Here is a 115,343-nt window from a genome sequence, read left to right on the forward strand (position 1 = left end):
TGAAGCTCAGAAATATGGGGCAGCATACAAAGTCTATGAATCTGCTAAGAAAACTGCACAGAAAGATGAAGTGTTGGACGGTTTTGGGAATAATGGAGGAGAAGAATTTTTGAGTTACCTACAAACGGGTGAGTCTTTATTGGTGGGTAAAGATGACGATTGGAAAAAATGGTATGATGACATGAGCGGACGTATTTTAAAAATTCAAAATAAAGATGGTAGTTGGAACGGACATCATTGCATTACCAGTCCGGTTTTCTGTACTGCTACAAGCCTACTTTTATTAACCGTGGAGGAAGACATTGCCTTTTTACAAAAAATTGGAGCAGAAGATTAAAAAAACAACTTTATAAATGTAAACAACCCGGTCCATGACCGGGTTGTTTTTTTGAGCTACTTTTCAGACTTATTCATCATTTGCTTGGCAAGATCTGCCCCAATTAAGGATTCTAAAAGGGTGTTGTCTGACTTTTTATCAGAACCACCTTCTATAAATATCTCAGGTAATCGTAGTTCTTTTAACTCACGAGCTACGCCTACTGAAGTTTTATAGTCCCACTCGGCACGCTCTTGTGGGGTTAGTCCAGCAGTTACCAATTTTGCATTCTGATATGATTCTGCATCTGCGGCTACTTTTTTGCTCAGTGCCTTGAACTTCTCTACCTCAAACTGCTTTTTTTCCTTAACAAGGTTGAATTCTGCAACTTTGGCCTCAGTTTCTGCTGCAATGGTCTTCTGTATCTGTTCTTTTTCTAAACGAGCTCTTTCTGTAGCTTTATCTGCTTCACCACGTGCTTTTTCTTTTTGCGCTCGGTAGAACTCTCTTTCGGCTTGCTGCTTTTCTAACTGGGTCTGAGCCACTTCTTCCTTCTGTAATTGCAATCTATTATCAAAAGTTGCTTCCCAGTCAATTTCAGTTACTACAGCTTGTATCACAGTTAGCCCATAAGCTTTAAGTGAGTTCCCTTTTTCACGAACAGGTTCACCATTTCTAATTTGAATGCGAAACCTTTTATGTTTGGTGTCTTTATTTACTATGGTCCTAACAGTACTGCTATCGCCAATAATTTCCCTGGTTTGATTATCTGCGTACTCTTCCAGTACGTACATTCCATTCTCTAACTGATCTTTAAAATAACGGTCAAAATCTGATGCCTGACCAGAGATGTAATCTTGTGCATCCATAAGTTTGCACGTGTTTTTGATAGACTGGTCAATATTGGGGATAATTCTGGACCGAATCATATTCCTCTCGGTTTTGTTACGATCTGCAACGGATAAAAACTGTCCTTCATCCTCTGTATTAATACTGATAACAACCGAAGTTGCAATTCTAGCCTTAACCGCATCACTAAAGGCCCAGTATTTGGCTTCATCCACATTGGCATATTCGCTTTGCTCGCCTAAACCATGTTCTTGGCTGGGGATTACATATTTAATGGGCAATTCAAATTGAATAGGGATTAATCTACCCCACATTTTAGTATGTATACCTTGTCTAAATACTGCTTTCTGCCCGCCCCATGGATATTGCACCGCATAAGCGGTACCAGGTTCTGCATAAAAGAAGGTTCCGGTAACAATACTCAGCACAATTCCAATGCCTATTATCTGAACACTTCGCTTTGGAGAGAACCATTGCAGTAACTTGGCATTTTTAAAAAGTGGTTTTGTAACCAGTGTAACAATTCCTAATAGTATAATCAGTATTCCAAATAAAGTAATCATAGTGATTGGTTTTAAGGGTTAGACAAAAATGAAAGCGATGAGTTGTATGAGCAACATCACCAAAAACTTAGCTATTGTAATCATTGTATTTGTTGATTTTAAGGGTTGAAAAAACTACTGTTAACCGGTTACGTTATTTAATATAAAATGAGAATAATCATGTTTCCAAATTTTTGAAAGGAAATCAATACAATTGAATACAAGATTGTAGGTTTAAAAATGAAATAGCATTTAAAATTTACGTGACTTCCTTGTAAAAAGTATTAAATTGAAATATAAAATGATAATTTTTATTCTAGAGTGTAATAATTGTAGGGGTGTTTTAATCAAGTTTTTAAAAACCAAGGGGCCTTTCGTTTAAAAAAGTATTGATTTTGATGATTTCATTTCCGAGCATGAGGAAGAGATGGTATTTTTTAAAGAAGTTTTTTAAGAAGAATTTAAGTGATTTTTGACGCATAATTTTTTCCCCTTCAAACGTATGTGCGAATAAATCTTCATCTATATTTACAGCAAATTTTTATCGTTGGGAAATCTACTTTTTATTATTCTGGGTCTTGTACTCCTCATCATAGGAGGAAATTGGTTGTTAAAGGCTGCGGTAGCCTTATCACTGAGATTGGCAATTCCAAAAATAATTATAGGAATGACAGTGGTTTCCTTTGCTACTTCTGCACCTGAACTTATTGTAAGTATAAAGGCTGCTCTGGATGGTTTTCCTGATTTGGCTCTTGGGAATGTAGTAGGGTCTAATATTGCAAATTTAGGCTTGGTATTGGCTATCACCGTTTTATTGGGGAGTATAGATGTTCGAAAAAGTTTTTATACTACAGATTGGCCGGTAATGATGGTTGCTTCATTGCTTTTTGTAGGCTTCATTTATTTTGATGGAGTACTACAGCAGTATGAAGGTGTTATCATGGTGGTTTTTTTGTTTTTGTTTCTTATTTATCTGCTCAGATTTCAGAAAACGGCAGTTGTGGATGAAATGCCAGAGGATGACATTCCCTTACCATTATATAAAATTGTGATGTTCTTGGGGATAGGAGGCACAGCACTTTGGGGAGGTTCAGAGTTATTGATTGATGGTGCTGTGGGAATGGCCTCTACCTTTGGAGTTAGTGATAGGATCATTGGAATAACCATTGTTTCTATAGGTACAAGTATTCCAGAATTGGCAGCATCTATCATCGCAATTTTGAAAAAGGAAAAAGCTATTTCTCTAGGGAATTTAATTGGCTCCAATATTTTTAATCTTTTAGCGGTTCTTGGAATTACATCAATAATTACCCCTATAACAGTTGTTGATCAAGGTTTGCTTTCCAATGATATTTTCTGGATGTTGGGAATTTCCTTTCTAATACTGCCCTTGGTGTTCTTCCCAAAAGGATTGCGATTGGGATGGAGAGATGGCTTGGTGTTGATAATTTTCTATATCGTTTTTGTTTATCTGACCATAAAATAAAAACCGCCCCAATAGGGACGGCTTTTAAACTATAATCAACAATTAATTTATAAATTATACATCAGCAGACTTTACAGTCTTAATGATTCTACCTGCAATTTTGTATGGATCACCGTTAGAAGCGGGTCTTCTGTCTTCTAACCATCCTTTCCATCCTTTTTCTACAGTAATGATAGGAATTCTAATTGATGCGCCCCTGTCTGAAACGCCATATGAGAAATCGGATACGTGAGCAGTTTCATGTAATCCAGTTAAACGCTCGTCATTAAATTCTCCATAAACATCAATATGTTCAGAGGTAACAGGTCTAAATGCTTCACATATTTTTTCATATATCTCTTGAGAACCACAAGTTCTTAAAGTTGTATTCGAGAAGTTTGCGTGCATTCCGGACCCATTCCAATCCCCTTTCACAGGTTTGGGGTGGTATTCAATATAATAACCGTGTTTTTCAGTTAATCTATCTAATAAGTATCGAGCAACCCAAATCTCATCACCCGCTTTTTTGGCTCCTTTGGCAAATAATTGAAACTCCCATTGGCCAGGTGCAACTTCCTGATTGATACCTTCAAAGTTTAATCCAGCTTCTATGCAAAGATCTGCATGCTCTTCAACAAGATCTCTACCCCAAGTGTATCTACCTCCCACGGAGCAGTAGTATTTACCTTGCGGCCCAGGGAATCCACCACGTGGAAAACCTAAAGGTAAATCGGTTTTTGTGTCCATTAAGAAGTACTCTTGCTCAAACCCAAACCAGAAATCATCATCATCATCATCAATTTTAGCTCTTGCATTGGAAGGATGCGGTGTTCCATCAGCACTTAAAACTTCTGCCATTATCAACCAGCCATTTTTTCTTACCGGATCAGGAAAAATAGCAACAGGTTTTAATAAACAATCGGAAGAACCTCCTGATGCTTGTTCAGTTGATGAGCCGTCAAAAGACCAAATTGGACAGTCTTCTAATTTTCCACTAAAGTCGTTTTCAACTTTGGTTTTGCTCCTCATGTTTTGAGTTGGTTCGTGACCATCTAACCAGATGTATTCTAATTTTGATTTACTCATAATTACGGTAGTTATTTGTTCTCAAATTTACGATTGACAAAAATATATTTTTCATTTGATAATATCCATTTTAAAGGGTTAAAATAACAAACAAGTTGTAATAATTTAATTTACCCCTAAATTATACAGGGTTAAATGAAAAAAAAGTAATTTTTGAAGCATATATTATTAAATTCTTAATTGTAATTTTGTAATCTAAATGTATTAAACAATGTCAAATACTAGATTTGAAGCTTTGGCAGAAAGCCGTAAAAGAACCCATCCGAATATTGAAGAAACAGGTAGGCGTTCAGAATTGTTTGGAAAGAATGTGTTCAATGAGGATAGAATGCTCCAGTTTTTAACAAAAGAAGCATATGACAAAGTGAAATCTGCCATTTTTCAGGGAAGTAAAATAGATAGAAAAATTGCGGATCAAGTTGCGGAAGGAATGAAGGCTTGGGCCTTATCAATGGGAGCAACGCACTATACACATTGGTTTCAACCTTTGACAGGTTCTACAGCAGAAAAACACGATGCTTTTTTTGATATACTGCCAGATGGCAAGGCAATGGAAAAATTTGGGGGAGCGCAATTGGTCCAGCAAGAACCAGATGCTTCCAGTTTCCCAAGTGGCGGAATACGAAATACCTTTGAGGCAAGAGGTTATACGGCATGGGACCCTACATCTCCCGCATTTATTTACAAAACAACACTCTGCATACCCACAATTTTTGTGGCCTATACAGGAGAAGCATTAGATAACAAAGCACCTTTGCTTAGAGCATTACATGCTGTTGATGAAGCCGCGACAGGAGTAGCTCAATTTTTTGATAAAAACGTTCGTAAAGTATACGCAACTTTGGGTTGGGAACAGGAATATTTTTTGTTAGACAAGTCATTGGCGCAATCCAGACTTGATATAGTGATGACCGGACGAACTTTGGTGGGTAATCCTGCTGCAAAAGGACAACAATTGGATGATCACTACTTTGGGGTTATTCCGGCCAGGGTCTTGAGTTTTATGAGCGATTTGGAAAAACAGTGTACAAAACTGGGTATTCCGGTAAAAACAAGGCATAACGAGGTTGCACCGAACCAATTTGAACTGGCTCCGGTTTTTGAAGAAGCCAATCTTTCCGTAGATCACAATCTATTATTGATGGATGTTATGGAAGAGGTTGCTGACAGACATAATTTTAGGGTACTGTTTCATGAAAAACCTTTTGCAGGGGTTAATGGTTCAGGTAAACATAATAATTGGTCTTTGGCAACGGATACTGGCGTCAACCTTTTGAGTCCAGGTTCTACGCCAATGAAAAACCTTCAGTTCCTGACCTTTTTTATAAACACCATAAAAGCGGTTGATACATACGAAGAACTGTTGCGTTCCTCTATCGCATCAGCAAGTAACGATCATAGACTAGGTGCTAATGAGGCACCTCCATCCATTATTTCTATTTTTATTGGAGCACAGTTAAGCGATGTTTTGGATGAATTGGAGGGAGTTTCCAAAGGAAAACTATCACCAGAAGAGAAAACAGAACTTAAACTCAATGTGGTTGGTAAGATTCCCGAAATTTTACTGGATAATACCGATCGTAACAGAACATCTCCATTTGCCTTTACCGGAAATAAGTTTGAAATGAGAGGGGTTGGAGCAAAGACCAATTGTGCCAAACCAATGACCATTTTAAATACCATTGTTGCTAAGCAGCTCACCAACTTTAAAAAAGAAGTGGATGCATTGATAGATAAGAAAAGCCTTAAAAAAGATGAGGCGGTCTTTAATGTGTTAAGGGAATATATTAAGACTTCAAAAAGAATTCGTTTTGATGGGGATGGTTATGGAATGGAATGGCAAGACGAGGCCAGGAGAAGGAAGTTAAGCAATAACAAAAATACTCCAGAGGCTCTACAAGTGCTTACTTCCAAAGAAAGTGTCGCGCTTTTCAAGGATATGGATGTTATGAGCGAGGTGGAGTTGAAAGCGCATCAAGAAGTTGAACTGGAAGCTTATATATTACATCTTCAGATTGAAGGAAGGGTATTGGGTGAAATGGTTTACAATCATATCATTCCTGCTGCTTTGCGTTATCAAAATTTACTTTTGGAAAATGTGAAAGGCTTAAAAGAGGTGTATGGAGCTGCCTACAACAAAGTGGCGGAAAGTCAATTAAATATTTTAGAGCAGATAGGGGAGCATATGATTGAGATCAAAAAGCAAACCGACGAAATGACCGCTGCACGCAGACGTGCGAATGCACTTTCAACAATCAATAAAAAAGCCCAAGCGTACTGCAATAATGTAAAGCCTCATTTTGATGCTATTCGTGAGCAATCAAATAAGCTGGAAAAATTAATTTCGGACGATTTATGGCCATTGACCAAGTATAGAGAATTGTTGTTTGCCAAGTAATATGGACCACGAAGACATTTTTTCAATGTGTTTACAAAGAATAATAGATCCTACAATTAATTGATGGCTTTCTACTATTTTTGCCCAAATCTTATTTATGTCCTCAGACAACAGTAAAAGATATGCCCAAAGGGGGGTTTCAGCTTCAAAAGAAGACGTGCACAACGCCATAAAAAACATTGATAAAGGGCTTTTTCCTAAAGCTTTTTGCAAGATAGTTCCTGATTATTTAACAGGTAGTGAAGAGCATTGTTTGGTGATGCATGCAGATGGAGCGGGAACAAAATCTTCATTGGCGTACATGTATTGGAAAGAAACTGGTGATGTTTCTGTCTGGAAGGGTATTGCCCAAGATGCACTTATCATGAATGTAGATGACCTAATTTGTGTAGGGGCTACCAATAATATCATGTTATCATCCACCATAGGACGAAATAAAAATTTGATTCCAGGGGAGGTTATTTCTGCCATTATCAATGGAACAGAAGAGTTGATAGCTGATTTAAAAAAACATGGAATGATTATCCATTCCACAGGTGGGGAAACAGCTGATTTAGGGGATTTGGTGCGTACTATTATCGTTGATTCTACGGTAACGGCACGAATTAAAAGGGATGAGGTAATTGATAACGCCAATATAAAGGCTGGAGATGTTATTGTTGGTTTGGCTTCCTTTGGTCAGGCAACCTACGAAAACGAATATAATGGCGGAATGGGAAGTAATGGACTTACCTCTGCCAGGCATGATGTTTTTGGTAAGTATCTGGCCGAAAAGTACCCAGAAAGTTATGATGAGTCCGTTCCTGAGGAACTTGTGTACTCTGGAAATACAAAACTAACCGATGATGTTCCCGATTCTCCATTGGATGCGGGAAAACTGGTTTTGTCACCAACTAGAACTTATGCTCCAATTATTAAAAAGATATTAGAGAAATATTCCTCAGAACAAATCCATGGAATGGTGCATTGTAGTGGTGGTGCCCAGACCAAAATTCTACACTTTGTGGAACACCTCCATATTATTAAAGATAACATGTTTTCCATTCCTCCTTTATTCAAATTAATCCAGGAGCAATCTGGTACCGATTGGAAGGAAATGTACCAAGTTTTCAATTGTGGACACCGAATGGAATTGTATGTGGATGAACAAGTTGCCGAGGATATCATTTCTATTTCAAAAAGTTTCAATGTGGACGCGCAAATTATAGGGCGAGTGGAAAATGCAGAACATAAAAAACTGACCATCAAAAGTGAATTTGGACTCTTTGAATATTAGCATACGATTCAGCTTAATTTAACGTTCTTTCTATAAACCTCACGCTATGGAAAGAAAAGAATTCTTAAAAAGTCTAGGGGCGAGCGCTGCTTTTGCCCTAGCATTCCCTTGTTTACATGGATGCTCCAGTGATTCAGAAGATTTAGAACAATTCCCTGAACCGGACGGGGTCGATTTTACAGTGGATTTAGATTCTGCTGATGCTTCGCCTCTTGCAAACAATGGAGGGTTCATCTTAGCAAAATCTACTCAAAGCCTTGGTTATACTGATATTGTTGTTGCCAGAAACCTTGAGGGAAATCTTATTGCCGCCAGTCAAATTTGTAGTCATCAGCAAACAGAAGAAGTAAGGTTTATTTCTGAAGATGGTGGAATTTTTAGATGTTCTACCCATGGCTCAAGGTTTAGCCAGACAGGAACGCCTTTAAATTCAATTACCAGCAACCCTTTACGGGTTTTTAATACTGAACTCACAGGAACTACGCTACGGGTTTTTGAATAGCTTTAAATTTTAAGATTAAACGTATGAAACAATTATTGCTTTTAGCATTTTGTCTTTTTTTTGGCACAATACAGGCTCAACAGTGGCAAGATACTTTTGATGATGCCGTCAAGCTCGCCAATGAGGAGGACAAGCCTATTGTTTTGGTATTTTCAGGTTCAGATTGGTGTCCACCTTGTATTAGGTTAAAGCGAAATATTTTGGATTCAGAAGATTTTAAAAAATATGCTTCTGCAAACTATGTTTTATATAATGCGGATTTCCCAAAAAAGAAAAAAAACCAACTTCAACAAGATAAACTCAACTCCAACAAATCTCTTGCAGAGCAATATAATCCAAAAGGACATTTTCCCTTAGTTGTGGTTATGGATAAACAAAAATCGGTTTTAGGAAAAACAGGTTTTAATAGAAAGAACTCTCCACAAGAATATATTTCCTTGTTGAATGATTTTATAAAATGAAAGCATTTCTAGTCCTTTTTTGCAGTTTACTTTGCATGCTCTCCAAAGGACAAATGCAAGAGGATGTTACCGTTAAAAGAACATTGAAACTCATGGGTACCCGGTTTGAAATAACTGTGATAGCTCCCAATGAGGATATTGGCTATATAAATATTGATGAGGCTGTTTCAGAGATTGAACGGATAGAGAAGATAATATCTTCATGGGATGAAGCCTCAGAAACTGCATTGGTCAATAAAAATGCTGGTATAAAACCAGTGAAAGTATCTACCGAGCTTTATCATTTAGTAGAACGGGCAAAAAAGATTTCTGAGATTACTGATGGTGCTTTTGATATTTCTTATGCTTCCATGGACAATATTTGGAAGTTTGATGGAAGCATGAAAGGTATGCCTGCGGAAGCTCTATTACGTCAGTCAGTTTCAAAAATAGGCCACGAAAAAATACTACTTGATCCTATTGAACAGACCATTTATTTATCAGAACCAGGAATGCGTATTGGTTTTGGGGCAATAGGAAAGGGATATGCCGCCGACCGTGCAAAAGAGCTTCTAGTATCTAAACAAGTAAAAGGCGGCGTAATTAATGCCTCTGGAGATTTAACAACATGGGGAACAAAAGTTACTGGAGAAAAATGGTTGATTGGCATTGCCAATCCATTGAGCAAGGATAAAGTCTTTAGCTGGTTGCCAGTAGTGGAATCTTCAGTTGCTACTTCCGGTAATTACGAGAAATACGTTATGTTGGACGGAAAAAAATATTCCCATATTATAGACCCAAGAACCGGTTACCCTACTACGGGAGTCAATAGTGTATCTGTGTTTACAAAAAATGCAGAATTATGCGATGCTCTGGCCACGGCAGTATTTATAATGGGAAAGGATAGTGGAATTCATCTCATTAATCAAATGGATGGGGTTGAGGTTGTTGTTGTGGATTCTGATAACAAAATCCATAAAAGTTCAGGAATCTTATTTGATAAAAATCAGTAAATTTAAAATATGCGAAAACTTCTTTTTTTATTCGCTCTGTTAATATTCTCCAGCTCCTGCGTGGTGGTACGAGAGTACGACAAGGTTTACCTAAATGACATTGAAATGCAGTTGGGCGCAAAAACATCTGAGCGTTTTGAAACGAATTTTCAAATTTATAGAGAGGCTTCGGCTGGGGCCAATGGTGGTAAAACAGGAGGTGGTTGTGGTTGTAATTAAAAACGCTCACCAAAAGGTTGCTTGTTTGAAACCCTTTGCTTTTTCAAAAGTAAAATACACCTTTATTTTCTTCTTTATTGTTTCCATGGGGTTGGCACAACAGAGTAATACTTCCTATCAAAAAAGGGTTTTAGAAACCAGCGAAATAGATGTTCTTTTTAGTTATTATGGTCAAGATGGACAAAATGCGGCGGTAACAGGAGGTGAGGGTACGGAAGAACTCACTGATGCCACTTCTACCATAGTATTGCGAATGCCAATGAATGAGAATGATGTGCTTACGGTTGATGTGGGACTATCTGCTTATACTTCGGCATCATCAAGTAATGTTAATCCTTTGGATGGTGGCAATATCAATACTACCCCTTTTGATGCTTCTTCCGGTGAATCCAGAAAGGACCTTTTGGCCTACATAAACCCTAGTTATCAGCATAGTTCAGAGGATAGGAATTCCATCTGGAGCGCCAATGCCTATTTTTCAACAGAATATGACTATTTCTCTATTGGTTTCGGAGGAAGTTATTCCAGGCTTTTCAATGAAAAGAATACAGAATTGACCCTAAGCGGCAATGTCTTTTTGGATAAATGGAATGCCATTTATCCCATTGAATTACGCGAAGGCTTTTTTGATGATAGAATTACTGGAAATGGCACATACAATCCCAATTTTTCAGTGTTTGATAAAGAAAACAGAAATTCTTATTCGGTATCGTTAAGTTTTTCTCAAATCCTAAGTAAGAAACTGCAAGGTGCTCTTTTTATGGATGTTGTATCTCAAAATGGATTATTGAGCACACCATTTCAGCGTGTTTATTTTGGCGACACGGAAGACTTTTTTATTGATGATTTTCAGCTTGCTGATGATGTAGAGCGGTTACCCGATACCAGATTCAAAATTCCATTTGGTGGAAGGTTGAATTATTATGTAAATGACCTCGTGATTTTACGGTCCTATTATAGGTTTTATTGGGATGATTGGGGAATCACTTCGCATACTTTTAGTATAGAAGCACCATTTAAGGTAACGGACAAGTTTACACTATATCCAACCTATAGATATTACACACAATCAGCCGCGGATTACTTTTATGCAAAAGAAGAAGCGGTTTCCACGTTTGAGTTTTATACTTCAGATTATGATTTGTCCAAATATGATGCGCATCAATATGGTTTGGGTATTCAGTACAAGGATATCTTTGCTAATTCCAAGATTTTGACCTTCGGATTAAAAACCATTGATTTACGTTTTAGCAAATACGATAGAAGCGATGGGCTTGATGCTAATATACTGACGCTTGGAGCTACTTTTATCGGGAATTAGCTGATTTATTTCAAAAATACAATCCAATCAAAAATCGTAAATTCGCATTCTTAACGCGGATTGATTTATGCTAGACAAGCTCAATATAGTAAAACAACGTTTTGATGAGGTTTCTGACCTTATTATCCAACCAGATATCATTACCGACCAAAAAAGATATGTAAAGCTTAACAAGGAGTACAAAGACCTTAAAATGCTTGTTGATAAACGCGACCAGTATCTTGAACTTACCAATAACATTAGTGAGGCGGAAGAGATAATTTCTGATGGAAGTGATGCGGAAATGTTGGAAATGGCCAAAATGCAATTGGATGAGGCCAAAAGTGGGCTTCCAAAGCTGGAAGAAGAAATAAAGCTTTTGCTAATACCGAAAGACCCAGAAGATGAGAAGGATGTTGTTATGGAGATCAGGGCAGGAACCGGTGGTGATGAAGCCAGTATTTTTGCAGGGGATTTATACCGTATGTACTCAAAATATTGCGAATCTAAAGGTTGGAGAACCAATATTATTGACTTAAACGAAGGCACAAGCGGGGGTTATAAAGAAATTCATTTTGAGGTATCTGGAGAGGATGTTTATGGTACGCTCAAGTTTGAGGCAGGAGTGCACCGTGTGCAACGTGTGCCACAGACAGAAACCCAGGGCAGGGTTCATACCAGTGCCGCTACAGTAATGGTAATTCCGGAAGCAGAAGATTTTGATGTTCAAATAGAACCTAAAGATGTACGTATTGACTTTTTCTGTTCTTCTGGACCAGGTGGGCAATCCGTTAATACAACCTATTCTGCCGTTCGTCTAACTCACATTCCAACAGGTCTTGTGGCACAATGTCAAGATCAAAAATCTCAGCATAAGAACAAGGAAAAAGCTTTTAAAGTATTGCGTTCAAGATTATATGATCTAGAATTGGCCAAAAAACAAGAAGAAGATGCTGCTAAACGTAATTCGCAGGTAAGTAGTGGTGACCGTTCTGCAAAGATTAGAACCTATAACTACTCTCAAGGTAGGGTTACGGACCATAGAATTGGATTAACTCTTTATGATTTACAGAATATAATTAATGGAGATGTTCAGAAAATTATTGACGAATTGATGTTGGTGGAAAATACGGAGAAACTGAAAGAAGCATCTGAGATTTTTTAATTTATGACCACTCAAGAACTAGTTGGCCAAATTTTCAAAAAAAAATCATTTCTATGTGTTGGCCTGGATACTGATTTAGCCAAAATACCCAAGCACTTGCTTGAAGATGAAGATCCAATTTTTTCATTCAATAAAGCAATTATAGATGCGACACACCAGTTTTGTGTGGCCTATAAACCCAACATAGCTTTTTATGAGGCATACGGTCTACAAGGGTGGAAGTCTTTGGAGAGAACGATGGAATATTTGAATGAAAAACACCCTGAGGTATTCACTGTTGCAGACGCCAAAAGGGGAGATATTGGGAATACTTCAACCAGGTATGCCAAGGCATTTTTTGAAACGCTAAATTTTGATTCTATCACCATAGCTCCATATATGGGCAGAGATTCTGTAGAACCATTCTTGGAATTTGAAGATAAACATACTATTTTGTTGGCTTTGACCTCTAATCAAGGGGCTTTTGATTTTCAGACTAAAAATGTGGGCAATCATGAGTTGTACAAAGAAGTTTTAGAAACATCCAAGACATACAAGAACCATGAAAATTTAATGTATGTAGTGGGAGCGACCAAGGCATCTCATTTAGAGGAGGTACGACAGATTGTTCCTGATAGCTTTTTACTGGTTCCTGGGGTAGGGGCGCAAGGGGGTAATTTACAGGAGGTCTGTAAATATGGTATAACTAAAAATGTAGGGCTACTTGTAAATTCTTCAAGAGGTATATTATATGCTTCTCAAGGGGGAGATTTTGCTGAAGTGGCAGCTAACAAAGCAAGAAATATACAGCAAGAAATGGAGATTGAATTAGGGAAACTATAATGAATAGTTTAGCCTAGATTCTCTAGTATTCTTTTAATTCCTTGAGCTTTTCTCTTAAAAAATTCGCCTAAATTGGTGTCCATATAAGTTGCATCAGTAGCTTTTTCAATAAAACTTTGATACCTGAACTCTAAAATTGACACGGCTTGATTTCCGCTGGTGATTGGAGTCACTGCTCCAACTCTACAATACTGATTTTTCATTCTATAAGATTTGTTATAACAAAGATACGTTGAAAACAGGGCTATGGACTATGGAGAAGGAGTGTATACGTCTAGAAATCAGGTACTTTATCTAAAATTTAACTAAATTCGCCCATCTAGGGTAAAAACCTGACCATTTCTAAGCAAAAAATTAACGTACATTTATAAAAAAAGGCATTGCTTCACTATACAAAATATCAGCACAAAACATCAAAAGAATGGGTCACATTTGTTCATGGGGCAGGAGATAGTTCTACCATTTGGTACAAACAAATAAGAGATTTCAAAAAACATTTTAATATACTCCTATTGGATTTAAGGGGGCATGGCAACTCTAAACCTAATATTAAAGATGCATTTAACGATAAATATACTTTTGATTCTATTACCGCAGATATTATTGAAGTATTGGATTATGAGAAGGTAAAAGCATCTCATTTTATTGGAATATCTTTAGGTACAATTCTGATTAGAAATTTGGCTGAAAAGTATTCGGATAGAGTTAGGAGCATGGTAATGGGAGGGGCTATAATGAAGCTGAATCTTCGTTCTCAAATTTTAATGCGGTTGGGAGTTGTTTTTAAATCCATAGTACCCTATATCTGGTTGTACAAATTTTTTGCGTTTGTAATTATGCCAAATAAGAATCATAGAGAATCTAGATCGCTCTTTGTTAGGGAAGCCAAAAAATTATATCAAAAGGAATTTATTAGATGGTTTAAATTGACTTCTGAAATTAACCCTTTACTACGTTTCTTTAGAGCGGTGGATGTTAAGATTCCGACATTCTATATCATGGGTGGGGAAGATTATTTATTTCTGCCAACGATTAGAAAAGTAGTTAATTCACATGTTGAGTCTACATTATTTGTAATTGAAGATTGCGGACACGTAGTCAATGTGGAAGAACCTATTGTTTTTAATGAGAGGGTTATAAGTTATTTGCAAAACGTAAAATAGTACCGCATGAAAAAGTTATGTCTAGCGTTAATATTCTTTGCTTCCTTTTTTGTGAATGCCCAAAATGATAATTCATGCACTTGCTGTTCCCCAGAACATTCGGCTTTTGATTTTTGGATAGGAGAGTGGGATGTTATTGATTCAAATAATGGCACAGCCGCAGGAAAGAGTAAAATTAGCAAAGAGGAAGGGGATTGCGTCATTCGAGAAAATTGGACGAGTGCAAGTTCTGGTTTTACAGGAACAAGCCTCAATTTTTTTAATACAACGACCAAACAATGGGAGCAACTTTGGGTGGATAATGCTGGGACATACCTAAAGCTTAAAGGAAATAGGATTGGCAATCAAATGATACTATCGTCAGATGAGTTTACCAAAGAAGATGGTAAAAACTATGTAAATAGAATTACATGGACCAAAAATGATGATGGCACCGTAAGACAGCTTTGGGAGATACTTCAAGGGAACGAGGTAGTTAATACCGCCTTTGATGGATTGTACAAAAAAGAGTAAAACAGCCCATAGCGTATTGATGACTAATTCAAATATTTACCCTAAAAAGAAACCGAAGAATCGTTGTAAAGCATTCTAATGGGCTGTTTTGAGATTTAAGATAAGTGGAACAACTTGCTTTAAAGCAATGCCTTATAAACCTTTACCTTACCGATTTATGTTTACCACTTTTTATTGTTAAGCGCTCACTACATTTCTTTGGTACTGACTGGGAGTAAGTTGGGTATCTTTTTTAAATGCTTTGTTGAACGTAACCTTGTTGTTGTAGCCAACCTCGTAAGCCACATTGATGATATTTAATCTTCGAGATCTGTCATCTATAAGCAATTGCTTTGCTTCCTTGATGCGATACATATTTACAAACTCATGAAAACTGACATCAAAATGCTCGTTTATTATTTGCGATGCATTATGGCGTGTAGTATTGAGCTTCTGCGCAACCATATCCAGGTTAATATTGTTCTCCTTGTAAATTTTGTCAACAGCAAAAAGATGCAAGAGGCTCTCCTTAAGCTCATAGGAGAGACTAGGTGTCAATCCAGATTTTTCATATTTAGGAAACAATCTATTTGTGTAAGCATAAGCTCCGCTAAAAACATCTGGCTGTATATTGGCAGAATAACCTACATAAATGACCATTAAGGCCATGGCAGCAACAGAGACATCAAATAAAATTCCATTCTTGAAGCCATTGATGATAACTATACCGTATGCAGTATAGGTTAAGACATAAAAGATATGAATATGATAGATATTTTTTTGCCATATCTGATTTTTGGTACCTAAAAGCTTTTCCTTTTTGCTCTTGAGATAGACTTTTCTAATAAAGTAACCGTAAACGGTTAAAGAAATAATTTTTAAAACCACTAATAGCGCCAGTTTACCAGAATCCTGCGGATTTAATCCTTCCTGAAGTCTAGAAAGCATAAGCGTTACTTTGCTTTCCCCAGAAAAAACATAAACGTTAAAAGTAAGATACCCTAACAGCATTACTGTGGGTATTAGATGCAATATGTCATTAGCTTTAAATAAATATTTCTGAGAAGTATTCTTAAAATAGAAATACAATAATGGACCATATAAAAAAGAGGCCCAGGTAGACATTAAATAGGTGTGCGGGTATTCAAAGAAATAATTCGCCCTATTTATGGATAAGTGTAAAATGAAGAATGAGTGAATGAAAATAAAAATCGCAATTAAAAATCGAGAAGTAGGATGTATTTGTCTATTTAAAACAATTAATAGAACAACATAAAACCCTATTACTGCAACAAATAGGTACAACAAGGACCATGTAGTAACCCGGGGAATAACAATATCGGATATATTTTTAAACGCTTTACTTTCTCTTATAGGATCAAAACCTTCATTTAAAAGAAAATTTGGATTAAAGTCCAATTGCAAATAGTCATTTAAGGTTGCAGCGGACTTGGATGAATTTTCCAGGGCAGCTTCACTTAATGCAATTTTCTTAAGGATATGAGTTCTTTCAGTATGCGGATTTTCCAAATTCTTTTCATAAATGGAAATGGCCTTTTTGTATCGGTGGATGTTGTAATAATAATCCGCCCATTCTAAAGAATCTTGGAGGACAAGAGGAGCTAATTTATCTTCAAATTCGGCACCATTATTGTATGTCTTTGCAATGCATGACATACATGTTAGGAAAAATAGAAAAACAAGGAAACCCGGTCTTCTCATTTTAAGTTAGTGAATTAGCTTACTTTGAAATTACTGATTTAACAAACTCGAAATGTTAAATAAATCTTAAAAAACGTAACTCCCGATAATAGTTTACCTTTTAAGACTTTTTTTTACTCTAGATATTGTGGTTAATAAGGCGCTGATTAATAGTCAGTTGTAGAGAACGAAAAAACCGGTGAGAACACCGGTTTAAACTAACTAACTCAAAAAAATGCTAACTCAGATAATTTGTTGCAAAATTCCAAATTAACCTTGTAGCCAAGGTTAATTTAACTTTAGGATTTTGTTATAATTTTCTCTTTTTATTTGAGATAATAACGATGAAACTCCATCGTTATTGCATAATTAAGAAAAATTTATAATTAATCTTGCAAAGCAAAGACCTTTTTTAACAATTCTGTTGATCTTGATGCAATTTTAGTTCTTATTTCCTTTTCTTCAACAGCAATCATCGCATATACTCCATTCAAAGCTTCTTGAGTTGTATAGTCCGTTAAATCTGGATTTACATCATTTGTTAAGGGTAATTTGTTATACTTGGTGATAATATTATTCCAAATTTGATCTGCACCAACTTTGGCAAACGAATTTTTGATTACAGGATTAAACTTGTCATATAACTTTACTTTGGTAGATTGTTCCAAGTAGGACGTTGCGGCATTGTCATTTCCAAGTAAGATTTGCTTGGCATCGTTAAAGGTGATTCCTTTTACAGCATCTACAAAAATAGGAGTGGCTTCCTTTACGGCATCTTCTGCGGCTCTGTTAAGAATTCTGAGTCCTTCATCCGCCAAATTCCCCAAGCCTACGTCTCTTAGAGTCTTATCAACTTTCTTTAACTCTTCTGGCAATAAAATTTTAACCAATTCATTTCTAAAAAAACCATCCTTTAGGGTCAATTTATTTACCTGTTTTTCTACCCCAAGGTTAAGTGCATCCCTGAGACCTTGAGCAATTTCAGCATTTCCAATACCAGTTGTTCCTTGTGGTAATTGATTTACAACTTGTTGCAATTCAGCACAACCCACAAGCTGAAACACCAATATGCATAGCAGTATTCGTTTCATATATATGTTTTTATAGTTAAAGTGAAATTACTGCTAAAGCGGAAGAAACAGAATTTTCTCAGAGTGTTTTTAAGAAAAAATCACCGTTTTATTATTATAAACAATAGTTTTTCTTGCAACATGAAGTTGAACTGCACGCGAAAGCACAATTTTTTCCAAATCCCTTCCTTTTGTTATAAAATCTTTTATGGAATGTGAGTGTGACACGGTGGTTACGTCCTGCTCAATGATTGGTCCGGCATCTAATTCTGTTGTTACATAATGGCTCGTAGCTCCAATAATCTTTACTCCTCGTTCAAAAGCAGCGTGATAGGGTTTTGCTCCGGCAAAAGCGGGTAAAAAGGAATGGTGGATATTTATTATTTTTTGGGGATAAACATCGATCACTTTTGGAGACAGAATCTGCATATACCTGGCCAAAACAATAAAATCAACCCGATATTTCTTTAATAGTTCCAATTGCTTTTCCTCTGCAGACGTTTTGGTGTCTTTAGTAACAGGTATATGATAATACGGAATTTTAAACTGATCTGCTATATATTCTAAGTCTTGGTGATTGCTTATTATAAATGGAATGTCTACCAATAATTCTCCAGAATGATATCTGCTTAACAAATCATAAATACAATGATTGTATTTGGATACAAAAATGGCCATTTTCGGTTTTTCCCCATCTAAGTGCATACCCCATTTCATTTTATATTTTTCCGCCAACTTCTGTTCAAATACTTCTTTAAAAAATGAAACATCAATGGCCTTTTCAAATTCGCTTTCCAATCTCATAAAAAATACTCCGGCCTCCTTGTCAACATGCTGATCCAAGTAAATAATATTGCCCTTGTGCTCGTGAATAAAATGGGTGACGGAACTTATAATTCCAGATTGATCAGGACAATGGATGAGTATGGTCAGCTTCATTAGAAATATTTTAACCAGATAAAATTATGACATTCAAAAAAAGCAACTTGAAGGCTCCTCAATTTTTATAAAATTCTAATCAAAATCAATTAGAAGTTGCATTTTCCGTAAATTGCAGGCCTAAAACAGACCCTTTTTTATCAATGGAACAATCAAAGCCCTATAAACCTAAAAATAAAATTAGAATTGTTACCGCTGCTTCTTTGTTTGATGGTCACGATGCTGCTATCAATATTATGAGGCGTATTATACAATCTACTGGGGTTGAAGTAATTCATTTGGGTCATGATAGAAGTGCAGAAGAGGTTGTGGATTGTGCTATCCAAGAAGATGCCAATGCTATAGCAATGACTTCTTATCAAGGAGGCCATAATGAATACTTTAGGTATATGTTCGATTTGCTCAAAGAAAAGGGTGCAGAACATATTAAGATTTTTGGAGGAGGAGGAGGGGTAATCCTTCCAAAAGAGATCAAGGAATTGGTCGATTATGGAATAGAAAGAATTTATTCTCCTGATGATGGTAGGGAAATGGGTCTTCAGGGAATGATCAACGATTTGGTAGAACGTTGCGATACAGAGGTTCCCAACTTAGTATTACCGAAGGAAAAGAAACTGCCCGAATTACTTTTGGAGAAACAGGTAAATACAATTGCTAGACTTATTTCTTTAGCAGAAAATAAGCATGAGGTATTTGAAGAATACCAAAATGAAATAAACAATAGAACTAAAAAAGTTCCCGTCCTTGGTATAACAGGAACGGGGGGAGCAGGAAAGTCTAGCTTGGTAGACGAGTTGGTCAGGAGGTTTTTGAGTGATTTTCCAGAGAAACATATCGGAATAATTTCTATTGATCCTTCCAAGAGAAAAACCGGCGGAGCATTGTTAGGTGATAGAATCAGGATGAATGCCATTAACAATGAGAGAGTTTACATGCGTTCCTTAGCTACAAGACAATCCAATCTGGCACTTTCCAAACATGTAGCAGAAGCAGTCCAAGTGCTTAAGGCCGCTAGTTTTGATTTGATTATTCTTGAAACTTCTGGTATTGGCCAGTCTGATACTGAAATCATAGAACATAGTGATGTTTCGCTATATGTAATGACCCCTGAATTTGGAGCTGCCACACAGCTTGAAAAAATAGACATGCTGGATTTTGCAGATGTTGTTGCCATAAACAAGTTTGATAAAAGAGGAGCTTTGGATGCTTTGCGTGATGTGAAAAAGCAATACATGCGCAACCAAGGATTGTGGGATGTTAACCAGGCTGACCTGCCAATTTTTGGAACAATTGCGTCCCAGTTCAATGACCCCGGAATGAACAAGCTCTATAAGGTTGTGATGGATACATTGGTTTCAAAAGCAGGCTCAAAGTTGGTTTCAAATTTTGAAGTCACTAATGAAATGGCCGAAAAGATATTTGTTATTCCTCCTGCAAGAACAAGATATTTATCTGAAATAGCGGAAAGTAACAGGGCTTATGATAAAAAAGTTGATGAGCAAGTTATCGTGGCCCAAAAATTATTCGGGATTCATCAGACCATTTTATCTGTTATTTTAGACGGGAGTGAGAAATCTCATTTAATAAAATCAGGACTTGATAATGATGTAATTCTAAAACAGGTTCAGAACGATGAGCTTCCATTTGTGAAATTGTTATTGGCACAATTTGATAAGGTGAAACTAAATCTTGATCCCCATAACTGGGAATCTATTTTAAAATGGCAGGATAAAATAAACACATATAAATCAGAAATTTATTCCTTTAAGGTAAGAGGTAAAGAAGTCAATATTGAAACGCATACAGAATCACTCTCCCATAGCAAAATTCCCAAAGTAGCATTACCAAAGTACCAAGCTTGGGGAGATATACTTAGATGGGGTCTACAGGAAAATGTACCGGGAGAGTTTCCCTATACTTCTGGATTGTACCCTTTTAAAAGAGAAGGGGAAGATCCAACAAGAATGTTTGCAGGTGAAGGTGGTCCAGAGCGCACTAACAGACGTTTTCATTATGTAAGTTTGGATATGCCGGCTAAAAGGCTTTCCACCGCTTTTGATTCCGTGACCCTTTATGGCAATGACCCTGACCATAGACCGGATATCTATGGTAAAATTGGAAATGCGGGAGTCTCAATCTGTTGTTTGGACGATGCTAAAAAACTGTATTCAGGGTTTGATTTAAGTAACCCGATGACCTCTGTAAGTATGACGATTAATGGTCCGGCGCCAATGTTATTGGCATTTTTCATGAATGCTGCCATTGATCAAAATTGTGAAAAGTATATCAAGGAAAAAGGCCTGGAAAAAGAGATTGAGCAAAAAATCGAAACAATTTTCAAGCAGAAGAAGACCCAAAGACCCTCTTATTTAGGAAGACTTCCTAAGGGAAATGATGGTTTAGGCTTAATGCTTTTGGGTGTAACGGGAGATCAGGTTTTGCCTAAACGAGTTTATGATGAAATTAGAAAGAACACGTTAAACCAAGTACGAGGAACAGTGCAGGCTGATATTTTAAAAGAAGATCAAGCGCAGAATACATGCATATTTTCTACAGAATTTGCACTTAGATTAATGGGTGATGTACAAGAATATTTTATACAACATCAGGTTCGTAATTTCTATTCCGTTTCAATATCTGGATACCATATAGCAGAAGCAGGGGCAAACCCCATTACCCAATTGGCGTTTACTTTATCCAACGGATTTACTTATGTAGAATACTATTTAAGTAGAGGAATGGATATTAATAAGTTTGGTCCAAACCTATCATTCTTTTTTTCTAATGGAGTAGATCCAGAATACGCGGTAATAGGAAGGGTGGCGAGAAAGATTTGGGCTAAGGCGATGAAAGAAAAATATGGAGCAGATTCTAGAGCTCAAATGTTGAAGTATCACATTCAAACTTCTGGCAGAAGTTTACATGCCCAAGAAATTGATTTTAATGATATAAGGACTACGTTACAAGCGCTTTATGCTATTTATGACAATTGTAATTCTCTTCATACCAATGCCTATGATGAAGCAATTACAACACCTACAGAAGAATCTGTGAGAAGGGCCATGGCGATCCAATTGATTATTAACAAGGAATTGGGTTTGGCCAAAAATGAAAATCCCCTGCAGGGCTCATTCATTATTGAAGAGTTAACAGATTTGGTGGAAGAAGCGGTTTTATTGGAGTTTGACAGAATCACAGAACGGGGCGGGGTTTTGGGAGCAATGGAGACGATGTACCAGCGTTCAAAAATTCAAGAAGAAAGTCTGCACTATGAAACTTTAAAACATTCAGGGGCATATCCCATCATAGGGGTAAATACATTTTTAAGTTCCAAAGGCTCACCTACAATACTCCCTGCGGAGGTCATTAGGGCAACGGAGGATGAGAAGAAGAATCAAATAGAAACACTGCAGAGTTTACAAATTCGGAACCACGAGGAAACGGAAAAACAGTTGAAACAACTCCAACAGACCGCAATAAAGAATGAAAATCTATTTGAAAAACTAATGGAAGTGACGAAATGCAGTTCCTTGGGACAGATTACAAAAGCATTGTTTCAAGTTGGGGGGCAATACAGGCGTAATATGTAAATCTTTAAGAAGTAAAAAGTGACTTTAAGTTAGTCGTTTCCATTTTGGAAAGACTTTCTCCATTTTTTAAAGGAACTCCTAAAAACTTTAATTTCCTTTCTTAGAAGGTTTAAGTACTCCTTCTCTTTAACGCCGTCTCTTTCAAGCCCATTACAATAAGCCAAAATATTGCGGGTCATGATGTTAATGAAGGTTAAACTCTTCATTCTAACAGAATATGAATTGCTTAATGCAGCTTGTTCCACCTCTTTGGTAATGAGGACTGCATCTGTCATAAGGGATTGGGTGATGTCATCACGAAAACTATCATACTTTCGCAAAGACAGTATATCTCTATTATAAGAAAAATAGGAAGCAACGGCTTCGCTCAAATCACGCAAGGCTAGTGATTTACGATATACTCCTAGAGAATTTAAAGAACTTCTCTCCATTTTTTTTATAGCAATTTGTAGATATAAAATTACATATGAAAAAGATAATGTAACTTTACTTTTTAAAGCATAAATGATATTTTGCTTTTGATTATAAAATTATTATTGTTTTTTACTTTAGATATGAAGATAGATGAATTAAACTGGGAAATCCTTAATTGTTTGCAACAAAATGCAAGGGAATCTTTTGCGAATATTGGTCGTAAAGTCGGGTTAACTCCACCGGCGGTTGCAGAACGGGTCAAAAAGATGGAAGACCTTGGTGTCATCGAGGGGTATGGAACATCTGTTTCCTATGCAATGGCCGGGCATCAATTAAAAGCAATCATTATGTTGCGGGCCTTCATGGGTAAACTGAAACCTTTTCTAAGCAAAGTAAAATCATTTCAAGAAGTGGTTAATTGTTATCGTATAACCGGTAATGAGAATATAATTATGGAAGTGGTTTTAAAAGATCAGTTTCACTTGGAAAAGTTTATAGATGAACTTATTGTCTATGGAGAATGCAGGACGCACATAGTTTTATCTAACATTGTGGCAAATGGGCCTATAAAAGCCAGTAAGGTTTTCCAATAATTTTCGATTATTTTTAAGTGGTCTTATACTTTTTTGGCCGGATTTTTGTTGTTAAAGAGTTATGAAAAAAAAATATGTTTTACTTTTTCTTGCCATATTCCTGTTGCAGCATGGGTTTTCGCAGCAAATGGTGTTGAAAAAGGGAACAATCTTGGACGCCCTGCCCGTCAATGATTCTGTTCCAGATACTTTCTCTCTTTATTTGCCAACAGACTTTACTACAGAAAAAAAGTGGCCACTATTGTTGATATTTGATTTAGAAGGAAAAGAAAAGCAAGCACTTTCAATGTTTGTTCAAGCTGCAGAGCAAGAAGGTTATGTGCTTGTTGCGCCTAGAATTTTGGATAGTGTTTCGCTATCCAATAGTATGGTTAAAGCGGGAAAGGTGCTTAACAAGGTGATGAGCATTCTTCCTATTCATAGAGGACGTGTGTATTCTGCTGGGGCTGCCTCAAGTGCTCGCTTCGCTAATCTGGTTCCAATTTTTATAAAAAATGTAAAAGGCGTTATTTCCATAGGTTCTTCTATTGCAAATACTGATTTGTTAAACATTAAACGCGCATTTCATTTTATTGGCATTACAAACAAGAGTGATTACAATTTCACTGAAATGCTTGCTACCAAAAAGGTTTTGGACAGATTTAGATTTCCAAACCAGGTGCTGTTATATGAAGAACAAAAGGAATGGCCGGATATTAGTTACCTTAAGAGGTCGATGCAATTGTTTACATTGAGTGCAATGGCAAAAGGATTCGTAGCAAAAGATTCAGCATATATTGATAAAGCATTCAATGAGGATGTTCTTAAAGCGAACAAATTGAAAAATTCTCAGAAACTGCTTTTGGCTGAGCAGTATTTGAGCGAAATGATGTCTATTTATGGCGCACATAAAAATCTGGATTCCCTAAGACAAATTCAAAAAAGCATTAGAAGGGATCAGCGTTTTAAAACGATGCGAAGAACAGAAAATGCAGCCTTTTTTAAAGAATCCCTGTTAAAAGAAGATTACCAATATTATATGGAGGAGGATGTTATCACACATAATTTCAACAATTTAGGTTGGTGGAGTTATCAAAAAAGTGAGATAGATAAGTTTATTTCAGGGAGCAATAGCTATGAAAAAGAAATGGGAGTTCGTTTACTTGGCTATATTAATGCTTTGACCGAAGATAATATTGATATTGTAAGGTCCGAAGCTTTAATAGATGAAGATGCGTTAGCACTCTTATACATGCTAAAGACTATTTTAGAACCTCAGAATTTTGAATTTTATTTGGAGACAATAACCCTAAGTGCAAAAAATGAAGATTTTGGAACGGCATTATTTTATTTAGAGGAAGCTTTAAAAAATGGATTTAAAGATGCTGATAGGTTATATAGCTTAGAAGGCACAGCCTTACTTCGGATAACACCAAAATTCAATAAGTTGGTCGAACAGTATCTAAAAGATGCTCGTTACGAGATTATTGAGGAATAAGTCTTGGAAAACTATTTAGGTCCCAATCAATTACCAATCCTCCTGCAATGGATTCGGCAATTTCCTTCCCATAAAGATGTTCGCATAGGTATAGGGCCGCTTCAAAACTTTTGGCGCCACCAGCGGAGGTAATAAATTTTCCATCGTGCACAAAAAGAACACTATCCTTAACTTTTAATTGAGGAAACATAGCTTTGTATTTTTCAATATCGCTTGGAAAAGTTGTAGAAACCACCTGGTCTAAAATCCCGGCTTTGGCTAAAACAAATGCGCCATCGCAATGTGAGGTAACAAAAAGGGCATTTTCACTCACTTTTTTCACAAAATTAAGCATAGTAGTATCCTTTAAGTCTGTATCCAAATGGTGTTCGGCACTGGGGACTACAAGGATGTCGATATTGGGTATAGAATCTTGTGTATAATCAAAATCCGGCAGGATACGCACTCCTTCAAAAGAGGTTATGGGTTTCAAAGTATTTGCGACGGTAAAAGTATTCATGGCTTTAATGCCTTCTCTATATTGAGTATGCTGAAAAATATCATATGGAGCAGTGAACTCCGTATTGTACACTCCATCCATAATTAGGAATGCTACATTGTATCTGTTAGCCGCTAATTCTGGAAATTCTCTTTGGGTAGTGTTAAGAATATCTCCAGTCTGTTTTTTATCCATGCAAGAAATTGAAAACATCAAGAATGCTAAAAGAAATATGTTTTTTATCATTTTGTAAATAATTTAAATGCGAGAGCTGTTGCGAAGGTACTATTAAGAATGATTTCCGTTACTTTTACTAGAAATTATTTGAGTAGATGAAATATTCAATATGGACTCTTGTATTCTTGATATTGGCATGTGGGCCAGATAAAAAATACCATTCTTCAACAACTGGGATTCAGGTTAAATCATCAGCAATAAAAGAAGTAATCAATTTTCAGAAAAATTTAAATGCCACTTTCAAAAATCCTGAAACATCTCCTCTCCCTGATAGATATAGAAAGGATTTTGAAGGCTTGGATTTTTTTGAGCCTGACACAAATTATATCGTGAGGGCTAAATTTGAGCGAACTCCCGACGCCATTCCATTTTTACTTGCCACCACTACAGACGAGAAAACTGAAGAAGTGGTATATGGAATTGCTCATTTTCAGCTTAATGGAATTAAACATAAGTTAGAGATATATCAAACCTTGGATTTGATGGATACGGAGGAGTATAAAGACTATCTTTTTCTACCTTTTTTAGATGAAACTAATGGAACGGAAACTTATGGAGGAGGACGTTATATTGATTTAACCATCCCAGAAGGAGACACTATTTTAATTGATTTCAATAGGGCATACAACCCTTATTGTGTTTATAATAAAAAGTACTCCTGCCCTCTAGTGCCAAGGCAAAATTATTTGAGAACTAATATGAGAGCAGGAGTGAAAGCCTTTAATAGGGATTAAAAAAGCCTTAATCCCTAAGGAGTAAGGCTTTCTATTAGCATTAAAATATTTTTTGGGTCTAGAAAGAATAGATAGCGGCAAAAAGAACTGAAGCTAAACTTGCAGTTGGAGCCAAATCATTATCTATAAAAGAATCTTCAGATGAACTGTCCAATCTGATTTCAGGCTTTAAAATCAAATCGCCAATAGTAGCACTGCCAGTTAGGGTCAATGCCAATACGCTTGCATCACCATCTGCATCAAATACGCTGCCAATAGCACCAAAAGAATCACTTTCCATAAAGTACTCCCCACGAAGACCAATAGTAAAGTTTTCAGAAGTTGCATATTGAGGATAAAGGGCTACTCCTGTAAAACTACCGCCATCATCTTCTTGACTAAAGTGAGCGGCATTTATTCCCAAGAAAAAATCTTCGCTTACATCAAATCCACCAGTATAATCAATCTCAAACCCACCTTGGCTGTATAAGAAATTCAAGAACTGGCCAGAATATCCCAATTGAGCGCCAACTGCATAATCTCCGGTACCATTAAGTTCCGTTAAATCTGTTGGGTTCATAACGGCAAGCATAGCGGACCACTCATTACCTAAATCAAAGTCGGCTTTTAAACCTGTATGGCTAAAAGGGCCGTATGAAAATAAATAAGAAGTACTATAGTTGAAATTAGCTGCAGGAGAAATTACCTCATACCCCAAAAAAGTATTGAAATTTCCAAAAGTCAACGTTACTGCATCACTTACATTCCAGTATACATATAATTGGTTAAGAATCTCACCGGTTCCTCCACCAGCAGAGTTCAAGTATTGTGGTGAGTTAAATGTGGCGTCTGATCCTCTTGGTCCAAAAACCAAATCAGCTACAAATCCAACTTTTTCACCTTCATAAGCTGCAATCACATTGGCCATACCTAGAGAAAATCCATCCAAATTTGCAAATGAAGACCCAGGTGCTATAGCGTCTTCGCCATTGGGAGCGGTAAGGTTGGTTCTGTAATATGCATCAACAGTTCCGCTAAATTCAAACTTTGGTTTTGCTTCTTCTTCCTCTTGCCCAAAAGCAGTTAGAGATACTAAGGCCAAAGCTGCAAAAGCTAAATTTTTTACGTATTTTGTGTTTATAATCGTTTTCATATCTTAATTATTTTAGGTGTTCTCTATTAGAGAAACATTTAATTTTAATTGTAGAGTTTTGTAATTTGAAAAGGTTATATAACGGAGCGTTCTGCCAAACGCTCCGTTTCCTTTTTTGTATTAGTGTTGATTCATTCTAAAATCAGCGTAAGCATCCATTCCATGTTCATGGATGTCTAAACCTTCCAATTCTTCTTCTTCGGAAACCCTTAGACCTGAAACTTTCTTAATGGTGAAGAGGATGATAAATGCACTGAGGGAGCAGAACGTTGCTGCTGCACCTACACCTGCCAATTGCACTAAAAATTGGTCCATACCTGCAAGTCCTCCAAATATACCAACAGCTAGTGTACCCCAGATACCACAGATTAAATGTACTGCTACGGCACCTACGGGATCATCAAGCTTAAGTTTATCAATAAGGGCGACACCAAATACAATGATAACCCCAGCTAGAAGTCCAATAATTACTGCTTCATTTGGTGACATTTGGTCTGCACCAGCGGTAATACCTACCAATCCTCCAAGAATACCATTCAAGAACATGGTTAGGTCAAAGTTTTTGTATTTGATCCATGAGGTTAAGAATGCTGACACTCCACCTGCCGCGGCAGCTAAACAAGTAGTTACTAAAACGAGTGAGGTGCCCGCTGGGTCTCCTGAAAGTACAGAACCACCGTTAAAACCAAACCACCCTAGCCAAAGTATTAGCACCCCTGCTGCTGCAAAAGGTAAATTATGACCCGGTATGGCCTTGGCTTTACCGTCTTCGCCAAATTTTCCAATTCTTGCACCTAAAAGATAGATAGCAATCAAAGCGCCCCATCCACCTACAGAGTGAACCAATGTAGAGCCTGCAAAGTCATAGAAACCTTCAGCTTCACCATAAGAAAGTGAAGAAAGGAATCCGCTTCCCCATTGCCATGAACCTACTATTGGGTAAACAAGGCCTACATATATTAAGGTGAAAATCATAAAAGCTCCAAGTTTAATCCGTTCTGCTACCGCACCAGAAACAATAGTTGCTGCTGTCGCTGCGAACATTCCTTGGAATAAGAAATCTGTCCACCAAGTATAGCCTCCACTTGCATAATCTGGGGTCATTCCGCCCTCAGGGGCTGCAATTCCAAATCCTGCAAACTTGAAGAAACCTAAGTCTCCATCTTCAAAACCTGGGTACATTAGATTAAAGCCTCCAATATAATAGAGTAATAATCCAACACATATTATAAATACATTCTTAAATAAAATATTTACGGTATTCTTTTGTCTGGTAAGACCAATCTCTAAGAAAGAGAATCCTAAGTGCATAAAAAACACTAGGGCGGTACAAACCATCATCCATATGTTATTTGCTGTAAACAATCCTGCGTCCATAATCTTTAAATATTGATAGTTAGTTTAGTTGTTAGTTTATTCCGGCACTTCCGCTTTCCTTGGTTCTTACCCTGTAGGCTTCTATAACATCAGAAACAAAGATTTTTCCATCTCCTACGTTTCCTGTGGAAGCGGAATTCAATAAAGTTTCTACTGTGCGTTCCAAGAAGTCATCTGATACTACAATGACCAAGTACCTTCTTTGTATATCTGAAGTGCTATATGAAATACCACGATATACATGCCCTTGTTTTTCATTACCAACTCCGGTTACATCCCAGTAACTGAAGAAGTTTACCTCAATTTCATGAAGCGCTTTTTTCACCTCATCAAATTTGGATTTTCTAATAATTGCCTCGACTTTTTTCATAATTAAGTAGTTAATTGATGCGCCAAATATATGTTAATTCAATAAAGACCATCTATAAATGGAGGCTATCATCTTTATTTTTATGTTTAAAAAAGAAATACCCCTATTTTTTTAGGGGTATGTGATTTTAAATATACTTTTATTAAATATTTAATGATTTTTTCTTAACATGACCATTACATATCAACGATTTAAAGTGAAAATCATCGATTTAAATGAAAAATGTTTAATAAATAACAAAAAGAAATAAGAAAAATTGATTTTGTAACTACTCTCCTAGTTTTGAGAGCCATATGCCTAAAGCAACAGCTAGAACGCCTACTACAATACTGGCAATGGTGTAAACGGAAAAATGAAAAAGCTCACTATTTTTTAATAGACTGTGCTTTTCAAACGCAAATGCGGAAAAAGTTGTGAATCCTCCACAAAAACCAGTTGCTAGGAAAAGGGTACTGTTAATTGAAAGTAAATTATTTCGTGAAGATAGGCCCAGAATAATGCCAATAAGCAGACAACCAGCAATGTTGACTAAAAAGGTACCTAAGAAAAAATTTTGAAGTAAAATATTTAGAGGTTTTGAGATAACATAGCGAAGAACGCTACCTAATCCACCGCCTAAAAAAACGAGAAAAGCCTGCTTCATACCCTAAAGGTACAAACTATACAGCTTTTTTGTATTCGGTTTCGGAGGGTTCGTTGGGGAAAATTTTTGTAATTGAAGTCTCCGAGATTTTTTGAATTGGTTTTCTAGACCTTTCCTTGGTTCCATTAACACTGAAAATTAATAGAATTGCATTAACCGCAAGCAAAATGAATAGAAGTGTGAAAAATGTTGTCATTTGAATATGCTAAACTAATGTTAAACAAAAGTACGTCTTTTCCTATAGTATACGAGTTGCACTCTGATTAAAGTTGTAAAACTTTTATTTTTTGTGGTGAAGTCAATGTTCTTGTTAATTTTTAAGAAAGTATTTAATCAAGAACAAAATAATTACGAATGTGATAAAAGAAATTAAAACCCACTTTACTCCTTTGTAATTTTTTTTGTGCATGTTTTTGTCCTTGCGGTATGATAGGGCTATGATTACTATAAAAACTACAACGAAAAGTGCTGCAAAAATTAATTGTCCTGTGCTGAACATATTTTTTATTTTTATGCAAAGCTAAATCAATTCAAGTGTAATGGAAAGTAAAATAAAGGCGGTGGAGTTATTCCACAATTCTTTTGGTCTAGGTGTTTTAAAAGAACCAAAAGCCAATTTGGGAGAAGCAAAGAATCAATTGCGGTTCAATCTTATGGATGAAGAGAATAAGGAATATTTAGAAGCTGCCAATGACGGTGACTTGGTTGAGGTCGCCGACGCCTTGGGTGATATGCTGTATATACTTTGTGGAACCATTTTGGAGCATGGAATGCAATACAAAATTGAAGAGGTCTTTGAAGAAATCCAACGAAGCAATATGAGTAAGTTGGGATCAGACGGTAATCCTATTTATAGAGAAGATGGGAAAGTACTTAAAGGGCCTAACTATTTTAAACCAAATATTCAAGGAGTTTTAGACAAATAAAAAAGCGCCGTAAAGGCGCTTTTTTGTTTACTGTACTTTAAATCTCCAGCCAAATTTATCTTCAGCTCTATTATATTGAATATCGGTAATTCGTTTTTTAAGTCTAGATGCGTAGCTGTCTGTCAATTCTGGCAAATCAAAGTCAGTGTCCTTATAGCCAAAAGAAGCTATTGGCGATACCACGGCAGCGGTGCCAGCACCAAACATTTCTTTTAATGTTCCTGCTTTAGCCGCTTCTACAACTTCAGTAACGGATATTTTACGGACTTCAGTAACAATACCTTCATCTTTTGCTATATCCAAAATACTTTTACGAGTAATACCGTCAAGTATACGATCACTGGTAGGTCCAGTTATTAAGGTGTCATTTATCCGAATAAAAATATTCATGGCACCAGCTTCTTCTATGTACTCATGCTCATTGTCATCTGTCCAAATAACCTGATTGTACCCTTTTTCAATGGCCAATTGGGTTGGATAAAATTGTCCAGCATAATTCCCCCCAGCCTTGGCATATCCTACACCACCGTTGGCAGCCCTAGAATAGTTCTCCTCTATTAACACTTTTACTTTGCCTGAAAAATATGCGCCAGATGGAGCACAGGCAATAATGAACTTGTACTCATCTGCGGGTGAGGCATGGAAACCTGTTCCCGAGGCTAAAATAAACGGGCGAATATATAAAGAGCTTCCTGGGTTTTGTGGAATCCAATCTTTCTCAACTTGCAAAAGCGTGGTGAGCCCTTCCATAAAATATTCTTCAGGAAGTTCTGGTATAGCTATACGCTTGGCAGATTTGTTCAAACGTTTAAAATTTTCTAACGGTCTAAATAGCCAAACACTACCTTCATCATCTTTGTAGGCTTTCATTCCTTCAAAAATGGATTGTCCGTAATGAAAGATTTTTGCGGAAGGATCCAGGGTTAAAGGTTGGTAAGGAACAACCTTGGGAGTTTTCCATTCGCCATCTTTATAATCACATACGAGCATGTGATCAGTATAAATACTTCCAAAAGAAAGATTATCAAAATCTACATCTTTAATTTTGGAGGTCTTTGCCTTTTCTACCGTCAAGGTGTTTGTCATTGTTCCCATGCTAAAAGAATTTGAACCGATAAAATTAAACAATAAGCAATAGCATTGCTTACTTTTAGATTAAAATTAAACAGTTTTAAACTAAAAAATTAAGTTTTTCCCAATCCCTAATTGTTTTAACATTTTTGATGCATCTTGTTCAAAGGATAACAAGAAATTGTAATGATAGTATGGGGTAAAAGGCTATAATATTTTGAAAAGAAGAATAATAGTAACGGGTGATGGTTCAAAAACAATCCAAATAGAGGATTGGGATGAGCAGTATCATTCCAAACATGGAGCAATTCAAGAGGCGTATCATGTCTTTATTGAGCATGGACTTAGATTGTTCAAGAGCACAAGGATTAGCATTCTGGAAATTGGTTTTGGTACGGGACTTAATGCGTTGATTACACTTTTAGAAGTAGAAAAATTGAATTTGCAAGTTAATTACGTTGGGGTTGAAGCATTTCCAGTTTCCTTTGCTGAGGTTAAGGAATTGGATTATTGCACGCAGTTGAATTCAAGAGAGCATCAGGGATCTTTTGAAAAAATGCACAAATCTGAATGGGAAAGTCAAGTTTCCGTTACAGATGGGTTTCAACTCAAAAAGCAGTTGAAGGATTTTAATTCGATAAACGACATTAATTTGTTCAACCTGGTTTATTTTGATGCCTTTGGCGCTAGGGTACAACCAGAATTATGGACAGAAGAGGTATTTTTAAAAATGTATCAGGCGATGAAACAGGAAGGGGTTTTGGTAACCTATGCTGCTAAGGGGAGTGTAAGAAGGGCTTTGCAGGCCGTAGGTTTTAAAGTTGAACGATTGCCAGGTCCTCCCGGTAAACGGGAAATGCTAAGGGCAACTAAGATCTAGCTTTTTGCCAAGGCTCTGTTAATTGATGGTTCAATATTATCATAAATTTGTTTAAAGTTTAAACAATTGTGTTAAACCTAAATTAATGCCTCATAAACAGCAGTTTAAACCATTAAATTTGCCTCAAAATGATTGTATGAAGGTTTTGATTACAGGTGCCACGGGATTAGTAGGCAAAGCCATTGTAAAGGTTTTGCAGGAGAAAGGTATTTCTGTTAATTATTTGACCACACGAAGAGAAAAAATAGTTTCATCTCAGGACTTTAGCGGTTTTTATTGGAATCCGTCTAAAGACGAAATAGATTTAGCCTGTTTAGAAGGGGTCTCTGCCATAATAAATCTTGCTGGAGCGGGTATTGCTAAAAGATGGTCGCCAGCATACAAGAAAAAAGTGCTTTCCAGCAGAATAAATAGTCTTCGAACATTACACAAGGCACTAGGGGAAATTGATTCTGCCCAAATCAAATCTTTTGTTTCAGCTTCTGCAATTGGAATTTACCCAAATTCTCTCATTAATTTTTATAATGAAAATGAAACGGATATTGATGATAGCTTTTTAGGTGAGACTGTAGAAAAATGGGAACGTGAAGTGGATACATTCAATAGTTTTGATTTTAATGTTTCCAAAATAAGAATAGGCATTGTGCTGTCAATCTTGGGAGGGGCATTGCCTAAAATGGCAAGGCCTGTTCAAAACTTTGTTGGAGCTGCTTTTGGAACTGGAAATCAGTGGCAATCATGGATTCATATTGAAGATTTGGCACAGATTTTTGTTTTTGTGATTGAAAATAATCTAAAAGGGACGTTTAATGCAGTGGCTCCGAATCCCGTGACCAATGCGAAGATGACAAAGGAATTGGCTAGAATACTTGATAAACCCCTAATTCTGCCCAATGTGCCAAGGCTTGCAATGCAGGTTATCTTGGGTGAAATGTCGTATATCCTTTATGCCAGTCAGCGGGTTAGCAGCAAACGTATTGAGAAAAAAGGGTTTATTTTTCAACATACAAACATAGGTACTGCCTTGGAAAACCTTTATCTATCAAGGAAAGAAGATAGTGAATCACAGATGGCATCAATGAACAAAGAATTTGTGTGACATTGCTCAATAATACCCTTATGAATACACATGTCCGCCACAGGCGGATTTTTTTTGTGATTTGTTGTGACATTTTGACATTTTTAGACAATTGGCAGTACTTTTGCCACTTCAAAAAAGGAAATAAAATAATAGTATATGAGCAAGAAAAGTAAGGTTGAGGAGATGGAGGGAAAACCAAACGATTCCCAAACCGCTAACAATCCTGAACTGAGCGATGAAAATATAGCTATGGAAAATGAAGTTGAAGAGAAAGAAGAGATTTCCATAGAAGATCAGCTACGTGAAGATTTGGCAAAGGAGAAAGATAAATTCCTCAGACTTTTTGCTGAATTTGAAAATTTTAAAAGAAGGACTTCAAAAGAACGCATGGAGCTTTTTAAAACTGCTGGGCAAGAAGTGATTGTTTCATTGCTACCAGTTTTAGATGATTTTGACAGGGCCCTTAAAGAGATTTCAAAATCTGAGGATAAAGAAATGTTCAAAGGGGTGGAGCTCATCAGTAATAAATTTAAAGAAACTTTGAAAGGCAAGGGGCTGGAAGAAGTTGAAGTAGGCGAAGGGGATGTTTTTGATGCTGAAGTACATGATGCCATAACTCAAATCCCTGCTCCAAACAAAAAGATGAAAGGTAAAATAATAGATGTGGTCGAAAAAGGATTCAAACTTGGAGAACGCATCATACGACACCCAAAAGTAGTCGTTGGAAATTAAGAGTATATGAAGGATGACTTTTACGAAATATTGGGCGTTTCCAAAGGAGCTACGGCTGCCGAAATAAAAAAAGCTTATAGAAAAAAGGCTATTGAATTTCATCCGGATAAAAATCCGGGCGATTCCAAAGCTGAAGAAATGTTCAAAAAAGCAGCCGAAGCTTATGAAGTGCTGAGCGACCCTGATAAACGTGCTAAATATGACCAATTTGGCCATGCCGCCTTTGAAGGTGGTGCTGGATTTGGTGGTGGAGGTATGAATATGGATGATATCTTCAGTCAGTTTGGAGATATTTTCGGTAGTGCTTTTGGTGGTGGCGGATTTAGTGGTTTTGGAGGCTTTGGAGGCGGACAACGTAGGGTAAAAGGAAGTAACCTCCGCATTAGGGTTAAGTTGACACTAGAGGAAGTTGCCAATGGCGTAGAGAAAAAAGTAAAGGTCAGAAGAAAGGTCCAAGCAGAAGGGGTAACCTACAAAACATGCCCTACTTGTAACGGCAGTGGTCAAGTTACTAAAATCACCAATACAATTTTAGGTAGAATGCAGACAGCAACTACCTGTAGTACTTGTGGTGGAGCTGGACAAACCATTGATAAAAGACCTAGTGGGGCAGATGCACAAGGACTTAAGATGGAAGAGGAAACAGTTTCCATAAAAATTCCACCTGGTGTAGAAGAAGGAATGCAGTTGAAGGTTTCCGGAAAAGGAAATGGAGCTCCAGGAGATGGAATTCCGGGAGACTTGTTAGTAGCCATTGAGACTGCGGAACATGATACCTTAAAAAGGGAAGGTGATAATTTGCATTATGACCTATACATAAGTTTTTCTGAAGCAGTTTTGGGTAGTTCTAAAGAGATTGATGCCGTAGGAGGAAAGGTTAGGATAAAACTTGAACCGGGAATTCAATCCGGAAAGATATTGAGATTGCGTGGTAAAGGTATCTCCAGTATTAATGGTTATGGTAGTGGAGATTTATTGGTCCATGTAAACGTTTGGACACCAAAAGAATTGAATAGGGAACAAAAAGAATTCTTTGAACGCATGCAGAATGATGAAAACTTTGTTCCAAAACCAGAAAAGTCAGATAAGTCGTTTTTTGAAAAAGTTAAAGATATGTTCTCCTAACAATTAATGCTTTTCTGTTTAAATAAAAAACGTATATTTGGAACTGATGTTGGGCAACCAGCATCTAATTTTCTTTTTCATAGCAATTTTTTTCCCATCCTTGATTTTTAAGGGTGGGTTTTGTTTTTATGAGCGTAGTAGTCTTCTTTGGTCAAATACATATCTTTGAAAAAATAGTTTAAATGGATCATATCCTTGTTGCCAAAAATGTCACCAAAACCTATGGTGACTTTACTGCACTGAGCAACATTTCACTAGAAATACCAGAAAACTGTATTTACGGTCTTTTAGGTCCAAATGGGGCGGGAAAGACCACTTTTATACGCATTATCAATCAAATAACGTATCAAGATAAAGGAGAGGTGCTATTTAATGGTAGTCCTCTAGCTCCAGAACACATTGCCCATATTGGCTATTTGCCAGAAGAAAGGGGGCTGTACAAAAGTATGAAAGTAGGGGAGCAGGCATTGTACTTAGCTCAACTTAAGGGCCTTTCTAAAAGTGAGGCAAAAAAAAGACTGAAATATTGGTTTGACCGGTTGGACATAGGAGACTGGTGGAACAAAAAAATTCAGGAGCTTTCCAAAGGAATGGCTCAAAAAATCCAATTTATAGTCACTGTTTTACATGAACCTAAATTGTTGATTTTTGATGAACCTTTTAGTGGATTTGACCCTATAAATGCCAACATTATAAAAGATGAAATTCTTCTACTTAAGGAAAAAGGAACTTCCATTATATTTTCAACGCACCGAATGGAATCCGTGGAAGAGTTGTGCGAGTATATTGCGCTAATTCATAAATCGGAAAAAATTCTGGACGGTAAACTTTCCGACATAAAAAAGGAATACAAAAACAACATTTTCAACGTTGGATTAGAAATACAACAGGACGGAGATACATTTGTAAAAACTTTGGAAGATAAATTTCAGATTTTATCTTCAAGCTTTGATAAGGAAGAGAAACAGCTGGACTTTACCATTCAGTTGCCATCCAATCAAACCGCAGGAGTTCTTGCTGAACTGTCTAACCAAGCAAATATCAATCGCTTTGAAGAAACCATCCCTTCAGCCAACGACATTTTTATTCAAACAGTAAACAACAAAGAGAATGACCGATAAGCTGTGGCTAATTATAAGGCGGGAATATTTGGCGAAAGTGAGGAACAAGTCGTTTATAATCATGACCATTTTGAGCCCTCTTTTAATTGTGGGGATGATTGTATTGATTGCCTATTTGACCAAAATAAATGATAGCGAGAAACGGGTAATCTCAGTTCTAAATGAAAGCGGTTTTTTTGATGAACAATTTAAGACGTCAGAAAGCATGTCCTATGTTCACTTTAAAGGCCTTTCTTTACAGGAAGCTAAAGATTCTACAAGCTCGTTGGGATATTATGGATTGCTTCACTTGCCAAAAGGCGCGGATTTGGAGCAGGTCTCTAAATCAGCATACTTATTTACCAAGGATAATCCCAATACCAATGTTACGCAACGGTTAGAAGGTATTTTTCAGAAGAAACTAAGACAAAAGAGATTGGAGAACCTAGGAGTTTCTCAAGGGCAGTTTTCGGATATTGAAGCATCCTTTGAAATTAACCTAGCTACGTTTGATGGTGAGAAAAGTGTGAAAGGTATAAACGAGATAAAAGCGTTTATTGGAGGAGGATTTGGATATGCCATTATGATGTTTATCATTATTTATGGCGGTTTTGTGATGCGAAGTGTCATAGAAGAAAAAACCAGCAGAATTATTGAGGTGATTATTTCCTCAGTAAAACCTTTTCAATTGATGTTGGGCAAAATAATAGGTACTTCGTTAGCTGGAATTACACAATTTACAATTTGGATTATTTCTGCTTCACTTTTATTGTTTCTTGTATCGTTGTTTTTAGGAATTGATTTAGCAGCAATTGCCACTGAAAATCCAATGGTGCCTGGCAGTATGAATGGTATGGGGCAGTTCTCTACGCCTCCAAGCACCGAAATGATGTTATATGCCAAGGAAATTTTAAACATTCCATGGTTTCTATTGATTAGTTCCTTTTTGGTGTACTTCATTTTAGGATATTTTATTTACAGCTCAATTTATGCGGCAATCGGTGCTGCAGTGGATAACGAAACGGACACTCAGCAATTTATTTTTCCAATAATATTACCGTTGATGTTAGCCATTTATGTAGGTTTCTTCTCGGTTTTTAGCAACCCACATGGCCCAATTGCGGTCGGGTTTTCATTATTTCCGCTAACCTCTCCCATAGTTATGCTTATGAGGCTTCCAGGAGGAATTGGCGAAGGTGGTGTACCTTTGTGGCAACTATTGCTATCGATTACCCTGCTTATTGGAACATTTTTTGGAATAGTTTGGTTGGCGGCAAAAATTTATAGAGTGGGAATATTAATGTACGGCAAGAGACCCACATACAAGGAATTGTTCAAATGGCTGAGATACTAAGTTAAGATGCAAGAAGAGACCAGCGAAATACAGGAAATCATCAAAGAAGATATTTGGGGCTCCATTAAGGAATTTCTAAACCTGGGATTTCATTTGGGTGAAGGAGAGAAATCTATTCACTTTACCGTGGGGTTGTTATTGCTTTTAACAATTGCCTTTATTGTCACCAAGTTTCTCTTAAAATGGCTTAGGTATCTGTTTACAAGGAAAATGGAGCAAGAGGATAAGCAAAAGTTCTCAAGCGTTTTTAAGTTCATCAATTACGTCATCTATCTAGTAGTGGTTTTGGTTACCCTAAGTGCTGCTGGTATTGACATTACCCTTATGATAACGGCTTCTGCCGCATTATTTGTGGGGTTAGGGTTAGCCCTTCAAGAATTGTTTCAAGATATTCTTGGCGGTATTTTTATTATTGTGGATAAGTCATTACAGGTAGGTGATATTGTTGAAGTTGATAACAAAGTTGGTAAGGTTTTTGAAATTAAATTAAGAACAACAAGGGCAATAACCAGAGATGATAAAGTCATTATTATTCCCAATCATAAGTTCATTAGTGATATTGTATATAACTACACCCAAAATCATAGAACTACACGAGAAAGAGTGAATGTTGGTGTAGCTTATGGTAGTGATGTTGTTTTGGTCACACAACTTTTAGAACAAGTGGCAGCAGAACAAAAAAATGTGTTGAAAAACCCAAAACCATTTGTGCTTTTTGATGATTTTGGAGATTCCGCCCTATTGTTTTCACTTCATTTTTTTACTAATGATAGTTTTGGTGACCCTAAGATTAAAAGTGAAATTCGTTATAACATAAATGCCAAATTCAAAGAAAACAACGTTAGCATTCCGTTCCCGCAGCGAGATGTACATCTAATCCAGTATCAAAAACCTCAGGAAAAATAAAAACCTCGATACATAATAGTGTAGTTTGGATTCTTGGATTGTTCTTTGGAATGCTTGCCTACCAAACAGGATACGGTCAAAGCTCGGATATATTTAAATTTGAGTATTTAAATATACCTGAAAATGATTCTGGTATTAAAACACAGCGTTATAAGCTACTGTTCAATCTTCCTATTAAACTGAACGAAAAAAAGGACTACTTAATAACAGGTTTAGAATATAATAGACTTGATATTGGTTATTCTCGTGATTTTCCATTTGACAAAAGCGAATTAATTCGGTTTCATGTGGCAGACCTTAACCTTGGTTTTATAACCAAATGGAATGAAAATTGGAATTTGGTAACCATAATAACGCCAAGGTTTGCTTCCAATTTTACCAATGGAACTATTACCGATGATTTCTTCTTTAACGCAACTGCAACTCTCTGGAAAGAAAAACCAAATGCGGACAAACCATTTAGAATAGTACTTGGACTATCTTATAACAGTACTACAGGACTTCCCGTACCCTTGCCATTGGTGAGTTATTATAGAAGATTTCACCCAAAATGGTCCTATACCTTGGGAATACCAAGGTCTAACTTTAAACACCACATTACAAGAAAGCATACTTTGGAAGCGACAGTGTTGTTAGATGGATATTTTATAAATGTCCAGAATGATATTGTTTTGCCAGATGGGCAATTGGGGTCAAAAATCTCCCTTTCTGCTTTAATTGGAGCATTGGGGTACCAGTACAATATATCCAAAAGAATGTCTTTGTACGCTTTAGTAGGGCGTTCATTCGAGCAAGAAGGAAAATTAAGGAATGATAAAAGGGGCGATGTTTTTTTATTGAATGATGAGTCAAATCTTTATATTAGAACTGGATTCAAGATTGGAATTTTTTAAATAGCATAATATGTCAAAAATATTGGTAATAGAGGATGAATCTGCCATTAGAAGAGTTTTGGTAAAGATTTTAAGTGAAGAAAGTGACACTTATGAGGTTAATGAAGCCGAGGATGGTCTAAGGGGTATTGAAGCTATTAAAAAGGAAGATTTTGATTTGGTGTTGTGCGATATTAAAATGCCAAAAATGGATGGTGTCGAGGTATTGGAAGCAGCTCGAAAGATAAAGCCAGAAATCCCGTTTATTATGATTTCTGGTCATGGAGATTTAGATACAGCGGTAAATACAATGCGTTTAGGTGCCTTTGATTATATATCAAAACCACCAGATTTAAATCGTTTGTTGACTACAGTAAGAAATGCACTGGACCGCAAAGAATTGGTGGTAGAGAATAAAATCCTGAAAAAGAAGGTCTCCAAAAACTACGAAATGGTTGGAGAAAGTGATGAGATCGGGGTTATAAAGGATATGATTGAGAAAGTGGCCCCAACAGATGCCCGAGTTTTAATAACGGGATCCAATGGTACGGGAAAAGAATTGGTGGCGCATTGGTTGCATGAAAAGAGTCCTCGTTCTTCCGCACCTTTTATTGAGGTAAATTGTGCCGCTATTCCTTCAGAATTAATAGAAAGTGAACTTTTTGGACATGTAAAAGGAGCGTTTACCTCCGCTATAAAAGATAGAGCCGGAAAATTTGAAGCTGCAAATAAAGGAACCATTTTTTTGGATGAAATTGGGGATATGAGTCTTTCCGCACAAGCTAAAGTGTTAAGGGCATTGCAGGAAAACAAAATTTCCAGGGTGGGCACGGACAAGGATATTAAAGTTGATGTGCGAGTTTTGGCCGCTACCAATAAAGATCTTAAAAAGGAAATTGCCGATAATAAATTTAGAGAAGATTTATACCATCGATTGGCGGTAATTTTAATAAAAGTTCCTTCTTTAAACGATAGAAGAGACGACATTCCTATACTAATTGATCATTTTTCTGGTCAAATAGCTGCTGAACAAGGTACAGCAGCAAAAAGTTTTTCTAAAAAAGCCATTGAACTATTAAAGGGTTACGATTGGACTGGAAACGTACGTGAACTTCGCAATGTGGTAGAAAGATTGATCATTCTTGGAGGCAAGGAGGTCTCAGAAGAAGATGTGAAACTTTTTGCCAGTAAATAATTAATCCAAAGGACAATCGCCCAACTTAGAAAGCGCATCGTGTGATATGGTCTTAACGCGCTGGTAATACTGTTTTTTTGGCTCAGATAGTTCTGTGTTGAGTAAAGTTAACCTAGCTTCTTCATGTATTTTTGTGATAAACCCTTGGGCTTCTTTACATTCTACCTCATTTACTACCTTATCAAGAGAAGTCTCAAAACCGAGCAAGCAGTTGTGCACTCGTTTTCTTAAAGCTTCTCCTTGTGGCATAAGAATGCCGTTCTGCTGGTCAATAGCATCTTTTGTGTTCAAAACCAACATGTCATTACCATATGAACTTGAAAACTCTTCTTCAAATGTTTTAAGTACTTTAATTCCAATAGTGGTACTCTCCAATGCAATATGCAATGACTTTTTTGAAGCTTCAAAGGTTTCAGCCCTTGTTGCTTCTTTAAGATAAAAAAGTGCTTTTTCAAGACTTTCTATGGTTCCTTCGCATCCACAATCTATAAAATTGAGCTTGGTTTTCTCAATACCATTTAAGGCTTTATAGACAAAGTACTTCGACATTTCAAAATCATCCGCAATTATTGCCTTCTCTGTTTGACTTTTAATGTACTCTATATTGGAATTTGCATACTCGCATGCATTGCGTGTGGTGAATGAAGCCATTAGTAATAGGCCAAGAACGCCTAAAATAAAGACTACAAAGAGAATAATCTTTTTTGTTTTCATAACGCTAGATTTGGGACTGTGCGTCTTATGTTTCCTACTAAATTACGGGAAGAATCGCTTTGAGGTAAAAAAAATCGATAAAAGACCAGCTAAAACTACAAAACGTAAAAACTATCGTTGAATGGTAGTTTTGAGGAGATGATTGAAGGAATGAACAAAAAGGCCTATATTCATTCTTATGGAAAAAATCAATATTACTGCATATCAAGCAGAAAATACCTTAAAACTTTCCGAAATAAGCACTTTTAATGACCTTAACAGCTCAGATAAAGAACTTAAAGAATGGCTGGAAGACGTGCGAAAGAAATTGGGAAAATTTCAAGATACGTTATACGCTCATGGAAAATACGGAATTCTTGTTTGTCTGCAAGGAATGGATACTTCAGGTAAGGATAGCCTTATAAGAGAGGTTTTTAAGGATTTTAATGCAAGGGGCGTGGTAGTTCACAGTTTTAAAGTCCCCACGGAGCTGGAGTTAAAACATGATTACTTGTGGAGGCATTATATTGCATTACCTGCACGGGGTAAATTCAGTGTATTTAATAGAACCCATTATGAAAATGTATTGGTAACGAAAGTCCATCCGGAGTATATTATGGGCGAAAACATTCCAGGTATTGAGTCGGTATCAGATATAGATGATGGGTTTTGGGAAAAAAGATATCGACAAATAAATGACTTTGAAAGGCATATTTCTGAAAATGGAACACTAATATTCAAGTTTTTTCTTCACCTCTCTAAAGAAGAACAGCGGCAACGTTTATTAAGAAGGTTAAGATTGAAGGAGAAAAACTGGAAATTTTCGGCAGGCGACCTTAAGGAACGAAAGTTATGGAATGAATACCAAAAGTGTTATGAAAAAGCTATCAATGAAACCTCAAAGCCCCATGCACCATGGTATATTGTTCCCGCAGATAACAAAAAAGCCGCTCGGGTAATTGTGGCGACTATTTTATTGGAAGCGTTAAAAAAGCATAAAGATGTTACAGAACCTGAGTTGGACGAAAAAATAAAAGCTAATTTAGAAAGCTTTAAGCAACAACTGGAAAAAGAAACCGAATGAGAACAACTTTACTTCTAGCCCTTTTATTGGTTAGTACCCCTTTTTTTTCACAAACAGATGATGAGAAGCAAATTAGAGCGATCTATGATCAGGCCCTGACCAATGGAAAAGCATATGATTGGCTAAATCATCTCTCCAATCAGATTGGCGGGCGCCTTTCAGGTTCTGTGCAGGCACAACAGGCCGTGGATTATACAAAAGCACAATTAGATTCTTTAGGGTTGGACCGTGTATGGTTGCAGCCCGTAATGGTCCCAAAATGGGTAAGGGGCACTCCAGAGTTTGCTTATATAGAAACAAAGCCAGGCCTTACTACCAATGTTCCCATTTGCGCACTTGGAGGATCTGTTGCAACCCCGGACAAAGGTTTAAAGACCAATATTATTGAGATTCAAGGAATAGAAGATTTAGAAAAACTGGGAAAAGATCAGATAGCAGGTAAAATTGTGTTTTACAACCGCCCAATGGAACCAAAGCTGATAAGCACATTTGCTTCATACTCGGGTTGTGTGGACCAAAGATATTCAGGTGCTTCAGAGGCGGGTAAATATGGTGCGGTCGGTGTTATTGTTCGTTCTGTGACACTAAGTTTAGATGATTTTCCACATACAGGATCCATGAGCTACGGGGACACACCGGTTGAGGATCGGATTCCTGCGGCTGCTATAAGTACTAAAGGAGCAGAATTATTGAGCACCACCCTCAAGTTAAATCCAAATATTAAGCTTTACTTCAAACAAAACTGTAAGCAGCTTGATGATGTTGAATCCTATAATGTAATAGGAGAGATAAAAGGTTCTACATACCCAAATGAAATTATGGTTGTGGGAGGTCATTTGGATTCTTGGGATCTTGGGGACGGTTCCCATGATGATGGAGCAGGTTGTGTGCAGAGTATGGATGTACTTCGCCTATTGAAAGAATCTGGTTATAAGCCCAAACGTACACTTCGTGTTGTGTTGTTTATGAATGAAGAAAATGGACTTCGCGGCGGAAACAAATATGCTGAAGTGGCGCTGAGTAAAAATGAAAAGCACGTTTTTGCCCTAGAAAGCGATTCAGGAGGATTTACACCCAGAGGTTTCTCTTTTGATTGTTCCGAAGAAAATCTGAAACAAGTACAAAGCTGGGCAAACCTGTTTGAACCTTACTTGATTCATATGTTTGTTAAAGGGTATAGTGGAGCGGATATTGGCCCCCTAAAAAATGAGGATTTGGTTTTAGCCGGTTTACGACCAGACTCTCAACGATATTTTGATCACCACCACGCAGAAAACGACACTTTTGAACATGTAAATAAGCGTGAATTGGAACTAGGAGCGGCAACCATGGCCAGTTTGGTCTATCTTATAGATAAGTACGGAACTATTCCTTCAACAAAGATTAAGGGGTAGTAGTTTTTATAATTTAATGATAAATTTTTGCTGCTTAGATTGCAAATTTTGTAGTAAAACTTCTCAACGCGTGGTTAGTTTGCATACACACTTATGAAGATATTTTTTCATTTTCTAAAATTATCTTTTTTACGAGTGAAATTTGCCCAAGATGGTAATAGCCATGTTCTATCATTCCTTCAAGATTTCGTTGGTAATTACCGTATTTTTTATCAACAAAGATATTGTCAAATTTTTCTTCCGGCATCTGTTCAACTTTGTCCGCAAACCTTTCAGCACAACTCAAAAAATCGTTCATTAGTTTTCTCCAGTCAGCCTCACTCTCCAAAGTTGGAATGTCAAAACTATATTTATCATTAATATCTAATTTTTCACCTTCTAGAACCTTCAAAACACCGGATAGGTAATAGTAAACATGATATGTAAGCGCTGCAATAGTATTAAGGTTGTACACTTTTTGGGTTGCTTGCTCCCAAGATAAATCTGAAATTTGCTCTTTGAAATTGGTGTTAGCTACCCATTGTCCATTCAAAAACACTTCACGTAGACGATTCGAAATAAATTCATTTTTCTTCATCCTTACAAGTTATGTTCGCTTTATTGCAGCTATTCATCGTTTGAGTGTTCAGATAATTGGAGAATGACCTTGGAGACTTCCTCTATAAATTTAAGCGTGTCTTTTTCAATGGTTTCGGTCAGAACATCCAAATGTTTGAAATTTGGTTTTTCAATCAATACATGTTTAATAATTGAATCTTTTCCTGCCTTTGAGAGTGGGTATTTTTTCCAATCGTTATCTTTAAACTGATTCCAGTAACTCTTCTGGACTTTTTTGTTCTGTCCTACCAGCCAAATTTCAAACCATACTTTTCTATGATTAAAAATCAATCCAATTTTTAATTTCTGATTTTTCAGAGATAAGGGTGTAACTGGAAAATAAGTGATACCCATGTAACCTTGGTAAAAACTACCTGTTACAAAATGGTCTGAATGTTCATTTAGAAAATGAGTTCTCAACCCCATCATGTATTTGATAACTCCCTTATAGGCATTTTGGATGTTTCCCAATGCCATTTGCTTTTTATACTCTTCGATATTTTGAAAAAATAATTCCTGCATTGTAATGATAAGATCAACCTAAAATTCGTCAAAATTTACGGAACTTCAAATACATAAAAACCCCTACCTTTGCCGCTTATTAAAAAGAGCAAAAATGCAAGAAGGAATTTACGCAAAATTCAACACAACAAAGGGTGAGATTGTAGTAAAACTTACCCATGACAAAACACCTGGAACCGTAGGTAACTTTGTTGCCTTGGCAGAGGGAAACATGGAGAACAGTGCCAAACCTCAAGGAAAACCATACTATGATGGACTTAAGTTCCATAGGGTTATTGCAGATTTCATGATTCAAGGTGGATGTCCACAAGGAACCGGAACAGGTGATCCAGGATACAAATTTGATGATGAGTTTCATTCAGAATTGACCCATGAGGGGCCTGGAATCCTATCCATGGCCAATGCTGGACCTGGTACTAACGGGAGTCAATTTTTTATAACACATGTTGCTACGCCTTGGTTAGATAACAAACATACTGTTTTTGGTCATGTGGAAGAAGGAATGGAAGTGGTGGATGCCATAGCTCAAGGAGATGCAATTGATAACCTTGAAATTCTTAGAATAGGTTCAGAGGCCGAAGCTTGGAATGCCATTGAAGCTTTTAGGGTGTTTGAAGGTGCAAGAGAGCAAAAAATTGCTGAGGCCAAAGAAAAAGCCGCCGCTGAAATGGAAAAGTTATCCGCTGGTTTTGATACTACTGAAAGTGGACTTCGGTACAAAATGATACAACAAGGTAATGGGGCCAAAGCTGAAAAAGGAAAAACAGTTTCTGTACACTATGAAGGCAGTTTGACTAATGGACAAGTATTTGATTCATCATACAGCAGAAACCAACCCATAGATTTTGCTTTGGGTGTAGGTCAAGTAATTCCGGGATGGGATGAAGGTATAGCTTTGTTAAAGGTAGGAGATAAGGCACGTTTTGTCATTCCTTCCAATTTAGCTTATGGTAGTGCTGGTGCCGGTGGTGTTATTCCTCCGGATGCTACGCTAATTTTTGATGTAGAGTTGATGAATGTAAAATAATTGACATTCTTGTAAATGCAAGAATACAAAATAAAAAAGCTTCCTATTTAGGAAGCTTTTTTATTTTGATCTATTTACACTTACCAATAATAAACAAAGATTAAGGGCAAGTAATAAAAGTAATACGATAAAGAAGGTGCTCATTTATTCAAGATTTTGCTTGTGGGGAAACTATATCTATTTAACAACCGAACGTATAAAAACCCTACTATATTGTCCGAAACTATTTTTCTCGGAGCATAAAACTCTAGAAAATCTACTTTTTGGAGCTATTTACACTTAACAGCAGTAATAATAGGTTGATAACAAGGAGCAAGGAAAGAATCCCAAAGAAAGTGTTCATAGTGTTGTTTATTTAATGGTGTAGGGGAAACTGTGTTTGTTTAAAGTTTAGATTGAAAAAATGCAATAGGTTGCGTAAAGTTTAAACAAAAATGAAAATAAAAAACCCGGGCATTGCCCGGGTTTGTTCTATAAAAAAGTGTGCTGTTACCTTAATCTATAACTTGTACGTTTACGGCGTTCAATCCTTTTTTACCTTGCTGTAGTTCGAATTCTACTGCGTCACCTTCTCTAATTTCATCAATTAGGCCTGAAACGTGTACGAAGTGATCTGTGTTTGAACCTTCTTCTGTAATAAAGCCGTAGCCTTTTGAATCGTTGAAGAATTTTACTGTTCCTTTACTCATAATAAATACTAAAAAAATTAATTAGCTGCAAAGGTACACTTAATTTATTGTTAATTAAGGTTTTTTGTTAATTTTTGACATTAAATTAAGGTTAAGCAGTAGGGTCTGGTGTTAGCCTCAAGTATGGTTTTATCTCTTCAACACCTTTTGTGAAGATTTCTTTAGCCTCCTCGGTAGGGATTGATGGACTAACCACCACTTTTTCGCCATGCTCCCAATTGGCAGGTGTTGCCACTTTATGATGAGCTGTTAATTGCAATGAATCTATCACACGAACTAACTCATAAAAATTGCGCCCTGTTGAAGCGGGATAAGTCAAAATCAACTTCACTTTTTTGTCTGGTCCAACAATGAAAACCGAACGAACAGTTAGGGTGTCATCCGCATTGGGATGAATCATATCATAAAGGTCAGAGACTTTTCTATCTTCATCTGCAATAATAGGAAAGTTGACAACGGTATTTTGCGTTTCATTTATATCTTTTATCCATTCTGCATGAGACGCTGCACCATCCACACTTAATGCCATCATTTTCACATTTCGTTTTTCAAACTCACCTTTAAACTTTGCCGCAGTTCCCAGTTCTGTTGTGCAAACAGGTGTAAAATCGGCAGGATGAGAGAAAAGGATTCCCCAACCATCGCCTAAATAGTCATAAAAATTTAATGTTCCTTGGGATGTTTCAGCGGTAAAATCTGGAGCGGTATCGCCCAATCTAATTGTTGCCATAAATGTTGTTTTTTTAAATTGAAAATAGGTGTCCTACAAAATTAGTGGATAAATGTTCTGTATGCTTTTATTGCCGTTAAAAGTCTATTAAAGTTTTAAAAATCTAAATGATTTTAGTCATGTTTCAGCCATATAATAACTCGAAATTTTGCTACTTTTAAGCTATGGAAAAAGACACTTTAGAACAACTTAGATACCCTATTGGTACTTATAAAATTCCGCAGCCTATCACTGAAAAGCACATAAACGATTGGATTGCGATTTTAGAGCATTTACCGCAAAGATTAGAAGATATGGTAACTCCACTTTCAAATGAGCAATTAGAAACGTCATACAGGCCAGGCGGCTGGACAGTGAGACAATTAGTGCACCATATATCGGATAGTCATCATCATAGCTACATTAGATTTAAGTGGGGATTGACTGAGGATAACCCTGTGATTAAACCATATCTGGAAAAAGAATGGTCCAAATTGTTCGATGCACAATCGGCACCTATTCAAATGTCTTTAGATCATCTAAAAGCTGTACATGCTAAACTGGTTTATCTTTTGAAAGGACTCTCTGGGAAAGATTTAAAACGAAAATTCACCCATCCTGAAGGTAATCAAGAGACCACTCTTGAGGAAAATATAGGTCGTTATGCATGGCATGGAAGCCATCATTTTGCACATATAGAGAGCTTGATTAAAAGAGAAGAATGGTAATTTAAAGCTGTTTGGTTAACACCCACATCTCTTTTTCTGAAAGCTTTGCTCCTGACAGTTTTAATTCACTTTCTCTTTTGATTTTGAACCCATTTTTCAAGTAAAAGTTAATGGGGTTACCTTTTTTCATGGTGTCTAACCAAATAACATCTTTGTTTAAGTCTTTGGCATAGCTTTCTATGAGTTGTAAAACCATTTTACCAAGACCCTTACCAGAATAGGCCTGCAGAAGATAGATTTTTTCAGCTAGTAATGCATTTTCACTTGAAAGCTCATCAAGAGCTTTATTTTTAATCAACTTTACAATGCCTACTGTGGTATGTTCAGCTTGCACTAAGAAGTTTTCAATATTCGGGTCAAATAACTCATTCTGAACTATTGTTTTAGTGAAACTCTTTGAAATATACGGGGTTGAATCTTCATTTTCCCATAAATGAAGGTAATGCTCTTGATAGGATTTCTTCCCTACTAAAATATAAGTATCAATTGTTGAAGAATTGACTGGCTCAAAATAAATATTCATTGGACTCTATTCAGATTCACCACCTTCAGGACCATAAAAAATGACCCAGGTAGAAAAGTCATCCGTAAAGTTTTCAAATCGGTGTTCCACACCTGCAGGTACAAATAAAAAGTCGCCAGGTGAAAAAGTTGTCCGTTCACCATCATTCATAAATTCTCCTGTTCCTGAAACTACAACATATACCTCATCTCGGGAATGCGGTTGTTGTAAATCTATTCTTTCTGGTTTATAGATTTCAACAGCCAGCGTTCCATGTTCAAATAAGGTCAAGAATGGGGAATCTTGTTCAGCTAGTTTTTCAAGTGCTTTTTTTGGATTGATTTTCATCTTAGGCAGCTTTTAGTTCAATAGGAAAATAATCAGTTATCAGCCCATTTTATATTACAACCAATACTGGGTTTTTGATTTGCCTCTGGACTCCTTCCTTCCAGCAGTGCATCCATGGCATTTCTTAAATCAGTTCCGGTCAAGGGGATGCCATTGCCTGGCCTAGAATTATCCAATTGCCCACGATAGACAAGTTTTAAATCTTCGTCAAAAAGATAAAAATCTGGTGTGCATGCCGCATCATATGCTCTGGCAACCTCTTGGGTTTCATCATATAAATAGGGAAAAGAATAGCTTTCCTCTTCAGCTTTAAGTTTCATCAAATGAGGTGCATCTTGCGGATAATTGATTACGTCGTTACTCGAAATCGCAATAAAACCTACTCCTTTGGCTTGATATTCTTTTCCTAATCTGGAAATTTCAGGATTCACATGAATTACAAATGGGCAGTGATTGCAAATAAACATTACCACAGTGCCTTTATCACCTTTTAAATCCTCTAGTGAACGTGAAGCATTCGTTACCGTATCAATTAAATTGAAAGAAGGTGCTTTGGTGCCCAGTGGCAACATATTACTTGGTGTTCTTGCCATTTTAAACAATTTAGGCGTATCCTTTTAAAAATCGCGAAACTTTAATTACATCATTTGTCCAAAGAAAATAGCATTCATCAATAGTTTGTTGGTTCCATACCAAAAGGCTCTGAAATTAGTGTTGTCCGTAAAAAGAACTACCCTCCCTTTGCCCATTCTTTTTGCTTTAAAAGGCACACTGTTCTTAATAAGTTCTTGATTTTCTTCTGAAATATAACCACTTAAAAGTGGGTTGTTGGTATATTGGATAGGGTTGTCATAGCTATTCTTTTCTGGTTTTAGATAAACATTTGTGTTTCTGAACATGGCTAGTTTATCGTTTTTGTATCCAAAATTAATGGGATGTGAGCGATCTAGTTTTGTTTCGAAAATAGCGCCACCAGTAACTTGGGCTCCTTTAAAATCGCCTTTCTGGTCAAATGTTATGTTTTTGGCCACTAGCGTATCCTTCTTCATCTCAAGCTTCATGAACTCATGCTTGTTAAACCAATTGGCGGTGTTTCTATAGCCAATTACAGTTCCACCATTTTTTACCCAATTTTTGATTTTTTCAGCACCTTGCTTATCCAAAATTTTATTCCCCCATCCACTAGGTAAAATCAAGTCTGTGTATTTATCCAGATCAGCAGTGTTGAAGTACCGAGTGTCTATTTTGGTGATTTTCATATCATAACGAGTATCAAACAGATGCCAAATCTCGCCGGCATCATAAGAACGCACGCCATCACCAACCAAAATGGCTACTTTTTGTTTTTTGATAGGGTCAAAATCATTACTTCCCAAATCTATTCCTTTGGTAAGCCCAGTGGAAACCGCAGTAATTTTAATCCTGCTGTCTTTTGCTACTTCATTTAAAAAGTTGTGCAAATCCTCTGGGTTTAATTTCTGATTTTGCACTGGTACCATTATGGTGCCATAATCATATTGTTTACCTTCTAAAGAAAATAGAGATTTAGCTGTTTTTGCCCGTAACCCTTTTTGCAAAATTTTATTCAAAGCTTTTGGAGTGTAATACTCATGCCACTCAAACAAATAGGCATAATTACTCTGTTTATCTGTTCCACCTTTAGGTGCTTGAAAATCGGTGACCTGAGGCCCAGCATTGGAAAGCGAGGTTAAATTTGCATAATCTACATTAAACGACAAGGGAAATGTCCATGCGGAAATATCATAAAAAAGACTGTCTTGGAAGGTTGTTCTTTTCTCAAACATGGCATTGATCAGCCTTGGATTTTTTTGATTCATTGGAACAACGTAGCTGTATCCTTTTTTGTACGTCTTCCCAGAAATAGTTGCATCGGCCGCCAATTCATGAAATTTTATTTTGTGTCGATTCAAAATTTCTGCCAAATGCCAAGTTTTGGAAGCATCCTTACTATCACCGAAAATGATTGCTTTGGTTTTGCTTTTTGCGACTTCTGAGCGCATGTCGCGATAAAACTTCTGTTGGTAATCCAATATTTTGGTACGCATGTTTTTAGCGGCCTCTATAGTGGACATGGCTGTAGTGAATTGGTTTCTGATGGTAAATGGAAAGGTCAGCGTACCATTCTCACTTTCTTGAATATGTCCTCTGGAACTTCCTTGTTCAAAAAGAATTCCTATGCTACCATTAACATCTGGAAAGGTGGAGCCTTTTCCATAATAATAGTCGTCGTAATTTTCTTCGGAATAATAGAGAGAACCAATTTTGTCCAATGCTTTTGCATGGTAAGTAGCAATTTCTTTTGTGAGCTCTTGATTAACCTTTGGGGTTAAAGGGTTTACTCTTGTAGGTTCTCCCGGCTGGAAGAAAAAGGTAGAATTTGTGCCCATTTCATGATGATCCGTCAAAATATTTGGCAACCAATTGTGAAAGGTTTCAATACGCGCCCTACTTTCTGGAAGTTGCACGGGTAACCAATCACGGTTCATATCAAACCAATAATGGTTCGTCCGTCCACCAGGCCATACTTCATGGTATTCTCTTTCGTTATTATCAGAATTCAAGTTTTTACTTTTATTTACATTGGCCCAATATGCAAAACGTTGAAGGCCGTCTGGATTAAAACTTGGATCTAAAAGAATGACCATATTCTCCAACATGGCATCAATTTCCGGACCTTGTGCAGCAGCCAGATAATATGCGTAGGCCAGAGAGGCATTTGAGCCACTTGGTTCGTTTCCATGAATGGAAAACCCTTGGTAGACAACTATGGGCATTTCTGAAGTATTTGTAGTGCCACCTTCGGATAACGCAACATGTTGCTGTCTTATGGTTTCAATATTTTGATGATTTTTTGGTGTGGTAATGGTTAGTAAAAGAACGGGTCTACCTTCATAAGTTTTTCCGCGATCTTCTATTGTAATTCTATCACTTGAAGCGGCAAGTTGCTGCATGTAGAACGCTAGTTTATCATGGGTCACATGCCATTCTCCAACTTCATGTCCAATAACTTCGGCTGGTTTTGGAATATTAGGATTATAAGAAGTATTACCGGGCAAGTAATAGTCCAAGGTTACATTTTGAGCCATTAGCCCGAGTCCAAGCATCATAAAGAACAAGATGTTGAATTGTTTCATAAGATTGTGTTTGTGTTAGTCATTGCTAAAAATAAAAAACGACCTGCTTAGTAGAGGTCGTTTTAAGTTTTTTTTAGAGATTCAGTTTAAATGTCATCGAAATCAACATCTGTAAAGTTTCCTGTTGCCTCTCCATTTTCACTTGCATTGTTTTCTTCTTCTTTCTTGAAATCTTTTTGATGTCTTTCTGAGATCACTTCTTGGCCTTTTTCATCAATAATGTAATCCATCATTTCCTCCATGATTTCTTTAAAAGCTGTAAAATCTTCCTTGTATAAGTAGATTTTATGCTTCTTGTAGTGAAAAGAACCATCATCATGTGTGAATTTTTTGCTTTCGGTGATTGTTAAATAGTAATCGCCAGCCTTGGTGCTTCTTACATCAAAAAAGTAGGTTCTTCTCCCTGCCCGTAGTACTTTGGAGTGAATTTCTTCCTGATCCATTATATCTTTATCGCCCATATGGTCTAGTGTGTCGTTTAATGCAATGTTGAATAATTCTATCAAAAATGTAAAAAAAATGCTAATCCAGCAACTTTTTTATCATTCTTTCTCAGAGAGTTGGTTAAGGTAGAGCTCTTTGTAGTATCCTTCAATATTGTTTAATTTTTCATGTGTGCCTTCTTGGATTATTGTACCATTTTCAAGTACAATTATCTTATCTGCATTTTTTGCAGAAGATACTCTATGGCTTACAATAAGTGTAGTTTTATTCTGAGACACTTGTTTTAAATTATTCAATATCTCTTCCTCTGTTTCTGTATCTACTGCAGACAAGCAATCATCAAAAAGATATATTCGCGGGTCTTTTAACAAAGCTCTGGCTATTGATACTCGTTGTTTTTGCCCACCACTTAAAGTAATACCGCGCTCGCCAAGAACAGTGTCATATTTTTTAGTGAACCCTTCAATGTTTTCGTGAACTACCGCTTTTTTGGCCACGGATACAATTTCTTCAAATGAAGCATTTTCATTTCCAAAACGAATATTGTTTTCTATCGTATCAGAAAAAAGAAAAGCATCTTGAGGCACTGCACCAATGGCGCTTCGCAAACTATTTAGATTCAATTCCTGTATCGCTGTGCCATCAATTAAAACTTCACCAGAGGATACATCGTAAAGCCTGGCAACCAAATCTAGAATAGTTGATTTTCCGGATCCTGTCTTTCCTAAAAAGGCTACTGTCTGTCCAGCTTTTATAGTAAAGGAAATATTATTGAGCGCTGTTATATTTGTGTCTTCATAGGTGAAGGTCACGTTTCTAAATTCGATACCCCCAGTTATGGGTGTATACTCTTGAACCTCATTTTTAATTGTAGGCTGTACTTTTAAAAACTCGTTGATTCTTTTTTGGGAAGCTTCTGCCCGTTGTACAATTGATGTTAACCAACCTACAACTGCAACTGGCCACGTTAGCATGTTTACATAAAGGATAAATTCAGCAATAATACCTATAGAAGCTATTTCGCCATTAATGTATTGTTTGCCACCGATGTAAATAACAAAAATGTTGCTTATACCAATCAATAAAATCATTAGAGGAAAGAACCAAGCGTTTACTTTGGCTAAATCCATGCTTGTATCTTTTCCTTCAATGGCCAAATCCTTAAGCTCAGCATTGATTTTTGGTTCTAATCCATATGCTTTTATTACCGAAACCCCAGAAAAAGACTCTTGAGTAAATGTTGAAAGCGTAGACAAATATTCTTGAACCTTTGTACTTCTTTTATGTATGATTTTACTTATCTGATAGATTAAAACCGATAAAAAAGGCAAAGGAAGTAGGGTATAAGCCGCCAAAGTAGGTGCCTTGATAAACATTAAGGGAATTAAACATACAAAGAGGGTAAGCGTCTGAATGCCGTACATGATCGCTGGCCCCCCATACATTCGCACTTGGTTAACATCTTCACTGATTCTGTTCATTAAATCACCAATTCTATTTTTTTTGTAGAAATTGAGATTTAGGAATTGATAGTGGTCAAAGACTTCATTCTTTAAATCGTACTCTATATATCTAGAAACATTGATGATGGTCTGGCGCATTAAAAAGGTGAAAAGTCCTGATAGTAATGCGGCACCAACAATAATGAGTATATATTCAAATAAAAGTCCTTTAGCTTCAGATAAAGAAATGGTCTCTGAGATAAAACCCTCCACAGCCTGTATGGATTTATTCACATAGGAAGGCATGATAAGGGAAAAAACACGGGCAATGATGGTGATTAAAATCCCCAAAAACAGTTTAAACCAGTATTTTTTAAAGTATTTGTTAAGGTGTTTTAGTTCCTTCATAAGAGGGAAAGATGGTTTTTCAGAAGTCGTTTTTCGCTGACAATTCAGCAAATATATGGGATTACTGACAAAGTAAATGTTATAAAACTGATAAGAAAACAACTTTGGTAGGTGGGAAAGAAATATAAGATTACTTTTGCGCAGTGAAAGCCAATCTATGACTTTAAAAGTTCTTTAAAAATGCTTACCAGAAGGCATATCAGAGTAAAAGTGATGCAATGTATTTATGCATTGATCCAATCCAAAGATGATTCCTTGGAGAAACAACAGAAGTTTCTAAAAGTGAGTATAGAGAACATGTATGTGCTCTATTTGCTTGTTTTGAGTCTTTTGGCCGAATTGCATAAAATGGCCGAAAAGCATGTGAACCACGCTTCAAAAAAATATGTTGCTACGGAGGATGACAGGTATCCAAATGGAGAAAAATTTGTGAAAAACAAATTATTGCTTCAAATTTCTAACAACGAGTCGCTCAAAAAAGAACTCTCCAAAAGAAAATTGAATAATTGGTACTTGAACGAAGAGTACGTTAAAATTATCTACAAAGAGGTTGTTGCAAGCGATATCTACAAGGAATATATGACCAATGATAAGGGTGGTTATGAAAACGATAAAGAAATAATACTTGAGCTTTACAAAAACATTATCGCTCCTAATGATAAGATCTATGATTATTTTGAAGATGAGAAACTTACTTGGGTAGATGATATTCCAATAGTAAACACGTATTTGGCCAAACGATTGCGTAAATCAACCGCATCTTCAGATGAAAACTTCTTTCTTCCTTCTTTGTTAAAAGATCAACAAGACATGGAATATGCCAATGAATTGCTGACCAAAACCTTGTTGAATGATGCCAAGTGGGAAAAAGAGATAGAAGGTAAAACACCTAATTGGGATAATGATCGTATTGCAGAGATTGATTCTATAATATTAAAAATGGGGATATGTGAGCTGCTCAACTTCTCATCTATACCAGAGAAGGTGACACTAAATGAATATTTGGAAATAGCGAAGGAGTATTCAACACCCAAGAGCAGTATTTTTATTAACGGGGTTTTAGATAAGCTGGCCAAGGAATATAAATCTACTGGTAAGCTGCAAAAAATAGGAAGAGGTCTACAATAAACAATATTTGATTAATTTTGGAAAAAATAATTTTTTAGTATGAAAAAAATAACAACAATTTTAAGTTTGATTTTGACTGTTGCTCTTGTAAGTGTTTCCTGCAAGGATAAGGCTTCAAGTAAAATAGTTGCTGACAATGTTGAAAGTGCTACAGATAGAGATGAAGCACAAAAGCAGCTTCCTGTAATGAGTTTTGAAAAATCAGAACATGATTTTGGTACAATTGCTCAAGGTACTCCACAAGAGACCGTGTTTAAATTTACCAATACTGGGAATGCTCCTTTAATTATTACTGATGCCAAGAGCAGCTGTGGATGTACTGTTCCAGAATATCCAAAAAATACGCCAATTGCGGCAGGTGAAAGCGGTGAATTATTGGTTAAGTTTAATGGTTCTGGTCAAAATCAGGTGACCAAAACGGTAACTGTTACTGCAAATACTGAAAAAGGCTCAGAACTTTTAAGAATAAAGGCCTTTGTTAACCCAAAGAACGCACAAGCTGCGGGTCCTGTTAAATAGAGCAAATTTTTAGATGGAAAATATTGGACAGTTTTTACCACTGATATTGATTTTTGTAGTGGCGTATTTTTTTATGATTCGCCCGCAAATGAAACGTCAGAAGGATGAGAAAAAATTTACTTCGGAGCTTAAAAAAGGAGATCGAATTATAACGAAAAGTGGACTTCACGGCAAGATTGTGGAATTAAATGACAAAGATTTTTCTTGTGTTATTGAAACCATGGCCGGTCGCTTAAAATTTGATCGTTCTGCTATCTCTATGGAGATGAGTAAGAAAGCGGCAGCTCCTCCAGCTAAAAAATAAAATTCAATCCTTTTAGGAAGTAAAAAGCACCTGTTATCAGGTGCTTTTTTTGTTTCGGGCCGAAAACGATAAAAAAGTGATAACTTGTTGAACATCAATTTTTATCATGGAAACTAGAAGGAATTTCATCAAAAGAAACACATTATTTGCTGGAGGAGTGGCAGTCTCAACACTATTCCCAATGGAACTTTTGGCAACAATGCGAAAGAAAGTTGGAGCCAACGACAGAATTAATGTGGGCCTAATTGGATGCAAGGGGATGGGCTTTGCCAATCTGACCTCCATGCTAAAAATGTCGGAAATCAATGTCTTGGCGCTGTGCGATATAGACGAAAATGTGCTTAAACAACGTGTGGCAGATTTAGAAGAAGCAGGTCTTAAAAAACCCAAGTTATACAGCGACTACCGTAAATTACTAGAGGATAAAGATTTGGATATTGTCATTGTGAGTACTCCAGACCATTGGCATTGCCTACAGTTGATTGATGCTTTACAAGCAGGGAAAGATGTGTATTGCGAGAAACCCATTGCCAACTCCATAGCCGAGTGTGATGTAATGTTGAACCATGTCAATTCGAGCGATCGCATGGTCCAAATAGGTCAATGGCAGCGTAGTCAACCTCATTTTGTTGACGCGATAAATTATGTGCACTCCGGGGCCTTGGGAAAAATACGTATGGCCAAAGCCTGGGCATTTCAAGGTTGGATGAAACCCGTGCCGGTAGTTCCCAATAGTTCCGTTCCAAACGGAGTGGATTATAAAATGTGGCTAGGACCTGCTCAAAACCGTCCTTTCAATCAAAATCGATTCCACTTTAACTTTAGATGGTTTTGGGATTATGCGGGTGGATTAATGACTGATTGGGGGGTTCACCTAATAGATTATGCCCTGTATGGAATGAAAGCTTCAACGCCTAAGTCTGTTATGGCTTTGGGTGGAAAATTCGCATACCCCGATGATGCATCTGAAACCCCGGACACTTTACAGACTGTTTATGAATTTGATGATTTCTCACTTTTGTGGGAACATGCAACGGGTATTGATGGAGGTAATTATGGACGAAACCACGGAATAGCTTTTATTGGAAACAATGGTACTTTGGTGTTAGATCGTGGAGGTTGGGAAGTAATTCCAGAAAAAAACCGTCCGAATTGGAGTGAGGACCTTGGACCCAAAATAGAACCGGTTCCATTACAACCCAATACAGGTAATGGATTGGACTTGCATACAGCCAACTTTGTTGAAGCAGTAAAACAGCGGGATAAAACTATATTAAGAGCCCCTATAAAAGTTGGATACGATGCGGCCAAGGTTTGCCACATGGGTAATATTGCTTTTAAAACGGGGGAGCGGTTGTTCTGGGATGCCGAAAAATCTAGTTTTAATAAAAGTGAAGCCGATGCGTTTTTGAAGACAGCCTATCACAATGGCTGGAAGCTACCAAAAGTTGGATAAGTAATATCCTTTGTTATGGTTGCACTTATCGGTTAGTATAAGAGTAGTAGCGGGATTAGTATACAACTACTTTTCAGAAAACAATATACTTAATTATACGCAAAAACGGCTTGGATTAAAACCCAAACCGCTATTACTTTTATACATTGTTAGGCACTGGCTTTATTTTACCAATTTGATTATACTTTCAACCATTTCTAATCGAGCGCTGGTTATAAATCCATCGAATTGTTCTCTGGTCATATTTGGATTTTCCATAAATTCATAACTAGATGTCCAAACAATCATTGATTTATTATAGCCTAAATCTACTACTTTAATAAGATTGTTCATGTTTTTAGCTGGTACACCTTCTATTACTTGATACGAATAAGTTCTAGTTTTGTCATCGAATCCTGTTATCTTTTCTTTAAAATAACCTTTTCCGTCAGCAGAAGTACAAACTCTTTCTCCACCAATACCTTTTGGACCTTTCCATTGTACTTTAGACACAAAAGATGAAAGCTCATCAATATTGTCCATTTTTCGAATTTGCTCCCAAACTTTATCTGCTGAGCTTTCTATTTCTGTTACTAATGGTGTTTGTGCTTGCAACATTGTAGTTACAGAAATTAATAAGATGAATAGAATTTTTACTTTTTTCATTGTCTTGATTTTTAGATGTTAATTAAAATTTATTATTTATGTTTTTATTATTGTAGCTTTAGGATACTTCTTCTTTATTTCCTTGTATTTGTCAGTTCCACCAGTAACACGTTCACCAGTTTCTATGTAGTGCTTTAGACCTACAAGAGTACCAGATAATTGTTTTTTGAATCCACCTTTTGCAATTATGCCTAAAAATGCTGGTTTAGTTCTAAATTGAAACTCGTATGAAGCGGTTGAAGTACCATCACCATTATCTTTTACTCTATAAAAAGCTTGAGAATTGTCAAAATTTAAAGGTAGTTTAGCTCCATCTAGGACTACATTGCGCATTACCATATTCTCATTGTCAATCTCTGCAATACGCTCTTTAGACCATTGTGTTCCTTTTTCATTAAAATTGCACTTGCGCTCAGCTCCTAATTCGCCTTTTAATGAACCGTTAGTATATTCTGAAGTATAGATATATGGTGAGAAGTTTGATATTTCTCCATAATCTAAAACCATTGCTTCCCATACTCGTTCTGCAGGTGCATTAATTTTCATTTCTACTTTTACTGTACGGAACTTTTTTGCCATACTTTGGGCTGAAGCATTCAGACTCATTATTGCTAAGACTATGAATGTTAATATTGATTTCGTTGTGATTTTCATAATTTAAAATTTAAGTTCTAGTACTTTGATACAATGCTTGGATAAGTGTTACAAAACCTAAGCAACCTTAATTTGATAGTTTTTCAATTTCTTTTGCTTTGTTTTGACTTGGATTTCCTGTTTCAACATAGTATTTCAAGTCATTTGGAATATGCGCAATTTGTTTTTTTAATTGCATTTTCATCATAGGGTTCATAATACTACCTACTAAACCCTTAGTCTTCACTATTAGATGCATATCCACTTTTGTCCTCTCTGGGCTTATTGCAGTTAGTTGCCAATTATTAATTGCCGTATCTACAAAAAATGGAAAACCTTCAATGACTTCGTATTCAAGTACGTAATTGCCAGGGTCAAATTTCCTTATGACTTCCTTAATTTTCCCAGACGGTAGTTCGCAAGACCTATTGTTTGAAGGTGCTCCTTTAATTACTGGTGGGCTAAATGCTTTAGAATGATTTAAACCTGAAGCCCATTTGTAAGCATCACCAAATTGATTTCCCAAGACTTCCCAAATAGCTTCAATAGGTTTGTTGATAATAATCTCTTTTTTAAATTCCATTTCAATAAATTATATATGATTTACTGTTTTGATGTGAGAATATGGAATGTGTTACAAAAGCAAAAAAGTTGCCTCAAAATGAAACAACTTTTTTATATGTAAACCTTAAAAAAATGGGTTTATAATCTAAAGTAACTTGATAATTTATCGTTATTTATAAGTTCATTAATAATGGTCTCTTTGTTAAAATCTTCTTTAACAGGATGCTCTTGAAATAATTTAGTGTAAGTTGTAGTAAAATCGTCTAAAGCCTCTTCGTGATTATTTTCTACAAAATCTTTTACTTTCGTTTTTGTTTTGATATTGAAGAGCATTTTTCCCTCATCTAAAACGCCCATTTGCTTCAAGGCTTTTGCTTTTTTAGGGCATCTACACGGGTTTTCTTTATTTACTAAGCCACACTTGTTGTTCATATAGTTAAACAAATCTTTACGCGCTCTGTGAAGTTTTATTCTAAAATTTTGTGGACTAACACCAAAAATGTCAGCTCCAAGTGTGTGGTCAATACCAAAACTTGCACCTAAAATAAAAATTAGGCGTTGTTCTCTGTTTAAACACATAATCATTCCGCTCATACACTGAACTTGCATCTCTTTAGATAACTCTTGGTGGCTAATTTCTTCTTCAATACTTAATTCTGGATTTGGTACTTGGTCTAAACGTTCTCCATAATCATCAAAATCTGAAAATTGCGCTTCACCTTTTCTTCTTTTAGATTGTAAAAACTCATTAACAACGATACGATAAAGCCACGTTCTAAATTTACTTTTAAAGTTGAACTGTCCTAATTTGGTAATGACTTTAATAAGCACTTCTTGAGTTAAATCTTGAGCATCTATAGGATTGTGACACATTCTCCAAGCTACATTATAAATGAAAGGTTGATGAAAGCTTATAATTTCACTTAAAGATTCTTTGTTGCCATCTATAGCTTGTTTAACAAGATTTTGTTGTTCTGTATCTAAATATGATTTGCTAAAAGGAAACTGCATAATTAAAAGGTTTTATGTTTTGATACAGAATAGTTGAAGGTGTTACAAAAGTTCCTGTTTTTTTAGCTTGTGCCTAACGATAGGCTAAAAATCGTTTCAATGATTCTTTAGCAACTGATAAGTGAAGTTCGTGAATTTTATTGTAAAAGTCCAGACTAAATTAATGGATGATCCGTATGAATTTATGAATATAGTTCCTTCCCTAGACAGGCTCAGGATGACGAGCTAAAGGAGCTTTTAAACTTCTTAGCGGTAAGCATCATTAAGGCCTATGCCTTTTTTAATCATGGGTAGAATTTTTTCCAATCTTCTGGCTTTGGTCTTTTCTTGTTTGGCCTCCATAATATATTCGCAGAATTCTTTTTGCTTATATGGAGAAAGGGCTTCAAATGTAGCTTTAACAGTATTGTCTTTTGCCAAAGCTTGCTTTAAAAATGATGGCACTTGCAATTCTTTTGAAGACTTTTCCGGGGCAATGGAAAGTTCTTTTTCTTGGTTTTCGATGGACTCTATCATATAAGCTAAGACCGCCTCCCTATCAATATCCTTTTCAGAAGAAAAATACCAATGGCGCATTGCTTTGGTTTTTCCTTCTTGAGCGTTACGCAATACCTTTTTAGAATCTTTTAGAAAAACACCATTATAGAACCACACCCCAAAATGGTTTTTAAATCTACAAATACCAAACACATTTTTGCCGTTTACGGTATAAACAGGAATGTTCCATTTGTAATCTTCTACACTCTTGGTTTGTAAAGCTAGTTCTCGCAATGCGCAGATTCCTTCCCTAAAGTGATGTTCTGCTTGGTAGTATATATTCAGTTTTTCAGATTTTTCCATCTCATCTAATTTGGATTGCCGTAAGCTCGCAAATCTTAACAATTACTTGTACCGCTTTTTCCATACTCTGCAATGGTACATACTCATATTTTCCATGAAAATTATGGCCTCCAGCAAAAATATTGGGGCAAGGCAAGCCCATAAAACTTAATTGAGAACCATCAGTGCCACCCCTTATCGGTTTTACAATGGGCTCAATACCTAGAGATTCCATAGCTTCCCTTGCAATTTCAACAATATGGAAGACCGGCTCCACTTTTTCACGCATGTTCCGGTATTGGTCATCAATATGAAGCGCTACATAATCCCCATATTTTTTATTGAGTTTATAGGTAATATCCTTTAGCAGTTCTTTTCTAGCTTCAAAATGGTTTTCATCATGATCTCGGATAATAAGTTCTATCTCCGCTTTCTCAATTTCTCCCTTTATTTTGTGCACATGGAAAAAACCTTCCCTGTCCGAAGTCTTTTCTGGGACTTCTCTGGGAGGCATAAGGCTCAAAAACTCATTGGCAATACCTATGGCATTCACCATTTTATTCTTGGCATAGCCAGGGTGAACGCTCTTGCCTCCAATTTTTATTTTGGCACTGGCTGCATTAAAATTTTCAAACTCCAGCTCACCCACTTGACTTCCATCCATAGTATAGGCCCAAGCTGCACCAAATTTTTCCACATCAAATTTATGGGCTCCCCTTCCAATTTCTTCATCAGGTGTAAAAGCAATACGAATTTCACCATGCTTTATTTCTGGGCGCTGTGTTAGGTATTCCATTGCAGTAATAATCTCTGCAATTCCTGCTTTGTCATCTGCACCCAATAGGGTGGTGCCATCTGTGGTAATCAACGTTTGGCCTTCATATTGCAACAAATCTTCAAAATAGTCTGGAGAAAGAACAATATCCTTCGCTTTGTTGAGCACTATATCTTTTCCGTCGTAATTTTCTACTATTTGTGGTTTTATGTTTTTTCCAGTAAAATCTGGAGTGGTATCTATGTGAGAAATGAAACCTATAATGGGTACTTTTTTATCAATGTTACTGGGTAGGGTTGCCATGATGTAGGCGTTTTCATCTATGGATACGTCTTGCATTCCAATTTGATGAAGTTCCATGACCAACTTTTTGGCCAAATTCCATTGTTTTTCTGTACTGGGAGTAGTTTTGGAATAAGGGTCACTTTGCGTATCAATGGACACATATTCTAGAAATCGGGGTAGTAATTTTTCCATAAAGTGCGTTTCATCAAAAATAACGTTTATTCAATCGTGATTTTAAGAAAAAGAGTACTTGAAAAGTTATCTTTCTCAACTTTTGAAAATCAACCCAATTGAAAGGATTTCTTTTTTATTTTTTTTTGATATGCAGTCTACATTGCGTAGCGCAAGAAGAGTGTATTTTAGGCATTGGTGGACAGGATGATGAAGTGATTGAAGAAGTTTTTCAGCTCAATGATGATCAAATTGAAAAAATGAAGAATTGGGGGGCGGAACTTAAAATCAGAAATGAAATTTTAAAAGATCAAGCAGATTTTCTTTTAAGAAAACATGCGCAGAGTTCACCGGAAGATTTAGTGGAAATGTCCTATAAATACAAAGATATTCTAGATAGCATGAAACAAAACGTGCGAATGCTGGACAAACGATTATTATCAATTTTTAACGCCAAACAATATAATTTCTATTTAGAACTTTGCAATCAATTAAGCTTGCTGCCTATTTATGTAGATAGGTCAGTTGACGAAAAATAGTTGATTTGTTAAAATCTGATTTAAGAGTTTATATTTTTGTTCAAATTTTTTAAATGTACAAGTTCCTCATTCGTCCATTAGTTTTTCTGCTTGATGCTGAAACTGCTCATCATTTTTCTTTTCGGGCAATAAAGATACTTTCCAAATTAGGACTCTCAGGACTATTCAGGAAGGCCTTTGCAATTAATGACCCATTATTGGAAAGGGAAGTTTTTGGGCTAAAGTTCAAAAACCCTGTTGGACTGGCGGCAGGATTTGATAAAGACGCTAAGCTTTACAACGAACTGTCCGATTTTGGTTTTGGTTTTGTGGAAATAGGCACACTTACTCCCAAGCCGCAAGACGGGAATCCTAAAAAACGATTGTTTAGATTATTGGATGATGAAGCCATCATCAATCGTATGGGATTTAATAATAAAGGGGTTTTTGAAGCGGTTGAACAATTAAAGAAAAAACACAGAGTACTTATTGGCGGTAACATTGGAAAGAATAAATTAACCCCCAATGAGAATGCCATAAAGGATTATCTCATATGTTTTGAAGCACTTTTTGAATATGTAGATTATTTTGTGGTCAATGTAAGTTCTCCAAACACCCCAGGTTTAAGGGAACTACAAGATAAAGAACCATTAACCAATTTGTTGAAAAAGTTAAAACGTCAAAATGGAAAATTGGCGAAGAAACGAGCGGTAAAAGAAAAACCAATCTTATTAAAAATTGCTCCCGATTTAACAGATGATCAATTACTTGATATTGTGTCTATAATGGCGGATACTGCAATTGACGGAATTATTGCAACCAACACCACCATCTCCAGAAAAGGATTGAAGTCGCACCTTATAATTTCAGAAGAAAAAGGGGGATTAAGTGGAAAACCTCTTGCCAAAAGGAGTACCGAAGTGATTCGGTTTTTGGCCGAAAAAAGTAATAAGGCATTTCCAATTATTGGAGTAGGGGGAATACATTCCGCAGAAGATGCATTGGAAAAGTTAGATGCCGGAGCCGATTTAATTCAACTTTATACAGGGTTCGTATATGAGGGGCCTTCTTTGGTTAAAAAGATAAACCAAGCTATTTTGACAAAAGCTCAATCTAATACCCAATAATGAGAAATATAGTTTGCACCTCGGTCCTTTTATTGTTTACAGTGGCAATGGTTGCTCAAACCCAAAAAGTACCCAAAACGGATTTTACCAAAATGTATCTTCCTGTTTGGTTAGAAGCAGAAAAACACTGTTTAGAAGTTGCAAATGCTATGCCCGAAGAGCTATATGGTTATAGACCAACACCTGAAAGCAAAACTTTTGCTGAACAACTGGTACATATTGGGTATACAGTAGAATTGCTTACAAAAAGATACGTGCAAGGCATGGAGGTAAAACCAAATACGCCGGATGCCTCTACAATGAGTAAGCAAGAAATTTTACAACTACTAAAAAATGGATTTGCTTACACCACGGAAGTAATTTACGCTGTGGAACAATCAAAATTGGATGAGACTTGTGTCATGTACCATAGCGGAAATACAGTAAGCAGGGCTTTTGCCTTTTTCTATGTACAGGACCATTTAACCAATCACAGAGCTAAGGCCAATCTTTACCTGCGCATGAACAATATTAAGCCGCCATCATATACATGGTAGGTTTCCGTACTGGACACATATATTATTTTGTATTTTTCTAAGCTAAATCCATTTGGTTTGAATTATGATACGCTCTTTGTGTTTATGATGGCTTCTACTGCGCTGGCCATTTCGCCAGGGCCAGATAACATCTTTGTACTCACCCAAAGCATATCAAACGGAGTAAAATCTGGATTGGCAATAGTTGCCGGACTTGTAAGCGGATGTTTGGTGCATACTACATTCTTGGCTTTTGGTGTTTCTGAAGTCATTAAAAGAAGCGATACACTCTTTTTTATCATTAAACTATTCGGGGGAATCTACCTCCTCTACTTGGCTGTGATGGTTTATAAAAGCGATTCCTCAATTCAATTCAATGTAAAAGGCAATTCAAAAAAAGGATTGACAAAGTTATTTTGGAAAGGGTTTACCATGAATGTGCTTAATCCAAAAGTCACGATTTTCTTTTTGGCGTTTTTCCCTGGATTTTTATTTAGCAACGAGCTAAATACAGTAGTTCAGTTCTATGTGCTTGGAATACTTTTTATGTTATCCGCCTTTGTTGTTTTTAGCACTATAGCCTTGTTGGCCGGAAGCATATCTACATATATTTTAGCACGTCAAAAAGTGGGAGTCTATCTAAAATGGCTACAAATTATTGTGTTTGTTGGGATTGCCATTTATCTGTTTCTATCGGATAAATAGTGGTAATTTTACATTCAGGCTATGTCAAAAGTTAAACTCATAGAATGTCCACGAGATGCCATGCAAGGCATTAAAACCTTTATTCCCACAAAAGAAAAGGTAAAGTACATTCAATCTTTGTTGGGATGCGGTTTTGATACCATAGATTTTGGAAGTTTTGTTTCGCCAAAAGCTATTCCTCAGATGGTCGATACTGCGGACGTTTTGTCTCAGTTAGATCTTTCCAAAACTAAAAGTAAACTTTTGGCCATTATTGCCAATATAAGAGGAGCCAGCGATGCATGTACACATCCAGAAATTGACTATTTGGGATATCCCTTTTCCATTTCTGAAAACTTTCAGATGCGTAACACCCATAAAACTATTGGGCAATCTGTGGAAACGTTAAAGGGTATTTTAGAAATAGCCAATGCCAATAATAAGGAAGTAGTAACCTATATTTCAATGGGTTTTGGAAATCCGTATGGAGACCCTTGGAATGTTGATATTGTTGGTGAATGGACCGAAAAATTGGCAGCAATGGGGGTGAAAATCTTATCACTTTCAGATACCATAGGAAGCTCTACACCAGAAGTTATTGACTACTTATTTTCAAATTTGATACCCAAATACCCAGACATTGAGTTTGGAGCACATCTACATACAACACCTACCAGATGGCATGAAAAAGTAAATGCTGCTTACAAGGCGGGTTGTCGTCGTTTTGATGGTGCGGTGCAAGGTTTTGGAGGTTGTCCTATGGCAAAAGATGAACTCACCGGAAATATGCCAACAGAAAAGATGTTATCTTATTTTACAGCAGAAAAAGCTCATTCAGGGGTGAACTGGATGGTTTTTGAAGCGGCTTACAACAAGGCCACGGAACTGTTTTCTGTTTATCATTAAAAAAGGCACCTGTATAAACAGATGCCTACTTAGAATTAATTTCAACTCAAATTAATATCTGAATTCCAGTCCTGCATAGATTCCAAAAGGATGTCCAGGGCGTAATCCTGCAGGAACCCTTGCCACGGCATAGGTTTTGTCAAACAAGTTGATGACATTGGCAGTTATTCCAATGTGTTCGTTAAGTCTATATTTACCGGCTAAATCAAAGATGAAATTTGAAGCAACTCGTTCATTCGCAGGAATAGTCCCTCTACCAGCTTCAGTTCTAAATTCACCATTGAATCTACCGCTTAGATTGATTTCATATTTTTGATGCTCTAAGGAAAGGGTCCCATTAAATTGATGTTTGGATAGATATGGTAATTCATCACCTGCTGTAACTTCTCCCCAAAGATCGTCTTCACTCCCAAAACTGTTCAAGAATTCAGTATCAGTAAACGTATACCCAAAGGTAAACGGCAGAATAATTTTCTTTCCATTGGGCAAGAAATTGTAGTTGATTAGAAATTCCAACCCTTGTACTTTTACCTCACCAGCATTGAACTGGTCCAGCGAGCCTGTACCACCTGTAGCTGCTAAATCACTTCCCAACAAATTACTATAATCGTTGTAAAACCCAACAAGTTCACCTGTGAATCCTGCATATGAAAAACGTGTTCCAAGCTCATAATTAACGCTTTCTTCAGGATCTTCTCCTTCCTGATTGCTTGGTGGAGAAAATCCTTTATGCACACCGCCAAATACAGATATATTACTAAAGTTGTAGTTAAAGCCCATTCCGGGGATAAAGACATCTACTTTGTTTTCGCGTTCCGAAAGGTCAGCACCTGTTCTGTCTACATCGCTATTCCCGTAGTTCATTCTTCGCAATGTGATGTTTTCATAGCGTAATCCTGGTGTTAGTGTAAGATTTTTGTATTTAAGCTTATATAATGCATAGCTTGAGAACGCCCTTGCATCGCTGATTCGGTTTGCATTGGTTCCGGGAATTCCTGCATTTGTTAGTTGGAGTGAGCCATTAGCTATGCCATAATCGTCAATCCATTGAAAACGATCTTCTTCATCAAAATGATAGCGTAATCCTATTTCTAGGTCATGAAAACTGTTTTCCCCAGACCAGTGGTAATCAAACTTTGTTTGGATGCCTGTAGACAGATAACTTCTATTATTGGCTCTTACATTAAGGGCATCATCTGCATTGCTATCAGCTTCCCCAGTTACAAGGTCAATGTATGGAGCAAATGCAATAGGGTCATCGAAAATGTTTCCAATCCCTTCTCTCTCACCACCTACAGTGACAAAATCAACTTTATACCAGTTACGGCTAAAATCATTGTAGTAACCCGTAGTGGTAATCCTAAAGTAATCACTGAATTTAAAGGTGTGAGTACCCGTAAATTGTATATGTTCTGTTGTCATTTCGTCTACTTGTGAGCCTGCGTAGCGTCTAAAAGGGGTGGCATCAAAATCACTTTGAGTTAAACCCAGATAGGTCTCATCTGAATTCTCATCGGAGTATTGGAATTTTACTTCAAACTCTTGCCCAAGCTTGGCATCGGGACTAGTGTTTATGCGAAACTTGGCAACTAAATCATTTTTATCAAAACCAGTGTCTCCATCGTTATCCAAATTTTTAAAACCATTGGAGCTATAATTTAAGTATTCAATTGAATACCCAAAATTCTTCTTGCTGTCACCAAGTTGGGCATGTACGCGTCCACTTTGGAAACTACCGTAACTGGTATTGACAAAGGATTTAAATTTGTTAGGAACCTCTGTAGAGATCATATTGATAGCACCACCTGTAGTGTAGGGGCCGTATTGCACTTGGCTGCTGCCTTTAAGGATTTCTACTGCTTGCATACGGGCAATTGTAGGGAAATAGTAGGCAGATGGTGCGCTATAAGGAGCAGGAGCAATTAGAACGCCATCTTCCATTAAAGTAATTTTTGCGCTTCGTTCTGGAGATGTTCCCCTAAGACTTATGTTTGGGCGAAGTCCAAAACCATCCTCTTCATAAACATTTACACCGGGAACGCTTCTTAGCGTACGGTTAACATCTGTGTAGTTGAATTTTTTGATTTCCTGTTCTGACAGGTAGTATGCAGAACCAGTACGGTTTTTAGCTTCAAACTTGCTTCCAAGAATCACTTTGGCAGATAAAACAACTTCATCTAATTTTATGAGAGTGGAGTCATTTGAAATAGGAGCTTGTTGTGCGTTAATTAGGATTGTGAAAAAGAACAGTAGGTAGGTTGTGAATCTCAACATTTTATTTAGACTGATTTAAAATAACTAATTTATTGGAGGACAAAAGTAATGTTCGAGTTTGAAAAAACAAAGCTTATTTAGAATAAATAAAAATAATTTTAGGTTACGTTTTTGTTATCAACTAGTTGTGTGATCAAGTTGTGAAATGGATGTGCACTTAATCCATCTAAGCTTAAAGAATTTGGTATATAAAAAAGCGTACCTTTGCACGCAATTAATCCGTAATTGCAATGGAAGCCCACCTTAACAAAATTGTTGGCGAAGGACTAACATATGATGATGTTCTCCTAGTCCCTGGATATTCAGAAGTACTTCCCAGAGAAGTTAGTATCCAGACAAAATTCACAAGAAATATAATTATTAATGTTCCTATTGTTTCCGCAGCAATGGATACTGTTACCGAATCTCAAATGGCAATTGCCATGGCCCAGGAAGGTGGTATAGGTGTTTTGCATAAAAACATGACCATTGAGCAGCAGGCCATTAAAGTGAGAAAAGTAAAGAGAGCGGAAAGTGGGATGATAATGGACCCTGTTACACTCCCCTTAAATTCCATTGTTGGAGATGCAAAGGCTAACATGAAAGAGCATAGCATTGGTGGAATTCCCATTGTCGATTCGGATAAAAAACTAATAGGAATTGTTACCAATCGTGATTTACGTTTCGAGAAAAATGATGATAGACCTATTGCAGAAGTGATGACCACAGAAAACTTGGTTACCGTAGGTGAAGGTACTTCATTAGAAGAAGCTGAGGTCATTTTGCAAAAGAACAAGATTGAAAAGCTCCCAGTTGTCAATGATGATTATGTGTTGGTTGGGTTAATCACCTTTAGGGATATTACCAAACTTACCCAAAAACCAATGGCCAATAAGGATCAATATGGTCGACTGCGTGTGGCAGCAGCTATAGGTGTAACTGCAGACGCTGTGGATAGGGCAGGAGCTTTGGTCAATGCTGGAGTGGATGCTATTGTAATTGATACGGCGCATGGCCATACCAAAGGAGTGGTTACTGTCCTTAAAGAAGTTAAAAAGGCTTTTCCAGAGTTAGAGGTTATTGTCGGAAATATTGCCACTGGTGAAGCCGCTAAATATCTAGTTGAAGCTGGAGCGGATGCCGTTAAAGTTGGTATTGGTCCAGGTTCTATTTGTACCACTCGAGTTGTTGCCGGTGTTGGGTTTCCACAATTTTCAGCTGTTTTGGAGGTTGCTGCCGCTATAAAAGGCAGTGGAGTGCCCGTAATTGCAGATGGTGGAATTCGATACACTGGAGATATTCCCAAGGCTATTGCTGCAGGGGCAGATACCGTTATGTTGGGTTCATTGTTAGCAGGGACAAAAGAATCTCCAGGAGAAACCATTATTTATGAAGGACGAAAATTTAAATCTTACCGGGGAATGGGTTCTGTTGAAGCCATGAAGGAAGGTAGTAAGGACCGCTATTTCCAAGATGTGGAAGATGATATTAAAAAATTGGTTCCTGAAGGTATCGTAGGTCGTGTTCCCTACAAAGGAGATTTGTTTGAGAGTATTCATCAATTTGTTGGCGGATTGCGAGCTGGAATGGGTTATTGCGGTGCTAAGGATATAGAGACCTTAAAAGAATCTGGTCGTTTTGTCAAAATTACTGCCAGTGGAATCAATGAGAGCCACCCACACGATGTTACCATTACCAAAGAGAGTCCAAACTATAGCAGATAATATATAATCTGAAATTGCCAGTCTTTCGGCTAGTTGTCAAAAACGGTTTTTTAGATAACTAAACCAATTCGTTATGTTTGCTATTCTGTTTGCATTCTAACACATGAATTTCATAGAAAATCCTGTTTACGTATTGACTGTTTTATGTCTAATGGTGATTTTATCATTATACGCAGCTAAAACAAAATGGGGTAAACCAATGGGTGCTGCATTATTGGTCATTGTTTTTACCGCAATTGTTGCCAATCTGAAACTGATTCCCTCTGCCTCAAATACGATTCCCTTGTATGACGCTATTTTTAGCTATTTAGCACCTATTTCCATATTCTTTTTATTACTAGGGGCAAACCTTAGGTCGATTAAAAAGGCAGGCGCACCAATGATCGGTTTATTTTTAATAGGTTCATTGGCTACGGTATTGGGCATTTTGGTTTCATGGCACTTGGTTTCTCCTCAAAATGTTTTGGGTGATGACGGAAGAATATTGGCAGGGATGCTTACTGGGACATATACTGGGGGTAGCGTTAATTTTAATGCGGTTGCATTGGCATATGATTTTCAGGAACGTGGAACGCTTTATGCTGGAGCCATTGCTGTGGATAATGTAATTACCGCAATTTGGGTGATTGTTACTATAGCTTTCCCCGTTTTGCTGAGACGCTTTTTCAAGGACAAAAAAATCAGTGCTTCTTCTACTGAAAATGATAAAACTGAAAACGATGGAATTGATTTACAATCAATGGGGTGGTTATTGTTTATAGGTTTGGCAGCATTTTTGGTTTCCGAGCTTGTTGCTGAGGTTCTTCCAAAAATACCGTCCATCATTACACTTTCTACTTTGGGTATTATACTTGCACAGACTTCTTTTGTTTCCAAATTAAAAGGAGGTCACACACTGGGGTTGTATTTGGTTTATCTATTTCTTGCCGTAATTGGTGCCTATTGTGAAATAAGTTCTGTAATAGCGCTAAAAGAAGTTGGACTCACGTTATTGTTGTTTACATCAATAGCAGTTTTTATACACGGATGTATCATTATTCTATTGGGAGCTTTTACATTTAGGGATTGGGATATGATTTCAATTGCAAGCCAGGCAAATATTGGTGGAGGAACTTCCGCCATTGCACTTGCCGAAACTTTTAATCGAAAAGAGTTGATTTTACCTGCAATACTGGTTGGTACTTTAGGCAATGCTCTGGGAACGTATTTAGGATTTCTGGTAGTCTCTATTTTGTAAACAAAAGCTTATCTATTTCCCTAGACCGGCATATGTGTTCCAATCCTTATCCTTGTAAATATTGTCACCAAAATAACGAGCAATCTGTAAAAAAGGTTTTACTTTTTGATATCCGGGAACCGGAGAAAGCATATTCAATTTTTCATCTAGAAATACTACGGTAGGGTAACTCATTTTGCCTTGTAACAATGCAGCAGCAAACTCATGATACCCTCGTCTGCCCGAAGCTACAAAATTGAAAGTTTTACCTTGAAAATCTATAGGGTCCTTACCTTCAGCGTCCAATTTTACCATGTAAAAGTTGTTTCGCATATAAGCGGCAACTTCTTCATTTTGAAAAGTATCCTTATCCATTTTCTTGCACCAGCCACACCAGTCCGTATAAACATCGATAAACATTTTTTTGGGTTTGGCATCGGTTTGGGATAATTCAACCGCTTCATTCCAACTTAGCCATTCTACATTTTGGGCTTGGGTTTGAAATCCAACCAAAAGAAAAAGAAGTAAACTTATTTTAGTCATGTAGGTAAAAACTGCGCGCATCGTTCCTTGTTTTGAGGGTTTAGTCTTACGACTATTACAAAACTAACGAAAATTGTGCCAAAATAGTATTTAACCTAATAGCTCTAAAATTAGGATAAGTGCACCCAGAAACAGACATAAAGGTGAATAGTAGCGAGTGTCCAAAGCAGAAAATCGACTGTTTTTAGCAGACTTGAAAAAACCAACATATTTAAAATCTCCCAAAGCACGAATTATAAACAAAAGACCAATGCCTATGGTAGCATAGCTTAACCAGTCTGATTCAATATAAACCGATACTTTGTTAATGAAGACAAAGGCGAAGAAGAGTAAAGCAATACCCACGAAGACAGCACCAAATTTACCCGGAGACTTTACTTTGTTACTCTTTAAGTTTGTGGGAAGCACTGTAGAAGGGTCCTTAATGCCAAATATGGCCCAGTAAAAATGCAGGCCAGCCAAAAAGATTAAAGTTATTGATATGAATATAGCAATAACCCCCATACTACTTGGCGGCTATTTTTTCTGGAGATTCAAATAGTTCTTTTACGTCTACTTGATTTCTAAGAATATCATCAAAAGTCTCTCGTTCTCTTATTAAATGTGCTTTTCCATTGTGCCAAAGCACTTCAGGAGGTCTAAATCTGGAGTTATAATTGCTGGCCATGGTAAAACAATAGGCACCGGCATTCTTAAAACATAAAACATCACCTTCAGAGATTTCGCTAATCCTTCGGTTGCTTCCAAAAGTGTCTGTTTCACATATATAGCCAACAACAGAGTAATAACGTTCTCTTCCCTTTGGGTTGGAAATATTACTTATTTCATGTGATGCTCCGTATAACATAGGCCTAATTAGGTGGTTGAACCCTGAATCTACACTAGCAAAAACAGTAGAAGTTGTTTGTTTTACCACATTGACTTTGGCCAAAAAGTGACCTGCCTCACTCACTAAAAACTTCCCCGGTTCAAAAGCTAAGGTAAGCTCTTTTCCATACTCTGCGCAGAATTCGTTGAATCTAGTTGTCAATTTTTTTCCTAATTCTTCAATGTTGGTTTCAATGTCTCCAGCTTTGTAGGGAACTTTAAAACCGCTTCCAAAGTCTATGAAATCCAAATCTTTGAAATTTTTGGCTGTTTCAAACAAGATTTCAGACGCATAAAGAAAAACGTCAATGTCCAAAATATCACTTCCTGTATGCATATGGATGCCATTGATATTCATTTGGGTCAAATCTACAATGCGCAATAAATGTGGAATCTGATGGATACTGATACCGAATTTTGAATCTATATGGCCTACAGAGATATTAGAATTACCTCCTGCCATTACATGTGGATTAATTCTGATGCAAACGGGAACATCTGGATGTTTACTGCCAAACTGTTCTAAAACCGATAGATTGTCGATATTGATTTGAACACCAAGAGCGGAAGCTTCTTCAATTTCTTCTAAAGAAACCCCATTTGGTGTATAGATAATGGACTCGGGCTTAAAGCCCGCCATAAGTCCTAATTTCACTTCTTGAATGGAAACGGTATCTAAACCGCTGCCCAAATGGTCCATTAAACGAAGGATTGATATATTGGAAAGCGCTTTGGCGGCATAGTTTAAACGTAGGTTGCTAACACCCTTAAAAGCATTGGTTAAACGTTGAAACTGTGAAGAAATTTTTTCTGCATCATATATATACAGTGGTGCACCAAATTGCTCAGCAATTTTCAATAGATTTAAGGAATTCATATGCTATTAGTCTTTTGAACAAATCTAAACGTTGCCATTTAGTTCCACAAGAATATTAGACTTAATAATATAAATATAACAATTTGTTTTAAAAATAACAATCGATAGCTTGTTATCACTTGTTCATTTAAACTTGGCATTGTACATTTAGCACAAATTACGATGATGAGATTACCCCTATTACCATTGCAATCTGTTTTCTTTCCTGGAGAAACTGTACCACTGCATATTTTTGAAGAACGCTACAAGCAATTGATTAATGATTGCAGGCAAGAGGCCATAACATTTGGCATTCCTGTTTTTATAAACAACACTCTTGTTTACGGCACTGAAGTACAGTTGGTTGAAGTTGTAACGACCTATGAAAGTGGGGAAATGGATGTGGTTTGTGTGGCGCGGCAAGTTTTTAAAATTTTATCTTTTGAGAATCAATTGGAAGGAAAACTTTATGCAGGAGGGGATGTTGAATTTTTGGATGTTGAAAATGATGCGGATGAAGAATTGAGGAATGAAGTACTGCTTCAGCTTGAAAAATTATATGATTTAATGGATGTGCCCTTCACTAAAACTTCTCCTAAACAGTTCAACAGCTATTCTCTTGCTCATAAAATGGGACTTTCTTTTGAACAGGAATATAAACTTCTTCAAATTTCAAATGAGACAGACCGGTTGTTGTTTATTAAAAACCACCTAAAAGCTACTACAACAGTGCTGAGCGAAGTTAATCGTACAAAGGGAATCATTGAAATGAATGGACATTTTAAAAATTTTGACCCTTTGGATTTTAAAAATTTCACGGTTTAGTTCGTTACTGGACTAAGCAGTATTTAGAGCAGCTTTTTTCAATTATTCCATCAAAATGGAACTCATTTCTAATTATTCTTTCTTCACCTTCTATTTGTCAATGTCGTTTTCTATTTTTGTCGGCAAATAAAAGTTAGTTCACAGATGAATCTTCACGAATATCAAGGGAAAGAAATTTTAGCAAGTTTTGGAGTTAGAATCCAACGCGGATTAGTTGCTCGCAATGCTAAAGAAGCAGTGGATGCTGCCAAACGACTTACACAAGAAACAGGTACAGGATGGCATGTGATAAAAGCACAGGTCCATGCAGGTGGTCGAGGTAAAGGTGGCGGAGTAAAATTGGCCAAAAACTTGAAAGAAGTAGAAGAAATAGCAGGAAGTATAATAGGAATGAACCTAATCACTCCTCAGACTTCTGCAGAAGGTAAAAAAGTACACCAAGTGCTTGTTGCTGAGGATGTTTATTACCCTGGGGATAGTGAGACCAATGAATTTTACATGTCGGTCTTATTAAATAGGGCCACTGGCAGAAATATGGTTATGTATTCCACAGAAGGAGGGATGGATATTGAGGAAGTTGCGGAAAAGACCCCACATTTAATTTTTACCGAAGAGATTGACCCGGCAACAGGATTAATGCCTTTTCAAGCCCGTAAAATTGCTTTTAATCTCGGACTATCCGGTATGGCTTTCAAAGAAATGACAAAGTTTGTTTCGTCATTGTATAAGGCATATGTTGAAAGTGATTCAAGTATGTTCGAAATCAACCCTGTTTTAAAGACATCAGATGATAAAATAATGGCTGTGGATGCTAAGGTGTCCATAGATGACAATGCGTTATACAGAAGAAAGAACTATGCTGAAATGCGCGACTTACGTGAAGAAAATCCAATTGAGGTTGAAGCACGCGAAGTAGGGTTGAACTATGTTGATTTGGATGGAAATGTAGGGTGCATGGTGAATGGAGCCGGACTTGCAATGGCAACGATGGATTTGATAAAAATGGCAGGCGGTGAACCGGCTAACTTTTTAGATGTTGGAGGTACTGCAGATGCTAAAAGGGTAGAGGAGGCTTTCCGAATCATTTTAAAAGACCCTAATGTAAAAGCAATCCTTATTAATATTTTTGGTGGTATTGTGCGTTGTGACCGTGTAGCACAGGGTGTTGTAGATGCCTATAAAAATATGGGAGATGCTATTAAAGTACCAATCATAGTTAGGTTACAAGGAACAAATGCTGAATTGGCCAAAGAAATTATAGACAATTCTGGATTGGCCGTACATTCCGCTGTTCAGTTTCAAGAAGCGGCTGATAAGGTCAAAGAAGTATTAGGGTAACTTTTCTATCTTAAAAAATATAGGGCAACGTTGAGTAAACGTTGCCCTTTTTTGTTTTACCTCAATTCCTACAAATGAATTCTCTTTCAAATGCAAATTGAATTATGAAGAATGAGAACTTAATAGTGCAGTTAAGGGTAAAAGATATAGGGTTCCAGTGAGAGTAATTGCCTAATTCTCTGTAATCAATTAAGTTAACTGGTTCGATTCTGGGGCAATTCAGGGTTTTTTATGCACTAAAGTTGGTTGTTTTGGAGTTATCTTATATGAACCAAGCCTCAAAACCAGCGTAATGGGTACTCAAAAAGAAAAATTAAGCATTCTTTCAGAAATGATTGCCTTTGCCAGGGTGGATTATTCACTTAAAGAATCTGAGTACCATTTTTTACTTGGGGTAGCTTCTAATTTAGGTGTTGCTAAGGAAATATTTGATGAGCTCCTAAAGCAGAAATCCCCAAAAGTAGTCCTAAAGTCCCAAGCAGAGCGCATTGTTCAGTTTAATAGATTGTTGCTTTTAATGAATATAGATCAAGAGCAGCATGAAAAAGAAATACATACACTACATAATATAGGTCTTGCCATGGGGCTTCCCCCATCTGCGATTGGGCAAGTTTTGGAGGTGATGCACAAATACCCAGATAAGGTTGTTCCACCAGATGTACTCATTAATATTTTTAAAGCTCATTACAACTAAGGACATTATGTCAGTATCATTTGTTGATAAAATGTCAAATTGACATGATATTTGCAATGGTATAAGATTTGACTATAGTTGGTTGATTTGAATGTTTAATATAAAAATGAATCAACATGAGTATAGTAAAAAGAAATAGCTTGTTTTTTCCATCTTTAATGAATGACTTGGTAAGACCAGATTGGTTTGGAGGTATGGAAAATTTGAATACTAATTTACCAGCTGTCAATATAAAAAACAACACGGAGAATTTTGAACTGGAATTAGCTGTTCCAGGAGGTAAAAAAGACGATTTTAAAATTGAAGTGGATAATGATGTTTTGACCATTTCCAATGAAGTGAAATCAGAAAATGAAGAAACCAAGGAAAATTATTCACGAAGAGAGTTCTCATATTCATCCTTTAAAAGAGTTTTTACACTACCAGAAACAGTGGACGGTACTAAAATTGACGCTGCCTACGAAAATGGAATTTTAAAGTTGACTTTGCCTAAAAAAGAAGAAGCTTTGCCAAGACCCAAACGATTTATTACAATCGGGTAAGTCTAAGGATAATATTAAAAGAGCACCTAACTAGGTGTTTCATGATGGTTGGTTTAGTTGGTTAGTTTGGAAGCGCGTTCCTGAACATTTTGTTCTGGGAGCGCGCTTTCTTTTTTAACCTTAACAATAAAGAATGCAAAAAGAACTGTGTTATTCCATTTGTTCATCAAGAACAGCGATACAGGACATAATGCCTTCTAAAAAGTTTCCAATTCTCAGATTCTCGTTTGGCGCATGAATGCTGTTGTCCGGATTAGGTATTCGCAAGGCTACGGCGGGCACGCCAAGTGTGTTTATAAAAGGACCAATAGGTTGTGACCCTCCCGTTGTTCTCATATTGATGTACTTATCATCAAACAATCTAGTCATTGCTCTATTCAGCATCTTACCCAGAGATGAATCAAATGACGTACGAAATGGACTGGAACCAATACGGTAATTAAAGGATGCCAATTTTTTATGTTTGGCTCGTTCTTCATCCGTTGGGATAGAGTCTACAAGATGAAAGCCATGTTCAACAATATATGTCTTAAGAGACTCCATTAGTTTTTTTCCATCTGACTCTGGAACCAACCGCATATCTATTTCAGCCACAACTTCTGATGGAATGAGTGTTCGCACTTTCGGGCCGACCCAGGCGGCGTTTAATCCTCTTATGTTTAAAGATGGATATTGAAGCGATTCTTGATAGGTCTCTCCAACCATATCCGGCTTGGAAATTCCAAGAGCGGTTTTAATTACTTCCATATCTTCCGGAACTTGATTCAGCCTTTCCTTTTCAATGGCACTTAATTGAATACCATCATAAAATCCTGGAATCATAACTTTTCCTTCTTCATTTTTTAAGGAACCCAATAAGCGGGCTGTCTCAAAAACTGGATTTGGGGCAAAGTTTCCATATTGACCACTGTGCAAAGACCTTCTAGCACCAAAAACTTTTAGCGTAGCAGTTGCAATTCCACGGGCGCCATATGTAAGAGTAGGTAAGTTGGATAGATGTCTGGTGCCGTCCATGATCAGTATGGCGTCAGCTTTAAGAAGTGTGCTGTAACTTTTGACCAATCCTGGGAGGTCCGGTGAACCAAGTTCTTCTTGAAAATCCATGATGACCTTAATATTGTATTTTGGTGTCTTGCCCATTTTTCCCAAAACTCGCAGCGCTGAAATAAAGGCCATGGCAGGTCCCTTGGAATCTGATGCTGAGCGTGCAAATATTCTCCAATCCTTATCAAGGTCTTCCTTGTTTTCTACTTTAGGGACAATTACCCAGTTGTCACCAACTTTTTTCTTGATTACTGGTAGATAGGGGTTAGGTTGATCCCATGCCGAAGTATCAACTGGCTGACCATCAATCTGTAAATAAAACAACATGGTCTTTGCCTTTTTTTTATATGTTTTTTCTGCAAAAAGGAGTGGGGCGCCCGTAGTTTCCAATCTTTGGGTTTTAAATCCCAAATCAGAGAAAATGACTGTACATCTGTCTAAGTTTTGCTCAATGTGGTCAGTATAGTTACCATCATTGGGAATTAGTAAAAACTCAAATAAGTCTTTCACGGCATCTGGCAATGCATCTTCAGCAGCGGTTTCAATCTGTTTTTTGCTTAGACTTTGTGCTTGGGTTGCAAATACAAATAACACATTGACGAAAACGAGTAAATAACGATTTGGTAAAAGGTTTTTTATCATGATTCTTGCAATATTTTGATTTCATCCCTTAGTTTGGCAGCTTCCATGAAGTTTAATTCCTTGGCCGCTTTTTCCATTTCTTTGCGTTTTCCCCGTATCATTTTTTCCTTTTGATCCTGGGTAAGATATTCCAAGTCTGGTTCGGCGGCACGTAATTCTTCTTTTTGGAAATGGTAAGTAGAAACAGAATTTTTTACCAAAGCGCTGTCCAAATTTTTGTTTAATGCTCTGGGTATAATATTATTTTCGGTATTATAAGCCATTTGTTTCTCTCTTCTGTAGTTGGTCTCATCTATGGTTTTCTGCATACTGGCTGTTATAGTGTCAGCATACATAATGGCTTTGCCATTTAAGTTACGCGCAGCGCGACCAACAGTTTGAGTTAAGGAGCGGTTGCTACGTAAAAACCCCTCTTTGTCCGCATCCAAAATGGCCACTAGTGATACTTCAGGTAGATCCAGTCCCTCTCTTAAAAGGTTTACCCCGATTAAAACATCAAAAATTCCTTTTCTTAAATCTTGCATAATCTCAACACGTTCAAGAGTGTCTACATCACTATGAATATAGCGACACCTGACATCAATTCTTGTCAGGTATTTTGCCAATTCTTCAGCCATACGTTTGGTCAAAGTGGTTACCAAGGTACGCTCATCTTTATCAACACGTTGTTGAATTTCTTCAACTAAATCATCAATTTGATTTAAGCTGGGCCGTACCTCAATGATTGGATCCAGTAAACCTGTGGGTCTTATTACCTGCTCTACATAAACCCCTTGACTTAATTGCAGTTCATAATCAGCTGGCGTAGCACTTACATAGATTACCTGATTTTGTAATGCTTCAAATTCTTCGAACTTAAGAGGTCTGTTATCCATTGCAGCGGGAAGACGGAAACCATATTCCACTAGGTTTTCCTTTCTAGAACGGTCACCCCCGTACATGGCATGAACTTGCGGAAGCGTTACATGGCTTTCGTCAATGATCATTAGAAAATCATCAGGAAAATAATCCAATAAGCAAAAAGGCCTTGTGCCAGGTTCTCTGCCATCCAGATATCTAGAGTAGTTTTCAATCCCAGAGCAATACCCGAGTTCTCTTATCATTTCTAAATCAAAATTGGTTCTTTCTTCCAAACGTTTCGCTTCAAGAGGTCTGCCTATTTCCTTGAAATAATCTATTTGCTTTACTAAATCATCCTGAATTAAATGAATAGCATTCTGAAGAATATCTGGAGAGGTAACAAACATATTTGCGGGATAGATATTCAGTGAATCATAAACCTCGATTACATTATTGTTAAAAGGATCTAACGCTTCAATTTCTTCAATTTCATCGCCAAAAAAGTGAATTCTAAACGCATGATCTGCATAACCTGGAAATACATCCACTACATCTCCCTTAACTCTAAAATTCCCATTTCTAAAATCGGCAGTAGTTCTAGAATATAGACTTTGTACCAATTGCTTAAGAAATTTTGTTCTTGAGATTACTTGATCTTTATGGATAGATATTACGTTCTTTTGAAATTCAACCGGGTTTCCTATACCGTATAAACAAGATACAGATGCTACAACGAGTACATCTCTTCGACCTGACAATAGTGAGGATGTAGCGCTTAATCTGAGTTTTTCAATGTCTTCGTTGATGGAAAGATCTTTTTCAATATAGAGCCCACTTGTTGGAATGTATGCTTCAGGTTGATAATAATCATAGTAAGAAACAAAGTATTCGATGGCATTGTTTGGAAAAAACTGTTTGAACTCTGAATATAATTGAGCGGCCAAAGTTTTGTTATGTGCAAGGACAAGGGTCGGACGTTGCGTTTCTTCCACCACATTGGCAACAGTAAATGTTTTTCCAGAACCGGTTACACCAAGTAATGTTTGATGTGTCTCTTTTTCGGCAATACCATTAACTAATTGTTTTATGGCTTGGGGTTGGTCACCAGTTGGGCTAAATTCTGATACTACTTGAAACTTCATCGTTTAAAATTACGAAGCAAAAAAGTACTTAGAAAGAAAAATGTTACCGTCTTAACGCAAAATGACCTTTAAATTCTCGATTGTCAATTCCTATTGCCCGATACCAGTAGTCATTTGAAGGTAAAGGACGCCCATTGAATAAACCGTTCCATCCAATAGAATCTGCTCCAATTTGAGAAAGTAGCCTTCCGTACCTATCAAATATTGAAATTGATAAAATCTCAAAATCTTCAGCATTTGGAGGAGGTATAAATTGCCAGAAATCATTAAACCCATCACCATTTGGTGTAAAGAATTTTGGAAAGCCTTCAGAAATAAGATCTTGCTCTACGTCTTGAGCAAGAATACAACCGTCCTCGTTTTTATCCCTTACATACACTGTATTATCACCTAAAGGAACATTAGTGAATACGTTGCTGTCTTGATATGGGCCATTGATGTCATTTAAAGCAAAATCATACTGGCTACTGCCAGAAACGTTTACCGTTAACCTCAGATTATCACCATCTCTTTCTACACCTATTGAGCTTATGTTAGGACCAGGGATTACTTCAACAGTAAACACTTGGGAAGTGGTACAGGGAATATTATTTCCGTTTGGGTCAGCAAAATTTGTAACATCTAACCTATACAATCCTCCTTCTGATATTTCGGCTTCTGATGTTTCCGACAATAATTCTATTTCTGTTCCTCTGGAGGTAACGTTTGCCCATCTATACGTTTCAGCGACTACACTTGTTGATAAAGTGATGGGTTCTGAGTTTTCACATAAAGTAAAATTTACTGGAAAGTCAAGTTCAGGAAATAAGGTTACAAATTCACCATTTGAAGGATCTAGAAAAGGACCGCAGCCCACTGCGGTGGAAAAACTTTCTTGTATACAACCAGTAGCTTCTACTAGTTCATTGAAGGGTACAATGGTCATAAACAGTAAAGCATTGGGCTCAAAGTCAATAACGAATGTCCTTGCAGATCTAAAGATTCTATCCTTTACAATTTCATTTCCAAAAGGCGTGGTGCCAATGGTAACCTTATAACCCGTAGCTCCGGGAACTTCTTCCCATTCCAATAATGGTGTTAGCGGTACGTTCGTGCCTCCGTCAAGAGGCGATATTAATCTTGTACAGTTTAAACTCTGTGCTATATCTGCGGTAAAAAAGGACTCCACAGCACAGTTCTGTGCCTCTCCGTTCTCATTTACTGGAGTAACTGAGACAAATATTTCAGTGTTAATAGGCAAATCTTGGGGTGGATTAAATGTCAACACATTACCAACGTTTGTTCTTCCAAAAATATCTGTTCCCCCAGGTGTGGTGCCAATACTCAAAATATAAGACAAAGCGCCAGGAGAGTATTTCCAATTGATGTTTGAACGTAAGTTAATATCTGTGTCCCCATTTGCTGGATTGCGAATATTTGTACAATTTGGTGGAGTAATTACATCTTCGGTTCTAAACGAAATGCTTGGGCAAACGATATTTTGATTTTGATTGCTGAAGAAAAACAGTGTGATTGTAACAAAGATTTCGGTATTATCCGGTAGTCCAAATGGAGGAGTATAAGACGTATTTGTTCCAACGGCAAATTCACTTATTATATCCCTACCTCCTGGGGTTGTACCAATTGAAATATTATAACTTGGAACACCTATAATTTCTTGCCAAGTTATTGTAGTTCCCACAGAAACATTGGTAGCTCCTGCAACAGGATTTAACAATCTTGGGCATGTTTGGGAAACAACCAAAAGAGGGGCCAATAAAAGCCCTATGGACAGCAATTTTTTTAACATTTGATAAAAATCAAATTCTTGTAACTAAATCATTTCTTTTTTCATAAACTAGCGCTTTAGGGCGAAATGCCCTTTAAACACTCTTCCATCTTCCAAGGCAACCTTAAACCAATAATCTGAGGCTGGTAATTCATTATTATTGAAAGTGCCATTCCAACCTTCTGTTCTTGGAGTTACTTGAGCCATAAGCATTCCAAACCGATTGTAAATTGAAATTATACTTTCTGCCTGAAACTGATCATCAATGCCGATTATTTGCCATGAATCGTTAATACCATCGCCATTTGGAGTAAAAAATTTGGGGTATCCAATTACTGAAATCAAGTCCTTAGCAACACCACAGCTATTTTTATCCCTTACATATACAGTGATGAATCCTGGTAGTATATTTTCAAAGATTGGTGAGTCTTGATAGCTAACGGCATCTATGGAGTATTCATAATCACCATCACCGGAAACAATTATTTCAACTAAATTATCATCGGAGATATCTTCAACCAGGGTGTTTTCAATAACGGCAATATTGGAAGGAAGTACTTCAAAGCCAAATTCACTAAAACACTCAAAAATTCCATCATTCGTGGTATAACTATATCCTACTTCCAAAATATAATTACCGATAGAGGATATTTGTAAATCCTGCAGATTTCCAACTTGTTGAGGAAATCCCCCTGTATTTTTATACCATCGGTATAAATCAAAACCACCTGGAGCTTTTATTGGTAGAGGAGGGCCATCGGTACACCATATTATTTCACTGTCAAAAGTAAAAGACGGTGTAGGGTTAACCACAAGGTTAATAACATCAATGTCTTCACATTCATTTGTATCCTCAATTCTAACAAAAATAGACGTAGAGGAGGTTTTATAATCTCCTGAAATAGGATTTTGCTCCAGACTAACGTCTTCCAGGGATGTATAAAATGCAATGTCCTGATTAGGGTAATTTGTTTCTTGAAAACTATTCAAATCAAAAATACCTTCCAAAAATAGATCCTCCGGGTCATCATCGCATGTGTAATAAAATAGTTCATCATTAGGATTTAAAACAACGGATCGTACTTGAAGTTCCAAATCGCCAAAATTCTCACACCCATTTTCATCCACAATTTTATATTGAATGATCTGGTTAAATGGAGTGGAATTTACATAGCCTATAGGATTGGTTATAGGGTTGTCCGAGTTTAAATCAGCAGCAGATTCGTAAAATGAAAAGATGTAAGCAGAATTGAATATTGCTTGTTCCAAGTTAAAGGACGTTAAACCATCTGTAGCGTTAATAGTGTCAACATCGCATTGTGTAAGAAAAATTGAAGGAGCTTCGGGCAGCGGGTTTACAGATATGAACCCTTCTCCAATTATTGGGCATTCCCCAGGGTCACTTAGTGTAATTTCCAAGCTATAACGCCCAGAATCATTTGCACCTGCAGAATTTATGGTTAATGTATTGCTGGAATTACTAATTGGGTTTCCATCTTTTTCCCAAGCATAAACTGCACCCGGAATATTTTCAGCTTCAAGTGTGAATGGTTCTCCTTCACAAATGGTCAATGATGTTCCTGTTGAGCCATCAGTATTTTTAACTATTTCAATTCTATCAAAAAAAGATTGAATAAAAGGAGGCAGTCCTTGTGTTGCATTCCTTCCATTTAGGGCAACGGCATTATGTCTATAATTTGCAGCATTGCCTTTTTCGTTTGGATTTTCTATGACTCCTAGATAAGGAGTTCCTATGAGATAGTTTTCGGCAATTGTTCTATATATTTTACCATTTTGCGCAAGTTGCAGTGCTCCTCTGTACATTGGTCTTCTATCAATCTCTTCTTCTGATGCTGAAATGTTTGGGGCCGTTAGGTCATATTGAACAAGTGATGAAGAGTGTCCTCCTACTTGACCAGCGGGTTCGTTATTGGAGGTATGGGCATATAAGAACCTTTGGTCTGGGGAAAACTCAATACCATAAGGAAATTTGTTTGGGGCTGATACAAGTATTCGATTCTGATTGGATAAAATCCCCGTGTTTACATCAAAATCATATAAATATAACCCAGAAGCTGAATTTGCACTTGCAAGTGTCTCTGCATCGGGTGAGAATTTTAAGTAACCTCTTGGATCAAGAACCTCCAGATTGCTAAACTTACTATTAACAGGTGTTGTGTTAACTCCGGTCGATGTTACTTCAAAGGCATGATAGGTATTGAATGGACCTGTGTTGGGGTTTTCAAGTCCAAGGGCAACTACCCAAATGGATTTGTCCAAGCAGTTTTTTAAAACAGCAGATATTTTTTCTGAGCAGAATTTTAAAAGATTGATATTTTTTTGTGTTACGGCACCATTTCCTGAATTAAGGGAAAGATCAACAACCGAATAATTTAATCCGAAGTTGGGATCATTTTCAGCAGTAGAGGTATCAACTGTAAAGATGTATAGAATATTGGGGTCGCCTGGCTTTTGAACTATAATAGCAGATTGTGTGCTGGAAGGGTCGCCATAAAGTCCGGTTCCATTTTGCATAACGTTGTGGTTTCTATCAAAAACTCTAATACCGTCTGTATAGAGCAAAAGATTACCAACAGCGTCTGAAATTGAGGCACAACCTTCAAATGTGCTTATTCTGCCATCGGTGAGAGGTACAACAGTTCCGTCGTTGTTAAATTTTATTCCAGCACCATTTCCAAAATACCAATTAGACGTCTCTCCTTGACTAAAAACTGAAAAGGAAAATAAGAATGAAAGAAGTAAATAAATGTATTTATTTGACATTCAACGGATAAATAGTACCTGAAAAGATACTATAAATCGCGCTTTTTCAATAATGCATAGGATAAATAGATAAAAAGAGCTGTCCAAAAGATGACTATGAAAAACTCGTACCAATACACTTGATAATCAAATTTCATATTCTCTCCTATTTGTTCTCCTATATTTTGTACAGCAGAAAGTCTAGTGAAAGGCTCTTTTATAAGATTCATCATAGACTCAAGTGGAAAGAAATCTTTAACAAGTTTTGCGTTTGGCCAACTCATAATTTTCCAGCCAAGCAATCCAAAAATCAACTGTTCAAGAATTACCCATAATATTAAAAAGCCTAGTGCGAATGCCGATCTTTTCACAAAAATCCCCAGAAAAAGACAGAAAGAGAAGAACCCAACCAACTTCACGAAAAAGGCCAATAGGAACTCTAAATCAGAAAAGATAATAGAAAACTCATTGTAATCTGAATAGACAAGCCCTAAAATTAGGGATACAACAAAAACAAATACTGTGGAAATCAAAGAAAAAGATATAACGGTAAGAAACTTAGAAAGAATAAATTCTTTCTTGGAGAGACCATCTATCAAATTTTGTTTAATAGTCTTATTGCTGTACTCGTTTGCCATCATAGAAACAATGACTATTGCCAAAAACAGCTTAAAAATTGCTGTTACAAATGTGTTGAAATGCCAGATGTAAGGAAAATTGAAAATTCCTTGATCTGCCAGATGAAATTTTACAGGACCAATATCAAACTTTATTGCTGCTATTAAAGCTATTGAGGTTAGAAGTAGAAAATAGGAGGTAATCAATATTTTACTTGCCCTATTATTCCAAAGTTTTATGAATTCTATTTGTAGTAAGCGTACCATTCGTTTTTTTGATTAATTGTTTTTGGTCAAGGCTAAAAATTGTTCTTCCAGGCTTTCTTTGCGTTTTACTAGATGAGAAAGTACCATTCCATTGTCAAAAAGCATTTTGTTGAGTTCTTCTGCATTCATTTCCTCTTTTAGAAAAGCTGTAATGGTGCCATTCTCTCGTGTAATCTTTCCAAAGCTTACATTTTTTTCCAACAATCCTTGCAGCTTTTCCATGTCTGAAGTCCTTAGCTCAAAGAAACCATGACTGGCCAACATACTATCTACTGGGCCAGAGTAGAGCTTTTCTCCTTTTCGAAGTATTACAACATGGGAGCACACTTTTTCAACTTCATCCAGTAAATGGGAAGCTAGTAATATGGTTGTACCTTGACCAGCAATTTCTTTAATGATTTCCCTAATTTGATGAATTCCTTGGGGGTCTAATCCGTTGGTAGGTTCATCAAGAATCAGGATTTCGGGGTCGTTCAATAGGGCAGAGGCGATAGCCAAACGTTGTTTCATCCCTAAAGAATAGGTCTTGAACTTGCTATCTTTTCGTTCCCAGAGACCAACCAGCTGCAACTTCTCTTCGATTTTGGTTTCTGGAACCTCTTTTATTTTGCAAACCAGTTTAAGATTCTGTATTGCAGTCATGTAAGGGTAGAAATTGGGTCGCTCTATAATGGCACCAACCTTTTTTAGAGCATCGTGCGTAGATGTATTACCTTCAAACCAGCTAAAATCACCAGAAGTTCTGTTCACAACATTTAAAATAATACCCAAAGTTGTGGATTTACCACTACCATTAGGTCCTAAAATGCCATAGACATTGCCTTTTTCTATAGTAAAGGACAGGTCTTTAACTGCGGTGAGATAGCCGAATTTTTTTGTTAGATGATTTACGGTCAGTATTGTCTCCAAGGCAAAATCGTTTTTTGATTTGTTTATAGTAACTTGACGAGGTATTATGGATTTTGTTACAAAATAGGGAAAGAATGTCCGAGGAAAAATTAATGTCTAAGAAAAAGCCCGCATACCCAGTCAATAAAAAATTGGATGGATATCTGCATAGATACAATCGAAAAATTGAAATCCCTATTTTTTATGAAGACCTGCTACGATTTGCTGGCTCTGTTATTGTGTATGATTCTGAAGATGCAGATACACTTTGGGTGCGGGTATATTATTCTGATTCTGAACGAGAGGAAATAGATTTGAGCCTTAAGAGGGTTTATTCTATTTTACATTCAGACGGTAGCGATGGCATTCTGGAATACCTTAATGTGGACGCAGTTGACTATTGCACATTTGGAAACTCAAAACCCTTTAGAATCAAAATACGGAATATTTTAAATGATAACTACACCTATTTTTATGTAAAAAAAACGGATGCATCCAGGGTTTACGGTTTGGAGCTGGAGCATATGCTTTCACCTTACAATCTAAATTTTCTGGTCTATGGGGATACGCTAATTGAAGAACATATTGCCGGAATACCTGGAGATGTTTTTATTAGTGATTTTTTGCCTAAATGTAGTGAAGCAGAGAAGGCACAACTGGCAAAAGAATTTGTAAAATTCAATGAACGTTGTATGATTCGTCTGCTGGGAGATATGAGGTCTTATAATTATGTAATTGTGCCAACACACGATTTTGATCATGTGGTGTATAAGATTAGGGCCATAGATTTTGACCAACAGTGTTTTGAAGGAAAATTAAAAGTGTACAGGCCGCAGTTTTTTAAAGAAAACTTTCAAATGGTGGAATTGGTAAGAACCAAACTGCAAAAACATTCCGTTGATCAGTATAAAATTGAGGAACGTTCTATTGTGGCCAAACGAATCTTAAGCTCTGGTAACCGAATTAAAAGACTAGTAAGTATAAGTAAAACGGATGATATTTCTTTGGAAGAAAACATTGATCAACTAAAACTTCAGATATACGAGCTAACTAAAGATCTCAATTTTAAAAAGAGCACCACAATGGGAGAGGTTTTATCCTTGGCCCTAGATTTTGTGAAGCGAAACTACCAAGATGTAAATGTGAAGCAGATTTTGAATAACGAACCTTAAGTCTTCTGCTCTTTATTGAAATACACTAGGTAATAATACATCTGTCGCTCTTCATCCCAGCCTTTTTCTACAAACTTTTCAGCAGATTCTGGGTTGATAAAATCCATTTTTATCTGAATGTTGGTATCTAGATTGATAACGTTTTTTATTTTTTTACGAGCCTCGGAGACCGCTTTGTTGGCAATGTCAAAATTGGAAACGTCTTCAATACTAAACTTAGGCCCTTTTTCAACTTTATAATGTTTAAACTCTGGAATAAGCTCAGGGTTTTCTATTACCTCATTTAAAAAGGAACTTTCTTCAAAAGCATCATTTTTGGCAAAATGGTTTACAGCCCTGTTCATAAAGAGTACTTCTTGTTGTTTGTCCTCAGCGGGAAGCACCACATCTTTTGCAAAATTTTGACAGAATTTCAAGTAGTTTTTAGTATAAAAGTTTTCATCGGTCAAAGGTGCCAATCCCAGAAAATTTTCTAACCAGTATTTGGCATCATAACGATTGCTATCTACGGATAATACTTTATATCCCTCTTCTTTATCTACATTGAAGATAATACAGCCCTTATCCAGTTTATTAATGTTGATGCCTTGGCGTATCAAGAGTTCCAAATTTTGATCTTTTTCCTTGAACTGTAAAAAATCATGTTTCAGTTCACTTTTAAAGATTCCAATGGCATCTGTCTTGTTATTGTCGATGACCATATCTGAAAAATGGACAATATAAACTTCACCACTTTTTATATGTGGGTGATTGGATTCTTCATAAAGCAGGGTAGTGATTTTTTTAGAAATTAAATGTGATTTTGAGCCATCCTCAAAAAGTTCGGAAACGGACTTAAAAACCTCATTGAATTCCAAATCTACCTCATGTGAAAATTTAAAATAGTTCTCCTCTTTCTCCCTAAAAGGCTTAAAAAAATATTCTTTTAACAGACCGGACATTTCATCATTTAATGAAAAAGGCTCTGCGGATAAGAAAATGGCTTCGTTTTTACTTTTATTGCCAACTCTGTGCAATGAAACACTTTCAATTTGGGCAGGATACAGGTTTAGCATATGTGTTTTTAATAGGTAGGTTAATTATTAGTTCCAGTTTTCATCAAAATCTAGGTCATCATAGCTGTCAAGCGAATCATCAAAGTCTATGGATGGTTTGGATTCAAACTTTTTTTCAGGTGGAGAATCTGGCAATTCACCAAAGCTAAACAGTACGTTTGGATAAATTCTTCCATCTTCTTTATCAATAATATCTGCCAATTCAACAAAAAATGTCCACATACTGAAAAAATCATATACGTAGATTAATTTTGGGTTTTGCTCTGTCATAACATCACTAAGTCCAGTCTCATTCATCAACCTAATATCAGAACCTGTTTCACTCATATCAAAAAGAGCGATTTCCTCATCTTGATTCCATTCTTGGTCACAAGTATAAAAAGAGGCCATCTCACTGCCTCCAAACCCAAAAGCTTGTGTAATAGCGTTATGAAAATCTTCTAAGGTACTGGCATCTTCCATTTCAATATCTCTAAAGATATCATCCTCAGCATCAAGTATTATCCTTATTTTATAAATCATCCCTGAATTTTTAAAATGGACGCAAAGTTACAACAAATAGTGTGTCATTTAGTGAACCTGTGCAAAGTAAAAGTCATCGCCGCTAATAGAAAAAATGCCCCTATTTGATGGGCAAGCCCTAACCAAAGGGGAACAGCATAAATCAATGTGAATACACCCAACAAAAATTGCAAACCAACTAAAACCAATAAAGCATTGATACCGGTATCCTGCAATGCAGTACGTTTGATCTTTCTGGTTTTATACCATAAGAAAATAACGATGCTAACTACTATATACGCTAGGTAACGATGTATAAATTGGACTCCACTTTTACCCTCTATAAAATTTTTAAGGAAGGGTTGTTGTTCTATATATACCGTTTCATGAATTAGTTTGCCCTCACTCATTAGCGGCCAATGATTATGGATAAATCCTGCATCTAAACCCGCTACAAACGCGCCCCAAACAATTTGAACTATAAGAATGAATAATCCAATTTGGAGTAAATTACGAATGCCTTTATTGATTTCTTTTTTTGATGGGTAAATCAAGTCCAACGCCACCCAAAAACTATAGGCAAAGGTCAAAAAAGCGGTGGTCAAGTGCGCTGCCAATCTATAGTGCGAAACATCTGGACGGTCAACCAACCCACTTTTTACCATATACCAACCTAAAAAACCTTGAAAGCCACCCATAAAGAGAAGTATTAGACATTTTTTTATGGTTGGTCTATCTAATTTTTTGGTTATCAGGAAGAAAACAAATGGAACAATAAAAACAATCCCAATAAACCTGCCAATGACCCTATGGAACCATTCCCAGAAATAAATGCTTTTAAAATCATCCAATGTAAAATGATAATTCAGTTTTTGGTACTCAGGATACTGTTTATAAAGGTCAAAAGCTTCTTGCCATTCCAATTCGTTCATTGGAGGTAATGTGCCACTGATTAATTTATAGTCAGACATAGAAAGTCCAGAATGTGTTAGTCGGGTAATACCACCAACAAGAACCATGATAAAAATAAGGGCACAACCCAAAAACAGCCAATAGATAACGTATTTGTTGGTTTTCATTTCAGCTGGTCTTAAGATTCATTTTTTTGCCTTTATCTAACATAAACTGATATGCAGCTTCGTATTCATTGGGAATTTCGCCTTCCAAAATGGCTTCTTTTATAGCTTCTTTTATGATTCCGATCTCTTTAGATGGTTTAAGGTTGAATACCTGCATAATCTCTTCACCTGAAACTGGTGGTTGAAAATTACGGACATGGTCTCTCTCTTCGACCTCCACTATTTTTTTTCGAACAATTTGGAAGTTGTTCTTATACTTTCGTTGTTTTCTTGGGTTTTTTGTAGTGATGTCTGCTTCGCACAACGTCATAAGATCTTCTACATACTCTCCAGCATCAAAAACCAAGCGGCGCACCGCAGAATCTGTTATATGGTCTTCAGACAGAACAATGGGCCTTGAACTCATCAATACCATTTTTTGAACAAATTTCATTTTATCGTTCAGTGGCATTCTGAGTCTTTTGAAAAGCTTGTAGACCATCTTTGATCCTACAAATTCATGTGCGTGAAATGTCCATCCAATTTTCTTATGAAAACGTTTGGTAGGTGCTTTTCCAATATCATGTAACAGCGCAGCCCACCTTAACCAAAGATCATCTGTATTTTCTGAAATATTGTCAACTACTTCCAACGTATGCCAGAAATTATCTTTGTGGCGTTGCCCTTCAATTTCCTCAATGCCCTGTAAAGCAGTAAGTTCAGGAAGAATGATTGGGAGCAAACCGGTCTGGTGCAACAACTTAAAACCAATGGATGGCTTTTTGCTTAGGATAATCTTATGTAGTTCATCTACAATTCTTTCCTTTGAAATAATTTTGATGCGGTCTTTGTTTTCGGTAATGGACTGAAGCGATTTTAACTCAATGGTAAAATCCAATTGGGTGGCAAAACGTATGGCACGCATCATCCGTAAAGGATCATCTGAATAGGTTATGCCTGGTTCTAGAGGAGTTCTAATCAGTTTTTTTTTCAAATCTCCAAGCCCGTCAAAAGGATCTAAAAGCTGCCCATAACTTGATTGATTTAACGAGAAGGCCATGGCATTTATGGTGAAATCCCGTCGATTTTGGTCATCTTCAAGAGATCCATCTTCTACAACAGGTTTTCTACTGTCATGATGATAGCTTTCTTTTCTGGCACCCACAAATTCCAATTCCAATTCCTGATACCTAACCATTGCGGTGCCAAAATTCTTGAAAATGGAAACTTGAGGCTTTCCTTTTAATTTTGAAGCAACTTTTTTGGCAAGTTCAATACCACTGCCAATGGCAACAATATCAACATCTTTTGGGGTGCCTCTTTTAAGTAGATAGTCTCTAACGAATCCTCCAATAACAAAAGAATCAGTGTCTAATTCTTGAGAAGTTTCTCCAATGAGTTTAAAAATGGGATGTTGTATTGCCTCTTTATGGAATTCCTGCGTCATTTTATTCCCTGATTACCTTGACCTGGCCATCATTACTAAGCTTAATTATAGATGAAGGGGAAGGATTTTCGTTTTCTAACTGCAAATTTACCACATAGTCTACTCCTTTTAAAATTTCTGGACTTATCTCTTTAAAATGATTGGGTGTAGGCCGGCCAGAAATATTAGCAGATGTAGATACGATAGGTTTTCCAAATTTATTGATTAGATATTGACAGAACTTATCAGATGCTACCCTAATGGCCAAAGTATTATCTTCTGCAATTAGATTTTTGGCAACATCCTTTGGGGAGTCAAAGACTATTGTGGTCGGTTTTTGTGCAAAATCCATGATGTCGTAAGCCACTTCTGGAACTTCTTTTACATGACGTTCCAACATAGCCTGATGGGTAACAAGACAGATCAAAGCTTTACTATCAGCTCTTTTTTTTAAATCATATACCTTTTTAACGGCTTCTTCATTAGTGGCATCGCATCCAATTCCCCATACAGTATCGGTAGGGTAGAGGATTAAATTACCTTCCTTTAGTTCTTTGATACAGTTGTTGATCTCTTCAATCAATTTTATGTCAATTTAAAGTTAAAGTGGTCATCCAAAGCTTGCCACTGAATTCTGTTTTTATCCTCTGTAATATTGGTTTTTTTCAAGGAGACTTTTTGAGAGCCCCAAATAGGAATAGGTTCTTTTTCGCTATTTTTTGCTTGAATGGATTTTGTTCCCTTTAATAGTGCCATTGCTTTGAACCATAAATCATCTGCTTTTGGCGCAAGTTTCATAAATAATGGTTGATCATGAACTTGGTTGTCCAAAGAATTAATAGGGTAGAGAGTACCACCTGCTCCAATAGGCAAAGTGTTGTCTTCATTTGTACATGGCCCATTTCCTGAACTCCATTTTTTATATGGTAATAATTCCCCATCACTATTATAAGAAATACATCTAGTTTGATTTCCTATGATTTCTGAGGGATTCTTTTGGTGAACTTCATACAATTTGGAAAGCCAATTTTTTCTGTACATCATATCATCATCACAGGTAACAATAATGGTATTGGGATATATGTTCAGGGTTTCAACCAGTTTTCTGTGAGAGCTGGTGTATTTTGAAAATTTAATTGAAAATATGGAGCTGGCTAAATTCGAGAGTTTTTTTGGAATTTTATCTTCCAAATCCTCGTGTAACCAGAGTACTATTTGATCTGGCAGAACATCCTGATTTAAAAGGCTCCTAATGGTAAGGTCTACAATACCTAGTCTAGACGGGATTGAAGCCAGTGATACAATTACAGGAATCTGATTTTTTCCTTCTATGAATTTTTTCTTAGATGTATTTGAAAGCTTTATATGATGAAAAAGAGAAACAGGTATTTCTTTTACCTTCATTGGAAGTATTTTAGAATGCAAAATTAAGGATATGTGATAATATTTAATATTTCTATTTTTGTCATGATGAATAAAGACAAAGAAGACAATCCTAAAATATCAATTATAGTAAGCACCTATAATTCTGAAGAATGGTTAAAGAAAGTGCTTTGGGGCTTTAATTGTCAAATCTTCAAAAATTTTGAAGTTGTAATTGCAGATGATGGATCTGGTCCTAAAACTAAAGAACTCCTAGATGTTATGTCCAAAGAAGTTTTTTATAGAATAATTCACGTTTGGCAAGAAGATGATGGTTTTCAGAAATCTCGAATACTGAATAAATCTGTTGAAGCGTGCAATGCGGAGTATATTATAATGACGGATGGAGATTGTATACCAAGAGAGGATTTTACGGAAGTACACTATATAAATAAAGAGAAAGGATATTTTATTTCTGGTGGCTATTATATGCTTCCCATGAATATATCTAAGATGATTACATTGGAAGATATTAAACAACAAAATTGCTTTAATATTCAATGGCTAAAGGAAAAAGGTGTTCCAAAGACTTTTAAAAACAATAAGCTTACTGCTAGTGGAATGATATCCAAATTGTTGAATACTTTTACACCCACAAATGCAAGTTGGAATGGGCACAATTCTTCAGGTTGGAAAAAAGATATCTTAAATGTAAATGGTTTTGATGAGAGAATGCAATACGGAGGTCAGGACAGAGAATTGGGTGAGCGTATGTTCAATTTTGGTTTAAAATCAAAGCAATTAAGATATAGTGCTGTTTGTGTTCATCTTGATCACAAAAGAGGATATAAAACACCAGAATCCATTGCAAAGAATACTGCTATAAGAAGGGAAACAAGAAACAAGAAACTTGTATGGAGTCACTATGGCATTACCAAATAATAGGTAAGCTCATTTTTCTTTTCCAATCTTTTTAACTCTCTATATCTTTCCAAAACGCCAAGAGCATTCAGATACGAAATAGTAATACCTTTTTTGCCATCCAAGAAGCCTAATCTTAGAACATAATGATTAAAGAACTTCCAAATGGGTTTAATTGCCATAGAGATGTAATTGAAGTGCTTTTCCTTATAAAAAGCCTCTTTAGCTTTTAATTGACCGTAACGAAGCATTTTACCTTTATAGTCTTCGTAATTCTTGTAGCAATAATGAATAAGTTTTTCTTTAAGAATGCAAGAGTTTCCATTAACCTCCAAGGTTTCATGTACAATCTTTTTATCAGTAAACCTTGCTTTACTCTTTCTAAATAATCTATGGTTTTTATCTGTCTGCCAACCACTAAAATTTAGAGGGGTATTTTGAAACATAAACTTACGATAGAACCAGTATGCCTCGCATGCATTGGGATTGTTTATTGTTTCGGTTATTTCCTTTTGGAGTTTATCTTCAACGACTTCGTCCGCATCTACAAAAAGTACCCAATCATTTGTAGCCTGTTTAAGGGTAAATGATTTTTGCGCTGTAAAATTCTCAAACGGATTTTGAATTACTTTGACTTTGGGGTGTTTTTGTAAGTATTCGTATGTACCGTCATTACTGAAGGAATCAACAACGATGATTTCATCTGCAAATGAAATAGAATTTATACATCTTTCAATGTAACCCATCTCATTGTAAGTTATGATCAACGCGGATAATTTTTGCTTTGGGGTGCTCAATCCAGCCATATTTATTGGTATTGGTATTAGGTGTCCACAAAATTATAACAAAAAAATACAAGGAAAATTGTTTTTAGGTGTAATTTTCTTACACTTTGGAAATTTTCGAATATCCTTTATTTTTCAGTAAAATTTTAAAAATCTAGGTTGTTGTTGAGTTCAAAAGATGATAAAAAGACAAATGGTTGCTTGGTTTCGAAAGAAAAATTAAATGATTTCAAACAAAATAATGGACAACTTACCTGAACCAAAAGTAAAAAACACCAAATACGACGACTAAACAGCTACATCATGTTCCCTTAAAGCATTATTTAATGATGTTTTCTTGTTGGTACTTTCCTTTCGTTTTCCAATAATCAAAGCACAAGGTACTTGAAACTCTCCCGCAGCAAACTTTTTGGTATAACTTCCTGGGATGACCACAGATCTTGCTGGAACTATACCTTTTAGTTCCACAGGTTTTTCTCCAGTAACATCAATAATTTTTGTAGATGCTGTTAATACCACATTTGCACCTAAAACAGCTTCTTTTTCTACTCGTACCCCTTCTACAACAATACAACGAGAACCAATAAAGGCATTATCCTCAATGATGACTGGAGCAGCTTGTAAAGGTTCCAGAACACCGCCAATTCCCACACCACCACTCAAATGGACATTTTTACCTATTTGTGCACAACTGCCCACGGTGGCCCAAGTATCCACCATAGTGCCTTCATCTACATAGGCGCCAATGTTAACATAGCTTGGCATTAAAATGGTTCCTTTGGAAATATAAGCACCATGTCTGGCAACGGCATGTGGAACTACACGCACACCTTTTTCTTTATATCCTCTTTTTAATGGAATCTTATCATGGTATTCAAAAATACCAGCTTCCAAAACTTCCATTTTTTGAATTGGAAAATAGAGAACAACAGCCTTTTTAACCCATTCGTTGATTTGCCAATCATTTTCTTTGGGTTCGGCACATCTTAGTTCACCCAAATCAATTAGATTAATTACCTCTCTGATAGCATTTTGGGTTTCTTCTTCTTTTAACAAATCCCTATTGTCCCAAGCATTTTCTATAAGTGCTCTTAGCTGTGTCATTTTTTTTAAATTTTGACAAAGATAATCTGCAGATTAGAATATTACGGCTTATTTTAAAAGCATAACATTTTTAGGTTTATTTTTGCCAAAATTTTAGACTTGGCAAGAATTTTGGCTTTGGATTATGGAAAAGTAAGAACAGGAGTAGCGGTTACGGACGAACTTCAGTTAATCGCCTCTGGATTAACTACGGTTGAGACAAAAGATTTGATTTCTTTCCTTGTTGATTATATTGAAAAAGAAAAGGTTGAAAGCTTTGTGGTGGGACTTCCAAAACAAATGGACAATACACCATCGGAATCCGAAGAATTAATACAACCTTTTTTAAAGAAGTTGTCCGCTAAATTTCCGACAATACAAATTGAGCGTCAAGATGAGCGTTTTACCTCCAAAATGGCATTTCAATCCATGTTGGATAGCGGAATGAAAAAGAAAAAACGACAGAATAAGGCTATTGTTGATGAAATAAGTGCAACACTTATTTTACAGGCATACCTTAATAGAATTTAGTTTTTATGATTTTACCCATAGTTGCATACGGAGAACCTGTTTTACGTAAAGTAGGAAAGGATATTACCAAAGAATATCCCAAGTTGGAAGAGTTGATAACTAATATGTGGGAGACCATGTACAATGCTCATGGCGTAGGTTTGGCGGCACCTCAGATAGGGCTGCCCATCCGTTTGTTTTTGGTTGATACAACGCCATTTTCAGATGATGAGGATTTAAGCAAAGAGGATCAAGAGGCCTTAGAAGGTTTTAAAAAAGTATTTATTAATGCTAAAATTGAAGATGAAACGGGTAACGAATGGGATTTTAATGAAGGTTGTTTAAGTATTCCAGACATTAGGGAAGATGTAAAGCGTAAACAGGAAATTACCATAAGCTATCTAGACGAAAACTTTAAACCGCACACCGAAACGTATGATGGTCTTTTGGCAAGAGTTATTCAGCATGAGTATGACCATATTGAGGGTATTCTTTTTACCGACAAGCTTTCTTCATTGAAAAAAAGGCTTTTAAAAAGCAGATTGGATAAAATTTCAAAGGGAAAAATTAGTATAGATTACAAAATGCGGTTCCCCAATATCAAAAAAGGGCGTTAAAAAAAACCACGTTTGGGATAAAAGTATAATTTTGCGCGCATAAAATAGAAAAGATGGTACTGGACAAGATTTTATCAATTGGTGGTAAACCTGGACTTTTTAAGTTGTTGACTCAAACAAGGAGTGGTTTTGTTGGAGAATCTCTCTTAGATGGGAAACGAGTAACCGTTGGAATACGCAGCAATGTAAGTGTGTTGTCTGAAATAGCCATTTACACTCTTGAAGAAGAAGTGCCGCTTAGAGAGGTCTTTCAAAAGATAAAAGAAAAAGAAGGTGGCAAGAAAACCAGCATTAGCCACAAGGTGGAAAAAATACAACTTGAAGAATACTTCTTTGAAATTCTACCCAATTATGATGAGGATAGAGTATATACCAGTGATATAAAGAAAATTATTCAATGGTATAATATTCTAACGGAAAACAAAATCAATGACTTTTCCGATTCTGATGATGAAGAGGTTTTGGTTTCCTCAGATGAGGAAGAATAACCGCTATTCCCAATCCACCAACTTGGTTGGATAATAATTTACATTCATTCGATTTAAAAAAGGAACTTGTCTGGCGAGACGCTCTCTATAGTCTTCCCAGTTACAATTTTCTAAAGTGGACCAACCCAATTCAGCATAACCAATTGCTCTTGGAAAAGCCAAATACTCTAGCTCTTCACTATTGGAAATGGTCTCTGACCAAAGAGGAGCTTCAATACCTAAAATACTTTCAATAGATAGACCTTCAACATATGTTTCGGGATTCCATTTGTAAGCAACATCAACAGGGATAAGTCCTGCCCAATCTAAACCAAATTTAGACAATGAATCATATTTCATGTCCAAATAAGTCTTTTCGCCAGGGGATAGAACTATTTTAGAACCATTTTTAGCGGCCTTTAGAGCATTATGAGGTTCATTCCATAGTTGGGTAACGGTTGATGCACTTATGTTTCCCTGAGCAATCTCATTCCAGCCCATCATTTGTTTACCATGCTTTTGGACAATCTTTTCGACCTTTTCAACAAAATGGATATAGTCCCTTTTTTTGGTCACGTGGCTTTCATCTCCACCAATATGAAAATAAGGTCCCGGAGACAGAGAAGCAACCTCTCTGATCACATCGTCCAAAAATGAATAGACAGTATCTTTTCTTGCATCAAAAGTGCTGAAACCAACACGGGTACCTGTATAGGCTTTTACTTTTTTACCATTTCCATTTAAAATAGGATAGCTTAAAGAGGCTGCATTCGTATGTCCCGGCATATCAATCTCTGGGATAATAGTGATATGTCTTTGGGCAGCGTATTCTACTAGTTCCGTATAGTCATCTTGTGTGTAATAACCTCCAGTACCTCCACCAACTTCAGTTGCACCACCAATTTGGGTAAGTTTGGGCCAGGATTTTATCTCAATTCGCCACCCTTGATCATCGGATAGGTGGAGATGCAGAACGTTGTATTTGTAATAAGCTAGTATGTCCATGTACTTTTTTACCTCTTCAACAGTGAAAAAGTGCCTAGCAACATCTAACATGGCTCCTCTATATTCGAATTTAGGTTCGTCTAATATTTTTCCTGTCGGAATCAGCCATAATGGATGATCTGTGAGCGTGTCGTTGCTTTTTTCAGGAATAAGCTGTCTTAAGGTCTGTATTCCTCTAAATGCGCCTGCTGCAGTTTTTGCATTTAAAAAAATAGAATCTTTTTTAATATACAACTGATAGGATTCCGGAGTTTTTAAATCAACACTATCGGATTGGTTGATGTATATAAACCTTTCTATGGATTCTTCACTATTGCTGGTATTGATTGCAATATCCAAATCTGTTTTCAACTTTACTTTTTCTAAGAGAAATTGTCCGACCTGCTCAAAATTAGAATCTGTACCGGAAGTATAAATGACCGTGTTTTTAGATAAGCCAAATGCACTGTTTGTCGAAACTGTTTTTAACGGCTTTGGGATCAAAGCAGTTTTTGAAAGGTCGGTTTTTGGAAAAATTATTTCTTTCTTTTCTGGCTGGCAAGCGGCCATGAAGAGAATGGCGGTAAAAATCAATACTATTCTAGATAACATGTTTAAGGATTGGTTTTGTTCATATAATTTTTGATGACCTCATACCAGAGATCATACCCTTTGACGTTCATATGGAGTCCGTCTTCTATAAAAAGATCGGTTTTTAATTTTCTTTTGTTAAGCATAATATTCCAAACATCAGCAAATTCAACACCATTAGTGTTAGAAGCCAATTTGGAAAGTTGTTTATTTAAACGTTTGTACCTACCCTTTAAATGCCACCGAGAAATACTTGGTTTTGCTGAGATAAGAACAATTTCCATTTCTGGCCTTTTTTGATGCAAGTCTTCTAAAATATCTTCCATTGTACCAATAATGGCTTTGGGTTTTCTTTTTGCAATGATATCATTATCTCCTTCATAAATAAAGACCTTGATTGGAGTGTAATTGAGAATCAGTTCATCTAAAAAATGTTCTAAATCAGAAGATTGAGATCCTCCGAAACCGGTATTCAGAATCTGGTGTTCAGGAAATCTTGTTTGCAGATCTTCCCAAAGACGAATGCTGGAACTACCGGTAAAAACAATGGTGTTCATTGAGGAATCCCAAATGGAATCTACCCTTTGCTGCACCTCTTTTACCTCATTGGCAAATGGAAGGCTTTCTTGGGCGTTTATAGTAAATACTGATAAAAAGAGAAGCGGTAAATATTTTATCATTTTCTAACCAATTAGTTTAAAACAAATGTTCCAGTTAAACCTTCCTGCGAGTTTGTTCCTACCATAACTCCAAAAGTTCCCGGTTCAACCACAAACTCATAATCATGATTATAGAAACCAAGTTCTTTATCTGTCAAAATAAACGTTACTTTTTGCGAAGCTCCTGGGGCTAAACTGATTTTCTGGAAACCTTTCAATTCCTTCACAGGTCTAACTACGCTAGCAACTTTATCATGGATATAAAGCTGTACCACTTCCTTTCCTGTCACTTTTCCTATGTTCTGGATGGTGGCGGAGACTTCAATGCTATTTTGATTGTTTGTGTCAATCTCCAAATCGGTGTATTTGAATGTGGTGTAACTTAATCCGTGCCCAAAAGGAAACAACGGCTCATTTTTTTCATCACCATAATGTGTCCAAAATACTGTAGATTCTGGGTCGGGTCTTCCTGTACTAAAATGGTTGTAGTAAATAGGTACTTGGCCAACGCTTCGTGGAAAGGTCATCGGTAGTTTTCCGCTTGGGTTGTAATCTCCAAACAACGCTTCAGTTATGGCATTCCCCGCTTGAGAACCTAATTGCCATGTTTCTAAAATAGCAGGTATATTTTCGGCTTCCCAATGAATGGCCAGAGGCCGCCCATTCATTAATATCAGCACTATGTTTTTATTGACTTCATGGACTGCTTTTAACAAATCCAGTTGTAATCCGGGTAAATCCAATTGAGTACGACTACGTCCCTCTCCGCTTTGGAATCCATGCTCTCCCAAGACCATTAGAACGACATCGGATTCTTTGGCAAGAGCAACAGCTTCTTGCATGCCTGAAGTATCTGTTTCGTTTACTTTTACTTCATTTAAAAAATTAGCTTCTTCATTAAATATTCTAGGGCCTTGTTCGTAAGAGAAATTTATTGACTGATTTTTTAAGCCTTCTAAGACAGAAACCCCGGTATTATTATCAGAGCCCAACCGCCAGCTCCCAAGTGAACTATTGTTATCATTTGCCAATTGACCAATAACTGCTATTTTTTGCTGGTCTTTTTTAAGAGGAAGAAGATTGTCATCGTTTTTTAAAAGTACAATTGATTTTAGGGCCATGTCCAAAACAGCAGCTTGATGATCTTCATGGTATAGTTCTTCTTTTTCCCTTTCTTCATTACAATATTTGTATGGGTCTTCAAACAAGCCCAATTCAAATTTTACTCTTAGAATACGTCTTACTGCATCATCTATTAAACTTTCATCAACCTTACCCTCTTTTACATTTTCCACCAAATGCAACACGTAAGCGGATGATTCCATATCCATATCTGAACCAGCTTTGACTCCCAATTCTGCAGCATGTTTCAAGTCTTCTGCAAATCCATGTGGTACCATTTCGCCAACGGATGACCAGTCTGATATTACAAAACCATCAAAACCCCACTTTTCTTTCAAAATGTCTCGTTGTAACATTTTATTGCCGGTAACTGGAATTCCATTAAGAATATTAAAACCATTCATTAAAGTTTTAACATCGGCATCTACCGCAGCTTTAAATGGGGGTAATACAGCGTTGTAAAGAGTGGAAGTGCCAATATCGGCCGTATTGTACTCTTTGCCAGCTTCAGCAAAACCATAAGCGGCAAAATGTTTGGCACAGGCAGCAAGAGTATTGGGCTTAGAGAGGTCATCTCCTTGAAAACCCTTAACACGGGCCTTGGCAATTTCTGCACCTAAATAAGTATCTTCTCCACCACCTTCCATAACACGACCCCAACGAGGGTCTCTAGAAATATCCACCATAGGTGCAAAAGTCCAATTTAGTCCTACAGCCGAGGCTTCTTGAGCAGCGATTTTCGCAGAATTTTCAATAGCTTCCATATCCCAACTGGCAGCTTCCGCCAAAGGTATTGGAGCTAGGGTTTTGTATCCATGTATAACATCATATCCAAAAATTAGAGGTATGCCTAAGCGGGTTTCTTCTACTACCAGTTTTTGCAACTTTCTTACTTCTTCCGTACCAACAACGTTTAACATAGAACCAACAAGCCCTTTTTTAAGGTGCTCATATTTGATTTCTGCATTGCCACCTTGTGGAGCTGGACCCGTAACATCCCAAAAACCATTGTATTGGTTCATTTGACCAACCTTCTCCTCTAAGGTCATTTGTTGTAATAATGAATCTATATTTTTCTCTATACTTTTTTCTTGAGCCATAACGCAATTGTTAAAGGATGCAAAGTAAAGTGAAATTATAAGAAGATAGTATAGGTTAGCTTTCATGATTTTAAAAAGTGTTGATAGTCGTCTAAATTAAGCTGAAAACTATCACTCCGTAATATACGGTCTTTGTATTTTTAGATAAAATTTTATAGATGAATGCAAGAGCTGAGCAGTTAAAGGCTATTGATAGGCTGCTGAACATAATGGATGAGTTACGTGCTCAATGTCCTTGGGATAAAAAGCAAACTATGGAATCTCTTCGGCATTTGACTATAGAAGAAACGTATGAACTGGGCGATGCTATTTTGGAAAACGATTTGGAAGAGGTTAAGAAGGAGCTTGGAGATTTGTTGTTACATATTGTTTTCTATGCCAAAATAGGGTCAGAAACCAAGGATTTTGATATTGCAGATGTCGCTAACGGCATTTGTGAAAAACTAATCAATAGGCACCCACATATTTATGGAGATGTAAAGGTTGAAAATGAAGAGGAGGTAAAACAAAATTGGGAAAACATCAAACTCAAAGAGGGAAAAAAAAGTGTATTAGAAGGGGTTCCCGATAGCTTGCCCTCAATGGTGAAAGCAAATAGAATTCAGGAGAAAGTTGCCGGAGTGGGATTTGATTGGGAGCACCCAGAACAGGTTTTTGAAAAGGTAAAAGAAGAACTCTCAGAACTACAAGTAGAAATCAAGCATGGAAATCCAGACCGATTGGAATCTGAGTTTGGAGATGTCCTTTTTTCTATGATTAATTATGCTCGATTTTTAGATATAAACCCTGAAAATGCTTTGGAAAGAACCAATAAAAAATTTATTAAAAGATTTCAATACTTAGAAGAAAAGGCCAAGCAAGCGGGCAAATCTTTAAAAGATATGACCCTAGCAGAAATGGATGTTTTTTGGGAAGAAGCCAAAAAAGTATAAGTTTTTCATTTGCAGACATTCGGTATCTCGTATTTTCTATAGATTTATGTGTTTAAAGAATTGAATATGAACATAGAAAGTGCAATTAAATATTGTTTGATAATTTTTACTCTGATTGTTGTTACAGCGTGCAATTCAAAAAAAGAAGTAATTGAAAAACCGAATATTCTTTTTATTCTTTCAGATGACCATACTTCTCAAGCTTGGGGACTGTATGGAGGTATTTTAGCAGATTATGTAAAAAACGATAACTTAAAACGTTTGGCGAGTGAAGGAGCAGTATTGAACAATGCTTTTTGTACCAATTCCATATGTACCCCAAGTAGGGGAAGTATTCTTACTGGGCAGTACAGTCATGTAAATCAAGTTTATACCTTAAGTGAACCTTTGCCTAAAGGTCACCCTAATATTGCCAAGACGCTCTCTGAAAATGGATACCAAACCGCGATAATAGGCAAGTGGCACTTGGTTGGAGAACCTGAGGGTTTTGATTATTTTAATGTGCTGCCTGGCCAAGGGCTCTACTGGAACCCCATTATGAAAACCAAGGAGAATTGGGTAGATGGATATAATGCAACTGGAGGCAAAGAACATAAAGGGTTTTCAACAGATGTGATTACGGATTTGACTATTTCACATATTAAAAAACGTGACACCACCCAGCCTTTTTTGATGTTCTGTAACTTCAAAGCGACTCATGAACCATTTGATTATCCAGAAAGATTTGCCTCTTTGTACGAGGGTATGAAGATACCTGAACCAGAATCATTGCTCGACTTTGGCAAAGAAACCACAGGAAGAACTTTTGGAGGGCAGATTTTAGAGAGATTGGGCGCGCGTTGGGAGCAAGCAACGAAAAACCCTGATAAATTTTGGACAGATTACCCAGGATTACCATATTCCTTAGAAGGGTTGGACAGTATACAAAAACGAAAAAAGATTTATCAAAAACTGGTCAAGGATTTTATGAGAAGTGGTGCCGCTATAGATGACAACATTGGAAAATTACTCGATTATTTAGAAGAAGAAGGAATAGCTGATAATACTATTGTAGTTTATACGGCCGATCAAGGATATTTTCTTGGCGAGCATGGTTTTTTTGACAAAAGACTCATTTACGAAGAATCCCTTAGAATGCCTTTTGTCATTAGATATCCAAAAAAAATAAAGAAAGGGCAGCGAATTGATGATATAATTCTAAATATTGACTTTGCACCTTTATTGGCGGATTATGCAGGGATTGAAAGGCCCGGTTATATGCAGGGGAGAAGCTTTAGAGATATACTAGAGGCTAATGCACCAAATGACTGGCGAAAGCAGATGTATTACAGATATTGGTTGCACCATCCTCATAGACCTGCTCATTTCGGTATTAGAGATAATCGATACAAACTGGCATTGTTCTACGGACAGGGTTTGGATAAAAAAGGAACATCGAACAATACGACCAAACCAGAATGGGAGTTTTATGACCTTATAGAAGACCCTAAAGAACTTCACAATGCCATTCATGAAGAAAAATATACATCCATAATTAAGACCATGAAAAAAAGTTTGCAGGATGAACGTATAAAGTATGGAGACCTAGACGAGGACTACCCAGTAATGAGTGAGATATTGAACACTGCTTTTGAATAAACACCGTTCTAAAAACCGCTAAAACTGTTCGGTAAGGGCCATTGTAAACTGTATCTTTGGCAACTTAATTAAAATACGATTGCTACAAAGTTATTTTAAGGAATTCCGTTATAACCTAAAATTGGCCTACCCTGTAATTTTGGGGATGCTTGGACATACCTTTGTTGCATTTGCAGATAATATTATGGTTGGCCAGCTGGGTACCGCAGAGTTGGCTGCAGTATCCCTAGGTAATAGTTTTGTTTTCATAGCAATGTCTTTAGGTATTGGATTCTCCACTGCAATAACCCCTTTGGTTGCTGAGGCGGATGGAGCAGGCAGCAAAACTGATGGCAAAAGTGCTTTAAAACATGGGTTAGTACTGTGCACAGGACTGGGGTTATCACTTTTTGGAATCATACTTCTTTGCAAACCACTTTTACATTATATGAAGCAGCCCCCTGAGGTGGTGGAACTTGCTATCCCTTATTTGGAGTTGGTTGCTTTTTCTTTGGTTCCACTGATTATATTTCAAGCGTTCAAACAGTTTTCAGAAGGACTTTCCCAAACCAAATACCCAATGTATGCTACGATTCTGGCAAATGTGGTCAACATTGTCATTAACTACCTACTGATTTTTGGGTCTTTTGGATTCCCAAAAATGGGAATTGTAGGAGCCGCTATTGGTACGCTGGTTTCTAGATTTATAATGGTAGGGTATATTTGGTTTCTATTGAAGCGAAAAGAAAAGTTTGAAGCCTATGTAACTGGTTTTAATTTTAGGGTGATTGAAAAAAAAGTCATTAAAAAGATAGTCAGTTTGGGATTTCCGTCTGCACTACAAATGTTTTTTGAAGTAGCTATTTTCACCGCCGCCATTTGGTTAAGTGGCGTATTGGGGAAAAATGCCCAAGCGGCAAATCAGATTGCACTGAACCTAAGTAGTATGACCTTTATGGTTGGCATGGGGCTGAGTGTTGCGGCAATGATACGGGTAGGAAACCAGAAAGGACTTCAAAATTTTAAAGAGCTACGAAGAATTGCTGAATCTATCTTTTTTCTAACGTTTTTGTTAGAAATAGTCTTTGCTGCTGTTTTCCTTATAGGAAGATACTGGTTGCCTACCATTTATTTGGATGTGGATGATGTGGTCAATCAAGTAGATAATACCGAGGTAATAATTATTGCTGCCAAATTATTGTTGGTTTCTGCGTTTTTTCAAATTTCAGATGGTATCCAGGTAGTGGTTTTAGGGGCGTTAAGAGGTCTACAGGATGTTAAGATACCCACGTTGATCACGTTTATTGCCTATTGGTTGATTGGATTTCCCGTTAGTTATTATTTTGGATTATTTTCTGAATATAAAAGCACGGGCATTTGGATGGGTCTGTTGTTAGGGCTAACTGCATCAGCAGTAATGTTGTATATTCGATTCAACTATTTGACTAAAAAATTGATTAAAAGTTAAACTAGATTCCAACTATTGGAATTCAACTTGAATAAAATGGAATTACCTAAATTTCTATTAGGAGACAATACAGATCACCCCGATTCAATTTTTATTGTCCATACGGAATATCCTCGTTTTATCATCAACCTAGAAAATGATGAAGTAGAATGGTTGGAAGAATTCTCAAAAGAAGATGAAGAAGAGTTGTCTGCTGAGGTAGAAATCCAAATAGAAGCGGCCACAGCATTTTACGATAGAGAAGTATCTAGATATGATGCGTAAAAATGCTTGAACAACTCATACAATTTGACAAAGAAGCTTTTTTATTCCTAAATAGTTTAGGAACAGAAACATGGGATGGTTTTTGGATGTTTATGACCAAGACCAGAAATTCGGCCCCTCTTTATATTCTATTGCTCTATTTATCCTTTAAGAATTTTGGATTGAAGAAAACAGCTGTGATTTTGGTAAGCATAGCCTTATTGATTACTTGCACAGATCAATTGTCTAATTTTTTTAAATATGGTTTCGGTCGTCTAAGGCCATGTCATGATCCTGAAGTAAACGGCATCATGCGTTTGGTAAAGAGTTATTGTGGAGGAAAATTCAGTTATTTTTCTGCGCATGCGGCCAATTCTTTTGCTCCTGCCACCTTTTTTTCCATTTTGTTTTATAAAAAAGTGAAATATATTGGCAATGTTCTCATTTTATGGGCTTTTATTGTCGCCTACAGTAGAATTTACATAGGAGTTCACTTTCCTTTGGATGTTATTACAGGAATTGTAATTGGTGCTGTTTTTGGATGGTTGTTTGCCAAGTTATCTATATTTGCATTCCAAAAAATAGGGACATGATATCTTCAGCCAGATATTGGTTTTTGCTTACCCTTGTAGTTCTGGTATACATTGCCGGAATGTTCGTGACCCTTTTTGAGAACGATTCGGCACAATTTGCGGTAATGGCCATGAGAATGGTTCAGGAAAATGATTTCTTCAGTTTAATCAAAGGCACAGAAGAATATTTAGACAAGCCCCATATGCACTACTGGTTGGCTGCTTTGTCATTCAAAATTTTTGGCATCTATGATTGGGCCTATCGAATTCCTGGAATTTTGGCCATTCTTTTAGGAGCTTATAGTTGTTATGGATTAGGGAAGTTACTCTATAACCAGGATATTGGTAAGTTTTCTGCACTTATTTTCATGACCGCCCAAACAATTGTGTTATCCAATATAGATGTTCGTACAGATGCAGTGTTAACCGGTTTTACCATTTTCGCTATATGGCAACTGGTCTTATATATTGAAAAAAATGCACTCCAAAATATTATGCTTGGCGCCCTTGGAGCAGGTATAGCCTTTTCCACAAAGGGGCAGATTGCTTTGGTTGTGATTGGTATTTCTATTCTGTGTCATTTAGCGTATACCCGCAAATGGGAACGTTTGTTGAGTTGGAAAGTCTTAATAGCTTTATTGGTTTTTGGAATTACGATAACACCAATGTTGTACGCGTATTATGTGCAATTTGATCTTCACCCAGAAAAAGTTATTCGAGGGAAGAGTAACCGTAGCGGAATCTTTTTTATTTTTTGGGAACAGAGTTTTGAAAGATTAAGCGGAGAGGGTGTTGGTAAGAATAGCAATGATTTCTTTTTCTTTTTCCATACATTTTTATGGGTCTTTTTACCATGGACTGTATTGGCTTTGATTGCATATTGGCGCAGGGCAAAGGTATTCTGGAAAATGCGATTTGCATACAGACCGCAATTTGAATTTTTAACCTTTGGAGGAATTACCATTCTATTTTTTCTTATAAGTTTCGCTCAATTTAAACTTCCGCACTATATAAATATTCTAATACCGTTGTATTCCATTTTAACAGCATCCTATTTGTATAGTTTGTATCACCATGCCAAGCATTCTATTATAAAAGGGATTTTGGGTGTTCAATATTTTATCCTCAGTTTGGTATTTATTTTCACGTTATTGGTGTGTTTTCACGTTTTTAAGTTTGAATACATTCACTGTTATGTAATACTATTGATTGTGCTTGCGGTGATAACCTATTTCTGTCTTAAGAGAGAAGCATATTACATGCGTATTATTACATTATCAGTCTATAGTTCTTTGTTGTTGAATGGTGTAATGAACACTCATTTTTATCCTTCCTTATTAAAGTATCAAGCAGGTTCTACAATGGCGGAAAAAATTTCTGAACATAATATTCCAGTTGATAAAATCTATAAGATTTCTGAAAGACATACTTGGGCCTTGGATTTTTATAACCGAAACCCTGTAAACATTATTTCCAAATCAGAATTAACGGATAAAAATTGTATCTGGATCTATGCAACTGATGAAGAGTTGGAGGGACTGCTAAATTCAGGTTTTCATTGGCATGAACAGATAACCGTAGACCAGTTTCGTATAACCCGATTACAGATCAAGTTTTTGAATCCCCATACACGATCCAAAAAACTGAATAAAATGCATTTGGTGCGTTTGGATTAGGATACCACTTCCAATTTTGGCTTTTTAAAATGGTAGATTATACCAAACAGGGAAATTAAGGCTGTTATAAGAAAGAAGACAAAGCTGATGCTGATTGACATGCTAGCGTCCAAACCAAGCCATTTTGCCCCATATAAAAAAGTAACTTCCCTGCTTCCAATTCCGCCAATAGTTAAAGGAATAACAGATACTATTGAAGAAACCAAGAAGACAAAAAGATATTTAAAAGTGGCCAAGTCAATTGAGAGTGACTTCAAAATACAAAGAATGCAAACAAGTTGGGAGAGTTGCACAAGTGCAGAATAGCCAACAGATTTCCAAAAAATAGGCAAAGTGTATGGAAAGAATTTTTTGTGAAGTAACCAAAATGTAACAATACTTAGTGGAATGGCTAGAACTATCAACCAGTTAAAATCATTAAAAAAACCATTTTTTATCAAAAGAGAAAAAATACAGGCGTAGATAAAAATCAACAACATCCCGCTCAAGCGATCCAGCAACAATACGGAGACCACTTTTTTTGTGCCAGATTTGTACTCTTTTTGGATAACATAACCCTTGTAGGCATCTCCGCCAATTCCTCCTGGCAGAAAAAGATTATAGAACATACCGAGCAGATATAGTTTAAGATTGCTGGACTGTGTAATCTTAACGCCAATTTCATGAAAATACAGATTGAGCCTAAATGCAGCCATTACTTTTGAAAACACCACTAGCAATATCCCTAAAATCAAATAGAAGGAATTGCTCCTTTTTAAAGTGCTGACAACATCTTCGAGATTGATCTTGGTGAAAATAAAATAAATCAAAGCTGCACTAACGATGATTTTTAATGCCGTGATGAGCTTTTTACGCAGCTTTTCCGTCACCTATTGTAATTTTTTTGACCCGATATGGTCTTTTTTGTTGAGATTCATAATACGTACGGATGAGCAATTCCATAACAATACCAATGGTGAAAAGCTGAATTCCCCCTAGAATAAACATCACTCCAAAAATTAGTAAAGGTCTACTGCCAATATCTTCGCCAAAGCCCAATTTTACAATAAGCAGGTATATGTTTATTAAGAATCCTAGAATAATCAGTAACACGCCAAAAATTCCAAAAAGGTGAATGGGCCGTTGAAAGTACTTTCTAATAAAGAGTAATAGCATCATATCCGCCACTACCTTAAAAACCCGTTCCAACCCATATTTGGAGACCCCAGCATGCCTTGCATGGTGTTTTACTGGTACTTGTTTTATCTGAGCCCCTTCCAAATGGGCCAACAGCGTAATAAACCGATGCATTTCACCATAAAGGTTCAATTCTTTGGCAATGTCTTTAGTAAAAACCTTTAATGCACACCCGTTATCCTTAATATCTAATTTGGTGACCCTTCTTACCAAGAAATTGGCAATTTTAGAAGGTATTTTCTTTACCAAAGAATCTTTTCTTTTTTGCCGTATACCTGTTATTAGGTCATATTCTTCACCAATAGCATGTTCAAGCATTTGTGGTATATCAGATGGGTCGTTCTGAAGGTCTCCATCCATTGTAATAATATAATCACCTTCAGCATAATCAATACCCGCCGCTAAAGCCAAACTCTGTCCGTAGTTTTTTTTCAGCTCAATAAGGTGGACTTTGTGGTCATCCATATCCTTGACAACTTTTCGGGTCTTATCTGAAGAGAAATCATCTATGTAAATTATTTGGTAATTATACCCAGTAAGACTTTCATGGATTTTTTCGGTCAATAAAACCACATTGTCTTCTTCATTGTACAAAGGAACTACTATAGATAGGAGGGCGTTGGTGACGATGCTCATGTATTGGCTTATAATCTGGGCAAATTTACTTCTTTTATTTAAGTTCCTTGGTGATGTTGTCCAGTAGTGTTTTGGCAGCGTAAAAAGGCGATATTTTATTTTGCTCAACCGCTTTCAACATTTTTTCCTTACTCTCTTTATAATATTTTTTCTGATGAAAGAATTGCTTTAGTTGCTCATCTACAGTTTGAAGGAACCAGTTCTTATTTTGGATTTTTCTATTTTTTTCAAAATGACCATTTTTCCTGTTCTTGGATATGAAGTCTGCTATCATTTTCCATATCTCAGAAATCCCTTTGTTTTCAATAGATGAACAGCTCATGACTTTTGGGGTCCATCCATTTTCTTTGGGTGGATATAGATGCAAGGCACGTGAAAATTCGGTTTCCGCCAGTTTTGCTTTTTTAAGATTGTCACCATCTGCTTTGTTGATGGCAATGGCATCTGCCATTTCCATAATCCCTCTTTTAATACCTTGTAATTCGTCACCCGCACCTGATAGTTTTAGTAAAAGAAAAAAATCTACCATGCTATGTACCACGGTTTCGCTCTGGCCAACACCCACGGTTTCCACAAGGATGATATCATAACCGGCTGCTTCACAAAGAATAATACTTTCCCTGGTCTTTCTTGCAACTCCTCCTAAAGACTCTCCAGAAGGCGAAGGCCTGATAAAAGCGTTAGGGTCCTTTGCCAGTGTTTCCATTCTGGTCTTGTCTCCAAGAATACTTCCTTTAGTTAAAGTGCTGGTTGGATCAACGGCCAAAACAGCAACTTTTTTACCCAGACCGGTAAGCATCTTTCCAAACACCTCTATAAAAGAACTTTTTCCTACCCCGGGAACACCTGTAATTCCAACACGTATGCTCTTATTGGGTTTAGAAAGGCATTTTTCAATAATGGAATTGGCTTTTTCAAAATGCTCGGGCTTAGAACTCTCCAAAAGTGTAATGGCCTGCGCAAGTATGGCCTTATCTCCTTGAAAAATACCATCAACCAATGTTTTGATTGATATTTCTTGTTTTCGAAGCTGTTTTATTTTTGAAACCGTATTTGTGGGTATATCTTTTTTACTTGCCAAGGGTAAACTTCATAGAATTGATTACTAAGGTATAAAGTTTTCAGCTGTTTTATGGATTGCTTGTTGATGGTAAAATGTGTATTCTGATTATTGTTTCACCGGATTAACAATATTTACGATGTATTTCACACAAATTTAATGATGGATATTAGGCACTATTCCCTTACAAGTGGTAACTTCTCTAGTTAAATATGAAATGAGCTGAGCAATTTACTTTTGTATGGTCAATTGTTTCATAGAATTAAAAATTAAAGAGACTTACAGATGAAAACTATTTTTGAAAGTAAAGCTACCAATACAGGAGGTAGATCGGGACATGTTCAAAGTGAAGACGGCGTTTTGGATTTTGATATTAGCATGCCTAATTCCAAGGGAAAGCCTAATGCAAAATCAACTAACCCAGAAGAACTCTTTGCTGCGGCATATTCCAGTTGCTTTGCAGGTGCACTGCAAGTTGTTGCAAAAGAACACCAAGTTGATGATTTAGGAGATTTTAGTGTAACGGCTACAATATCTTTTAATACTGAGGAAGATGGCGCATTTCTAGAAGCCACTTTGGATTCCTATTTACCAACAGTAGATAAGGAAACAGGTGAGAATTTAATAAATGCGGCACATGATATTTGCCCTTACAGCAAAGCCACTAGAGATAATATTACGGTTCATTTAAATTTGTTAATGGACTAATAAACCCGGAAAAATGCTTAAAATGAAAATCCCGTTGAAATCTCAACGGGATTTTTTTGTTAAAAATCAGATAAAAGAGAGCTACTTTGCAACGTCTCATTTTTTTCATCGTCTTTAATGTAAACAACCCAAAACACCAAACAACAGCTGACCATGTTTCAAATTGAACTGGTAGAACAATGTAAGATTAATGACCGAAAGGCACAGATGAAGCTTTACAAGCAATATTGTGATGGTATGTTCTGTGTGGCGATGCGTTTTTTAAAAAACCCTGATGATGCAGAAGATGTGTTACAAGAATCTTTCATTAAGGCATTTCAACGGATTGATCAGTTTAAGGGAGAGGTGACATTTGGGGCCTGGTTAAAAAGAATCGTAGTGAACAGGAGTATCGATTTTTTAAAGTCGAAGCATCAAAAAACAGTGGAGTTGAATGAAGGGTATTTACACCTTGCAGAAGATGAAGACTGGACGGTAGAGGATGGTATCACTATTGACCAAGTGAAAATAGCCATTGAAGAATTACCAGATAAATATAAATACGTAGTGAAATTGTTTCTTTTAGAAGGATATGACCATACTGAAATTGCGCAAATTCTGGAAATTTCGGATACAGCATCGAGAACCAGGTTGTTGCGTGGAAAAGCACGCTTAAAAGAAACACTTAAAGATAGAGCTTATGGCACAGGATCTTAGAGAATTATTTGAGAAGGAACGTGAGCAAATTGCTCACAAAATGAAAGGCGGACATGAAAATCGTTTCTTGTCCAAATTGGAATTGGAGATGCCAAAAAAGAAAAAGTCGAACTCTTTCTTCTGGTTGTCCATTGCGGCTTCAGTGGCAGTGGTATTTGGTTTTGGGATTTACTATTTCTCTTCTACTGATAATGTGGATTCAAACCCAACAGTGGTTGAAAATACTATTCCAAAAGAAGAACAACAAAGTATTTCGCTGGGGGATCTTTCCCCAGATTTAAAGAAAATAGAAAGCTATTATGTTACCAATATTAATTTAGAACTATCTGATTTAGAGTTTACAGGAGACAATAAAGTGGTAATAGATGGCTATATGGAAAGGCTTGGAGAACTTGATAAAGAATATGATAAACTAAATAATGAACTCAATGAGATTGGACCCAATGACCAGACTATTGCAGCCTTAGTTAAAAACCTTCAGTTAAGGTTGCAACTATTACAAAAATTAAAAACGAAGTTGAATCAATTAAAATCATCAAAAAATGAACAGAAATCTTCAAATATTGTTTAATATTTTTCTTTTTACCATGGCCAGTGTTGTCTGCTATGGTCAGGAAAAATCTAAAACGTACAAAGAGACCTTTAACGTAAGTAAGGATGCAGTACTAAATATTGATACCAGCCATGCGGATATTGAATTTGAGACTTGGGATAAAAATCAAGTAGAGGTTATTGCCATAGTTGAACTAGAAGAAGCAACAGATGAGGAGGCCGATTCCTATTTTAAGAAATATGCTATTAAAATTGTTGGAAACAGTAAAGAAATTACAGTAAGTACGGCAGGAGTGAATTTTGGAAATTCATTTGATTTTGGAGATTTGGACATTGTTGTTCCAGATGTATCATTTGTTGAGCCACTTTTTGAAACCATCAGAATTCCTGAGTTACCAGAACTGGCAGAAGTTCCAGAAGTGCCTGAAGTATTTGTTATTCCAGATTTGCCTCCAATGCCTCCAATGCCCTTTGTTAAGTTTGATTATGATAGGTACAAAAAAGATGGAAAAAAGTACCTTAAGGAATGGAAAAAGGATTTTGATAAAAACTTTGATGCAGAGTACCAAGATCGTTTTGAAGAATGGAGTGAAGAAGTGGAGCAGATGGCAGAAGAAAGAGAGATACAAAATAAAAGACGTCAGGAGCAAAGACAGGAGCTTTTGCAAGAACGTAATGAATTACGTGAAGAAGCGCGTGCCGCGCGTAATGACGCCAGAGCTCAACGCAATGAGCTTAGGGCGCCAAGAAATGACATAAGACAGGAAGTTAGATCAGAAAGAGTCTTTACCATTAGAAATGGGAATGGTTCTGATACGTTTTATTTTTCTTCAGATGGAGAGAACAAAAAATATAAGGTAAAAAAGAGCATTAAGATAAAGATGCCTAAATCTGTTAAACTGAAAATGAATGTTAGGC

At 36.6% G+C, this 115,343-nt stretch carries 115 protein-coding genes (2 of these 115 cut by a window edge); 61 read left to right on the forward strand and 54 right to left on the reverse strand.

What is annotated here, in order from left to right:
- A protein-coding gene (locus tag SJY44_RS07995; RefSeq protein WP_396591963.1) for a hypothetical protein crosses the window boundary here: on the forward strand, nt 1-337 show its 3' portion. Its footprint begins 965 nt before the window's first position; only the last 337 of its 1,302 coding nucleotides appear in the window; its start codon lies beyond the left edge, outside the window; the stop codon is at nt 335-337.
- 56 nt (nt 338-393) lie between these two features.
- Here the strand turns inward: SJY44_RS07995 and SJY44_RS08000 are convergent, their stop codons facing one another.
- Nucleotides 394-1,728 carry a hypothetical protein gene (locus SJY44_RS08000; RefSeq protein WP_396591964.1) on the reverse strand — a complete coding sequence of 445 codons (1,335 nt, stop codon included), beginning with the start codon at nt 1,726-1,728 and terminating at the stop codon, nt 394-396.
- Nucleotides 1,729-2,254: 526 nt separating this feature from the next.
- On the opposite strand from SJY44_RS08000, the gene SJY44_RS08005 reads away from it, so the two are divergent.
- Nucleotides 2,255-3,193, forward strand: coding sequence for a calcium/sodium antiporter (locus SJY44_RS08005; protein WP_396591965.1), 939 nt, complete (start codon nt 2,255-2,257; stop codon nt 3,191-3,193).
- A 54-nt stretch (nt 3,194-3,247) separates the two neighbouring features.
- Here the strand turns inward: SJY44_RS08005 and SJY44_RS08010 are convergent, their stop codons facing one another.
- Nucleotides 3,248-4,258, reverse strand: a complete 1,011-nt coding sequence (locus tag SJY44_RS08010; protein ID WP_396591966.1) for a glutamine synthetase beta-grasp domain-containing protein — start codon at nt 4,256-4,258, stop codon at nt 3,248-3,250.
- A 211-nt stretch (nt 4,259-4,469) separates the two neighbouring features.
- On the opposite strand from SJY44_RS08010, the gene SJY44_RS08015 reads away from it, so the two are divergent.
- The 9 genes from SJY44_RS08015 to pyrF all read left to right on the forward strand — a co-directional run bounded on the left by SJY44_RS08015 (nt 4,470) and on the right by pyrF (nt 13,393).
- Nucleotides 4,470-6,656, forward strand: a complete 2,187-nt coding sequence (locus SJY44_RS08015) for a glutamine synthetase III (protein ID WP_396591967.1) — start codon at nt 4,470-4,472, stop codon at nt 6,654-6,656.
- A gap of 97 nt (nt 6,657-6,753) precedes the next feature.
- The gene (locus SJY44_RS08020; RefSeq protein ID WP_396591968.1) at nt 6,754-7,932 is read left to right on the forward strand and encodes an AIR synthase related protein; all 1,179 of its coding nucleotides are present in this window, start codon (nt 6,754-6,756) and stop codon (nt 7,930-7,932) included.
- A gap of 46 nt (nt 7,933-7,978) precedes the next feature.
- Nucleotides 7,979-8,434 (forward strand): ubiquinol-cytochrome c reductase iron-sulfur subunit, encoded by a 456-nt coding sequence (locus tag SJY44_RS08025; RefSeq protein ID WP_396591969.1) that lies wholly within the window; start codon nt 7,979-7,981, stop codon nt 8,432-8,434.
- Between the two features lie 23 nt (nt 8,435-8,457).
- Entirely contained in the window at nt 8,458-8,895 is a 438-nt protein-coding gene (locus SJY44_RS08030; protein WP_298928440.1) for a thioredoxin family protein, read from the forward strand.
- Entirely contained in the window at nt 8,892-9,887 is a 996-nt protein-coding gene (locus tag SJY44_RS08035; protein WP_396591970.1) for an FAD:protein FMN transferase, read from the forward strand. Before SJY44_RS08030 ends, SJY44_RS08035 begins: the two co-directional genes overlap by 4 nt.
- Nucleotides 9,888-9,896: 9 nt before the next feature.
- Nucleotides 9,897-10,106 carry a DUF4266 domain-containing protein gene (locus SJY44_RS08040; protein ID WP_396591971.1) on the forward strand — a complete coding sequence of 70 codons (210 nt, stop codon included), beginning with the start codon at nt 9,897-9,899 and terminating at the stop codon, nt 10,104-10,106.
- An 85-nt stretch (nt 10,107-10,191) separates the two neighbouring features.
- Nucleotides 10,192-11,427 carry a DUF3570 domain-containing protein gene (locus SJY44_RS08045; protein WP_396592085.1) on the forward strand — a complete coding sequence of 412 codons (1,236 nt, stop codon included), beginning with the start codon at nt 10,192-10,194 and terminating at the stop codon, nt 11,425-11,427.
- 67 nt (nt 11,428-11,494) lie between these two features.
- Nucleotides 11,495-12,571, forward strand: a complete 1,077-nt coding sequence (gene prfA / locus SJY44_RS08050) for a peptide chain release factor 1 (protein ID WP_396591972.1) — start codon at nt 11,495-11,497, stop codon at nt 12,569-12,571.
- 3 nt (nt 12,572-12,574) lie between these two features.
- Nucleotides 12,575-13,393, forward strand: coding sequence for an orotidine-5'-phosphate decarboxylase (gene pyrF, locus SJY44_RS08055; RefSeq protein ID WP_396591973.1), 819 nt, complete (start codon nt 12,575-12,577; stop codon nt 13,391-13,393).
- Nucleotides 13,394-13,401: 8 nt separating this feature from the next.
- Here the strand turns inward: pyrF and SJY44_RS08060 are convergent, their stop codons facing one another.
- Nucleotides 13,402-13,596 carry a hypothetical protein gene (locus SJY44_RS08060; RefSeq protein ID WP_298928426.1) on the reverse strand — a complete coding sequence of 65 codons (195 nt, stop codon included), beginning with the start codon at nt 13,594-13,596 and terminating at the stop codon, nt 13,402-13,404.
- Between the two features lie 177 nt (nt 13,597-13,773).
- Here SJY44_RS08060 and SJY44_RS08065 point away from each other — a divergent pair, with 177 nt between their 5' ends.
- Nucleotides 13,774-14,556: an alpha/beta fold hydrolase gene (locus tag SJY44_RS08065; protein ID WP_396591974.1), complete on the forward strand. Its 783-nt coding sequence runs from the start codon at nt 13,774-13,776 to the stop codon at nt 14,554-14,556.
- Nucleotides 14,557-14,562: 6 nt separating this feature from the next.
- Entirely contained in the window at nt 14,563-15,069 is a 507-nt protein-coding gene (locus SJY44_RS08070; RefSeq protein ID WP_396591975.1) for a hypothetical protein, read from the forward strand.
- Nucleotides 15,070-15,246: 177 nt separating this feature from the next.
- Here SJY44_RS08070 and SJY44_RS08075 read toward each other — a convergent pair whose 3' ends face one another.
- From SJY44_RS08075 to purU, 3 genes are all read right to left on the reverse strand, one after another.
- Nucleotides 15,247-16,725 (reverse strand): helix-turn-helix domain-containing protein, encoded by a 1,479-nt coding sequence (locus SJY44_RS08075; protein ID WP_396591976.1) that lies wholly within the window; start codon nt 16,723-16,725, stop codon nt 15,247-15,249.
- A gap of 410 nt (nt 16,726-17,135) precedes the next feature.
- Complete coding sequence (locus tag SJY44_RS08080; RefSeq protein ID WP_298928414.1) at nt 17,136-17,840, reverse strand: DUF4197 domain-containing protein; 705 nt, start codon at nt 17,838-17,840, stop codon at nt 17,136-17,138.
- 69 nt (nt 17,841-17,909) lie between these two features.
- Nucleotides 17,910-18,758 (reverse strand): formyltetrahydrofolate deformylase, encoded by an 849-nt coding sequence (gene purU, locus SJY44_RS08085; RefSeq protein ID WP_396591977.1) that lies wholly within the window; start codon nt 18,756-18,758, stop codon nt 17,910-17,912.
- Between the two features lie 143 nt (nt 18,759-18,901).
- Between purU and SJY44_RS08090 the strand changes: the two genes are divergently transcribed.
- Nucleotides 18,902-22,348: a methylmalonyl-CoA mutase family protein gene (locus SJY44_RS08090; RefSeq protein WP_396591978.1), complete on the forward strand. Its 3,447-nt coding sequence runs from the start codon at nt 18,902-18,904 to the stop codon at nt 22,346-22,348.
- 29 nt (nt 22,349-22,377) lie between these two features.
- Here the strand turns inward: SJY44_RS08090 and SJY44_RS08095 are convergent, their stop codons facing one another.
- Nucleotides 22,378-22,779, reverse strand: coding sequence for a hypothetical protein (locus tag SJY44_RS08095; protein ID WP_396591979.1), 402 nt, complete (start codon nt 22,777-22,779; stop codon nt 22,378-22,380).
- 123 nt (nt 22,780-22,902) lie between these two features.
- Between SJY44_RS08095 and SJY44_RS08100 the strand changes: the two genes are divergently transcribed.
- Together SJY44_RS08100 and SJY44_RS08105 are read left to right on the forward strand one after the other, a co-directional pair.
- Nucleotides 22,903-23,355: an Lrp/AsnC family transcriptional regulator gene (locus tag SJY44_RS08100; protein WP_298928399.1), complete on the forward strand. Its 453-nt coding sequence runs from the start codon at nt 22,903-22,905 to the stop codon at nt 23,353-23,355.
- A 61-nt stretch (nt 23,356-23,416) separates the two neighbouring features.
- A complete protein-coding gene (locus SJY44_RS08105) occupies nt 23,417-24,832 on the forward strand; it encodes an alpha/beta hydrolase (protein WP_298928396.1) in 1,416 nt (471 codons plus the stop codon).
- Here the strand turns inward: SJY44_RS08105 and SJY44_RS08110 are convergent.
- The gene (locus tag SJY44_RS08110; RefSeq protein ID WP_396591980.1) at nt 24,819-25,556 is read right to left on the reverse strand and encodes a DJ-1/PfpI family protein; all 738 of its coding nucleotides are present in this window, start codon (nt 25,554-25,556) and stop codon (nt 24,819-24,821) included. The two genes, SJY44_RS08105 and SJY44_RS08110, sit on opposite strands and share 14 nt — an antisense overlap.
- A gap of 86 nt (nt 25,557-25,642) precedes the next feature.
- On the opposite strand from SJY44_RS08110, the gene SJY44_RS08115 reads away from it, so the two are divergent.
- On the forward strand, nt 25,643-26,281 hold the full coding sequence (locus SJY44_RS08115) for a DUF1684 domain-containing protein (RefSeq protein WP_396591981.1): 639 nt from the start codon (nt 25,643-25,645) through the stop codon (nt 26,279-26,281).
- Between the two features lie 58 nt (nt 26,282-26,339).
- On the opposite strand, the gene SJY44_RS08120 is transcribed toward SJY44_RS08115, so the two are convergent.
- The 4 genes from SJY44_RS08120 to crcB all read right to left on the reverse strand — a co-directional run bounded on the left by SJY44_RS08120 (nt 26,340) and on the right by crcB (nt 29,803).
- Complete coding sequence (locus tag SJY44_RS08120) at nt 26,340-27,413, reverse strand: porin (protein WP_298928389.1); 1,074 nt, start codon at nt 27,411-27,413, stop codon at nt 26,340-26,342.
- A 120-nt stretch (nt 27,414-27,533) separates the two neighbouring features.
- Nucleotides 27,534-28,790 carry an ammonium transporter gene (locus SJY44_RS08125; RefSeq protein ID WP_396591982.1) on the reverse strand — a complete coding sequence of 419 codons (1,257 nt, stop codon included), beginning with the start codon at nt 28,788-28,790 and terminating at the stop codon, nt 27,534-27,536.
- A gap of 31 nt (nt 28,791-28,821) precedes the next feature.
- Nucleotides 28,822-29,160 carry a P-II family nitrogen regulator gene (locus tag SJY44_RS08130; protein ID WP_298928384.1) on the reverse strand — a complete coding sequence of 113 codons (339 nt, stop codon included), beginning with the start codon at nt 29,158-29,160 and terminating at the stop codon, nt 28,822-28,824.
- 268 nt (nt 29,161-29,428) lie between these two features.
- A complete protein-coding gene (gene crcB / locus SJY44_RS08135; protein WP_396591983.1) occupies nt 29,429-29,803 on the reverse strand; it encodes a fluoride efflux transporter CrcB in 375 nt (124 codons plus the stop codon).
- A 539-nt stretch (nt 29,804-30,342) separates the two neighbouring features.
- Between crcB and SJY44_RS08140 the strand changes: the two genes are divergently transcribed.
- The gene (locus SJY44_RS08140) at nt 30,343-30,729 is read left to right on the forward strand and encodes a nucleoside triphosphate pyrophosphohydrolase family protein (RefSeq protein ID WP_298928375.1); all 387 of its coding nucleotides are present in this window, start codon (nt 30,343-30,345) and stop codon (nt 30,727-30,729) included.
- Between the two features lie 27 nt (nt 30,730-30,756).
- On the opposite strand, the gene SJY44_RS08145 is transcribed toward SJY44_RS08140, so the two are convergent.
- The gene (locus SJY44_RS08145) at nt 30,757-31,824 is read right to left on the reverse strand and encodes a branched-chain amino acid aminotransferase (protein ID WP_298928372.1); all 1,068 of its coding nucleotides are present in this window, start codon (nt 31,822-31,824) and stop codon (nt 30,757-30,759) included.
- Between the two features lie 193 nt (nt 31,825-32,017).
- Between SJY44_RS08145 and mnmD the strand changes: the two genes are divergently transcribed.
- The 9 genes from mnmD to SJY44_RS08190 all read left to right on the forward strand — a co-directional run bounded on the left by mnmD (nt 32,018) and on the right by SJY44_RS08190 (nt 41,045).
- Complete coding sequence (gene mnmD, locus SJY44_RS08150; protein WP_396591984.1) at nt 32,018-32,680, forward strand: tRNA (5-methylaminomethyl-2-thiouridine)(34)-methyltransferase MnmD; 663 nt, start codon at nt 32,018-32,020, stop codon at nt 32,678-32,680.
- Between the two features lie 85 nt (nt 32,681-32,765).
- Nucleotides 32,766-33,779, forward strand: a complete 1,014-nt coding sequence (locus SJY44_RS08155; protein ID WP_396591985.1) for a TIGR01777 family oxidoreductase — start codon at nt 32,766-32,768, stop codon at nt 33,777-33,779.
- A gap of 138 nt (nt 33,780-33,917) precedes the next feature.
- Nucleotides 33,918-34,493, forward strand: coding sequence for a nucleotide exchange factor GrpE (locus tag SJY44_RS08160; RefSeq protein ID WP_298928366.1), 576 nt, complete (start codon nt 33,918-33,920; stop codon nt 34,491-34,493).
- Nucleotides 34,494-34,499: 6 nt separating this feature from the next.
- Complete coding sequence (dnaJ, locus tag SJY44_RS08165; RefSeq protein ID WP_299213892.1) at nt 34,500-35,618, forward strand: molecular chaperone DnaJ; 1,119 nt, start codon at nt 34,500-34,502, stop codon at nt 35,616-35,618.
- Between the two features lie 182 nt (nt 35,619-35,800).
- Entirely contained in the window at nt 35,801-36,739 is a 939-nt protein-coding gene (locus SJY44_RS08170) for an ABC transporter ATP-binding protein (protein WP_396591986.1), read from the forward strand.
- Nucleotides 36,729-38,072 (forward strand): ABC transporter permease, encoded by a 1,344-nt coding sequence (locus SJY44_RS08175; protein WP_396591987.1) that lies wholly within the window; start codon nt 36,729-36,731, stop codon nt 38,070-38,072. The genes SJY44_RS08170 and SJY44_RS08175 overlap by 11 nt, the downstream gene beginning before the upstream one ends.
- Before the next feature lie 6 nt (nt 38,073-38,078).
- On the forward strand, nt 38,079-38,978 hold the full coding sequence (locus SJY44_RS08180) for a mechanosensitive ion channel family protein (RefSeq protein ID WP_396591988.1): 900 nt from the start codon (nt 38,079-38,081) through the stop codon (nt 38,976-38,978).
- A 50-nt stretch (nt 38,979-39,028) separates the two neighbouring features.
- Nucleotides 39,029-39,871: a DUF6268 family outer membrane beta-barrel protein gene (locus tag SJY44_RS08185; RefSeq protein WP_396591989.1), complete on the forward strand. Its 843-nt coding sequence runs from the start codon at nt 39,029-39,031 to the stop codon at nt 39,869-39,871.
- A gap of 10 nt (nt 39,872-39,881) precedes the next feature.
- Nucleotides 39,882-41,045, forward strand: a complete 1,164-nt coding sequence (locus SJY44_RS08190) for a sigma-54 dependent transcriptional regulator (RefSeq protein WP_298928350.1) — start codon at nt 39,882-39,884, stop codon at nt 41,043-41,045.
- On the opposite strand, the gene SJY44_RS08195 is transcribed toward SJY44_RS08190, so the two are convergent.
- Entirely contained in the window at nt 41,046-41,759 is a 714-nt protein-coding gene (locus tag SJY44_RS08195; RefSeq protein ID WP_396591990.1) for a hypothetical protein, read from the reverse strand.
- 178 nt (nt 41,760-41,937) lie between these two features.
- On the opposite strand from SJY44_RS08195, the gene SJY44_RS08200 reads away from it, so the two are divergent.
- Nucleotides 41,938-42,822, forward strand: coding sequence for a PPK2 family polyphosphate kinase (locus tag SJY44_RS08200; protein ID WP_396591991.1), 885 nt, complete (start codon nt 41,938-41,940; stop codon nt 42,820-42,822).
- The gene (locus SJY44_RS08205) at nt 42,819-44,216 is read left to right on the forward strand and encodes a M20/M25/M40 family metallo-hydrolase (RefSeq protein ID WP_396591992.1); all 1,398 of its coding nucleotides are present in this window, start codon (nt 42,819-42,821) and stop codon (nt 44,214-44,216) included. The genes SJY44_RS08200 and SJY44_RS08205 overlap by 4 nt, the downstream gene beginning before the upstream one ends.
- Nucleotides 44,217-44,307: 91 nt before the next feature.
- Here the strand turns inward: SJY44_RS08205 and SJY44_RS08210 are convergent, their stop codons facing one another.
- Both SJY44_RS08210 and SJY44_RS08215 read right to left on the reverse strand, forming a co-directional pair.
- Complete coding sequence (locus SJY44_RS08210; protein WP_396591993.1) at nt 44,308-44,793, reverse strand: DinB family protein; 486 nt, start codon at nt 44,791-44,793, stop codon at nt 44,308-44,310.
- A gap of 29 nt (nt 44,794-44,822) precedes the next feature.
- Entirely contained in the window at nt 44,823-45,335 is a 513-nt protein-coding gene (locus SJY44_RS08215) for a DUF7000 family protein (RefSeq protein ID WP_396591994.1), read from the reverse strand.
- Between the two features lie 94 nt (nt 45,336-45,429).
- Here SJY44_RS08215 and SJY44_RS08220 point away from each other — a divergent pair, with 94 nt between their 5' ends.
- Nucleotides 45,430-46,362, forward strand: a complete 933-nt coding sequence (locus SJY44_RS08220; protein WP_396591995.1) for a peptidylprolyl isomerase — start codon at nt 45,430-45,432, stop codon at nt 46,360-46,362.
- A gap of 494 nt (nt 46,363-46,856) precedes the next feature.
- Here SJY44_RS08220 and SJY44_RS08225 read toward each other — a convergent pair whose 3' ends face one another.
- Both SJY44_RS08225 and SJY44_RS08230 read right to left on the reverse strand, forming a co-directional pair.
- Nucleotides 46,857-47,051 (reverse strand): cold-shock protein, encoded by a 195-nt coding sequence (locus SJY44_RS08225; protein ID WP_055397609.1) that lies wholly within the window; start codon nt 47,049-47,051, stop codon nt 46,857-46,859.
- A gap of 91 nt (nt 47,052-47,142) precedes the next feature.
- Complete coding sequence (locus SJY44_RS08230) at nt 47,143-47,781, reverse strand: peroxiredoxin (RefSeq protein ID WP_298928331.1); 639 nt, start codon at nt 47,779-47,781, stop codon at nt 47,143-47,145.
- Nucleotides 47,782-47,945: 164 nt separating this feature from the next.
- On the opposite strand from SJY44_RS08230, the gene SJY44_RS08235 reads away from it, so the two are divergent.
- A complete protein-coding gene (locus tag SJY44_RS08235) occupies nt 47,946-48,488 on the forward strand; it encodes a YfiT family bacillithiol transferase (RefSeq protein WP_396591996.1) in 543 nt (180 codons plus the stop codon).
- A 1-nt stretch (nt 48,489) separates the two neighbouring features.
- On the opposite strand, the gene SJY44_RS08240 is transcribed toward SJY44_RS08235, so the two are convergent.
- The 6 genes from SJY44_RS08240 to SJY44_RS08265 form a co-directional block, all read right to left on the reverse strand.
- Nucleotides 48,490-49,011 carry a GNAT family N-acetyltransferase gene (locus SJY44_RS08240; protein WP_298928324.1) on the reverse strand — a complete coding sequence of 174 codons (522 nt, stop codon included), beginning with the start codon at nt 49,009-49,011 and terminating at the stop codon, nt 48,490-48,492.
- Between the two features lie 6 nt (nt 49,012-49,017).
- Complete coding sequence (locus tag SJY44_RS08245; RefSeq protein WP_298928321.1) at nt 49,018-49,338, reverse strand: cupin domain-containing protein; 321 nt, start codon at nt 49,336-49,338, stop codon at nt 49,018-49,020.
- Between the two features lie 32 nt (nt 49,339-49,370).
- Nucleotides 49,371-49,931: a thioredoxin family protein gene (locus SJY44_RS08250; protein ID WP_396591997.1), complete on the reverse strand. Its 561-nt coding sequence runs from the start codon at nt 49,929-49,931 to the stop codon at nt 49,371-49,373.
- 45 nt (nt 49,932-49,976) lie between these two features.
- Nucleotides 49,977-52,493, reverse strand: coding sequence for a M14 family metallopeptidase (locus SJY44_RS08255; protein ID WP_396591998.1), 2,517 nt, complete (start codon nt 52,491-52,493; stop codon nt 49,977-49,979).
- Nucleotides 52,494-52,579: 86 nt separating this feature from the next.
- The gene (locus tag SJY44_RS08260; protein ID WP_396591999.1) at nt 52,580-52,954 is read right to left on the reverse strand and encodes a PUR family DNA/RNA-binding protein; all 375 of its coding nucleotides are present in this window, start codon (nt 52,952-52,954) and stop codon (nt 52,580-52,582) included.
- An 81-nt stretch (nt 52,955-53,035) separates the two neighbouring features.
- The gene (locus SJY44_RS08265) at nt 53,036-54,787 is read right to left on the reverse strand and encodes an ABC transporter ATP-binding protein (protein WP_396592000.1); all 1,752 of its coding nucleotides are present in this window, start codon (nt 54,785-54,787) and stop codon (nt 53,036-53,038) included.
- A gap of 180 nt (nt 54,788-54,967) precedes the next feature.
- Here SJY44_RS08265 and nusB point away from each other — a divergent pair, with 180 nt between their 5' ends.
- The 4 genes from nusB to SJY44_RS08285 all read left to right on the forward strand — a co-directional run bounded on the left by nusB (nt 54,968) and on the right by SJY44_RS08285 (nt 58,194).
- Nucleotides 54,968-55,915 (forward strand): transcription antitermination factor NusB, encoded by a 948-nt coding sequence (gene nusB / locus SJY44_RS08270; protein ID WP_396592001.1) that lies wholly within the window; start codon nt 54,968-54,970, stop codon nt 55,913-55,915.
- 39 nt (nt 55,916-55,954) lie between these two features.
- On the forward strand, nt 55,955-56,434 hold the full coding sequence (locus SJY44_RS08275) for a DUF1573 domain-containing protein (protein ID WP_298928304.1): 480 nt from the start codon (nt 55,955-55,957) through the stop codon (nt 56,432-56,434).
- A gap of 13 nt (nt 56,435-56,447) precedes the next feature.
- Complete coding sequence (gene yajC, locus SJY44_RS08280) at nt 56,448-56,738, forward strand: preprotein translocase subunit YajC (protein ID WP_298928301.1); 291 nt, start codon at nt 56,448-56,450, stop codon at nt 56,736-56,738.
- Nucleotides 56,739-56,844: 106 nt separating this feature from the next.
- Complete coding sequence (locus SJY44_RS08285; protein ID WP_396592002.1) at nt 56,845-58,194, forward strand: Gfo/Idh/MocA family protein; 1,350 nt, start codon at nt 56,845-56,847, stop codon at nt 58,192-58,194.
- 162 nt (nt 58,195-58,356) lie between these two features.
- Here the strand turns inward: SJY44_RS08285 and SJY44_RS08290 are convergent, their stop codons facing one another.
- The 6 genes from SJY44_RS08290 to pepT all read right to left on the reverse strand — a co-directional run bounded on the left by SJY44_RS08290 (nt 58,357) and on the right by pepT (nt 63,118).
- Nucleotides 58,357-58,839 carry an SRPBCC family protein gene (locus SJY44_RS08290; protein WP_282043347.1) on the reverse strand — a complete coding sequence of 161 codons (483 nt, stop codon included), beginning with the start codon at nt 58,837-58,839 and terminating at the stop codon, nt 58,357-58,359.
- A gap of 36 nt (nt 58,840-58,875) precedes the next feature.
- Nucleotides 58,876-59,418: an SRPBCC family protein gene (locus SJY44_RS08295; RefSeq protein ID WP_396592003.1), complete on the reverse strand. Its 543-nt coding sequence runs from the start codon at nt 59,416-59,418 to the stop codon at nt 58,876-58,878.
- A gap of 142 nt (nt 59,419-59,560) precedes the next feature.
- Nucleotides 59,561-60,055, reverse strand: a complete 495-nt coding sequence (locus SJY44_RS08300) for an SRPBCC family protein (RefSeq protein WP_396592004.1) — start codon at nt 60,053-60,055, stop codon at nt 59,561-59,563.
- A 119-nt stretch (nt 60,056-60,174) separates the two neighbouring features.
- The gene (locus SJY44_RS08305; RefSeq protein WP_396592005.1) at nt 60,175-61,047 is read right to left on the reverse strand and encodes an RNA polymerase sigma factor; all 873 of its coding nucleotides are present in this window, start codon (nt 61,045-61,047) and stop codon (nt 60,175-60,177) included.
- 246 nt (nt 61,048-61,293) lie between these two features.
- Nucleotides 61,294-61,887 carry a YdeI family protein gene (locus tag SJY44_RS08310; protein WP_396592006.1) on the reverse strand — a complete coding sequence of 198 codons (594 nt, stop codon included), beginning with the start codon at nt 61,885-61,887 and terminating at the stop codon, nt 61,294-61,296.
- Between the two features lies 1 nt (nt 61,888).
- Nucleotides 61,889-63,118, reverse strand: a complete 1,230-nt coding sequence (gene pepT / locus SJY44_RS08315) for a peptidase T (protein WP_396592007.1) — start codon at nt 63,116-63,118, stop codon at nt 61,889-61,891.
- 98 nt (nt 63,119-63,216) lie between these two features.
- Here pepT and SJY44_RS08320 point away from each other — a divergent pair, with 98 nt between their 5' ends.
- Genes SJY44_RS08320 through SJY44_RS08340 form a run of 5 tightly spaced genes read left to right on the forward strand, consistent with a single transcriptional unit; the run spans nt 63,217 to nt 66,847 of the window.
- Entirely contained in the window at nt 63,217-63,636 is a 420-nt protein-coding gene (locus SJY44_RS08320; protein ID WP_396592008.1) for a hypothetical protein, read from the forward strand.
- A 53-nt stretch (nt 63,637-63,689) separates the two neighbouring features.
- Complete coding sequence (locus SJY44_RS08325) at nt 63,690-64,742, forward strand: quinone-dependent dihydroorotate dehydrogenase (protein ID WP_396592009.1); 1,053 nt, start codon at nt 63,690-63,692, stop codon at nt 64,740-64,742.
- Nucleotides 64,742-65,278 carry a DinB family protein gene (locus SJY44_RS08330; RefSeq protein WP_298928271.1) on the forward strand — a complete coding sequence of 179 codons (537 nt, stop codon included), beginning with the start codon at nt 64,742-64,744 and terminating at the stop codon, nt 65,276-65,278. Before SJY44_RS08325 ends, SJY44_RS08330 begins: the two co-directional genes overlap by 1 nt.
- A 57-nt stretch (nt 65,279-65,335) precedes the next feature.
- On the forward strand, nt 65,336-65,962 hold the full coding sequence (locus tag SJY44_RS08335) for a LysE family translocator (protein WP_396592010.1): 627 nt from the start codon (nt 65,336-65,338) through the stop codon (nt 65,960-65,962).
- Nucleotides 65,963-65,983: 21 nt separating this feature from the next.
- Entirely contained in the window at nt 65,984-66,847 is an 864-nt protein-coding gene (locus SJY44_RS08340; protein ID WP_396592011.1) for a hydroxymethylglutaryl-CoA lyase, read from the forward strand.
- Nucleotides 66,848-66,898: 51 nt separating this feature from the next.
- Here the strand turns inward: SJY44_RS08340 and SJY44_RS08345 are convergent, their stop codons facing one another.
- Nucleotides 66,899-69,121, reverse strand: coding sequence for a TonB-dependent receptor family protein (locus SJY44_RS08345; RefSeq protein ID WP_396592012.1), 2,223 nt, complete (start codon nt 69,119-69,121; stop codon nt 66,899-66,901).
- A gap of 230 nt (nt 69,122-69,351) precedes the next feature.
- On the opposite strand from SJY44_RS08345, the gene guaB reads away from it, so the two are divergent.
- Both guaB and SJY44_RS08355 read left to right on the forward strand, forming a co-directional pair.
- The gene (guaB, locus tag SJY44_RS08350) at nt 69,352-70,824 is read left to right on the forward strand and encodes an IMP dehydrogenase (RefSeq protein ID WP_298928261.1); all 1,473 of its coding nucleotides are present in this window, start codon (nt 69,352-69,354) and stop codon (nt 70,822-70,824) included.
- Nucleotides 70,825-70,927: 103 nt separating this feature from the next.
- On the forward strand, nt 70,928-72,061 hold the full coding sequence (locus SJY44_RS08355) for a DUF819 domain-containing protein (RefSeq protein ID WP_396592013.1): 1,134 nt from the start codon (nt 70,928-70,930) through the stop codon (nt 72,059-72,061).
- A 12-nt stretch (nt 72,062-72,073) separates the two neighbouring features.
- Here SJY44_RS08355 and SJY44_RS08360 read toward each other — a convergent pair whose 3' ends face one another.
- From SJY44_RS08360 to lysA, 3 genes are all read right to left on the reverse strand, one after another.
- On the reverse strand, nt 72,074-72,604 hold the full coding sequence (locus SJY44_RS08360) for a DUF255 domain-containing protein (protein WP_298928255.1): 531 nt from the start codon (nt 72,602-72,604) through the stop codon (nt 72,074-72,076).
- Nucleotides 72,605-72,673: 69 nt separating this feature from the next.
- Nucleotides 72,674-73,087 (reverse strand): DUF3995 domain-containing protein, encoded by a 414-nt coding sequence (locus SJY44_RS08365; RefSeq protein WP_396592014.1) that lies wholly within the window; start codon nt 73,085-73,087, stop codon nt 72,674-72,676.
- 1 nt (nt 73,088) lies between these two features.
- Nucleotides 73,089-74,327 (reverse strand): diaminopimelate decarboxylase, encoded by a 1,239-nt coding sequence (lysA, locus tag SJY44_RS08370; RefSeq protein ID WP_298928249.1) that lies wholly within the window; start codon nt 74,325-74,327, stop codon nt 73,089-73,091.
- A gap of 162 nt (nt 74,328-74,489) precedes the next feature.
- Here lysA and SJY44_RS08375 point away from each other — a divergent pair, with 162 nt between their 5' ends.
- The 4 genes from SJY44_RS08375 (at nt 74,490) to SJY44_RS08390 (ending at nt 77,705) form a co-directional block, all read left to right on the forward strand.
- On the forward strand, nt 74,490-75,131 hold the full coding sequence (locus SJY44_RS08375; protein WP_298928246.1) for an LON peptidase substrate-binding domain-containing protein: 642 nt from the start codon (nt 74,490-74,492) through the stop codon (nt 75,129-75,131).
- Nucleotides 75,132-75,275: 144 nt separating this feature from the next.
- Nucleotides 75,276-76,469: an ADP-forming succinate--CoA ligase subunit beta gene (gene sucC, locus SJY44_RS08380; RefSeq protein ID WP_396592015.1), complete on the forward strand. Its 1,194-nt coding sequence runs from the start codon at nt 75,276-75,278 to the stop codon at nt 76,467-76,469.
- A 292-nt stretch (nt 76,470-76,761) separates the two neighbouring features.
- On the forward strand, nt 76,762-77,163 hold the full coding sequence (locus SJY44_RS08385; protein ID WP_396592016.1) for a TerB family tellurite resistance protein: 402 nt from the start codon (nt 76,762-76,764) through the stop codon (nt 77,161-77,163).
- Nucleotides 77,164-77,279: 116 nt separating this feature from the next.
- Complete coding sequence (locus tag SJY44_RS08390; protein WP_396592017.1) at nt 77,280-77,705, forward strand: Hsp20/alpha crystallin family protein; 426 nt, start codon at nt 77,280-77,282, stop codon at nt 77,703-77,705.
- Nucleotides 77,706-77,855: 150 nt separating this feature from the next.
- Here SJY44_RS08390 and SJY44_RS08395 read toward each other — a convergent pair whose 3' ends face one another.
- Genes SJY44_RS08395 through SJY44_RS08420 form a run of 6 tightly spaced genes read right to left on the reverse strand, consistent with a single transcriptional unit; the run spans nt 77,856 to nt 87,697 of the window.
- Nucleotides 77,856-79,391 (reverse strand): M20/M25/M40 family metallo-hydrolase, encoded by a 1,536-nt coding sequence (locus SJY44_RS08395; protein WP_396592018.1) that lies wholly within the window; start codon nt 79,389-79,391, stop codon nt 77,856-77,858.
- Nucleotides 79,388-81,373, reverse strand: coding sequence for an excinuclease ABC subunit UvrB (gene uvrB, locus SJY44_RS08400; RefSeq protein ID WP_396592019.1), 1,986 nt, complete (start codon nt 81,371-81,373; stop codon nt 79,388-79,390). Before uvrB ends, SJY44_RS08395 begins: the two co-directional genes overlap by 4 nt.
- A 43-nt stretch (nt 81,374-81,416) precedes the next feature.
- A complete protein-coding gene (locus SJY44_RS08405; RefSeq protein ID WP_396592020.1) occupies nt 81,417-83,162 on the reverse strand; it encodes a T9SS type B sorting domain-containing protein in 1,746 nt (581 codons plus the stop codon).
- A 48-nt stretch (nt 83,163-83,210) separates the two neighbouring features.
- On the reverse strand, nt 83,211-85,925 hold the full coding sequence (locus SJY44_RS08410; RefSeq protein WP_396592021.1) for a T9SS type B sorting domain-containing protein: 2,715 nt from the start codon (nt 85,923-85,925) through the stop codon (nt 83,211-83,213).
- Between the two features lie 29 nt (nt 85,926-85,954).
- Nucleotides 85,955-86,788: an ABC transporter permease gene (locus tag SJY44_RS08415; RefSeq protein ID WP_298928224.1), complete on the reverse strand. Its 834-nt coding sequence runs from the start codon at nt 86,786-86,788 to the stop codon at nt 85,955-85,957.
- 12 nt (nt 86,789-86,800) lie between these two features.
- Nucleotides 86,801-87,697, reverse strand: coding sequence for an ABC transporter ATP-binding protein (locus tag SJY44_RS08420; RefSeq protein ID WP_396592022.1), 897 nt, complete (start codon nt 87,695-87,697; stop codon nt 86,801-86,803).
- 74 nt (nt 87,698-87,771) lie between these two features.
- On the opposite strand from SJY44_RS08420, the gene SJY44_RS08425 reads away from it, so the two are divergent.
- Nucleotides 87,772-88,848 (forward strand): hypothetical protein, encoded by a 1,077-nt coding sequence (locus tag SJY44_RS08425; protein WP_298928218.1) that lies wholly within the window; start codon nt 87,772-87,774, stop codon nt 88,846-88,848.
- On the opposite strand, the gene SJY44_RS08430 is transcribed toward SJY44_RS08425, so the two are convergent.
- From SJY44_RS08430 to SJY44_RS08455, 6 genes are read right to left on the reverse strand one after another with little or no spacing between them, the layout of a single operon-like run.
- Nucleotides 88,845-89,903, reverse strand: coding sequence for a nucleoid-associated protein (locus tag SJY44_RS08430; RefSeq protein ID WP_396592023.1), 1,059 nt, complete (start codon nt 89,901-89,903; stop codon nt 88,845-88,847). The two genes, SJY44_RS08425 and SJY44_RS08430, sit on opposite strands and share 4 nt — an antisense overlap.
- Nucleotides 89,904-89,930: 27 nt before the next feature.
- Nucleotides 89,931-90,425 (reverse strand): hypothetical protein, encoded by a 495-nt coding sequence (locus SJY44_RS08435; protein WP_298928213.1) that lies wholly within the window; start codon nt 90,423-90,425, stop codon nt 89,931-89,933.
- A 44-nt stretch (nt 90,426-90,469) separates the two neighbouring features.
- Nucleotides 90,470-91,483, reverse strand: a complete 1,014-nt coding sequence (locus SJY44_RS08440; RefSeq protein ID WP_396592024.1) for a COX15/CtaA family protein — start codon at nt 91,481-91,483, stop codon at nt 90,470-90,472.
- 1 nt (nt 91,484) lies between these two features.
- Nucleotides 91,485-92,909 (reverse strand): CCA tRNA nucleotidyltransferase, encoded by a 1,425-nt coding sequence (locus tag SJY44_RS08445; RefSeq protein ID WP_396592025.1) that lies wholly within the window; start codon nt 92,907-92,909, stop codon nt 91,485-91,487.
- A 1-nt stretch (nt 92,910) separates the two neighbouring features.
- A complete protein-coding gene (locus tag SJY44_RS08450; RefSeq protein WP_396592026.1) occupies nt 92,911-93,471 on the reverse strand; it encodes an L-threonylcarbamoyladenylate synthase in 561 nt (186 codons plus the stop codon).
- A gap of 2 nt (nt 93,472-93,473) precedes the next feature.
- Nucleotides 93,474-94,292, reverse strand: coding sequence for a zinc-binding alcohol dehydrogenase (locus SJY44_RS08455; RefSeq protein WP_396592027.1), 819 nt, complete (start codon nt 94,290-94,292; stop codon nt 93,474-93,476).
- Nucleotides 94,293-94,355: 63 nt separating this feature from the next.
- Here SJY44_RS08455 and SJY44_RS08460 point away from each other — a divergent pair, with 63 nt between their 5' ends.
- Nucleotides 94,356-95,192 (forward strand): glycosyltransferase family 2 protein, encoded by an 837-nt coding sequence (locus SJY44_RS08460; protein WP_396592028.1) that lies wholly within the window; start codon nt 94,356-94,358, stop codon nt 95,190-95,192.
- Here the strand turns inward: SJY44_RS08460 and SJY44_RS08465 are convergent.
- Both SJY44_RS08465 and SJY44_RS08470 read right to left on the reverse strand, forming a co-directional pair.
- The gene (locus tag SJY44_RS08465; protein ID WP_298928200.1) at nt 95,174-95,977 is read right to left on the reverse strand and encodes a glycosyltransferase family 2 protein; all 804 of its coding nucleotides are present in this window, start codon (nt 95,975-95,977) and stop codon (nt 95,174-95,176) included. The genes SJY44_RS08460 and SJY44_RS08465 overlap by 19 nt on opposite strands.
- A gap of 267 nt (nt 95,978-96,244) precedes the next feature.
- Nucleotides 96,245-97,060 (reverse strand): 2,3,4,5-tetrahydropyridine-2,6-dicarboxylate N-succinyltransferase, encoded by an 816-nt coding sequence (locus SJY44_RS08470; protein WP_396592029.1) that lies wholly within the window; start codon nt 97,058-97,060, stop codon nt 96,245-96,247.
- Between the two features lie 99 nt (nt 97,061-97,159).
- Here SJY44_RS08470 and ruvX point away from each other — a divergent pair, with 99 nt between their 5' ends.
- The 3 genes from ruvX to SJY44_RS08485 are packed head-to-tail and all read left to right on the forward strand — an operon-like array spanning nt 97,160 to nt 98,654.
- On the forward strand, nt 97,160-97,570 hold the full coding sequence (gene ruvX / locus SJY44_RS08475; protein WP_396592030.1) for a Holliday junction resolvase RuvX: 411 nt from the start codon (nt 97,160-97,162) through the stop codon (nt 97,568-97,570).
- Nucleotides 97,571-97,575: 5 nt separating this feature from the next.
- Nucleotides 97,576-98,166, forward strand: coding sequence for a peptide deformylase (gene def / locus SJY44_RS08480; protein ID WP_396592031.1), 591 nt, complete (start codon nt 97,576-97,578; stop codon nt 98,164-98,166).
- 53 nt (nt 98,167-98,219) lie between these two features.
- A complete protein-coding gene (locus tag SJY44_RS08485; RefSeq protein WP_163423029.1) occupies nt 98,220-98,654 on the forward strand; it encodes a DUF5606 domain-containing protein in 435 nt (144 codons plus the stop codon).
- A gap of 3 nt (nt 98,655-98,657) precedes the next feature.
- On the opposite strand, the gene SJY44_RS08490 is transcribed toward SJY44_RS08485, so the two are convergent.
- Genes SJY44_RS08490 through bglX form a run of 3 tightly spaced genes read right to left on the reverse strand, consistent with a single transcriptional unit; the run spans nt 98,658 to nt 103,089 of the window.
- On the reverse strand, nt 98,658-100,229 hold the full coding sequence (locus SJY44_RS08490) for a family 20 glycosylhydrolase (RefSeq protein WP_396592032.1): 1,572 nt from the start codon (nt 100,227-100,229) through the stop codon (nt 98,658-98,660).
- Nucleotides 100,230-100,231: 2 nt separating this feature from the next.
- Nucleotides 100,232-100,888, reverse strand: a complete 657-nt coding sequence (locus SJY44_RS08495) for a GDSL-type esterase/lipase family protein (protein WP_396592033.1) — start codon at nt 100,886-100,888, stop codon at nt 100,232-100,234.
- Nucleotides 100,889-100,899: 11 nt separating this feature from the next.
- Nucleotides 100,900-103,089, reverse strand: a complete 2,190-nt coding sequence (bglX, locus tag SJY44_RS08500; protein ID WP_396592034.1) for a beta-glucosidase BglX — start codon at nt 103,087-103,089, stop codon at nt 100,900-100,902.
- Nucleotides 103,090-103,247: 158 nt separating this feature from the next.
- Here bglX and mazG point away from each other — a divergent pair, with 158 nt between their 5' ends.
- The 6 genes from mazG to SJY44_RS08530 all read left to right on the forward strand — a co-directional run bounded on the left by mazG (nt 103,248) and on the right by SJY44_RS08530 (nt 109,597).
- Entirely contained in the window at nt 103,248-104,021 is a 774-nt protein-coding gene (gene mazG, locus SJY44_RS08505; RefSeq protein ID WP_396592035.1) for a nucleoside triphosphate pyrophosphohydrolase, read from the forward strand.
- A gap of 66 nt (nt 104,022-104,087) precedes the next feature.
- The gene (locus SJY44_RS08510; protein WP_396592036.1) at nt 104,088-105,659 is read left to right on the forward strand and encodes a sulfatase; all 1,572 of its coding nucleotides are present in this window, start codon (nt 104,088-104,090) and stop codon (nt 105,657-105,659) included.
- A 79-nt stretch (nt 105,660-105,738) separates the two neighbouring features.
- Nucleotides 105,739-107,106 carry an MATE family efflux transporter gene (locus tag SJY44_RS08515; RefSeq protein ID WP_298928169.1) on the forward strand — a complete coding sequence of 456 codons (1,368 nt, stop codon included), beginning with the start codon at nt 105,739-105,741 and terminating at the stop codon, nt 107,104-107,106.
- A 36-nt stretch (nt 107,107-107,142) separates the two neighbouring features.
- Nucleotides 107,143-107,370, forward strand: coding sequence for a hypothetical protein (locus tag SJY44_RS08520; protein WP_298928166.1), 228 nt, complete (start codon nt 107,143-107,145; stop codon nt 107,368-107,370).
- 2 nt (nt 107,371-107,372) lie between these two features.
- Nucleotides 107,373-107,942 carry a phosphatase PAP2 family protein gene (locus SJY44_RS08525; RefSeq protein WP_298928163.1) on the forward strand — a complete coding sequence of 190 codons (570 nt, stop codon included), beginning with the start codon at nt 107,373-107,375 and terminating at the stop codon, nt 107,940-107,942.
- Nucleotides 107,939-109,597, forward strand: a complete 1,659-nt coding sequence (locus tag SJY44_RS08530; RefSeq protein ID WP_396592037.1) for an ArnT family glycosyltransferase — start codon at nt 107,939-107,941, stop codon at nt 109,595-109,597. Before SJY44_RS08525 ends, SJY44_RS08530 begins: the two co-directional genes overlap by 4 nt.
- Here the strand turns inward: SJY44_RS08530 and SJY44_RS08535 are convergent.
- From SJY44_RS08535 to meaB, 3 genes are read right to left on the reverse strand one after another with little or no spacing between them, the layout of a single operon-like run.
- Nucleotides 109,594-110,466 (reverse strand): lysylphosphatidylglycerol synthase transmembrane domain-containing protein, encoded by an 873-nt coding sequence (locus SJY44_RS08535; RefSeq protein WP_396592038.1) that lies wholly within the window; start codon nt 110,464-110,466, stop codon nt 109,594-109,596. The two genes, SJY44_RS08530 and SJY44_RS08535, sit on opposite strands and share 4 nt — an antisense overlap.
- Nucleotides 110,447-111,409, reverse strand: a complete 963-nt coding sequence (locus tag SJY44_RS08540) for a glycosyltransferase family 2 protein (protein WP_396592039.1) — start codon at nt 111,407-111,409, stop codon at nt 110,447-110,449. The genes SJY44_RS08535 and SJY44_RS08540 overlap by 20 nt, the downstream gene beginning before the upstream one ends.
- A 34-nt stretch (nt 111,410-111,443) precedes the next feature.
- Nucleotides 111,444-112,490 (reverse strand): methylmalonyl Co-A mutase-associated GTPase MeaB, encoded by a 1,047-nt coding sequence (gene meaB / locus SJY44_RS08545; protein WP_396592040.1) that lies wholly within the window; start codon nt 112,488-112,490, stop codon nt 111,444-111,446.
- Nucleotides 112,491-112,754: 264 nt separating this feature from the next.
- On the opposite strand from meaB, the gene SJY44_RS08550 reads away from it, so the two are divergent.
- From SJY44_RS08550 to SJY44_RS08565, 4 genes are all read left to right on the forward strand, one after another.
- Nucleotides 112,755-113,177, forward strand: coding sequence for an organic hydroperoxide resistance protein (locus SJY44_RS08550; RefSeq protein ID WP_396592041.1), 423 nt, complete (start codon nt 112,755-112,757; stop codon nt 113,175-113,177).
- A 153-nt stretch (nt 113,178-113,330) separates the two neighbouring features.
- Nucleotides 113,331-113,873, forward strand: coding sequence for an RNA polymerase sigma factor (locus tag SJY44_RS08555; RefSeq protein WP_396592042.1), 543 nt, complete (start codon nt 113,331-113,333; stop codon nt 113,871-113,873).
- Nucleotides 113,857-114,444: a hypothetical protein gene (locus SJY44_RS08560; protein ID WP_396592043.1), complete on the forward strand. Its 588-nt coding sequence runs from the start codon at nt 113,857-113,859 to the stop codon at nt 114,442-114,444. The genes SJY44_RS08555 and SJY44_RS08560 overlap by 17 nt, the downstream gene beginning before the upstream one ends.
- Nucleotides 114,416-115,343, forward strand: the 5' portion of a protein-coding gene (locus SJY44_RS08565) for a hypothetical protein (protein WP_396592044.1). Its footprint extends 542 nt past the window's final position; only the first 928 of its 1,470 coding nucleotides appear in the window; the start codon lies at nt 114,416-114,418; its stop codon lies beyond the right edge, outside the window. Before SJY44_RS08560 ends, SJY44_RS08565 begins: the two co-directional genes overlap by 29 nt.

Origin of the sequence: Allomuricauda sp. R78024 (assembly GCF_044596045.1) — a bacterium.
Classification (GTDB): Bacteria; Bacteroidota; Bacteroidia; order Flavobacteriales; family Flavobacteriaceae; genus Flagellimonas.

What these genes read in the sequence shown, in the direction of transcription:
- SJY44_RS08000 (WP_396591964.1), bottom strand. Translation starts at nt 1,728, where the DNA reads ATGATTACTTTATTTGGAATACTGATTATACTATTAGGAATTGTTACA.
- SJY44_RS08010 (WP_396591966.1), bottom strand. Translation starts at nt 4,258, where the DNA reads ATGAGTAAATCAAAATTAGAATACATCTGGTTAGATGGTCACGAACCA.
- SJY44_RS08015 (WP_396591967.1), top strand. Translation starts at nt 4,470, where the DNA reads ATGTCAAATACTAGATTTGAAGCTTTGGCAGAAAGCCGTAAAAGAACC.
- SJY44_RS08020 (WP_396591968.1), top strand. Translation starts at nt 6,754, where the DNA reads ATGTCCTCAGACAACAGTAAAAGATATGCCCAAAGGGGGGTTTCAGCT.
- SJY44_RS08025 (WP_396591969.1), top strand. Translation starts at nt 7,979, where the DNA reads ATGGAAAGAAAAGAATTCTTAAAAAGTCTAGGGGCGAGCGCTGCTTTT.
- SJY44_RS08030 (WP_298928440.1), top strand. Translation starts at nt 8,458, where the DNA reads ATGAAACAATTATTGCTTTTAGCATTTTGTCTTTTTTTTGGCACAATA.
- SJY44_RS08035 (WP_396591970.1), top strand. Translation starts at nt 8,892, where the DNA reads ATGAAAGCATTTCTAGTCCTTTTTTGCAGTTTACTTTGCATGCTCTCC.
- SJY44_RS08040 (WP_396591971.1), top strand. Translation starts at nt 9,897, where the DNA reads ATGCGAAAACTTCTTTTTTTATTCGCTCTGTTAATATTCTCCAGCTCC.
- SJY44_RS08045 (WP_396592085.1), top strand. Translation starts at nt 10,192, where the DNA reads ATGGGGTTGGCACAACAGAGTAATACTTCCTATCAAAAAAGGGTTTTA.
- prfA (WP_396591972.1), top strand. Translation starts at nt 11,495, where the DNA reads ATGCTAGACAAGCTCAATATAGTAAAACAACGTTTTGATGAGGTTTCT.
- pyrF (WP_396591973.1), top strand. Translation starts at nt 12,575, where the DNA reads ATGACCACTCAAGAACTAGTTGGCCAAATTTTCAAAAAAAAATCATTT.
- SJY44_RS08060 (WP_298928426.1), bottom strand. Translation starts at nt 13,596, where the DNA reads ATGAAAAATCAGTATTGTAGAGTTGGAGCAGTGACTCCAATCACCAGC.
- SJY44_RS08070 (WP_396591975.1), top strand. Translation starts at nt 14,563, where the DNA reads ATGAAAAAGTTATGTCTAGCGTTAATATTCTTTGCTTCCTTTTTTGTG.
- SJY44_RS08075 (WP_396591976.1), bottom strand. Translation starts at nt 16,725, where the DNA reads ATGTCATGCATTGCAAAGACATACAATAATGGTGCCGAATTTGAAGAT.
- SJY44_RS08080 (WP_298928414.1), bottom strand. Translation starts at nt 17,840, where the DNA reads ATGAAACGAATACTGCTATGCATATTGGTGTTTCAGCTTGTGGGTTGT.
- purU (WP_396591977.1), bottom strand. Translation starts at nt 18,758, where the DNA reads ATGAAGCTGACCATACTCATCCATTGTCCTGATCAATCTGGAATTATA.
- SJY44_RS08090 (WP_396591978.1), top strand. Translation starts at nt 18,902, where the DNA reads ATGGAACAATCAAAGCCCTATAAACCTAAAAATAAAATTAGAATTGTT.
- SJY44_RS08095 (WP_396591979.1), bottom strand. Translation starts at nt 22,779, where the DNA reads ATGGAGAGAAGTTCTTTAAATTCTCTAGGAGTATATCGTAAATCACTA.
- SJY44_RS08100 (WP_298928399.1), top strand. Translation starts at nt 22,903, where the DNA reads ATGAAGATAGATGAATTAAACTGGGAAATCCTTAATTGTTTGCAACAA.
- SJY44_RS08105 (WP_298928396.1), top strand. Translation starts at nt 23,417, where the DNA reads ATGAAAAAAAAATATGTTTTACTTTTTCTTGCCATATTCCTGTTGCAG.
- SJY44_RS08110 (WP_396591980.1), bottom strand. Translation starts at nt 25,556, where the DNA reads ATGATAAAAAACATATTTCTTTTAGCATTCTTGATGTTTTCAATTTCT.
- SJY44_RS08115 (WP_396591981.1), top strand. Translation starts at nt 25,643, where the DNA reads ATGAAATATTCAATATGGACTCTTGTATTCTTGATATTGGCATGTGGG.
- SJY44_RS08120 (WP_298928389.1), bottom strand. Translation starts at nt 27,413, where the DNA reads ATGAAAACGATTATAAACACAAAATACGTAAAAAATTTAGCTTTTGCA.
- SJY44_RS08125 (WP_396591982.1), bottom strand. Translation starts at nt 28,790, where the DNA reads ATGGACGCAGGATTGTTTACAGCAAATAACATATGGATGATGGTTTGT.
- SJY44_RS08130 (WP_298928384.1), bottom strand. Translation starts at nt 29,160, where the DNA reads ATGAAAAAAGTCGAGGCAATTATTAGAAAATCCAAATTTGATGAGGTG.
- crcB (WP_396591983.1), bottom strand. Translation starts at nt 29,803, where the DNA reads ATGAAGCAGGCTTTTCTCGTTTTTTTAGGCGGTGGATTAGGTAGCGTT.
- SJY44_RS08140 (WP_298928375.1), top strand. Translation starts at nt 30,343, where the DNA reads ATGGAAAGTAAAATAAAGGCGGTGGAGTTATTCCACAATTCTTTTGGT.
- SJY44_RS08145 (WP_298928372.1), bottom strand. Translation starts at nt 31,824, where the DNA reads ATGGGAACAATGACAAACACCTTGACGGTAGAAAAGGCAAAGACCTCC.
- SJY44_RS08155 (WP_396591985.1), top strand. Translation starts at nt 32,766, where the DNA reads ATGCCTCATAAACAGCAGTTTAAACCATTAAATTTGCCTCAAAATGAT.
- SJY44_RS08160 (WP_298928366.1), top strand. Translation starts at nt 33,918, where the DNA reads ATGAGCAAGAAAAGTAAGGTTGAGGAGATGGAGGGAAAACCAAACGAT.
- dnaJ (WP_299213892.1), top strand. Translation starts at nt 34,500, where the DNA reads ATGAAGGATGACTTTTACGAAATATTGGGCGTTTCCAAAGGAGCTACG.
- SJY44_RS08170 (WP_396591986.1), top strand. Translation starts at nt 35,801, where the DNA reads ATGGATCATATCCTTGTTGCCAAAAATGTCACCAAAACCTATGGTGAC.
- SJY44_RS08175 (WP_396591987.1), top strand. Translation starts at nt 36,729, where the DNA reads ATGACCGATAAGCTGTGGCTAATTATAAGGCGGGAATATTTGGCGAAA.
- SJY44_RS08180 (WP_396591988.1), top strand. Translation starts at nt 38,079, where the DNA reads ATGCAAGAAGAGACCAGCGAAATACAGGAAATCATCAAAGAAGATATT.
- SJY44_RS08185 (WP_396591989.1), top strand. Translation starts at nt 39,029, where the DNA reads ATGCTTGCCTACCAAACAGGATACGGTCAAAGCTCGGATATATTTAAA.
- SJY44_RS08190 (WP_298928350.1), top strand. Translation starts at nt 39,882, where the DNA reads ATGTCAAAAATATTGGTAATAGAGGATGAATCTGCCATTAGAAGAGTT.
- SJY44_RS08195 (WP_396591990.1), bottom strand. Translation starts at nt 41,759, where the DNA reads ATGAAAACAAAAAAGATTATTCTCTTTGTAGTCTTTATTTTAGGCGTT.
- SJY44_RS08200 (WP_396591991.1), top strand. Translation starts at nt 41,938, where the DNA reads ATGGAAAAAATCAATATTACTGCATATCAAGCAGAAAATACCTTAAAA.
- SJY44_RS08205 (WP_396591992.1), top strand. Translation starts at nt 42,819, where the DNA reads ATGAGAACAACTTTACTTCTAGCCCTTTTATTGGTTAGTACCCCTTTT.
- SJY44_RS08210 (WP_396591993.1), bottom strand. Translation starts at nt 44,793, where the DNA reads ATGAAGAAAAATGAATTTATTTCGAATCGTCTACGTGAAGTGTTTTTG.
- SJY44_RS08215 (WP_396591994.1), bottom strand. Translation starts at nt 45,335, where the DNA reads ATGCAGGAATTATTTTTTCAAAATATCGAAGAGTATAAAAAGCAAATG.
- SJY44_RS08220 (WP_396591995.1), top strand. Translation starts at nt 45,430, where the DNA reads ATGCAAGAAGGAATTTACGCAAAATTCAACACAACAAAGGGTGAGATT.
- SJY44_RS08225 (WP_055397609.1), bottom strand. Translation starts at nt 47,051, where the DNA reads ATGAGTAAAGGAACAGTAAAATTCTTCAACGATTCAAAAGGCTACGGC.
- SJY44_RS08230 (WP_298928331.1), bottom strand. Translation starts at nt 47,781, where the DNA reads ATGGCAACAATTAGATTGGGCGATACCGCTCCAGATTTTACCGCTGAA.
- SJY44_RS08235 (WP_396591996.1), top strand. Translation starts at nt 47,946, where the DNA reads ATGGAAAAAGACACTTTAGAACAACTTAGATACCCTATTGGTACTTAT.
- SJY44_RS08240 (WP_298928324.1), bottom strand. Translation starts at nt 49,011, where the DNA reads ATGAATATTTATTTTGAGCCAGTCAATTCTTCAACAATTGATACTTAT.
- SJY44_RS08245 (WP_298928321.1), bottom strand. Translation starts at nt 49,338, where the DNA reads ATGAAAATCAATCCAAAAAAAGCACTTGAAAAACTAGCTGAACAAGAT.
- SJY44_RS08250 (WP_396591997.1), bottom strand. Translation starts at nt 49,931, where the DNA reads ATGGCAAGAACACCAAGTAATATGTTGCCACTGGGCACCAAAGCACCT.
- SJY44_RS08255 (WP_396591998.1), bottom strand. Translation starts at nt 52,493, where the DNA reads ATGAAACAATTCAACATCTTGTTCTTTATGATGCTTGGACTCGGGCTA.
- SJY44_RS08260 (WP_396591999.1), bottom strand. Translation starts at nt 52,954, where the DNA reads ATGGGCGATAAAGATATAATGGATCAGGAAGAAATTCACTCCAAAGTA.
- SJY44_RS08265 (WP_396592000.1), bottom strand. Translation starts at nt 54,787, where the DNA reads ATGAAGGAACTAAAACACCTTAACAAATACTTTAAAAAATACTGGTTT.
- nusB (WP_396592001.1), top strand. Translation starts at nt 54,968, where the DNA reads ATGCTTACCAGAAGGCATATCAGAGTAAAAGTGATGCAATGTATTTAT.
- SJY44_RS08275 (WP_298928304.1), top strand. Translation starts at nt 55,955, where the DNA reads ATGAAAAAAATAACAACAATTTTAAGTTTGATTTTGACTGTTGCTCTT.
- yajC (WP_298928301.1), top strand. Translation starts at nt 56,448, where the DNA reads ATGGAAAATATTGGACAGTTTTTACCACTGATATTGATTTTTGTAGTG.
- SJY44_RS08285 (WP_396592002.1), top strand. Translation starts at nt 56,845, where the DNA reads ATGGAAACTAGAAGGAATTTCATCAAAAGAAACACATTATTTGCTGGA.
- SJY44_RS08290 (WP_282043347.1), bottom strand. Translation starts at nt 58,839, where the DNA reads ATGAAAAAAGTAAAAATTCTATTCATCTTATTAATTTCTGTAACTACA.
- SJY44_RS08295 (WP_396592003.1), bottom strand. Translation starts at nt 59,418, where the DNA reads ATGGCAAAAAAGTTCCGTACAGTAAAAGTAGAAATGAAAATTAATGCA.
- SJY44_RS08300 (WP_396592004.1), bottom strand. Translation starts at nt 60,055, where the DNA reads ATGGAATTTAAAAAAGAGATTATTATCAACAAACCTATTGAAGCTATT.
- SJY44_RS08305 (WP_396592005.1), bottom strand. Translation starts at nt 61,047, where the DNA reads ATGCAGTTTCCTTTTAGCAAATCATATTTAGATACAGAACAACAAAAT.
- SJY44_RS08310 (WP_396592006.1), bottom strand. Translation starts at nt 61,887, where the DNA reads ATGGAAAAATCTGAAAAACTGAATATATACTACCAAGCAGAACATCAC.
- pepT (WP_396592007.1), bottom strand. Translation starts at nt 63,118, where the DNA reads ATGGAAAAATTACTACCCCGATTTCTAGAATATGTGTCCATTGATACG.
- SJY44_RS08325 (WP_396592009.1), top strand. Translation starts at nt 63,690, where the DNA reads ATGTACAAGTTCCTCATTCGTCCATTAGTTTTTCTGCTTGATGCTGAA.
- SJY44_RS08330 (WP_298928271.1), top strand. Translation starts at nt 64,742, where the DNA reads ATGAGAAATATAGTTTGCACCTCGGTCCTTTTATTGTTTACAGTGGCA.
- SJY44_RS08340 (WP_396592011.1), top strand. Translation starts at nt 65,984, where the DNA reads ATGTCAAAAGTTAAACTCATAGAATGTCCACGAGATGCCATGCAAGGC.
- SJY44_RS08345 (WP_396592012.1), bottom strand. Translation starts at nt 69,121, where the DNA reads ATGTTGAGATTCACAACCTACCTACTGTTCTTTTTCACAATCCTAATT.
- guaB (WP_298928261.1), top strand. Translation starts at nt 69,352, where the DNA reads ATGGAAGCCCACCTTAACAAAATTGTTGGCGAAGGACTAACATATGAT.
- SJY44_RS08355 (WP_396592013.1), top strand. Translation starts at nt 70,928, where the DNA reads ATGAATTTCATAGAAAATCCTGTTTACGTATTGACTGTTTTATGTCTA.
- SJY44_RS08360 (WP_298928255.1), bottom strand. Translation starts at nt 72,604, where the DNA reads ATGCGCGCAGTTTTTACCTACATGACTAAAATAAGTTTACTTCTTTTT.
- SJY44_RS08365 (WP_396592014.1), bottom strand. Translation starts at nt 73,087, where the DNA reads ATGGGGGTTATTGCTATATTCATATCAATAACTTTAATCTTTTTGGCT.
- lysA (WP_298928249.1), bottom strand. Translation starts at nt 74,327, where the DNA reads ATGAATTCCTTAAATCTATTGAAAATTGCTGAGCAATTTGGTGCACCA.
- SJY44_RS08375 (WP_298928246.1), top strand. Translation starts at nt 74,490, where the DNA reads ATGATGAGATTACCCCTATTACCATTGCAATCTGTTTTCTTTCCTGGA.
- sucC (WP_396592015.1), top strand. Translation starts at nt 75,276, where the DNA reads ATGAATCTTCACGAATATCAAGGGAAAGAAATTTTAGCAAGTTTTGGA.
- SJY44_RS08385 (WP_396592016.1), top strand. Translation starts at nt 76,762, where the DNA reads ATGGGTACTCAAAAAGAAAAATTAAGCATTCTTTCAGAAATGATTGCC.
- SJY44_RS08390 (WP_396592017.1), top strand. Translation starts at nt 77,280, where the DNA reads ATGAGTATAGTAAAAAGAAATAGCTTGTTTTTTCCATCTTTAATGAAT.
- SJY44_RS08395 (WP_396592018.1), bottom strand. Translation starts at nt 79,391, where the DNA reads ATGATAAAAAACCTTTTACCAAATCGTTATTTACTCGTTTTCGTCAAT.
- uvrB (WP_396592019.1), bottom strand. Translation starts at nt 81,373, where the DNA reads ATGAAGTTTCAAGTAGTATCAGAATTTAGCCCAACTGGTGACCAACCC.
- SJY44_RS08405 (WP_396592020.1), bottom strand. Translation starts at nt 83,162, where the DNA reads ATGTTAAAAAAATTGCTGTCCATAGGGCTTTTATTGGCCCCTCTTTTG.
- SJY44_RS08410 (WP_396592021.1), bottom strand. Translation starts at nt 85,925, where the DNA reads ATGTCAAATAAATACATTTATTTACTTCTTTCATTCTTATTTTCCTTT.
- SJY44_RS08415 (WP_298928224.1), bottom strand. Translation starts at nt 86,788, where the DNA reads ATGGTACGCTTACTACAAATAGAATTCATAAAACTTTGGAATAATAGG.
- SJY44_RS08425 (WP_298928218.1), top strand. Translation starts at nt 87,772, where the DNA reads ATGTCCGAGGAAAAATTAATGTCTAAGAAAAAGCCCGCATACCCAGTC.
- SJY44_RS08430 (WP_396592023.1), bottom strand. Translation starts at nt 89,903, where the DNA reads ATGCTAAACCTGTATCCTGCCCAAATTGAAAGTGTTTCATTGCACAGA.
- SJY44_RS08435 (WP_298928213.1), bottom strand. Translation starts at nt 90,425, where the DNA reads ATGATTTATAAAATAAGGATAATACTTGATGCTGAGGATGATATCTTT.
- SJY44_RS08440 (WP_396592024.1), bottom strand. Translation starts at nt 91,483, where the DNA reads ATGAAAACCAACAAATACGTTATCTATTGGCTGTTTTTGGGTTGTGCC.
- SJY44_RS08445 (WP_396592025.1), bottom strand. Translation starts at nt 92,909, where the DNA reads ATGACGCAGGAATTCCATAAAGAGGCAATACAACATCCCATTTTTAAA.
- SJY44_RS08455 (WP_396592027.1), bottom strand. Translation starts at nt 94,292, where the DNA reads ATGAAGGTAAAAGAAATACCTGTTTCTCTTTTTCATCATATAAAGCTT.
- SJY44_RS08460 (WP_396592028.1), top strand. Translation starts at nt 94,356, where the DNA reads ATGATGAATAAAGACAAAGAAGACAATCCTAAAATATCAATTATAGTA.
- SJY44_RS08465 (WP_298928200.1), bottom strand. Translation starts at nt 95,977, where the DNA reads ATGGCTGGATTGAGCACCCCAAAGCAAAAATTATCCGCGTTGATCATA.
- SJY44_RS08470 (WP_396592029.1), bottom strand. Translation starts at nt 97,060, where the DNA reads ATGACACAGCTAAGAGCACTTATAGAAAATGCTTGGGACAATAGGGAT.
- def (WP_396592031.1), top strand. Translation starts at nt 97,576, where the DNA reads ATGATTTTACCCATAGTTGCATACGGAGAACCTGTTTTACGTAAAGTA.
- SJY44_RS08485 (WP_163423029.1), top strand. Translation starts at nt 98,220, where the DNA reads ATGGTACTGGACAAGATTTTATCAATTGGTGGTAAACCTGGACTTTTT.
- SJY44_RS08490 (WP_396592032.1), bottom strand. Translation starts at nt 100,229, where the DNA reads ATGTTATCTAGAATAGTATTGATTTTTACCGCCATTCTCTTCATGGCC.
- SJY44_RS08495 (WP_396592033.1), bottom strand. Translation starts at nt 100,888, where the DNA reads ATGATAAAATATTTACCGCTTCTCTTTTTATCAGTATTTACTATAAAC.
- bglX (WP_396592034.1), bottom strand. Translation starts at nt 103,089, where the DNA reads ATGGCTCAAGAAAAAAGTATAGAGAAAAATATAGATTCATTATTACAA.
- mazG (WP_396592035.1), top strand. Translation starts at nt 103,248, where the DNA reads ATGAATGCAAGAGCTGAGCAGTTAAAGGCTATTGATAGGCTGCTGAAC.
- SJY44_RS08510 (WP_396592036.1), top strand. Translation starts at nt 104,088, where the DNA reads ATGAACATAGAAAGTGCAATTAAATATTGTTTGATAATTTTTACTCTG.
- SJY44_RS08520 (WP_298928166.1), top strand. Translation starts at nt 107,143, where the DNA reads ATGGAATTACCTAAATTTCTATTAGGAGACAATACAGATCACCCCGAT.
- SJY44_RS08525 (WP_298928163.1), top strand. Translation starts at nt 107,373, where the DNA reads ATGCTTGAACAACTCATACAATTTGACAAAGAAGCTTTTTTATTCCTA.
- SJY44_RS08530 (WP_396592037.1), top strand. Translation starts at nt 107,939, where the DNA reads ATGATATCTTCAGCCAGATATTGGTTTTTGCTTACCCTTGTAGTTCTG.
- SJY44_RS08540 (WP_396592039.1), bottom strand. Translation starts at nt 111,409, where the DNA reads ATGAGCATCGTCACCAACGCCCTCCTATCTATAGTAGTTCCTTTGTAC.
- SJY44_RS08550 (WP_396592041.1), top strand. Translation starts at nt 112,755, where the DNA reads ATGAAAACTATTTTTGAAAGTAAAGCTACCAATACAGGAGGTAGATCG.
- SJY44_RS08555 (WP_396592042.1), top strand. Translation starts at nt 113,331, where the DNA reads ATGTTTCAAATTGAACTGGTAGAACAATGTAAGATTAATGACCGAAAG.
- SJY44_RS08560 (WP_396592043.1), top strand. Translation starts at nt 113,857, where the DNA reads ATGGCACAGGATCTTAGAGAATTATTTGAGAAGGAACGTGAGCAAATT.